The sequence below is a fragment of the Mesorhizobium sp. CNPSo 4670 genome (assembly GCF_057784235.1).
The window spans coordinates 115,344-230,686 of sequence record NZ_JBWJFQ010000001.1 but is presented as its reverse complement, the minus strand read 5'-3'; the positions used below and the strand labels follow the sequence as shown (position 1 = coordinate 230,686).

Below are 115,343 nucleotides of genomic sequence, written 5' to 3'. Positions count from 1 at the left end.
GGCCAGGAACGCGACCTGTCGTGCGAAACCGTCGTCGACCGCGCTGAGAATGGCCTCGTCCGCAATCCGCTCAGGCATCATATTTCACTTTCATCCGAATGGTGTATCATATCTCATATGCCATTCTCATGAAATGCAAGAGGCAGTGCCGCCAAAAATCCGATCCGGGCCCAGGCGCTCTTGTCAGACCATTCGCGGGTGTTGGCATCAGCGGTCGTAAGCCGATACTGCTATCGGGCAGGGATGAAGAGGAATGCGTTGATCCCCGAAGACACGATGCCGGCCGAAATCACCGATCTCGCCATTGGCTACCGGCGCCTGCCGGCGGGCAAGCTCGCCAATGCGGTGACATGGATGGAGGCGCGCGCTCCGCAGCCCGACCTCGCGCAACCCCTGGCCATGACCCGGATCACCACGCTCGACTGCGCGTCCTATCGGGCGATCTTCCTCGAGATCGGCGCCCCTTGGCTGTGGGACCGCGTGTCTGAAATGTCCGACGCCGAGATAGTGGATCACTTCGCCGATCCGCGCCAGCATCTCTACTACGGCCATGATGAAAGCGGCGTGCATCTCGGCATGGTCGAATTCTTCGTCGCCGACAGCAACGAGATCGAGATCACCTATTTCGGCCTGTTCCCGTCCCTGACCGGCCGCGGTTTCGGCAAACGCCTTATGGCCGGCGCGCTCGAGCAGGCATGGCGCCTGAAACCAAGCCGTGTCTGGCTGCACACAAGCAGCTTCGATCATCCCAGCGTGATAGGCTTCTACGGCGCCTGTGGATTTGTGCCGTTCGCGTCCGGTTTTGAGATCGTCGACGATCCCCGGATAAAGGGCACCTTGCCGCGCAATGCCGCGCCGCAAATTCCGCTGATCGAAACGGAGTGGAACTGCTGCAGTCCGGAGAACCGACAGGTTGCGCGAGCCTAGATGAGAACAGCTCCGCAACCCACCCCGCACGCGTCGCCGCATCACCGCCGATGGGTCCGTCGCGAGACCATCCTGTCGACGCTGAAGCGTCACATCGACACGCGCATCGTGCTGTTCGCCGCGCCGGCTGGCTTCGGTAAGTCGACGACGATGGCGCAATGGGCTGCGGAGGCGGCGCGACTCGGCCGGCTGACTGCGTGGCTATCCTGCGAGGCATCAGACAATGATGAGGGTGCCTTCCTGTCGCATCTGGTGGGTGGGCTGCGCCACCTCGTACAGAGCCCGGCGGAGCTCGACCTTGCCTTCCAGTCGAGCCCGATCCCGCAGCTTGACGTCGTGCTTGCCGCGCTGGTGGCGGGATTGGCGGCGCGCGAGGCCGACATCACCGTGTTCTTCGACGACTATCACGCCATCGAGGCGCCGGCGGTCAAGCGGTTCATGGAGCGCTTGACCCGGCAGGCGCCGGCCAATGTCGCCTTCGTCATTGGCTCGCGCAGCCTGCCCGACCTGCAGCTCGGCAAGCTCAGGGTGCTGGGCGATGTCTGCGAAATCGGCCCCGACGATCTGCGCTTCGCCTCCTCCGAAGCCGAGGCCTTCTTCAACGAGAAGCTCGGTTTGAGCGTCAGCAGCGGCACTGTGGAGACCTTGTGTTCGCGCACCGAAGGATGGGCCGCCGGCCTGCAGCTCGCCTCGCTATCGCTCAGTGCCGCGCATGCGCCCGAAACCGTCATCGGCAATTTCACCGGCGCCAACCGCAACGTCGCTGATTTCCTGATGGGGGAAGTGTTTCTCGAACTGCCGCCTTCTATCGCGAAGTTCCTGCTCTACAGCTCGATCTTCGAACGCTTCAGCGCCGAGGCCTGCCGGGCGGTGATGCGGGCGGCGGATGCCGAGGCGGCGATCACCGAGATCGAGACGCGCAACCTGTTCCTGGTGCCGCTCGACGAGGAGCGGCGCTGGTTCCGCTATCATCATCTGTTCCGCGACTTCCTCAGCCGCGAGATGGAACGACGCGAACCGGAGATGATCGCGCCGCTGCACCTAGCGGCCGCCGAATGGTTCGGCGAACGCAAGATGCTAACTGAGGCGATCGGCCACGCGCTCGCCGCCGGCGACCAGGCCCGCGCGGCGGTGTTCGTCGAGAACAACGCGCTCGACCTCATCGCCCAGTGCCAGCTTCTCTATGTGCGCCAATTGCTGGCGCTGTTGCCCAAAAAGCTGATCGACCAGCGCATCCGGCTACAGCTTGTCGTGCTGTGGCTGGCGGTGCACAGCAGCCAACCCGAGCTTGCCCAGCAGACGCTGAGCAATGCGCGCAAGCTGGTCGAGACCGGGCCGGCCGACGGCAAAGATCCCGGCACGTTGACCGGCACCACGATCGATGCGGAACTGGTGGTGCTCGCCGCCGCCGTCCACAGCACGCTGGAGCAGTTCGAGCAGGCGCGCGACACCGCACTTGCGGCCCTGCGCGTCATTGCGCCCGACGCCTGGTTCATGGAAGGCGCGACGGCCAATGTCATCGGCTACAATCTCTATGCGCTGGGCGACCTCGACGGTGCGCGCGCGGCGGTGGACGCGGCGCGCAAGGCGCATGAGCGAAGCGGCAGCCTGCTCGGCGTCACCATCGCCAATTGCTACATGGCCGTCATCGAACGCTCGGCCGGCCGCCTGCCCGCAGCCGAACGGCTGCTGCGCGATGCAATCGCCGAAGCCAGGGCGCGGATCGGTCCGAATTCCTATGCCGAAGCGCTGGCGGGCACGCTGCTTGCCGAACTTGCCTATGAGACCAATGCGTCGAGCGAAGCGCTGACCCTGGTCGAGAATCTCGGGCCGCTGATCGAGGGAGCGGCGGTCATCGTCTATCCGCTCGCCAGCGTTCCGACCTATGCCCGCGTGCTGCAGCTGACCGGCCGCGCGGAGGCCGCACTCGATATGCTGGAGCGGGTCTACCAGCGCGTGCGCGGCTCCGTGTATCGTCGTCTCGCTTCGGTGCTTGTGCATGATCGAGTCAGGCTGCTGCTCGACCAGAACCGCGGCGCCGAGGCGCGCGCCCTGCTGAACGAGCATCGCCGTGGACGGGCCGAAACCACTCCCACCGTCGCCAACGAATTCGAGTTCTTCGCCGAGGGCCGCCTGCTGACCGCGGAGAAATCCTATGCCGATGCGGCGCGGGTCTTCGACGCGCTGTTGGAACGCACGAGGGACAGCGGGCGCATGCGCCGCCATATCCTGGCGCTGATCCTGCGCGCCAAAAGCGCCGCCCATGACCCACGCGAAGCCGACCGCTATCTGGTCGACGCGCTGCGCCTTGCCCACCCCTCTGGCTTCATCCGCTCCTTCGTCGACGAGGGAACGCCCGTTGTCGAAGGGTTGATGCGGCTGCGTGCTGTTCTGGCAAAGACCGATCCGGCACTCTCAGCCTATGCCACGCGCATCATCGATGCCGCGCAGACTATGCCTGTGGCGACGCGCAGGCCGGCCCCGCCAGCCGCTGAGAAGGAACACCTCACCCAGCGCGAGGCCGAGCTGCTGCGCTGCCTGACGGAAGGCATGTCCAACCGCGATATCGCGCTTGCGCTGTCGGTCAGCGAAACCACGGTGAAGTGGCATCTGAAGAACATTTTCGGCAAGCTGGCGGTGAGCAACCGGGTCCAGGCCGTGCGCGCCGCGCAAGGGTCGGCAAACCTCTACACCCCTCCGAAAGGAGGGGTGTAGATAACAGGCACAACCCCTCTTTCGGGTCGGGCCACACCGATGCAAGCCTGTTAGCGTCACCTGGATTTTAGAGGACGCTGCGGATGGCGACAGGTTACGTTTTTCACGAACAGCTGATGTGGCATGACACCGGCTCCAGCGCCGACATGATGCCTCCCGGCCGCTTCGTGGAACCCGGCCGGCATCTGGAATCGCCCGGCTCGAAACGTCGACTGAACAATTTGATCCAGGTCAGCGGCCTGTCGCGCCACCTCGTGCCGATCATTCCCGAGCCGGTTTCGGTCGAGGACCTGCTGCGCGTGCATACCCAACGCCACGTCGACGATATCCGCATGCTCAGCGAACGCGGTTCCGGCTTCGCCGGGCCGCAGGCGCCGATCGGCCTCAACAGTTTCGACATCGCCCTGCTGTCGGCCGGCACCACCTATGCCGCCATGCGCGCCGTGCTGACCGGCCGGGTCGACAACGCCTATGCGCTGGCGCGGCCGCCCGGGCACCATGCCGAGCCAGACCAGGCGTTGGGCAATTGCCTGTTCTCCAACATCGGCGTGTCCGTGCGCCGGCTGCAGCATGAAGGCCTGCTTGGCCGTGCGGCGGTGGTCGACTGGGACGTGCATCACGGCAATGGTACCGAGACGGTGTTTTATTCCGATCCGTCGGTGCTGACCATTTCCGTGCACCAGGACAATCTCTATCCGACCGGACGCGGTGCTCTGGCCGACAACGGCAAAGGCGCCGGCGAAGGCTATAACATCAACATCCCGCTGCCGGCCGGCAGCGGCACCGGCGCTTATGAATCGACCTTCGATCGCGTCATCGCCCCTGCCCTGCGCGCCTACAAGCCGGACCTCGTCATCGTCGCTTCCGGCTTCGACGCATCGGGTTTCGACCCGCTCGGCCGCATGATGCTCAACAGCGAATGCTTCCGGCGCCTTGCCGCCCGCATGGTGGCGCTGGCCGCCGAGACATCGAACGGACGCCTGATGATGAGCCATGAAGGCGGCTATTCCGAAGGTTATGTGCCGTTCTGCGGCCATGCCGTCATCGAGACGCTGGCCAACCATCGCACCGAAGTGGTCGACCCGCTGTCGGACCATATCGACGAATGGGCAGGCCAGGAATTGCAGCCGCATCAAGCTGAAGTGATCGATGCCGCCGAAGGCCTGCTCGCCGGCCTGCGCCAGCGCCTCGCCAGTGCGGCCTGACGCGATGGATTTTGTCGTCACCACGCTCCTCAATGCGCTGACGCTGATCAGCATCCTGATGCTTGTGGGGCTCGGCCTGGCGATCAGCTTCGGCCTGATGAACGTGACCAACCTCGCGCATGGCGAGTTCGTCACCGTCGGGGCCTTCGCGGTCTATTTCGTCCAGAGCTTCGGCGGTTCGTTCTGGCTGGGGCTGGCCGCAGCACCGATCGCCGGCGCGGTTGTCGGCTGCATCCTCGAATTCGCCATCATCCGCCATCTCTATTCGCGGCCAGTCTCGACCGTGCTCGCCACCTGGGGCGTCAGCCTGATCCTGCAGCAAGGGCTGGAACTGACCTTCGGTCTCGGCGCCAAGCCGGTGTCGCCGCCAATCGAAGGCACGCTCGATCTCTTCTTCACCGTCTATCCGGCCTACCGGCTGATCCTGATCGCTATCGCCGCGCTGACCCTGCTCGGCGTCGTCCTGCTGATCAGCCGAACATCGTTCGGCCTCGACATCCGCACCGTCATCCAGAACCGCGAGATGGCCGAAGGCGTCGGCATCAACACGCGGCGCACCTATGCCATCGCCTTCACCTTCGGTGCCGCCATTGCCGGACTGGCAGGTGGACTGGTCGCGCCGCTGGCGATCGTGCTGCCGCAGATGGGAGTGAACTATCTCGCCAACGCCTTCTTCGTCGTCATCGTCGGCGGCGTCGGTTCGATCGGCGGCCTTGTCGCCGGCAGCGTCTTCGTCGGCGGCCTGACAAGTGTCCTGAACTACCAGATATCGCCATCGCTGGCCCAAGCGATCGTGCTGCTAGCGGCCATCGTCGCCGTGCGGCTGCGGCCCAACGGCCTGTTCAACGGGGCGTCGCGATGATCGCCCGGGACCGCAACTGGCTGCTGATCTTCGCCGTCTGCGTGGCGTTCGCCGTGTTCTATCCATTCATTGCCGATGGCTATCAGCTGACGGTGATCCGCGACGCACTGATCTTCGGCTTGTTCGCGGCGAGCCTCGACTTCTTCTGGGGTCGCACCGGAATTCTGTGTTTCGGCCACGCCGCCTTTTTCGGCATTGGCGGCTACATCATGGCGCTGGTCACGCTCAACGACGCCATCCCCCTCGCCAGCCTGCTTGGCATCATCGGCGCGGTGGCCGGCGCGGCCTTGGTAGCCGCCATCATCGGCTACTTCCTGTTCTTCGGCGGCATCCGTGGCAGCTATTTCACCATCGTCACGCTGGCCATGGGCGTCATCTGCCAGCAGGCCGCGATCTCCTGGAGTTCGGTCACCGGCGGTGACAGCGGTTTGATCGGCATCCCGCCGATCGAGTTCGATGTTGGCGGGCTGCATGTCGATCTCAGCCAGGACCTGCCCTCCTACATCTTCGTCGCAGCCATCGTGGCGGTGGCCGTGCTGGCGCTCTGGTCGATCAGCCGCGGGCGCTGGGGCACGGTGCTCACCGCAATCCAGGACAATGAAGTCAGGGCGGCCGCGCTTGGCCACAACGCGCCCTTGCGGCTGCTCGTCACCTTCGTCCTGTCGGCGGCCATCGCCGGTCTTGCCGGCGCCCTCTATGTCTGCATGGCGGGGCTGGTGGCGCCGGACCTTTCCGGGCTGCTTCTGTCGACGGAAGTCATCGTCTGGGTGGCGGTCGGCGGGCGCGGCACGCTGCTTGGTCCGGTGCTCGGTGCCATCTTCATCCAGCGGGCGCAACAGACGATCAGCAGCTTCAACCCGAGCCTGTGGCCGCTGCTGCTCGGCTGCGTCTTCGTCGTCATCGTCTTCGTCTTGCCGGACGGCATCCTGTCGATCTACGCCCGGCTGAAGGTCCTGTTCAAAGGGCGGAGGCGTGCGCAATGAGCGATGTCCTGCTCCAGGCCGAAAATGTCGGCATCCGCTTTGGCGGCCTGCAGGCGCTGGAAGCGCTTGATCTCACCGTGCGCGACAAGGAGCTTTGCTGCATCATCGGGCCGAATGGCGCCGGCAAGAGCACCTTCCTCAACGTGCTGACCGGTACGCTGCGCCCGACCAGCGGCAGTGTGCGCTTCCTCGGCCGCGACATCGCCGGCCTGCCGCTGCACCGCATCGCCCGGCTCGGCATCGCCCGCAAGTTCCAGATCCCGTCGGTCTTCCCCAGCCTGTCGGTTGAGGACAATCTGAAGGTCGCGCGGTGGGGGGCGCCCTCACCTGTCCGCCCGGTCGCTGAATTGCTGGAACTGGTCGCGCTCGGCAATCGTGCCGCCACACTGGCCGGCGAACTCGCGCACGGCCAGAAGCAATGGCTGGAGATCGGCATGGCGCTGGCGATCGAGCCAAGGCTGCTGCTGCTCGACGAGCCGACCGCCGGCATGACGCCGCAGGAGACGCTGGCGACGGCCGAGATGCTGCTGTGGCTCAAGGGCGAGTTCTCAATCGTCGCGGTCGAACATGACATCCGCTTCGTGCGGGCGCTGAACTGCGAAACGCTGGTGCTGCATCAAGGGCGCCGGCTGCGCAGCGGTCCTTTCCATGACATCGAGACCGACGAAATGGTCCGCGACGTCTATCTGGGGAGGCGCTGACGATGCTGCGGACAATGGCGATCTCGGCTGGCTACGGCCTGCTCCCGGTGTTGAACGGCATCGACCTTAGCGTCGCGCCGGGCGAAGTCGTCGGCCTGCTCGGCCGCAACGGCGCCGGCAAGACGACGCTGCTGCGTGTCATCGCCGGTGCCTTGCGGGCGAGCGGCGGCGCCATGCTTCTCGGCGACCAGGACCTCACCAATGCGCCGGCCTTCCGGCGCGCGCGGGCAGGCATCGCCCACGTGCCGCAGGGACGCGGCATCTTCAACCAGCTGACCGTGCGGCAGAACCTGGACGTCGGCACACGCGCTGCCAAGGGGCGCGGCGACGGCGGCATTCCGGCCGATATCTTCGGCTATTTCCCGATCCTGCGTGAACGCGAGGCGCAGGTTGCCGGCACGCTCTCGGGTGGCCAGCAGCAGATGCTGGCGATCGGCCGCGCGCTGTGCGGCCTACCATCAGTGCTGCTGCTCGACGAACCCTCGGAAGGCATCCAGCCGAACATTGTGCAGTCTATCGCCGAGCTGGTGCCGCGCATCGCGCGCGAGCGCGGCATCGCGATCGTTCTCGTCGAGCAGAATCTCGATCTCGTTCTGAAGGCGGCGGACCGCTGCCTGGTGATGGAGAAGGGCAGGATCGTGCACGAAGGCGCGCCGGAGGCGTTCGCCGATGAAACGCTGCTGAAGGATTTGTTGGCTTTGTAAGGCGTGCATGGGGCGCGCCTGGACTGGAAGGGAACACAAAAATGATAAGCAGAAGAACTGTTCTGAAATCGGGCGGCGCCGCGGCTGCTTTCGCCATGGTCGGCGCGCCGTCGATCCTTCGCGCCGCCGACACCGTCAAGGTCGGCCTATCGATCCCTATCACCGGATTGCAGGCGATCCTCGGCGAGACGCTGCTCAATTGCTACAAGCTGGCGGCTGCCGAACTCAACGCCGCCAATGGCATTGGCGGCCGCCAGGTCGAATTGTTCATCGAGGACAACCAGACCACGACCAAGGGCGCGATCGACAAGGCACGCAAGCTCATAAACGAAGACAAGGTCGACGTGATCATGGGCACCATCATCTCGCCCGAGCGCAGTGCGACGCTGTCCGTCACCTCGAAAGCCAAGAAGCTGTTCTTCTACCCGACCAACTTCGAAGGCGGCGAATGCAACCGCTACTTCGTCGCCACCGGCCCTATCCCGATGCAGCAGGTCGACCCGATGATGCCCTGGGTGGCCGAGAACCTCGGCAAGACGATCTATGTCATGGCCTCCGACTATGCCTGGCCGCAGAAGATGACCGAGGCGATCACTGCGGCCTACGAGAAGGCCGGCGGCAAGATCATCGGCGCAGACTACTATCCGTTCGGCACCACGGATTTCGGCCCGGCATTCCAGAAGATCAAGTCGCTGAAGCCCGATGTCGTCTGGTCGATGGTGGTCGGCAACGACGCCGTCACCCAGCTCAAGCAATATCGCAGCTTCGATATCAAGCAGCCGCTGATCGCGCCGCTCGACGAGGTCTTCAACAAGGACGCGCTGCCAGCCGGCGTGGCGGCCGGCACTTACGCGCCGCAGCCCTACTGGATGGCGCTCGACAATCCGGTCAACAAGAAGTTCATCTCGAGCTTCCGCGAAAAGTTCGGCCAGGAGAAGATGGTCAACGGCATCGGCGAGGCCGGCTACAATGGGCTGCATCTCTACGCGCTGGCCGCCGAGAAGGCCGGATCGCTGAAGGACGACGATGTGCTGGCGGCATTGCCATCGATCGAGTTCGACGCACCGCAAGGCAAGATCCGCGTCGACGCCACCAACAACCACACGCTCTGCCATTCCTATGTCGGCAAGGCGGCGGCAGACGGCATCGGTTACGAGATCGCTAAGGATTTCGGCGTCATCGCGCCGGTGACGCCTTACTGCAAATTGTAGTGAAAAGCTGCCCGGCTCAGGCACCGCAGGTAGCCTGAGCCGCGCAGACGTCCGACGGCGACGCTTGCGATCAGGCCATCGATTTCGGCAAAGCGGCCGCCAGTGCATCGACGGCCAGCCGTACCTTCAACGGCAGATGCGGCGTCTGTAGCCAAAGTGCGTGACAGTCGTAGAGATATCGCGGCTGATCCGGCAGCAGCGCCACTAGCGCGCCGGCCTGAATGCGCTCGCGCACCAGCCAATAGGGCAACCAGGCAAGGCCCATGCCTTCGACCGCGGCATCGGCGATGGCATCGAGATCGTCGAGCCGCAGCCGGCCGGCCGGTATGAACTCCTGTGCGGCTTGCCCCTCGCGCACGAACAGCCACGGCTGAACGACCTGGCCGAGCCGGCGGTAGACGATGGCCTGATGGTCGGCGAGATCCTCGATCCGCCGCGGCTCGCCGTGGCGTTGGAGATAGGAGGATGCTGCGCAAACGATCATGCCCTGGCGCGCGACACGACGCGCGATCACCCCTGCCTTGTCTTCCATGGCGCCGGTCCGAATGGCAAGATCATAGCCGTCCTCGGCAAGGTCGGCGAAGCGGTCGCTGAGCGACAGGTCGAGTTCCAGCATCGGATATTGCCGCGCCAGCCGCAGCAGTATGGGTGTCACGCAGTGGCGACCGAAATGTGCCGGCATGGTGACGCGCAGTTTGCCCCGCGGTTCGGAAAACTGGTCGGCGGCGAGCGCATCGGCGGCTTCGGCCTCGGCCAGCACGACCCGGCAGCGTTCATAATAGGCGCGTCCGAAGTCGGTCAGGCTCTGCCGGCGCGTGGTCCGGTTGAGCAGCCGCACGCCCAGCCGTTCCTCGAGAAACCGGACATGCTTGCCGACCATCGGCCCAGACAGATCGAGCGCGACCGCCGCGGCCGCGAACGAGCGGAGGTCGACCGCCCTGACGAACACGGCCATGCTCTCAAGCCGATCCATATTCGGAACTCCTGGTTTCTACTGTTCTGCCTGCATAGCCATTTATTGCCGAAAATCTTGCATGCATAGCTCATTCGGTTCAGATAATTTGGAGTATCCCGAATGGCACGTCTTGTTCGCTTCCACCAGCATGGTGGCCCCGAAGTTCTGCGCATCGAGGATGTCGGGCTTTCCGGACCGGGACCGGGCGAAGTTCAAATCCGCGTCAAAGCACTCGGCCTCAATCGCGCCGAGGCATTGCTGCGCGCGGGTGCCTATATCGAGACGCCGACGCTGCCCTCGGGGCTTGGCCTAGAGGCTGCGGGCATCATCGAGGCGGTGGGCGAAGGTGTGACGGATTTTGCGCCAGGCGACAGCGTCAGCGTCATCCCGCCGCAATCGATGATCCGCTGGCCCGCCTATGGCGAGCTCGCCACCTATCCCGCCGGGCTCGTCGTCAAGCACCCGCCCTCGCTCGACTGGCCAATGGCGGCGGCGGTCTGGATGCAATACCTCACCGCCTATGGCGCGCTGATCGATGTCGCCAGGCTGCACAGCGGAGATTTCGTCGTCATCACCGCGGCATCGAGCAGTGTCGGGCTTGCCGCGATCCAGATCGCCAACAGGGTTGGCGCCACCGCGATTGCGGTGACGCGGACATCGGCCAAGAAGCAGGCCCTGCTCGATGCCGGTGCGGCTTACGTCGTGGCGGCGACGGAGGAGGATCTGGCCGCACGGCTCGGTGAAATCGCCGGGCCGCAAGGCGTGCGCGTCGTGTTCGATGCGGTCGGCGGCCCGATCTTCGAGCCGCTGACGGCGGCGATGTCGCGGGGTGGCATTCTCATCGAATATGGTGGCCTCAGCAGCGAGCCGACGCCGTTCCCGTTGTTTGCCGTGCTGGCCAAGACGCTGACGCTGCGCGGTTATCTCGTCCATGAGATCACCGGCAACCCGGCGAAGCTGGAAGCGGCCAAAGTGTTCATCCTCGAAGGCCTGGGGACCGGCGCGCTGAGGCCGATCATCGACAGAACTTTCCCGTTCGAGCAGATCGTCGAGGCGCATCGCTTTCTGGAATCGAACCGGCAGTTCGGAAAGATTGTGGTGACGGTTTGAGCAACAATCCCTTGAAGGCGCGCCTCTGCATTCCTAATTGCTTTGTGCGGGCCGGGCCCCTCTGACTGTCGCTTCTTTGGCGATCGTGATGTCGGACCGCTGTAACGGGCCCGTTTCCATTCTTTTCGGTCAAGCGGGCTCATTCTTTTTTGGTTTGGAGCCCCTCATGACATCTTCCCTCCTTGGTTTGGTTTGCCCCTCCTGCCGCGTCGCGCTCGTGATGAGTGAACGCCAGGGGATCGAGATCGATTATTGTCCGCAGTGCCGCGGCGTCTGGCTTGATCGCGGGGAGCTCGACAAGATCATCGAGCGTTCCGGCAGGGACGCTGCGCCTGTGCAACAGCCGCAACCGGCAGCATTCTCCCAGCCGCAACATGGCCAAGGGCGCGATGACGATTATTCCCGCTCGCAGGGCCACCGCTATCCGAAGCGGAAGAAATCATTCTTCGAAGAGTTGTTCGATTGACCGCATGACGCCCGGGATCCGGGCCGAAGCTTGCTGAAGATTTCCGAAACCACATCGAAAAAAGGCCAACCCCCGATGATTTCCCGCACAAGCCGATTTGCCGCCCTGTTTGCAGGACTGTTCCTTGCATTCTCCATGGTCGCGATGGATCACGCCGAGGCTCGTCGCGGCGGCAGTTTCGGCAGTCGTGGCACGCGTACGTTTCAATCGGCACCGCCGACCAGAACCGCACCAGCGCCGACCGCTCCGGTCGAGCGTTCGATGACGCCGAACTCCGGTGTGAACACTCCGGCCCGGCAGCCGCAGGCCGGTCTGCAGAGGCCTGGCTTCATGAGCGGCTTCGGTGGAACGATGATGCGCGGCCTGCTGCTCGGCGGCCTGATCGGCCTGCTCGTCGGCCAAGGCTTCGGCGGCTTGGCCGGCATGTTCGGTTTCTTGCTTCAGGCCCTGCTCATAGGTGGCGCGATCATGCTGGCCATTCGCTTCTTCCGGTCGCAATCCGCGGGCGGCCCTGCCTCGGCACTGGCCGGTACAGGCAATGCCCAGCGTTCGAGTTTTGAGAACCGCGCAACGGCACAGCAGCAGGCGGACACTCAACGCTCCTTCACAATTCCCGGCTTTGGCGGCGGTTCGGGTGGAGGCTCTCCAGCCAGCGGTTCCGAGGAGATTACGCTGGCTCAGACCGACCTCGACGCATTCCAGCAGCTGTTGACTGACGTCCAGGAAGCGTTCGGGCGTGAAGACCATGCCGCCCTGCGCCGGGCGACGACCCCCGAGATGGTGTCCTATCTGTCCGAAGAGCTGGCCGACAATGCCCAGAAAGGTCTCAGGAACGACGTATCGGACATCACTTTGCTGCAGGCCGACATCGCGGAAAGCTGGCGCGAGGATGACCGCGACTACGCCACCGCCGCACTGCGCTACGAGTCTCGTGACGTGATGCGCGAACGGGCCAGCGGCAAGGTCGTCGAAGGCGACGATGAGCATCCGACAGAGACGACGGAGCTGTGGACATTCATGCGCGAGAATGGCTCGAACTGGAAGCTCTCGGCAATCCAACAGGCTTGAGCCCCTGCCAGTTTTGTTCCGAGGCTTCGAGGGAAGTAGCGGCGTTCAGCGCACGTTCTTGACGCACATCGGCGTGCCGACCTCGACGGCCCGTCCGGTGTCGGTCGGCATGCCGCTGTCGGTGTCGCGCCCTGAAAATACCGGCGCCTCGCGATTCAAGCGGCCGATAAATACCAGACAGGCATTGGGCATTGTTTGCTCCCCTGCCAGCCAGCGCTTCGGCGCGCGGGAACGGCTAGGATTTCGCCTGTTCACGCTTGCAACGTAACCCCATATGTGAAAATACTATTTACAAAAGAAGATTGACCGGAGGAAACGTCGTGCTTTCAGGCGCTTTGATGCGTGCTCCAGCACCTCTGCGGTGCCCGCCACAGGACTGGCGGAGCCAACCATGAACGGTTTCGCGCCCACCGTCGGCGTCGCCTCGACGCACCCCGCCAACATGCCCGAGGATCACGCCGCCCTGCCGGTGTGGAACGCCGAAAACTGGTTCTATGAGGACTGGTCGGTCGGACAGAAAATCCGCTCGTTGCGGCGCACCATGGCGGAAGGCGACAGCCACCTGTTCAACGCCCTGGTGCTCGACATCCACCCCTATGTGCAGGACCAGATGTTTGCCGAGACGGAAGGCATTTTCGGCAAGCGGCTGATCGCCGGCGCTTTCGTGTTCTCGGCTGGCCTCGGGCTGGTCGCCACCAATTGTATCAACGCCTTTTCCTATGGTTACGACAGGCTGCGTTTCATAAAGCCCGTGTTCATCGGTGACACGATTTATTCGATCCGCTCCAACCTCGACAAGAAGCCGCGCTACAAGGAGATGGGGCTGATCCGCGCCAGCTACGAGGTGTTCAAGGGCGAAGGCGAGCTCGTTCTCTACTGCGAGCATCTGCAGACCGTGAAGTACCGCAACCCTGCCGATTTCGTCGGCAAGACGGAGAAATAGCGATGCCGGCAGCAGCCGAATTGCCGCTTGCCGGTCTCGTCGTCGTCGACATGAGCCAGTTCCTGTCCGGGCCTTATTGCTCGCTCAGGCTGCTCGATCTCGGCGCCCGCGTCATCAAGATCGAGCGTCCGGATGGCGGCGACCTGTCGCGCCGGCTTTATCTCAGCGACACCGAGATCGGTGGCGATTCGACGATCTTCCACGCCATCAATCGGGCCAAGGAAAGTTTTGCCATCGACCTCAAGAACGAGGCCGATCTCAAGGTGCTGCGGGGCCTGCTGGCCAAGGCCGATGTGCTGATCCAGAATTTCCGGCCGGGCGTGATCGAACGGCTGGGTCTCGATTACGAGGCCGTCCGCAAGATCAACCCGCGCCTGGTCTATGCCTCGATCAGCGGCTATGGCGAGGACGGCCCATGGGTCAAACGGCCCGGCCAGGATCTGCTGGCGCAGTCGCGCTCCGGCGTAATGTGGCTCAACGGCGACGAGGACCAGGGACCGGTGCCATTCGGCCTTGCCATCGGCGACATGCTGGCGGGTGCTGCCTGCGCGCAAGGCATTCTGGCGGCGCTGGTGCGGCGCGGCATCACAGGTCTGGGAAGCCATATCGAAACCAGCCTGCTGGAAGCGCTCGTCGACTTCCAGTTCGAAGTGCTGACCACGCATCTCAATGATGGCCGCCGCCTGCCCAGGCGCTCCAGCTTCCGGAGTGCGCATGCCTATCTGTCGGCGCCTTATGGCGTGTATCCCGCCAAGGACGGTTATCTCGCCATCGCGATGACGCCGATCCCCAAGCTGGCCGACCTGCTGTCGCTTAGCGAACTGGCACCCTATCGCGACAAACCGGCGTCATGGTTCACGGCGCGCGACGACATCAAGGCGATCATCGCGCAAAGGATCGCCACCAGGACCATCGACGAGTGGCTGGCCATTCTCGAGCCGGCCGACATCTGGTGCGCCAAGGTGCTGACCTGGCCGGAGATGCTGGCAAGCGACGGGTTCCAGTCGCTCGACATGCTGCAGACGGTGACGCGCGAGGATGACGTTTCGATCCTCACCACCAGTTCACCGCTCCGGGTCGATGGTGTCAGAGCCAAGGTCGACCGGGCAGCACCGCGCATCGGCGAGCACAGTGCTACAATTCGCGAGGAGTTCGGGCTGTGAGCGTGCCCACGCCCATGCCTACTCTCAGGGGCATGACCTGGAGCCATCCGCGCGGCTACGACCCGATGGTCACCTGCTCGTCCTTGTGGCAGCAGCAGACGGGTGTCTCGATTGAGTGGGACAAGCGCTCGCTGCAGAATTTCGAGTCCTTCCCGGTCGAGGAGCTGGCGCGGGCCTATGACCTTATCGTCATCGACCATCCGCATGTCGGCCAGATCACGGCGGAGGGCTGCCTCGAGCCGCTCGACGTCGCCGGCCGCGAGGCTGAGCGCGCAACTCTTGCCTCAGGCAGCGTCGGCCAGTCCTATCCGAGCTACAGCTGGCAAGGGCGGCAATGGGCCCTCCCGATCGATGCGGCCAGCCAAGTCCAGGCCTGGCGACCGGATGCGCTCGATGCACCGCCATCGCGCTGGAACGACGTGCTTGATCTCGCCCGGCAAGGCCGCGTGCTGTTGCCACTGCGTCCACCCCATTCGCTGATGGTGTTCTACACGCTGGCCGGCAATCTCGGTCATTCCTGCGCCACCGATCCGTCCCGAGATCTCATCGACATTGGGACCGGCAGCGAAATCTTCGAGGCGATGCGCGAGATCGCGGCGCTGGTCGACCCGGCCTGCTTCGAGATGGATCCGATCGCCGTCTCGGAGCGCATGGCCGAGACGGATTCCAAAATCGTCTGCGCGCCGCTGATCTATGGCTACGTCTCCTATGCGATGGCTGGGTTCCGCGCGCACCGACTGGCCTTTGCCGACATCCCGGTCATCGGCACCAACGGTCTCATCGGTTCGGCGCTTGGCGGCACCGGCATTGCCGTTTCAGCTTTTTCCAAGGCAAAAGATGCAGCGATCGACTTCGCCTACTGGGTCGCCAGCGGCGATGTCCAGCGCGGTGCCTATGCCGCCGCCGGCGGCCAGCCCGGCCACGCCGCCGCGTGGGAAGATCAGACGGTCAACGCCGCTACTGGCGATTTCTATCGGGACACGCGCGCGACGCTTGAAGGCGCATGGGTGCGGCCGCGCCACGATGGCTCCATGGCGTTCCAGCAGGCAGCGTCCGATCGCATCATCGCTGGCCTGACTTCCAGGCATCGGGCTGGCCAGGTCGTTGCCGATCTCAATCGCCTGTTCCGGGAGAGTGCTCCGGCGTCCGACGCTGCCGGTGGAGGAGCCTGAACGAAACCGGCTAATCGAGCCGCCACAGCTTGCGAGCATTCGCGAACAAGAGCCTGTCGCGTTCATCGACGCTGCAACCTGACAGCAGCGCGTGGGTCGCCGCCACCCAGGTCGACAGGCCACCGCCAAGCGTGCAGACCGGCCAGTCGCTGCCCCAGACGACGCGGTCCCAGCCGAACGCATCAATGGTGTGTTCGACATAAGGCCGCAGCGTCTCGGCCGTCCAACTGCTGGGATCGGCATAGGCAACGACGCCGGAAATCTTGGCCATGACATTCGGGCGGCGCGCGATCTCGCTCATGTGTTCGCGCCATGGATGCTCGCCATTGCCCTTGATGTCAGGGACGCCGCAATGGTCGAGCACGAACTGGACATCGGGCGCGAGATCGGCAAGCGCGATCGCCTTGGGAATCTGGTGCGGCAGCACGACCAGATCGAAGGTCAGGCCGGCGCCGCCGAGCCGCTTGATGTTGTCGCGAAACAGCGTGCCGTCCGAGAGATCGTCGGGCACGACATGAAGGACGCGGCGGAACCCTTTGACGAAGGGATTTGTTCGCTGCCGTTCGAGATAGGCTGCAAAATCCGCCTCTTCCGGCCGGCAGGACGCGATCGCCCCGGCCAGCATGCTCCCGGGCTGCCGCGACAGCCCTTCGACGCGAGCGGTCTCGGCCTCGATGTCCGCTGGATCGACGTCGACCTCCATATGCAGCACGCGCCCGACGCCGACGCGGTGGGCCTCCACGGCGTATTCTTCGTAGGAAAAATCACGGTTGAGCGCCGGCACGCCGGCAAGCCAGGGATAGCGCAAGGCCGAGCGATCGATGAGATGCAGATGGGTGTCGATGATCACTTTGGCTCCTCCTCTTTAGGTGTTCAAATCATCTCACGGAGGAATTCTTCATTCAAATAAGAATTCACGTCGACGAGCCGACCGCCGATCCTGCCAGGTGCGAGAGCTTTTCGGCCGTGACCAGCAACAGCTCGATGGTCCTGGTGATGTCGGGAGCGGAGGGTGCGTTGACGACGGTGATGTAGGGAATCGACAGCGCCGCGATCGCCTTGCCGTCGGAACTGCGCACCGGGGCCGACAGGTTGAAGACACCGGCGGTCTGCATCGAGGCCATCATCTCGTAGCCGCGGTCGCGGATCTGGTCGAGGCGGGCGAAGAATTCGGCAGACTGCGCCGTCTTGTCGGTACTGCGAACATGTTCCGATATCATCATCTGCCGCTCTTCCTGCGAACGGAAGGCCAGCAGCACATGTCCCGACCCCGTATCGAACAGGCTGATGTGGGAGCCGACTCGGATCGAGATCCCCCAGTAATTCGGTGCCTCCTGCTGGGCGATGACGACGGCGGAACCACGATCAAAAACAACGAGTTGGTTGGCCTGCTGCGATGTCTCTGCCAGCTCGCGCATCAGCGGCGTGGCGTAGGAAACCAGCCGCCGTACCGGCGCATGCAGTTGCGCCAGGCCAAACAGCTTCAGCGTCAGCGAATAACGGTCGCCATCCAGCCGCGTCACGTACCCACGCCGCACCAGCCGGTCCAGCATGCGGTAGAATTCGTTGGGGCTGCGGTCGAGTTTCTTGGCGATTTCGGCTTGCGTCAGGCCGCCGTCAACGCCGGCCAGCAGTTCGAGGATGTCGAGCCCCTTGTCGAGCGCCGGCGCGCGATAGCGCTCGTCTTCGCTGTCGTCCATGGCTCATCCCTCCAGTGAATTCGATTCTTCATATACGCAGAAACGTGGCCAACGGAAACAAATTTCGCCTTGACGTATCCGTGAATGTTTTGTTTGTATATGAATGTAGCACTTCTTGTCATCAGACGAGTTGCGGTCGCCGCTAAGGCGCACCAAGGGAGGATACCAATGAACAGACTGCTTTCCGGCGTGTCCGCCGGCGCATTGTTGCTTGCATTCGGTGCAGGCATGGCCCTTGCCGGCGACCTGCCCGGCAAGTTCGAAGGCGTCACCGTCGACGTCAAGCTGATCGGCGGCCAGCAATATGAAAAGCTCTATGAGCGCATCCCTGAATGGGAGAAGCTGACCGGCGCCAAAGTCAACATCCTGACCAAGAAAAACGGCTTCGACATCGACAAGGAGCTCAAGTCCGACATCGCCTCGGGCAGCACCAACTGGTGCGTCGGCTGGAACCATTCGTCGTTCGCGCCACAGTATACGAGCCTCTACACCGACCTCAGCAAGCTCTTGCCCAAGCAAGAGATCGACGCCTTCGTGCCTTCGACGATCAAGGCGGCGACCATCGACGGCAAGCTGGAGATGCTGCCGCGCGCGCAGTTCGACGTTTCGGCGCTCTACTACCAGAAGAGCCTGTACGAGAACGCCGACAACAAGACCAAGTTCAAGGCGAAATACGGCTATGATCTGGTGCCGCCGGACACCTGGAAGGAAGTCACCGATCAGGCCGAATTCTTCGCCAACCCGCCCAATTTCTACGGCACCCAGTTCGCCGGCAAGGAAGAGGCGATCAACGGCCGCTTCTACGAGATGGTGGTCGCCGAAGGCGGCGAATACCTCGACAAGGACGGCAAGCCGGTCTTCAACTCCGAAGCCGGCATCCGGGCACTCGACTGGTTCGTCAACCTCTACAAGGCCAAGGCCGTGCCGGCCGGAACCACCAATTACCTGTGGGACGATCTCGGCCAGGGCTTTGCCTCCGGCACCGTCGCCATCAATCTCGACTGGCCGGGCTGGGCCGGCTTCTTCAACGATCCGAAGTCGTCGAAGGTCGCCGGCAATGTCGGCGTCAAGGTTGCGCCGAAGGGCTCGTCGGGCAAGCGCACCGGGTGGTCCGGTTTTCACGGCTTCTCGGTGACCGAGAACTGCCCCAACAAGGAGGCCGCGGCTTCCCTGGTGTGGTGGCTGACCAACGAGGACAGCCAGAAGCTCGAGGCCGCCGCAGGTCCGCTGCCGACCCGCACGGCGGTGTGGGACTGGGATCTCCAGCAAGCGGCAAACGATCCTTACAAGAAGGAGGTTCTTGCCGCCTTCCAGGAAGAAGCCAAGCACGCCTTTGCCGTGCCGCAGACGCCTGAGTGGATCGAGATCTCGAACGCCGTCTATCCCGAATTGCAGGCGGCGATCCTTGGCGACAAGACCTCCAAGCAGGCTTTGGATGAAGCCGCCGCCAAGGCGACGCAAATCCTCCAAGACGCCGGCAAGCTCTAGCAATCGCTCCCAGGACGGCCTCCCCCATCAACCATGGGGGAGGCGATCGCGCCTTGTCGGGCGAGTGCGCTTGCCGATCCATGATAGCCTTCCGTTCTCCGGCCGGGCCTCGACGAAGAAGAGGCATCGATAGTTGAATGCAACACCCCACAGGATCCCGATGAAGGGCTTCAAGCCATCCGCGCCATTCCTGCTGCTGCTTCCGGCCATGGTCGTGCTGGCGGCGGTCGTCGTGGTGCCGCTGCTGTTGTCGCTCTATTCCAGCTTCACGCCGTTCCGCCTGACGCGGCCCGAAACATTTTACGTCCTCATCGGCTTCAGGAACTATCTTTCGATCCTGTCCAACACCGATTTCTGGTGGGCGTTCGGTCGAACGGTGCTGCTGCTGACGATCGCGCTCAATCTCGAAATGCTGCTCGGCCTCGGCCTGGCGATGCTGGTCGAGAAGGCGACCCGCGGCCAGCGCATCCTGCGCACGCTGATGATGTTCCCGATGATGTTCTCGCCGATCCTGGTCGGCTTCCAGTTCAAGTTCATGTTCAACGACAATATCGGCCTGGTGAACAATGCCTTGCAGTCGCTCGGCATCACGCAAGACGCCGTACCGTGGCTGATCGAAAGCCATCTCGCCTTCATCGCCATCTCGATCGCCGAGATATGGTCGTCGACGGCGATCTTCGCCATCCTGATCCTCGCCGGGCTGCTCGCCATGCCCAAGGAGCCGATCGAGGCGGCGCGCGTCGACGGCTGCACGCCGTGGCAGACCTTCCGCTATGTGACGTGGCCGTTCGTCATGCCCTTCGCCTATATCGCCATGACCATTCGCTCGCTCGACGTCGCGCGCGCCTACGACATCGTCAAGATCATGACCGATGGCGGACCGGCGGGCCGCACTGAGCTTTTGTGGACGCTGGTGGCGCGCACCGCCTACAGCGACGGGCGCATGGGCATGGCCAACGCCATGGCCTATTTCTCGATCCTGCTGTCGATCGCCTTCACCGTCTATTTCTTCAACAAGCTTGCTGCGGCGCGCACGCAGATCGGTGCTGAGTGGTGAGGGCTGGGTGGTGAGAATGGACGAGAATTCCTCCGCCCGCCTGAAGCGCCGGCTCACGGGCATTGTCTATCGCATCGGCCTGTTCCTGGCGATGTTGACCATCTGCCTGCCTGGTCTGTGGATCGTCCTGTCGTCGCTGCGGCCAACCGTCGAGATCATGGCCAAGCCGCCAGTGTGGATCCCGCAGGAGATATCGTTCGACGCCTATGTCGCGATGTTCAGCGGCATCGGCAAGGGCGGCATTCCGGTGATCGAATATTTCCGCAACTCGCTGATCATCTCGGTGACGTCGACGGTCATCGCCGTGGCCATCGGCATGGCCGGCGGCTATGCGTTTGCGCGCTACCGCTTCCGCGGCAAGTCGAGCGTCTTCCTCGGCTTGATGCTGACGCGCACGGTGCCGGGCATCGCGCTGTCGCTGCCGTTGTTCTTCCTCTACGTGCGGCTTGGCATCATCGACACGCATTTCGGACTGATCCTGGCCTATGTCGCGCTCAACGTGCCGTTCACGATCTGGCTGATCGACGGCTTCTTCCGCCAGGTGCCGAAGGACCTCGCGGAAGCGGCGCAGATCGATGGCTGCACGCGCTGGCAGGCGTTCTGGCAGGTCGAGTTCCCGCTCGCCGGGCCGGGCATCGCGTCCGCCGCGATCTTCGCCTTCCTGACCTGCTGGAACGAATTCGCGCTGGCCTCGCAGCTGACGCGCTCGGTAAGCGCCAAGACGCTGCCGGTCGGCCTGCTCGACTACACGGCCGAGTTCACCATCGACTGGCGCGGCATGTGCGCGCTCGCCGTGGTGATGATCATTCCGGCGCTCACCCTCACCTATATCGTCCAGAAACACCTTGTCGGCGGCCTGACCTCCGGCGCGGTGAAAGGCTGATCCATGGCAACAGTTTCCCTCACCAAGCTGACCAAGCGCTACGGCAATATCGGGATCGTGCACGGCATCGACCTCGACATTGCCGACCGCGAATTCATCGCGCTGGTCGGCCCCTCCGGCTGCGGCAAGTCGACAACGCTACGCATGATCGCCGGGCTCGAGGAGATCAGCGCCGGTTCGATCGAGATCGGCGGCCGCGTCGTCAACGACCTGCCGCCGCGCTCGCGAAACATCTCGATGGTGTTCCAGTCCTACGCGCTCTATCCACATATGACGGTGCGCGAGAACCTCGGCTTCTCCCTGAAGATCGCCGGTGCGGCCAAGGAAGACATGGACCGCCGCGTCGCCGAGGCCTCGGCCATCCTCGGCCTCGACACGCTGCTGGACCGCCGCCCGTCGCAATTGTCCGGCGGCCAGCGCCAGCGCGTTGCCATGGGCCGCGCCATCGTGCGCGATCCCGATGTCTTCCTTTTCGACGAGCCGCTTTCCAACCTCGACGCCAAGCTGCGCACGCAGATGCGCACCGAGATCAAGAAACTGCATGCCAAGGTGCAGTCGACGGTGATCTACGTCACCCACGATCAGGTCGAGGCGATGACGCTTGCCGACCGCATCGTCATCATGCGCGACGGCTACATCGAACAGGTCGGCACGCCCGACGAGGTCTTCCGGCGGCCGCAGACGCGCTTCGTTGCCGGCTTCATCGGCTCGCCGCCGATGAACCTGCACGAGGCCACGATCGACGGCGGCCAGATGGTTTTCGCCAGCGGTGAAAAGCTGCCCCTGCCTGGCCAGTTCAAAGCCAATGTCGCGGCCGGTGACAAGGTCGTGTTCGGACTGCGGCCGGACGACATCTATCCGACCGGCCATGGCATCAGTTCCGGCAGTGCCGCCGATGTTCATCAGATCGAGCTGCCGATCACGGTCACCGAGCCGCTCGGTAACGAGACGCTGGTGTTCGTCGAATTCAACGGCACCGACTGGGTGTCACGCATGCTGAATCCGAGACCACTGAGGTCGGGCGAACGGGTCGCCATGAGCCTCGACATGTCGCAGGCGCATCTGTTTGCCACCGACACCGGGAAGACATTGCGGAGCTGACTGATGGCCAAGATCGAAAAAATCGAACTGCGGATGGTGGACCTTGTGCCCAAGGTCAAGCGCACCGACGCGATCCAGAGCTTCGTCAGCCAGGAAACGCCGATCGTGACGATCACCGATTCCGACGGCGCGGTCGGCACCGGTTACAGCTACACGATCGGTACCGGCGGCTCGTCGGTGATGCGGCTCCTTTCGGATCATCTCGCGCCGCGCCTGATCGGGCGCGACGCCGACATGATCGAGGCGATCTGGCACGATCTCGAATTTGCCACGCACGCCACCACGATCGGTGCGATCACGGCAATCGCGATCGCGGCGATCGACACGGCGCTGTGGGATCTGCGGGCGAAGAAGCAGAAGCTGCCGCTGTGGAAGCTGGCCGGCGGCGCCAAGGATCGCTGCCCGCTCTACACGACCGAAGGCGGCTGGCTGCACATCGAGACGCAGGCGCTGGTCGACGATGCGCTGGCCGCCAAGGCCAAGGGTTTTCGCGGTTCGAAGGTGAAGATCGGCAGACCGCACGGATCGGAGGATCTTGCGCGCCTGTCGGCGGTGCGCAAGGCGGTCGGCGACGGCTACGAGATCATGACCGATGCCAATCAGGGCTTTTCGGTCGACGAGGCGATCCGGCGCGCGGCCAGGTTGCGCGAGCTCGACCTCGCCTGGATCGAAGAGCCATTGCCGGCCGACGACATCGACGGGCATGTGCGGTTATCCAACTCGACGTCGACGCCGATCGCCATTGGCGAGTCGCTCTACTCCATCCGCCATTTCCGCGAATACATGCAGAAAGGCGCCTGCTCGATTGTCCAGGTCGATGTCGGCCGCATCGGCGGCATCACGCCCTGGCTCAAGATCGCCCATGCGGCGGAAGCCTTCGACATTCCGGTCTGCCCGCATTTCCTGATGGAACTGCATGTCAGCCTTGCCTGCGCTGTTCAGAACGGCCGCTATGTCGAGTACATTCCGCAACTCGACCAGTTGACCGGCAAGCATATGCGCATCGAGGATGGGCAGGCGCTGGCGCCCGAAGAACCGGGTATCGGCATCGACTGGGACTGGGATGCGGTCAAGGCCATGAGCATCGCCGAATTCACCACGGCGATCATCAGATAGGAGACGGGGCATGCAGCGGATGGGGATGGTTCTGGGGCTGAAGCCGGAAATGGTCGAGGAGTATGTCCGCCTTCATGCCGCCGTCTGGCCTGACGTGCTGACCATGATCTCGGCCTGCAACATCAAGAACTACTCGATCTACCTGAAGCGGCCGGAGAACCTGCTGTTCAGTTATTTTGAATACCACGGCACTGACTATACGGCCGACATGGCCAGGATGGCGGCCGACCCGAAGACGCAGGAATGGTGGTCGGTCTGCATGCCTTGCCAGGAACCGCTGGCGACGCGCGGGGAAGGCGAATGGTGGGCAGCGATGGACGAGGTCTTCCATCATGACTGAAAGCGGTTTCGACCCTGCCTCACTCGTCCAATCCTGGCCCAATCCCTCGAAGCCCCGGCCGATCGTCACTTTCGGCGCCGGGTCGATCGTCGGTGACGCGCATTTCCCCGCCTACCGGAAAGCCAGCTTCCCGATCGCCGGGCTTTACGATCCCGATCACGCCAAGGCGGAAAAGCTGGCCAGCCAATGGGGTGTGACAGCCTTCCGCACGCCCGAGGAAGCGGCCACTGTCGAGGGTGCGATCTTCGACCTAGCGACGCCGCCCTCCCGCCATGCCGATGTGCTGAAGGTATTGCCTGACGGCGCCGTGGCGCTGATCCAGAAGCCGATGGGCAGCAGCCTCGCCGAGGCAACCGCAATTCTCGATATCTGCCGTTCCAAGAAACTGCAGGCAGCGGTGAATTTCCAGGCGCGCTTCGCACCGATGATGCTGGCGCTGAAGGACGCCATCGCCAAGGGCTGGCTCGGCGAGATCGTCGACTTCGACGTCTGGCTGGCGCTGGCGACACCGTGGCAGCTGTGGGAATTCTTGCTCAAGGCACCGCGCGTCGAAATCGCCATGCATTCGATCCATTATCTCGACCTGATCCGGCAACTGCTTGGCGACCCCAGAGGCGTGCACGCCAAGACGCTCGGCCATCCCAACCATGCGGTGGCGCAAACGCGTACCAGCGCCATTCTCGACTATGGCGACACCGTGCGTTGCGCGCTGTCGATCAACCATGACCACAGGTTCGGCCGCCGGCACCAGGCCTCTGAGTTCCGCATCTGCGGCACCGAGGGCGCGGCCTATCTCAAGCTTGGCCTCAACCTCGACTATCCGCGCGGCGAGCCGGAGGTGCTGGAGATTTATCCGAAGGGCGGAACGGATTGGGTCGCGGTGCCCTTGGCCGGTGAGTGGTTTCCCGACGCCTTCGTCGGCCGCATGGCCAACGTCCAGCGCTATGCAGCGGGCGAAGACACAGCGCTGGTCAGTCCGGTCGAGGATGCGTGGAGCACGATGGCGCTGGTCGAGGCCGCCTATCAGTCGAGTGCGGCACCAGCGACCCCGATCGCGGAAAGACCCTGATGGAACAGATCCAGTATTTCGAGGATTACGAGATCGGCGCCTCGCGTCTCACCAGCGGCCGCACCATCACCGAAACCGACTTTGTCGTCCATGCCGGCCACACCGGCGACTTCTTCCCGCATCACATGGACGCCGAATTCATGAAGACGACGCCGTTCGGCCAGCGCATCGCGCATGGCACGCTGGTGTTCTCGATCGGCATCGGGCTGACGGCGACCATCGTCAATCCCGTCGCCTTTTCCTATGGCTACGACCGGCTGCGCTTCATCAAGCCGGTGTTCATCGGCGACACGATCCGCACGCGCACCACCATCGCAGCCAAGGAAGACGATCCCAAGCGGCCGGGTTCAGGACGGGTCATCGAGCGCTGCGAGGTGATCAACCAGCGCGGCGAAGTCGTGCTGGCAGCCGACCACATCTATATCGTCGAACGCAAGCCGGTGGAGCGCTGAAGCTCAGGGCAACTGTATGAATATGCCCGTATACGCGCCTGACGCCACGTCATGACTTTCATCGCCTTATTTGCTTGAATTGCCCTTCCGAACGTGGCCGCTGACCTGCACGCCGTCCTCGGCGCGCAGATACAGGAAGCCGGGAATGGACAGCAGCGGGATGATTGCGGTCAGCAGGAACACCTGATGAAAGCGCTCCGGTGTCACGATCTGGGTTTCCCCGGCAACCAGACCCAGCACCATGGCCGCGATTGAAACGCCGAGCGAAACGCTGAGCTGCTGCAGGACGCCGCCGAGGCTGGTGGCGCGGCTGAGCTTGTCCGCCGGCAGGTCTGCATAGGACAGCGTGTTGGAGGTCATGAACTGCGCCGACCGGATGATGCCGAACACGAAGACGTAGAGGCCGATCATCCAGTGTGGCGTGTCGGCGCTGATCAGGGCGAAGCCGCCCACAGCGGCGGAGCCGACCAGCGCGCTGCCGATCAGCACGACATTGAAACCGAAGCGCCGCAACAGCGGCGACAGCAGCGGCCGAATGAGCAAGGCGCCGAAGCTGCCGACGAACGTCAGCGAGCCGGAGGTGACCGGGCTCATGCCAAAGCCGACCTGCAGCATCAGCGGCAACAGGAACGGCACGCCGTTGAGGCCAACACGGCACAGGCCGCCGGCCAGCGTGCCGACCCAGAACGAGCGAAACCGAAACAGCGTCAGGTCGACTGCCGGCGCGACGACGCGGCGCGCACAGCGCCCGAAGGCGAGCAGCAGCAGGACCGCCGCTGCCAGCACCAGCACTGTCGCCGAGACAGGGATGATCGGCCGACCGATGCTCTCCAGCCCGAATTGCAGCAGTGCGACGCCGCATCCCACCATCAGGAATCCGGCGAAGTCGAAACGTTGTACCGCTTCCTCATGGAAATCGTCGACGAAGCGCAGCGCAGCCGCGATGCCAAGGCAGCCGAACGGCACGTTGACATAGAATATCCAGCGCCACGAGGCATAGGTGGTCAACAGGCCGCCGAGCAGCGGCCCGATGACAGGTCCCATGATGGCGGGCAAGGTCATGTAGGTCATGGCGGTGATCAAACCGCTGCGCGGAAAGCTGCGCAGCAGGATCAGTCGCCCGACGGGTGTCATCATGGCACCGCCCAGCCCCTGCAGGGCGCGCATCGCCAGCAGCATGCCGAAACTGCTGGCGATGCCGCACAACGCCGAGCCGAGGGTGAAGGTGAAAAGCGCCAGCGCGAACACTCTTCGTGCGCCGAACCTGTCCGCGAACCAGCCGCTGACGGGAATGAACACGGCCAAGGTCAGGATGTAGGTGGTGATCGCCAGGTTCAACCTGACCGGCGTCGTGTCGAGGCTGCGCGCGATGGCCGGGATTGCGGTGGTGATGATGGTGGAATCGAGCTGCTCCATCAGAAACGCGATGGCGACGATGATCGGAATGATCAGCCTCAGCCTCGGGTCGCGCTCGGTGGCAAATTGAGGCTGTTCCAATGCTGTGGCCAATTCCGTTATGCAGGCGGCTTGAATGCTCCAGCCCAAGCTGGCGCATCCGCGTCCAAGGGCAAGATTGCCTTGTGTGCGCCGGCAAGCCGGGGTCTGACTGCACGGCCTGTCTTATGGTCCGACAAAAAGGCGAGCGGTAGTCAATTTGGCCTTGATGGAAGTCAACAAATCTTGACCGCGGCTATCCCTGCGAGGACATCGGCAAACGGCTGTTGCGTGGAGTTTTCCGGCTCATTTGCGTTTCAGCGAATGTCGTCCCGATTTCGTGAAGGAACGTGTCGAGTGAGAGGTCGTTTTCTTCCCCATATGTCTCGCATGAACAGGAGGCATCCTCATGAAAAGGCAAATAGGATTCATCACTTCCATCGTGCTGGCGTTGGCCACGAGCGCGATCCCGTTGACCACCGACGCCAATGCCGCGGTCGTCAGGCACCATAGTGTCCACCACACTGCCGCCCATCACGGTGGCGCGCATCGACACGCTGTGCGCGGTGGACATGGGCACCGCGGCGGTTGGGTCAGCAGCGGTTGGACCGGCGACGATCGGGTCGGCGATGATGGCTGGATAGACGGCTACTACAATGGCTACGGCAGTTACGACGGCTACGCCGGCGACTATTGCGGAACCATCCAATGGACGCTCGACCTGTGCGGCCCCCACGGTCCCTGACCCTCATCCGGCCGTAGCGCGTCTCAGGCAGGACGGCTTTCCGCGAACTCGAACCGGCAATGGTCGTGCCGGCCATCACAGGCGCAGTAAGTCTCCTCGCATTCGACTTGCGTCGGTGCCGCAAGACCAAGCAGGAACGAGAAGGCGCCGGTGACAAAACCCTCGAACATGTAGCAGGCGCGCTGGCCTGGCCCCTGCCCGGCCTCCAGCGCGAAGATCGAATTGCTCAGGCTGATGCGGCCGAAGCGCCCGCCCACATCCAGCGTGTCGATCGAGAACTGGCCCCAGCCGCGCTGCGACAGGCGCTGGAAATAATGGCGGAACGTCGCCTCGGGATCGAGGCCCTTGCCCTGCACCTGTGCCTCGCACCATTCGATGGCGGACTTTGCCGTCGCTGAGCGCAGGACGGCGCGATAGGCCTCGCGGCCCAGAGCCGCCTCGACGGCGAGATGATTGTTCACCAGGAAGTGCCTGGGCAGGTAAACCATGGGCAGCCCGTCGGTCCGCCAGATGCCGCTCGTCTCGTCGACATCGATAGGAACCACGGGCTGCATGATGCCTAGGCTGCTTGGCGCTGCGCGGCGACCGAGGCCGACTGGTCCTTGTAGAGCTCGCCGTCCTTCATGATGACGACGAGGTTCTTCTCATGCACCATCATGTCGAGGTCCTTCAGCGGGTCGCCATTGACCAGCAGCAGGTCGGCGATGAAGCCTTCCTTGACCATGCCGAGCTCGTCGCCGAGGCCCATCACCTGGCCGCCGAGGCGCGTGCCGCATTGCAGCGCCTCGCTCGGCGAATAGCCGAGCAGGTCGACGAAATGCTTGAGGTCGCGCGCGTTGGTGCCTTGCGGTGTCTGCGCAAAACCATAGTCGCCGCCGATCAGCGCACGCACGCCGCGCTTGCGCAGTTCGGTGTAGACCTTGCGGCTGTCGTCGAGGATGCGCTGCATGCCGAACTTGACCGCCATCTCGTGGGTGAAGCCGAAGGGCTCGCCCTCGTAGAGTGTGCCGTAGATGATGCCGATGGCCGGGCCGACGAAGATGCGGTCCTTGGCCGATTCCAGCGCATCGAGCGCTTCCTCGTCGGCGGATTCGCAGTGATAGATGACGTCGACGCCGCACTTCACCGCGCGCTTCACCGAACCGGCGGCGCGGGCATGGCAGTTGATCTTCTTGCCGAAGTCGCGCGCCACCGACACCGCCGTCATCACTTCGGCCTCGCTCATCACGGTCAGGCCGCCATGCGCCGCCGGGCTCAGATCGTCGCCAGAAATGTTGATCTTGATGTTGTCGGCGCCTTCGCGGCAGCACAGGCGCACCGCCTTGGTGATCTCCTCGACGCCGTCGGCGATCATGCCGAAGCTCTCGTGATACATATGCTGCTGGCGCTCGTCGCCGAGGCCGCCGGTCACCGTGATCTCCGGGCTGCCGGCGCGCATGCGCGGTCCCGGCAGGCGGCCGGCATTGATCTCGTTGCGGATGACGATGTCGAGCCTGAGCTTCGAGGTTGCGGCGCTGTAGGCGCTGGTGAAGCCATGGTCGAGCAATGTCTTGGCATTGCGCATGGTGAGCAAAAGGTGCTCCTCGGGCGGAATCAGGCCAAGGTCGGAATCCTTGATCGCGCCGCCGAAGGAGATGTGGGCATGGCCTTCGACAAGGCCCGGCATCAGCGTCATGCCGCGGCATTCGATCGTCGTGGCGCCGTCCTCGGACAATTGGCCGGGCGTGCGCGCAATGGTGACGATGCGGCCATTCTCGACCAGCAGATCGGCTGGAAAGGCATCGGCGCCGGTGCCATCCCAAATCATGGCATTTCGAAACATCACTCTTGTCATGACATCGTCCTTTCGGAGTTGGCGGGGTTATTGGTTGACGGCTTGCGCTGATATGACGTCGTCGGCAACGACATTGGACAGGATGCCGACGTCTTCCAATTCCACTTCGCAGACGTCGCCATGTTTCATGAACAGCTGCGGCTTGCGCGCCATTCCGACGCCGGAGGGCGTGCCGGTGACGAGGATATCGCCCGGCTCGAGCGTGATCGCTTCGCTGATGATCGAGATCAGCGAGGCGACATCGAAGATCATGTCGCTGGTCGAGGCGTTCTGGACGACCTGGCCGTTGAGGCGCGTCTGGATGCGCAGCCCCTTGCCGCCCGGCGGCAATTCGTCTGATGTCACGAAGATCGGCCCGAAGGATCCGGTGCCGTCGAAATTCTTGCCGACGGTCCACTGCGGCGACTTGGTCTGGAAGTCGCGGATCGAGGCGTCGTTGAAGATGGAGTAGCCGGCGACATGGCTCAGTGCCTTGCCAGGGGCAATGTGGCGGCCGGCCTTGCCGATGATCGCCACCATCTCGCCCTCGTAATCGAGCTGGATCGAGGCCTCCGGACGGCGGATGGCCGCGCCATGCCCGATCAGGCTGGTCGAGAAGCGGGCGAACAAGGTCGGATAGTTCGGCGGCACGAAGCCGCTCTCGATGGAATGGTCGACATAGTTGAGGCCGACGCAGATGATCTTGCCCGGCGCCGATAGCGGCGGCAGCCACTCGACCGATTGAGGATCGATCCGCCGTCCACTGGCCAGCCGCTCGCCTGCCGCCTGCAGCGCCTGCGCGCCTTCGGCGATGAGTTCCTCCAGTCGTCCGGGAAACATCGCATCGCTTTCGTCGATGCCGCGGAACTCACCTGCCGGCAATGCGATTGCCAGTCCGGGTCCCCGCGGCGATTTATAGGCTGCAAATCGCACTGGCCACATCCTCGCTTTTGAAGGCTGGACTTTGTTTAGAAATTATATATCTGTCAACATAGAATATATTATTTTGCATTCTGATTCCTGCCTGGGATAATGTATGAGGGCATTCGATGGACAGATTCGGCCGCGGGCGAACCAATGGCTAGGGAAGGCTCGATCAATCTCACCCAGGGCGCGTATGAGGATCTGCGCGCCGACCTGTTGTCGTGCCGCATCGCACCGGGCAGCCGGCTCAAGGTGCAGGAACTGTGCGATAGGCTGTCCGTCAGCCTCGGCGCCATCCGCGAGGCACTGTCGCGGCTGACGTCCGAGGGCCTCGTGGTGGCCGAACCGCAACGCGGCTTCCGCGCCGCGCCGATCTCGGCCGAGGATCTGGTCGACCTCACCAAGACGCGCATCCAGATCGAGACGCTGTGCATCCGCCGCGCCATCGAGGTGGGCGACGTCGCCTGGGAATCGCAGCTGGTCGCGGCCCTGCACCGGCTGTCGCGAACGCCAGAGCACACGCCGGACCATCCGGTGCATTCGAGCGACGAATGGGCGACCGCGCATGCGGCCTTCCACAAGGCGCTGGTCGGCGGCTGCGACAGCCGCTGGCTGCTGCGCCTGCGCGACCAGCTTTACGACCAGAGCGAGCGCTACCGCCGCCGTTCGGTCTCGCTGGCACCCAATGCCCGCAACATCAGCAAGGAACATCAGGACCTCGCCAATGCCGTGCTCGACCGCAATGCCGAGAAGGCAGCCGAATTGCTGGCGGCGCATCTGGCGGTGACCACCGACATCCTGCTGGCGGCCGAAGCCGATGACCTGCCGGCGCGCGAGACAATTGTGCGGGCGTAGCGATTCATTTTCGAGGTCCTCGGACAGAAGGTAATAAACGCCGCCCGTACGAACGGGCGGCGTTTTGCGTCATGAGCCTATTGGCGCAGATTGGTCCAGATACGATCGTAAGCGCGGATCGCCTTCTCGTCGCATGACGGCGCAAACGAGATTTTCAGATCGGCCGGCGGGTTGAACTCCGGCGAGCCGCCAATATCCGCCGCCAGGTATTTGTTGGAACCAGCGATCGCGCTCTGGTAGCCGGTGTATTTCTGCTGCAGCGCGATGTTTTCGGGATCCATCAGGAAGTTGAGGAACTTCTTGGCGTTGTCGACATTGGGCGCGGTCGAGGGCACGGCGACATTGTCCATCCAGCCGACAACGCCTTCCTTGGGATAGACGTATTTGACCGTCGACTTCTGCTGGCGTGTCGCCAGCGCCTTGCCCGACCACTGCTCGTGCATGACCGTCTCGCCGGCGACCTGGCGCTCGACGATGCCGTCGGAATTGTAAACCTTGACGAAGGGCTTTTGCGCCTCGAGCAAAGCATCGAGTTCCTTCAGGTCCGCCGGATTGCTGTTGCACTGATCCTTGCCGAGATACACCAGCGCCAGCGACATCACCTCGGTCGGCGAGCCGAACATGCCGACCTTGCCCTTGAGTTCCGCGGGCGGATCGAAGAGCGGCTTCAGGCTGTCGGTCGGCCCCTTGTAGACGGCAGTGTCGACCGAATAGGACGTGGTGCCCCACACCCATGGCACGGTGTATTTCGCATCCGGATCCCAGGACCGGTGCTGCCATTTCGGATCGACGTTCTTGAAGTTCGGCATCGCCCCCGCATCGACTTCCTGGAACAGCTTCTGCTTGACGAAGATCGGCACGAAGTCGTTGCTGATGATCATCACGTCGTAGCCGGCGGCGCCCGAGCTCAGCTTGGCGAGCGCGGTCTCATTCGAATCGTAGGTGTCGATGGTGACCTTGATCCCGGTCTCCGCCTCGAACTTCTTGATCATTTCGTCCGATGTGTAGTCGGTCCAGTTGTAGATGTGCAGTTCGCCGGAATCGGCGAGCGCCGTGGTGGTGATGGCCCCCATGATGGCGGTGGCCAAAGCTATTCCTGAAAGTCCTTCTTTCCATTTGGTCACGGTCGTTCTCCTCTGGTTTGTTTTCTCGTTTTGACCATGATCTTTTCCAAAAACCGGCTTCCACTTTTCGGGATCATGGTTCAGGCAAGCTTATTTGCGTCGTCCGACGAGCAGCGCCGCTGCGACGAAGACGATGGAAACGGCAAGAAGGATGGTGGAGATGGCGTTGACCTCTGGCGTCACGCCAAGCCGCATCATGCCGTAGATGTAGACCGGCAAGGTGGTCGAGCCGGCGCTCGACACCATCATCGAGATCAGGAAATCATCGAGCGACACGACGAAGGCCATGATGGCGCCGGCCGAGATTGCCGGGATCAGCAAGGGCAGCGTGACGCGGCGAAACAGCCGCCATTCGTCGGCATAGAGGTCACGGCCAGCCTCCTCCAGCGTGCCGCCCATGTCGCGCAGCCGCGCCTGGATCGGCAGCAGCGCGAACGGAATGCAAAAGACAGTGTGGGCGATCATCAGGTTGATGAGCCCGTGATGCATGCCGAGCCCGGAAAAGAAGATCAGCGTGGTGATCGCCACGACGATCTCCGGCACCACCAGCGGCATCGCGATCAGCGCAGTTGCCGCGCTGCGCCCGAAGCGCAGCCGGCCGCGTTCCAGTGCCAGCGCGCCGGCCGTGGCGATGCCCGTCGAGGCGATGGTGGCGACGATCGCGATGATGACGCTGTTGAAGGCAGCGTCGCGGATCGAGCCGTTGTTGGCGACCGCGACGAACCATTTGAAACTGAAGCCGGCCCACACGGTGACCAGCCGGCTCGAGTTGAAGGCATAGATTACCAGGATCAGCAGCGGCGCGTAGAAGAACAGGAATATGAGAGCGGTGTAGGCCGACAGGCCGGGCGTATGCCGCCAGTCGAAGGGTTTTGCGCCATTCATCGCCGCTCCTCCGGTGCTTTGCGCGAACGGATGACGAAGACGGTCAGCACGACGACCGTCACGACGGTCGAGAGTGCCGCCCCAAACGGCCAGTTGCGCGACGAGGTGAACTGCATCTGGATCAGGCTGCCGATCAAAAGCTTCTTGCCGCCGCCAAGCAGGTCGGGTGCCAGGAACGAGCCGAGCGCCGGCGCGAAGACAAGCGTGGCGCCGGCCAGCGCGCCGGGTCTCGCCAGCGGCCAGACGATGCGGCGGAAGACCGCGGCGCGGCTGGCGTAGAGATCGTGCGCGGCCTCGATCAGACGCGGGTCGATGCACTCCAGCGTCGAATAGATGGGCAGCACCATGAAGGGCAGGAAGGTGTAGACGAGGCCGAGCAGGATCGACCCGTCATTGTAGAGCAGCGGCAGCGGATCGGAGATGATGCCGGCATGGCGCAGCGCACCATTCGCCAGGCCTTCGTCGCGCAGGATGAGGATCCAGCAATAGGTGCGGATCAGTGTGTTGATCCAGAACGGCAGTGTGACGGCAAAGAGCAGGATCCGGCGGCGCTCCGGTGTCTGGCAGACGATGTACCAGGCAACCGGCAGGCCAAGCACCAGGCAGATAAGGGTCGTGGCAATGGCGAGGTAGATCGAACGTAGGATGATGAGCGCATAGCTCGGCGAAAACACCAGGCTGTCGTCGAAGTCGCGCTGGTACAGGAACTGGAGATAGGCGTCGAATGTCGCCGGCGCCGTGACGCCGCCATAGGGGTTGGCGGTCATGAAGGAATAGGCGACCGCCAGAAACAGCGGCAGCACCATGAAGATGCCGATGACCAGCATGGCGGGTGCAATCAGCAGGTAGGTGCGGTTCGGACCCATCGCCGCCTCAGTTCGCCAGTTCGCGTTCGACGTCGCGGGCCCAGTCGACGACGACCCTGTCGCCTGTCGCGAGTGCCGCGCCGCCGCGCGAGCGCGACTGCAGCCTTGCTCCCTCTTCGAGCACAACCTCGTAGAGCGTGTCGGAGCCGAGGAAGGTGATGGCTGAAACCGCGCCTCGGGCGTGGCCGCTGGCGCCAGCCGATGCCGGCGAGACGACGATGTGCTCGGGACGCACGACGATCGTCTTCGCAGGATCGCGGCCAAGCGCTGCCCCCGGCAGCAGGTTGGACTCGCCGATGAAGTCGGCAACGAAGCGGTCCTGCGGATTGTCGTAGATGTCGCGCGGCGTGCCGACCTGCAGCACGTCGCCACTGCGCATCACCGCGATCCTGTCGGACATGGCGAGCGCCTCTTCCTGGTCGTGCGTGACCAGCACGAAGGTGATGCCGGTTTCGCGCTGCAGCCGCTTCAATTCGCTCTGCATGCCCTTGCGCAGCTTGAGGTCAAGCGCCGACAGCGGCTCGTCGAGCAGAAGAACGCTGGGCTTCGGAGCAAGGGCACGCGCCACCGCCACGCGCTGCTGCTGGCCGCCCGACAATTGCGCCGGGCGGCGTGTGGCGAAGCCTTCGAGCCGCACCATTTCCAGCGCTTCCCTGACGCGCTCGTCGATCAGCGATTTCGGCGCGTTCTGCATCTCCAGGCCGAACGCAACATTCTCGGCGACGCTCATATGTGGGAACAGCGCGTAGCTCTGGAACACCGTATTGACCGGCCGTTTCTGCGGCGGCAAGGCGGCGACATCGCTGCCGGCGATGCGGATGGCGCCTGAGCTTGGCGCCTCGAAGCCGGCAATCAGCCGCAAGAGGGTCGTCTTGCCGCAGCCCGACGGGCCGAGCAGGGTGAAGAACTCATTGTCGTAGATTTCGAGGCTGACTTCGTTCAGCGCACGGACGGGATCGGCGTCCCTGGTCACGAAGGACTTTGACACGCTTTGGATGTCGATCATGACCGGCAAATTCCTGGGACTGCGGTGAGATGGCCGTGCCTGCTGGGAACCATCACGGTCATTCGGAACCGTGCCTAAAAATTCGCTCCAAAATTATATTTGTCAACAAATAATATATTGTTTTTGCTTTCTGACACGCGAAAGTGTGGCAGGGAACCGTGATCCTCTCGGCCAGGCCCTTTGCATGTCGTGTCGATACCCCAGCGGAGCTCAGAGCACCTTGCCGCTGTCGGGATCGAGCAGATGCATATGGGCCATGCCGAGCGAGAGCGTCGCCACCTCGCCCGGCTTCGGCGTCGACGCGGGATCGATGCGCGCCGTCGCCTCCGCGCCGGCGATCAGCACATGCAGCAGCGTCTCCATGCCCATCGGCTCGACCACCTCGACCGGCGCCTTGATGTCGACGACGTCGGGCCGCTCGCGCTGCTCGGTGATATGCTCGGGACGCAGGCCGAATTCGAGTTCGCGCCCGACATGGCTGGCATAGCGTGCCGTACGGGCAGCCGGGACGGCGAGAGCGGTGCCATCACCGAGCACGACCGCGAGCCGGTCGCCGCGCGCTTCCAGGCGGCACTTGAAGAAGTTCATGCCGGGGCTGCCGATGAAGCCGGCGACGAAGCGGCTGGCCGGCTCATGGTAGAGATCGTTGGGCGGCCCGATCTGCTCGATGCGCCCCTTGTTCATCACCACGACGCGGTCGGCCAGCGTCATCGCTTCGACCTGGTCATGGGTGACGTAAACTGTCGTGGTGGCGACCATCTGGTGCAGCTTCTTGATCTCGGCGCGCATCTTCACCCTGAGCTTGGCGTCGAGGTTGGAGAGCGGCTCGTCGAACAGGAAGACTTTCGGCTGGCGCACCATGGCGCGGCCCATCGCAACGCGCTGGCGCTGGCCGCCAGACAGTTGGTGCGGCTTACGCTGCAGCAGTTCGCTGAGGTCGAGGATGTCGGCGACACGGGCGATGCGCTGCGTCACCTCGCCGGCCGGCACCTTGCGGATGCGCAGGCCGAAAGCCATGTTCTGCGCGACCGTCATCTGCGGATAGAGCGCATAGCTCTGGAAGACCATCGCGATGTCGCGATCCCTGGCCTGCACGTTGTTGACCAGCCTGCCGCCGATATGGATCTCGCCGCCGCTCGGCCTGTCCAGTCCCGCCACCATGCGCAGCGTCGTCGACTTGCCGCAGCCGGACGGTCCGACGAGGACGACGAATTCGCCCTCGGCGATGTCGAGATCGATATCGTGCACGACCTTCAGATTCTGGAAGCTCTTCGAAACCTTCCTCAGTTCGACGTCCGCCATGGCGCTATTCCTTTGCCGTGGGCGCGAACATGTCGAGCGCCAGTGCCGCGGCACCTATTACGCCGGCATCGTTGCCGTGCTCCACCGCCACGATCACCGGTGGCCGGCCGGGCTTGAGCAGCACGAAATCCCTGACATTGCGGGCGATGCGGTCGGTGAAGAAAGGGCCGGCCAGCGCCAGGCCGCCACCGATGATCGCCGCCTCGATGTTGAGCATGTTCGACATGATGCCGATCATCTGGCCGAGCCAGCGCGCCACCTCGTCGACGACCTGCAGCGCGATGGGGTCGCCTTCTTTGGCAAGATCGCAGACCGCCTCGGCGTTGGTGGCGTCGGTGTCCGGCTTGAGCTGGCGATAGCGGTTGACCAGCGCGCGGGCGCTGGCGAGGTTCTCGACCATGCCAGGTACCGGATCGGCGATGTCGGTGCGGGCCGGATCGAGCGAGATGCAGCCAAGCTGTGGCGGCAACCCGTCCGGGCCGTCGATCACCTTGCGGTCGATGACCATGGCGCCGCCAATGCCGGTGCCGAGCGTCAGCAGCGCAAAGCGGGAGAAGGGACGGCCGGCACCGTGCCGCATCTCGCCATGGGTGGCGCAGACGGCATCGTTGCGGACGATGGCCGGGACGCCGAAGCGAATGCCGAACAGCTTTGACAGCGAACCCTTCAACAACGCCGGGATCGCCGGGCAGCGGCCGTTCAGCATGCCGGTCTCGGGATTTGGCGTGCCCGGCACACCAATGCCGATGGCCGTGATGTCCGGATATTGCCGCGTCAGCTCTTCGGTGGCCTTGGTGACCAGATGGACGAAATCCGCAAACTCGATATCCCGATGCACGGGGACAGTGCCGCGCGCCAGCACTTTGCCCGAACCGTCGACGGCGCCGAGCTTGACCAGGCTGCCGCCAATGTCGATTCCGATCGCGGTTACCATCAGGCCTCCTTGCGGATGCGCACGTTGAGCCTGCGTCCGAGATTGGGATAGATCATCTTGTCCGGATCGATGCCACGCGCGATCGCCAGCTCGCAGCCATACCATTGCAGCGGGATCGGCGCCCAGCAGCCGGCGAGCCATTGCTGTTCCGGCGCTGTCGGCCAGCTGACATCGAGGTCGAAGCGGGTCGGATGGCTGGAGAGGTTGAGGACGACCGTTCGCGGTCCGAGTTCGGCCAGCGCTTCGCCAAGATTGGCGGCGACCTTCGCCTCGGCTTCGGTCTGCGCGATGGCGATCACCAGGCTGTTGTCCGTCGTGCCATAGACATGCCCATGCAACGCCTCCTCGGTGTCGAAGGCGGCTGTCGGCACGCCGCTGATCTCGGCGATCTTGAGTGACGCCTCGAGCGCGGTGCCGAGATGCGTCGCCTGTCCGGCGACCAGTATGTAGTCGGGGACGCCGAAGCGAGCGATCAGATCCTTCGCTGCGGCAAGACCGGTTTCCGCTGTCTGCTCGAGTTGTCCGAGAAGCTCTGACAGATGCACAGTCTTCTTGGCGAGCTTGGCGGCGATCGCCAGCACCGAGATGACGGTGGCGGTATAGCCCATGGTCTTGGGGCCGACCGTCTCTGGGCCGATCGGCATGACGATCACTTCGGCACCGGTCTCGGTAATCAGGCTGCCCTCCTCACCGGTAATGACAAGGGTGGGAAACCCGCGTGCCACGGACAAACGCACCGCCTCGATCGTGGTGATGCTCATGCCGGACTGGGACGCTGCCAGAACCAGTGTGCGCTGGCCCGATGCCTTGGGCGGCAGGCGCAGGAAAGCCTCCGGTTCCTTGGCGATCACAGACGCCCCAGTGCCCCCCTCCAGCGCCTCGGCGCCAGCCAGCAGCGCATTCATCGAGGAGCCGGTGCCGAGCAGCACGATGCGCTGCGGCTTCTGGCGCAGGCTGGCGAACCGATCCAGATCCGAGCCGATGGCTGCGGGCAGCCCGGTCAGGGTCGAAGGCTGCCGTCGGATGTATTTGCCTATCTGCATCTTGATGTTCCATCAGTTCGAAATTGTAGAAGTCTTGCGAAAATCTGTCGGCCATGACGCCGGGTTATTTGCTGTAGCCTTTGCTCAGGCCGCTGATGAATTGCCGCGAGAACAGGGTGAACAGCAGGACGAGTGGCACCGCGCCAAGCGTCAGCGCGGCGAGAAGTGCGGGATAGTCGTTCATGAACTGCCCGACGAATTGCTGCACGCCGAGCGTCACCGTCTGGTTCTGCCGGCTTGGGGCCAGGATCAGCGGGAACCAGAGGTCGTTCCAGACCGGCAGCATGGTCAGCGCGGCCACCGCGGCGAGGCCGGGCCTGACCAAAGGCAGCACGATCCAGAAGGTGCGCAACTCGCTTGCCCCATCCATGCGCGCTGCTTCCTTGAGGTCTGTCGGAACGGTGCGGAAATAGGTGACCATTAGCGTCACCGCGATCGGGATGCTCATGGCGGTGTAGACGAGGATGAGGGCCGCCAGCGTATCCATCAGCTTCCAGGCGAGCATCATCTGGATCAGCGGGATCGTGCCGAGCCGGATCGGCAACATGATGCCGAGCACGAACAGGCCGGCGAGCAGCGAGGCGACTCGCACGCGGTATTCGACCAGGGCGAAGGCGGCGAGCGTCGACAGGACCACCGTCAGCACGATCGTCGTCACCGTGACGATCAGGCTGTTGCGGTAGTTGACGATGAAATTGCCGCGCATGAAGACCCGCTTGTAGCCTTCGAGGCTGAAGGTCTTGGCCGTCGGCAGGTCGAACGGGCCACCGAAGATCGCCGGCGTCGTCTTCAGGGAATTGATGATGACGATCAGCACCGGTCCTATGGCAAGCAGGACAAAGAGGATCAGCAGCGCGTGGACGATGATGCGCTCCAGCGTCCAGGGTTCGCGGTCCGGGCGGCGGCGGGCAACTGGCATGGTGAGGTCAGGGGCGCTCATATCAGCTCCTAGACCGAATAGGATTTCAGGCGGCGCTGGATCAGCCAGAAATAGACTGATGTCACCAACAGAACCGTGAGGAAAATGATCGTCGCGACCGCGGCACCCAGATCGAGATCGGCAAGCTGCCCGCTCGAACCGAAGAAGGTCCGGTAGAAATAGGTGCCGAGGATGTCGGTGCTGTAGTTCGGCCCGGGTGCCGATCCGTTGAGCGCGAACACCAGGTCGAAGCCGTTGAACGTCCAGATGTAGGTGAGGATCGCGATCAGGCCGAATTGCGGCGCTATCAGCGGAAACTTGATCTTCCAGAACGTCGTCCAACCGCGAGCGCCATCGATGTTGGCGGCTTCGACGAGTTCGTTGGGCACCGCCAGCAAGGCGCTGTAGAGGAAGACCATCGGAATGCCGAAATACTGCCAGACCGACATCAGCGAAATCGTGGTGAGTGCGGTCGATTCCGTGCCCAGCAGCGGAAAACCAACCAGGCCCCAGAGCGGGTTGATGATCAGGCGCCAGACGAAGCCGACAATGACCACCGACAGCGTCGCCGGTATGAACAGCAGGGTGCGATAGATACCTTCCGACCGTGCCAGTTTTCCCGACGTCAGCAAGGCCGCCAACAGCAGGCCCATCGGCACTTCGACAACGAGATGGATGGCGAAATACTGCATGTTGTTCAAAAGCGCGTTCCAGAAGCGGGCGCTGATCGTCGGATGTGTGAACAGGCGCTCGTAGTTGGCGAGGCCGACAAAGGTGTCGCCAGAGACGCCATTGGTCTGGAAAAAGCTCATCACGATCGAGGTCGCCAGCGGCAGCACGGCAAAGACCAGATAGACGGCCAGGGCCGGCAGCACGAACAGCAACAGGTTTCTGTAGGCGGCAGCGGGAGATATCAATTGATGACCTCTTGTTCACGCCGGCATGGATGTGCCGGCGTGCCCGAAGGCTTCGCGCATGCCTCGCCGGCTGGCAAGACATGCGCAAAGGCGTTCCCGGATTACTTCTTCTGCGGTCCGTACCAGGAGGCGAGCCCGGTCTGAAGCTCGGTGGCGACTTGCTGCGGCGTGACGTCCGACTTGGTGAACATCACCTGCAGCAGGCGCCAGGTCTCGTCGTCGAGCGGTGGCGTGCCGGCGCTCAAGCGATCCAGCGCCAGCCGCGGTGTCAGCTGGGCGCCTTGCTTCAGGTCGGCGAAATCCTGCGCCAGCTTGTTCTTGTAGGTGACCGGCTTGCTGCTCATGGCAAAGAAGCCGGGGGCGGCGTTGACATAGAGTTCCTGGAATTCAGGTCCGGCAACCCAGTCGAGGAAGGTCTTGGCCGCTTCCTTGTGCGCGCTTTTGGCGTTGATGCCGATGCCCATGTCCGGCATTTCCTGCAGGTAGCGCTGGTCGCCGGCCTTCGGCACCGGCGGACCGAACACGCCGATATTGAGGCCGGTCGAGGTCGCCTGGTTGATGTCCCATGAGCCGTCCGGGAGGATGGCCGCCTTGCCGAGCGTGAACAGCTGCGTCATGTCGGCATAGTTCAGGCTCTCCTGCCCGGCCGGCAGGAACGGCTTCCAGGCTTCGAAGGCGGCGATGGCATCGACGAACTCGGGGTCGGTCAGTTTCTTCTTGCCGTCGATCAGGCCGAGCCGGCCCTCCTCGCCTTTCCAGTAGGCCGGACCGATGCTGTAGAGGCCGTTATAGGCGAGCTGCCAGGATTCGGCCGAGCCATAAGCCAGCGGCGTATAGCGGCCGTCCTTCTTGATCGCCTGCAGGACATCGATGAACTCGGCGCTGGTGGTCGGCACCTTCAAACCCAGTTCCTTGAAGATATCGGCGTTGTAGTAGAAGCCGGCGAGCACGGCGGCGACGGGCAGACAGTAAGCCTTGTCATCGGCGCCCGACCAAGCGGCGCGGGACGTCTTGTCGAAGTTCTCCAGGCCCGGCAGTCCTTCCAGGGATTCGAAATAGCCGCGCTTGATCCATTCGCGATTCACGTCGAAGGGGCGGCAGGTGATCAGGTCGCCGCCGGCGCCGCCTTCGATCTGCGACTGGATGGCGGCGTTGTATTCATTGGTGTTGATCGGCGCGAACTCGACCTTGATGTCGGGATGCTTGGCTTCGAAGGCAGGCAGGATGGTGTCCTGCCAGACCGCGATATCCTCGGTCCGCCAGCTGTTCAAGGTGATGGTGACCGGGTCGGCAAAAGCGGCGCCTACGCCGCCTGAAAACATCACGCCAAGCGTCGCCGCCAGCGGGATCGATACACGCATGGAACGCATTTTCCTGCTCTCCCTCAAGATGGTGCCTCGTGTGGATTCACGATTTTGCACTGTTGCCTGGGACCATACCTACTGATACATGTTGTGACAAGTGGTATTGTGTTGTCTTTTCCTGTTGTATGGTCGTTGTCCGGACTGGGCACCACCAAACCGACGGCAAGAAATTTGGGAGGACTTGATGATTGGAGTTGGAATTCTGGGTTCGGGTTTCATCGCTGAGACCTATGCGGATTCGCTGCTCGACGTACGCAACGCCGAACTCGTGGCCTGCTCCTCGCGCAGCTTCGAGCGCGCCGAAGCCTTCGCGAAAAAGTGGGGCCCCAAGATCACCGCCCACGGGGATATCGACGCCCTGTGCGCCGATCCGGCGGTCGCGCTCGTGGTGATCGCGCTGCCCAACGAGATCCACCTCGAAGCCGTCAGGCTCGCTGCCAGGCACGGCAAGGCCGTCATCTGCACCAAGCCATTGGCGCGCACGGGCAAGGAAGCGCAGGAAATCCTCGATATCGTCCAGCGTGCCGGCATCTGGCATGGCTATGCCGAATGCGCGGTGTTTTCCCCCAACATCGCCAAGGCCCACCAGATGATACAGGCGGGCGGCATCGGCAATCTCCTCACCATGCGCGCTCGGGAAGCACATTCGGGGCCGCACGCGCCGCATTTCTGGAACGCCGAGCTCGCCGGTGGCGGCGCCCTGCTCGACATGGGCTGCCACACCGTCGAAAGCGCCCGCCACTTCTTCGGCAAGGACAATTTGATCACCGAGGTGATGGCGTGGGGCGCAACGCTGGTCCACGGTGATAAGACAACCGGGGAAGACACGGCGATCGCGCTGCTGAAATTCGCCGGCGGCCAGCTCGCGACGATCGAATCGTCATGGATCGAAAAAGGCGGCATGCAGCTTCGCCACGAACTGGTCGGCTCGGCCGGTCGCATCGTCACCGACACATCTGTCGGCCCGGTCTGGGGCTTTATCGAAAAGCCTGTGGGTTACCTCGTCGAGAAGGCGGATTCCGAGACCGGCTGGGTCTATCCGGTGCCCGAGGAGACCCGGGCCTACGGTTTTTCACAACAGATGCGGCATTTTGTGGAACACTTCGCGGCGGGGACGACGCCACTGGAGACCTTCGAGGATGGCGTCATCGTCAACCAGGTAATTGACGCCTGTTACCGTTCGATGCGAACGGGCGTTTGGGAAAAGATCAGGGCGGATGGGTGACTGAAATGGAGGACTCGCCACTGCAGTCGGACGGACCCGAACCGCTCTGGCGACAAGCGGCAGATGCGATCCTGCAGGAGATCGCCGCCGGCAAGCTTGCTTCGGGCGCGCGGCTGCCGCCCGAGCGCGATCTGTTCACGCGCATGTCGATCAGCAGGGTGACCTTGCGCAGGGCTTTGCAAAGCCTTGTTGAGGAGGGAGTGCTGACCCCTTCGCACGGGCGCGGCTGGTATGTCTCCGCCAAGGTGCCGAAGGAGTTTCCCAACACGCTGGAATCCTTCAGCGAGACCGCCAGGCGTCTCGGCCTGGTACCCTCCTCAGACGTGTTGCGCGCCGAGGAAGCGCCTGCCTCGCTGGACGAGGCCGAGGAGCTGTCGATCGCACCCGGCGCGACGCTGTTCCACCTGGAAAGGATCCGCCGCCTCGACCAGGTTCCGGTCGCCGTAGACACCTCGTTCTTCGCCGTCGCCCTTGTCCCCGATCTCAGCCGTGTCGACTTCCGCACCGCCTCGCTGTTCGGTCTGCTGATCGATGCCGGCGCTGATCTGGCGCGCGCCGAAACCACGATCGAGGCGCGCGGCGCGGATTCTATACTGGCGCGCCATCTCGACATCGACGCCGGTAAATCCACCCTGGTGATGCGTCAGCTCATCGTCGATGCGGCCGGCCGGCCGCTGCTGTCGTCGACGATCCGATATGCCGGCGACCGCTATCGCCTTCGCACGTCGTTTTCGCGGACAGGCAGGTCGGCAGGCCGCAACCCCTAGTCTCTCCTGAGACGATCACCGTCACGCCGGCGCAGCTTACGCCAGCCACTCTTTCACCGCCGGGCGAGCAAGAATCGCACGCATCCGGTCGTCGGCATCGGCAACAGCCGGCGCCATCGGAGCACGGGTCGGGCCGCAGTCGACACCGATGACGCGGAACGCCGCTTTCATGCCCGGCAGCACGCCGGTTTCCAACAGCACCTCGACGAAGTCCTGCGACACCATCTGCAGGGCTTTCGCCCGTTCCAGGTCGCCGGCCCGGATCGCCTTGTCCACCGCCACATACAGCCTGCCGAGCAGATTGTAGGTAGTGCCGATGCCGCCATCGGTGCCGAGCATGCCGGCGGCGGCATAGATCTCGTCGAAGCCGTAATAGAACAGTTTTTGCGGCTGCCGCTTGCGCAGCATCGCGTATTTGAACAGGTCGGTGGAGGTGAATTTGATGCCGATGACATTGCGCAGATCGAGCAGCCGGACCAACAAGCCGAGCGGCAACGGCCGGCCGGTGCGCAAGGGGATCTCGTAGACGATCAGCGGCAGGTCGGTCGCCAACGCCAGCGCCTGGTAGTAGCCATAAACCTCGTCGTCGGAGAACGGATAGGAATGCGGCGGCAGCGCCGACAGCGCGTGGTAGCCGAGCTTTTGCGCCTGCCGCGCCAGGCGCATGGAATCGCGCAGGTTCGGCATGCCGACATGGGCGATCAGCCTGGTGCCGGTGCTTTGCGCGCCGGCGAAGACCACCTCTTGCTGAGCCAGCAGTTCGTCCACCGTCAGCAGACCGGATTCGCCGCTGCTGCCGCCGACATAGAGCCCGGCCAGACCCTGGCGCAGGACATAGTCGTTGATGTTGCGCTGGCGCTGCGGATCGAACTCGCCGGCATCGCTCAGTCCGGTCATCAGGGCGGCGTACATGCCCGCCAATTCCTTGGTCATTCAGGGATCCTCGGTCTTTCCAGAAGTGTCATAGGGTGCCGGCATGGTGGCAGGCGACGAGATGCTGCCCGGAGACAGGCGAGCCGAAATCGCGCACCTCGGGCGTCACCCGCGTGCAGATCTCGCTCGCCATCGGGCAGCGCGGATGAAAATGGCAGCCGGGCGGCGGCTTCGACGGATCGGGCACCGCGCCGCCCAGCACGATGCGTCGGCGCGTTCCGCCGGCCTTGGGATCGGGCACCGGGATCGCCGACAGAAGCGCGCTTGTATAGGGGTGCAGCGGGCTGCCGAACACCGCCGCGGTAGTGCCGATCTCGACGATCCGGCCCAGATACATCACCGCGACCCGGTCGCTGAGATAGCGGATCATCGACAGATCGTGGCCGATGAACAGATAGGTCAGCCCGAGGCGCGTCTTGAGATCGTCGAGCAGGTTGACGATCTGCGCCTGGATGGAGACGTCGAGCGCCGAGATCGGCTCGTCCGCAATGATGAATTTCGGATTGGCGGCCAGCGCGCGGGCGATGCCGACGCGCTGGCGCTGGCCGCCGGAGAGCTCGAACGGGTAGCGGTTGCGCAGCGCTTCCCGCAAACCAACCAGCGCCAGCAATTCGCTGACGCGGGCGTCGCGCGAGGCGCGCGTGCCGATCTTCTGGGCGCGCAGCCCCTCGCCGATGATGCGCCCAACCGTCATGCGCGGGTTGAGCGAGCCGAACGGGTTCTGGAACACCATCTGCATGTCGCGCTGGCGCTGCTTGAGCTGCTCGCCCGATGCACCGGCATAGTCCCTGCCCTCGAAAAGGATGCTGCTGGCGCTCGGCCGCTCGAGGCCCAGCACAGCGCGGCCGGTCGTCGACTTGCCGCAGCCGCTTTCACCGACCAGCGCCAGCGTCTCGCCGCGCAGCACCTCGAAGCTGACCCCGTCGACAGCGTGGACGGCGCCGACCTGTCGCCTGAGCACACCGCGCCTGATGGGGAAATGCACCTTGAGATTGGAAACGACGAGAAGCGGTTCCTGCTTTTGCGCCGCAGCCCGCGTGATGACTGGTGCTGCCGCCGAAGGCCGCGGCAAATGCTCGACCTGCCGCCAGCGCCAGCATGCGGTGGTGTGGCCGGCGCCGACCGTTTCCAGCGGCGGCTTTGCCTCGCGGCAGCACGCCTCGGCATGACCGCAGCGCGGCGCGAAGGCACAGAAAGTCGGCGGCAGGGTGACGTTGGGCGGCGCCCCCTTGATCGGCACCAGCCTGGTATTTGCCGCCGTCAGCGACGGAATGGAGTTGAACAGGCCGATCGTATAGGGATGCGTCGTCGCCGAAAACAGCTCATCGACCGGCGCGCATTCGACGATTGAGCCGGCATACATCACCGCGACGCGATCGACGAAGCCGGCGACCAGGCTGAGGTCATGGCTGATCCAGATGATCGCCATGCCGAGCTGTTTTTGCAGGCGCGCGACCAACTCGACGATCTGCGCCTGGATGGTGACGTCTAGCGCCGTCGTCGGCTCATCGGCGATCAGGATCGACGGCTTGCAGACCAGCGCCATGGCGATGCCGATGCGCTGCAATTGCCCGCCAGAGAACTGGTGCGGAAAGGCGCGCATGCGTTGCGGCGCATTGGCGATGCCGACCAGGTCGAGCATGTCGAACGCCTGGCGCTCGGCTTGCGGCTGGCTCAGGCCTTGATGTTCGCGCAGCGCCTCGGTCAGTTGCAGCCCGACGGTCAGCACCGGATTCAGCGACGACATCGGATCCTGGAAGATCATCGCGATGTCGCGGCCGCGGATATGGCGCAATTCGCTGTCGGGCATGGCCAGAAGATCGCGGCCGCGGTAGAGCGCGCGGCCTTGAGTGACGCGGCCGGGCGGCTTGCGGATCAGGCCCATCAATGTCTGCACGGTCACCGACTTGCCGGAGCCGCTCTCGCCGACAATGGCCAGCGACTCGCCTTCGGCAAGCTGGAAGGAGACATCGTTGACGGCATAGACGGAGCGGCCTTTTGGACCGAACTCGACGCTCAGCCCTTGCACGTCGAGCACGGGTTGTTGTCCCGGCGCTGTCGTTGGCTTGCGAGCCGCGAGCATATCGAGGCCGGTCATTTCGCGCCCCCGCCCATGATGTGCTGCGGGTCGAGCGCATCGCGCAGGCCGTCGCCGACGAAATTGATGCTTAGCACGGCCATCGCAATCATCGCGCCGGGCGGTATCCACATCCAGGGCTGGCTCTCCAGGATCGACAGCGTGCGCGCGTCGCGCAGCATGTTGCCCCAGCTGGCCGCCGGTGCCTGCGCGCCGAGGCCGAGGAAGGACAGCGACGCCTCGAGCAGGATCACAGTCGCCACGTCGAGCGTGATCGCCACGAGGATCGGGCTCAGCACATTGGGCAGGATGTGCTCGAGGATGATGACCGAGGGCGAGGTGCCGAGCGAGCGCGCGGCAAGCACGAATTCCTGGTTGCGCAGCGCTAGGATCTCGCCGCGCGTCAGCCGGGCGATGGACGGCCAGCTGAGCAGGCCGATCACCACCATGGTGTTGAAGATGCTGGGTCCGACCACGGCGACGAAAGCGATGATGATGACCAGGCGCGGAAAGGTCAGCACCATGTCGATCAGGCCCATCAGCAGGAGATCGATCTTGCCGCCGAAGTAGCCCGCTATACAGCCGATGAAGATACCTATCGCCGCCGAGATGGCCACGGCGACGAAGCCGACCGTCAGCGAGATGCGGCCGCCATAGAGGATGCGGGCAAAGATGTCGCGGCCGGTGCCGTCGGTGCCGAGCCAATGGACGTCGCCTGGCGGCTGGTTACGGCCGCGCAAATCGATGTCGTTGGGGCCGTAATGCGCGATCAGCGGCGCCAGCACGCAGGCGAGCACGATGATGGCGAGCATGACCAGCCCGAGCGTCGCCAGGCGGTGGTTGAGGAAACGGCGCGCCGCCTCGCCCCACAGGCCGCGCGAGGCGCCGGCAGCAACAGTCACGTCGGCGGCGATGATGTCACTCATAGTTCACCCGCGGGTCGAGCACGCTGTAGGCAAGGTCGGTGGCAAGGTTGGCCAGCATGACGATGATGGCGGTGATCAGCACGTAGCCCATGATGACGGGGCTATCCCGGTTCACCACCGCGTCGATGAACATCAGGCCGATGCCCGGCCACTGGAAGATCGTCTCGATCACCACCGAGCCGCCGAACAGCGTGGGCAAAGTAAGGCCGAAGACGGTGGCCAGCGGGATCAGCGCGTTGCGCAGGCCGTGGCGCAGCGTGATCGTGCTCGGACGCAGGCCTTTGGCCTTGGCGGTGCGCATATAGTCCTGGTTCAGAACTTCGAGCATGCCGGCGCGGGCATAGCGCATGAAGATCGCAGCGCGGAACAGGGCCAATGCGGCAGCCGGCAGGATCAGATGCCTGAGATTGTCGACGAGCGAGAAATTGTCGCCTGCCGTCGAAATGCCCGACGACGGCAGCCAACGCAATTCAAGCGCAAAGACGTAGACGAGCAGCAGCCCCATGAAGAAATCCGGGATCGACACGCCGACAAAGCCGCCAAGCGTCAGCGAATAGTCGGTCAGCCGGTATTGCCTGAGCGCCGAGATCACCCCCAGCGTGGTGCCGATGATGAAGGCTGCGAGCAGCGCCACTCCCATCAGTTCCAGCGTCATCGGCAGGCGCTCGCCAATGATCTCGCCGACGCTGCGGCCATTGACGAAGGAGCGGCCGAGATTGCCGTGCAGGATCTGGCCGATCCAATTGAGGTACTGGATGTAGAGCGGCTGGTCGAGGCCGAGCTCGCCGCGGCGCATCGCGATCAGTGCTTCGCTCGACGGCGCCTCCGCCGTGATCATCGCCAGCACGGCATCGCCAGGCATGGCGTGCGCGATGGCGAAGACGATGACGGTGACGCCGAACAGCACCGGGATGCTGAGCAGCAGTTTTCGCAGGAGATAGCTTAGCACCGGCCTCTCCTATGGCTGAAGGCGCTTTTGAGGCGGCGGGTCATGGGGCCCAGACAGAGCCCCATGACCGGCAAGTGAAAACATTTTCGCAGCGGTCTATTTCGCCACTTGCCACTTCTCGACTTCGTTGTAGACCGGGTGGTTGAAGATCACGAGCGGCTGCTCCTTGAAGTGCTGCGCCAGGCCGACGATGTGGTTGTTGAAGGCAAGCGGCCGCACCTCGTTCCATAGCCAGGCCTTGGGCAACTCCTTGTTGAGGATGCGCGAGGCTTCCTGGTAGCTCTCGGCGCGCACGGCGCGGTCGGCCGATTCCAGCCCCTTGTTGAAGAGTTCGTCGACCTTGGGATTGCAGTAACCCATGCTGAGAGGCTTTGCGCCGCAGACGACGACCGGCGAGCCCAGTGAGGGATCGAGCCCCATGCCATTGGCGAAAAAGCCCATCTGGAAACTGCCGTCGGCATAGGTCTGGTTGATTGCCGCCGGATCGAGCAGGCGCGGCTGGATGTTGACGCCGACAGCGGCCAGGTAGCTCTGGATGGCGGTGACGGTGTCGACGTTCATCTGGTCGGAATAGTAGTAGATGAAATCGACCGGCTGGCTGCCGTCCCAGCCCGCCTCGGAAAGCAATTGCTTGGCCTTGTCGGGATTGTAGTCGTAGGGCTCGATATCCTTGGCGCGCGCCCAGTCCTGCGGGAACAGCGTGTTCGACAATTCGCCGGCACCCTGCTTGACCGTCTCGATGATGGACTTGCGATCGATGGCGTAGAGCATCGCCTGGCGCACCCGCACGTCGGCGAAGCGCTTGTTCTCCAGGTTGAACTGCAGGTAGGTCGGCAGGCCGGCGGAGAACTTCGGCAAAACCGTCAGATAATCGAGCTTCTGCAGGCGGGCGAGCTCGGAGATCGGCACGCCGCCGCCCTCATAGGACATGGCGTCGACCTCCTGCGTCTCGAGGGCCGCGATGATCGGCGGCACGTCCTTGTAGATCTGGTAGATGATGCGGTCGAGTTTCGGCGCGCCGAGGAAATAGTCGGGATTGCGGTCGACCTCGACATACTGGTCGCTCTCGTATTTCTTCCAGATGAACGGGCCGGTGCCGACGCGGCTGACCCAGAAGGCGTTGCCCTTGATGTCGGCGGGCGCAACCTTGCCCAGAAGGTGTTCGGGAAAGATGCTGATGGCGATAAGCTGCAACTGCACCCAGAGCGGCTTGGCGCTGTCGAGCTCGACCTGGACGGTCATGTCGTCAAGCGCCTTGACCCCGGCAAGGGAGGCGGCAGAGCCATCCTGGAACGGCTTGTATCCGGCCACGGCCGAGAGCTTCTGCGACCATGGCGAGTTGACCTTGGGGTTGGCGTAGAGGTTGAGGCTGAACACCACGTCCCTGGCGGTGAACGGGGTGCCGTCATGCCATTTGACGCCATGGCGCAGGCTGAAGACATAAGTCTTGCCGCCATCCGGCGTCTTCCAGCTTTCGGCCAGCATCGGCTGTACGTCGTCGCCCGTCCACTTAATGTGGACCAATCCCTGCAAAACGGTCTCATCGAGCCGGTGGCCGCACGTGGTGTGCAGCGTGCCCATCTCGATGCAGCCGGTGCGCATGGCCGAGCGGAACGTGCCGCCATCCGCGGCCTTGGCGAGGCCTGCTGCAAACATTAGCGCCAGCGCCGGCACAAGGCTCATCAACAGTCGTCTCATGGAATTCTCCTCCCGTTGCTTTCCGCCGGCCGAAATCGGGCGATGCCCTGCTCCAGGCCGATTTCCGCGCCAAGCCCTCGCCGGTCGCGCCGACCGCCGCGCATCAGCCGGCGGCCTCCTCCAACCCCTTCGGTCTCGCAAGTCCTCGCTTGCAGCGACTGGTCTAATAGCTTAAAAGGTAGACCATGCACAATATGCCGGTTCGAAAAAAATTGTCCGATGAAGTCCGCCTCCGCCTGGAGGAGATGATCCGCGACGAGGTCTATCCGGTCGGTGCCTCGCTGCCGTCCGAGCGCGACCTGATGTCGATGTTCGATGTCGGCCGCCCCTCGGTGCGCGAAGCGCTGTTTGCGCTGGAGAAGATGGGCCTGGTGCGCATCAACAGCGGCGAGCGGCCGAAGGTGACGCGGCCGACGCCGCGCAACATGCTGGAGCAACTGACGGGCACGGCGCATCTGTTGATGGACCAGCCCGACGGCATCGGCCATTTCGAGCAGTTGCGGCTGTTTCTCGAAGTCTCGATCGCGCGCCATGCCGCCGAGGTGGCAACGGCCGCGCAGGTCGACGCGCTTGCCGCGGCGCTGGCTGAGAACGAGCGCGCCATTCCCCGCGCCCGCGCCTTCGCCGTCACCGATGTCGCTTTTCACCGCGTGCTGACCGCAATCCCCGGCAACCCGATCTTCCTCGCCGCGCACGAAGCGCTGGTGGAGTGGCTGATCAACCAGCGCATCCACATGGCCAACACCGAGGTCGAAAACCGCAGGAGTTTTGCTGGCCACCAAAACGTGTTCGAAGCCATCGAGCGGCATGATCCGGAAGCGGCCGGGCGAGCGATGCGCGAGCATCTGGAAAACGCCCGCCGCAAGTTCAATGCGGGCCTGGCAAAACCCGACTAGACACATCCACCTGCACGGCTGGTCAACAACGGCGCGCCCGAGAACGCCGGGCCGCGTGAAATACTCTTTGCCGGGTGGAAATCCCGATAACACCCGGTACTATCTGCAAAAATATCGAAATCGGGAGGCTCCGGGTGCAGACCAAGAAGATCATCAATGACGGCAATCGCGCCGTCGACGAGATGCTGGAAGGCATCCTGGCTGCGCATCCCCGCCATCTCAAGAGCGTCGACGGCAGTTCACGCTCGATCATCGCCCGTGACGGACCGCGCCAAGGCAAGGTGGGCCTCGTCATCGGCGGCGGCTCGGGGCACGAGCCGAGCTTTCTTGGCTTCGTCGGCAAGGGGCTGGCCGATGCGGCAGCCATCGGCAACGTCTTCGCCTCGCCGCCGCCAGACCCGATCCTTGAATGCGCCAAGGCGGTCAGCGGCGGCGCCGGTGTCCTGTTCATGTACGGCAACTATGCGGGCGATGTGATGAATTTCGACATGGCCGCCGAGATGGCTGATATGGACGACATCGAGGTGCGCACTGTGCTGAGCACCGACGACGTCGCCTCGGCACCGCGCGACCAGCGGCACAAGAGGCGCGGCGTCGCCGGCAATTTCTTCATCTTCAAGGCGGCCGGTGCTGCCTGCGACCGGATGCTGTCCTTCGACGAATGCGAGCGCATCGCCGGGAAAGCCAACGACCACACCTTCACCATGGGCGTGGCGTTGTCGCCCTGTTCGCTGCCACAGACCCGCCGGCCGAATTTCGAGATTGGGCCGGACGAGATGGAGATCGGGATGGGCATCCACGGCGAGCCCGGCATCGCGCGCGGAAAGCTGAAGACCGCCGACGAGATCACCGACGAGATGCTGGACAGGATCCTCGACGAGATGGCGCCGGCGCGCGGTGACAAGGTCGCGGTACTGGTCAATTCGCTCGGTTCGACGCCGCTGATGGAACTCTACATCATGAACCGGCGGGTGAAGCGCCGGCTTGATGACATCGGCGTATCCATTCACGCAACCTGGGTCGGCAATTACTGCACCTCACTCGAAATGGCCGGGGCCTCGATCACGTTACATCGGCTGGACGGCGAGTTGCAGACGATGTTGGACCACCCCTGCGACTGCGCCATGTTTCGCGCCGGCTAGACCATGATCCCGAAAAGTGGGTTCCGGTTTTCGGAAACGATCATGGTCAAACAATAGAGCTTCAGCGGCAAGGGACAAAGACATGACGACAATCGACAGCGCCCGCCTTGCCGGCATGTTCGCGGCCATCGCGGCCGCCGTATCGGCAGACAGGGACCGACTCTGCGCACTTGATGGCATCATCGGCGACGCCGACCACGGCATTGCGATGGATTTGGGATTTTCGGCGGCACGTGATGCGGTCGCTGCTTTGGATGCCGAGACGACCGATCCGACTACCTTGCTGAATACGGCGGCAAAGTCGTTCCTGAATGCCGTCGGCGCCTCCTCGGGTCCGCTCTATGCCACTGCGTTCATGCGCGGCGCGGCAGCCGTGAAGGGCAAGAAGACGCTTGACGACGCCGACACCATCGCAATGTTCCAGGCCATGGCCAAGGGCATTCAGGATCGCGGCAAGGCCGAGCCGGGCGAAAAGACGATGATGGATGCATGGGGTCCCGCAGCGCAGACGGCGGGCGAGGCGCTGGCGTCCGGCAAGGGTCTCACGGACAGTCTCGAGGCTGCGGCCCAGGCGGCGAAGGCAGGCGCGGAAGCGACCAAGGCGATGATCGCCGCCAAGGGCCGGGCGTCGCGCCTCGGCGAACGCTCGCTTGGCCATATGGACCCAGGCGCCGCGTCCGCCGTAACCGTGATCGAGGCGATGCGGGTCGCCCTGACCGGCTGATCAGGAGCGTATCCCCGCGCGTTTTTCAGCGCTTGCTGTCGAGCTTGTCGATGGCCTGCACGTTTGCCGCGGAAGGGCCGTTCGGATCGAACTCCGAGGCCAGCCATGCGTCGGCGATCGATTTCGCCAGTTCGGGACCGATGACGCGGGCGCCCATGGTGATGATCTGTGCGTTGTTGGACTTGGCGGCGCGCTCGGCGGAATAGGTATCGTGGGTCAATGCGGCGCGAATGCCCGGGACTTTGTTGGCGGATATGCTGACGCCAATGCCGGTGCCACAGAACAGGATGGCCCGGTCGTAGTTGCCGTCCAGAATTTCGTGACCGACCTTGGCGGCGATATCGGCGTAGTATCCGGCCTGGCTAAGATCGATCACCTGCAGCTCCGGCTTCGTGGCGAGATGCTTGGCAATGACGTCGAGCAGCGGCTTGCCCGCGCTGTCGGCTCCGAGTGCAATTTTCATGGCATGAACTCCTTTGCTTCTTATTGTAATGGTCAGCGCCCGATGGCGACCGACGCCTTTTTCAGGATGTCGATATAGCCTTCCGCCTGCCAGGCCGAGCGGCCGATGAACAGGCCATCGACATGCGGCTGGCCGATCAGCTCGGCCGCGTTGCCGGGATTGACGCTGCCGCCGTAAAGCACAGGCGGCGCGTTCGGCAACCGGCTTGCGGCGACCTGTTTGATCAGCGCCTGTTGCTTGTCGGCATAATCGGCGGTGGCGGGGATACCCTTCTCGCCGATCGCCCAGACAGGCTCGTAGGCAAAGAGGATTTCTGCCGACAGTTCAGCGTCCTTCAGACCTTGCAGCGCACCAAGAACCTGCGCCGTCAAAACGTCATCGGCGCGCCCGTCCTCGCGTTCGGTCAGTGTCTCTCCAACGCAGATCAGCGGCACTAAACCGTGCCTGACCGCTGCGGCCGTCTTCAATCCGACAGTCGCATCCGTTTCGCCGAAATGCTCGCGACGCTCGCTATGGCCGAGTTCGATCAGATCGAGCCCACAATCCCTGAGCATCACCGGCGAAACCTCTCCAGTCCAGGCGCCGGCGTCCGCCCAATGCATGTTCTGGGCGCCGACTTTCACGCGGGTCTTGGCCAGCGCCGCCTTGACCTCGCGCACGGCGGTGAACGGCGGAATGACGAACGGTTGTATCGCCGGATCGAAACCAGGCACGAACGCCGCCAGGGCATCGGCGAACTGCAGTGCCTCCGCCAGCGTCTTGTTCATCTTCCAGCTCGTGCCGACCCAATATGGGGCCATTCTTTTCTCCTTCGATCCTTTTGCGGCGGACATCGGCGCCGGCTGTCAGGCGACGTATTCGTTCAGGCTCGAGGCTTGAGACTGTCGCGGCCGCTGTCGATGTAAGGCGCCCAGAAATCCACCGACTCGCGGATCATCTCGACAACCTGATGATCGACCGGTTCCCTCTCCCTGAAGGAAAGTTCGAGGCAAATTTCGTTGTCGGTTCCGCCACCCTGCCGCACGGTATCGAGCAGCTTCTGCGGAACTATGCGGCCGTCCTTGTTGTAGGCAGCCGTGAACGGCCAGTGCCCGCCCTTGTTCATCGAAGACTGCTTGATGTGGATGATCGGCGATTGCAATGGAAACGCTTTCGCCCAGGCATAGGGATCGGTGTCGTCGGGATTTGGCGAGGTGACGTCGCCATGGTCGATATCCACCATCATCTGCATCGGGATCGGCAGCTTGGCCGCATCGATGGCACTCTGCAGCGTGACGCAGCTTTCAATCGTGTGGCCAAATTCCCGGCCCACCGACATCGGCTCCCAGAACAGATATGTCAGCCCCGCCGACTTGGCGTGTTCGGCCACCTCGCGCCAGCATTCAAGCGCGATGTCGAGAAGTGCAGCGCGCCGTTGCGGATCGTCAAAGTCCTTGTAAGTGAATATGGCGAATTGCGTGCCCATGCCTGGTGCACCGAGTTCGGCGGAAATGTCGGCGAAGGTCTTGAACCAGTCGACATAGTAGCGCCGGACATCCGGGTCCGGATGGCCGAAATGATTGAGCCTGCCGTATGGTCCGGTCATGCCGGAGGTGATCCTGACACCGGTCCGCGAAAGCGCCCTGTTGAACAGGCGCAGGAATTTGGCAATCGTCGCCGCCGGCCAGCCCGGATTGACGAATTCGTGGGTCAGCTGCACGTCGCGGATGCCGATGCCATAGGCAATGGCATCGATCAGGTCATCGGGATCGGCGAAGCGATTGACCAGCGGATTGGTGTTGAGGGAAAGCGTGAAAGCCATCAGTCCGCCGCCGCCATGATGTTACCGAACCAGTCCTCGAATATCTTCCGCTCGGCTGCATTGATATGCAGGCCATGTTTGGTGCGGCGCTCCAGTATATCGGCTGATGTGCCGGCCCATTCGGTGTCGACCAGGAATTTTGCCTCCCGTTCATAAAAATCGGGTCCGAAGCGGCGGCCGAGATCCGCCTCGCTTTGCGTGCCGGCGAGCAATTGCCTGGCGCGGCTGCCATAGCTTCGAGCGTAGTGCTTCACCAGCGACGGGCTGAGCCATGGAAACTCGGTGTGCAAGTCGCTCAGGAACTGTTCGAAGTCCGCATTCGGCAGGTCGCCCCCCGGCAAGGGAATTTTGGCAGTCCAGGGTTTCTTCATCGCTGGAAAGAACGGCTGGATTTTCTCCAGCGCGTGTTCGGACAGCTTGCGGAAGGTGGTGATCTTGCCGCCTAACACCGAAAGCAGCGGTGCGCCGCCGCTCGGGGCGTCGAGTTCGAAGATGTAGTCGCGCGTCACCGCGCTTGGATTGTCGGCGTTGTCGTCATAGAGCGGGCGCACGCCGGAGAAGCTGTAGACCACGTCCCCTGGTGTCAGCTGTCGTTTGAAATAGCGATTGACCACCTTGATCAGATAATCGACTTCGCTTGGCTCGGCGGCCACTTCCTCCGGCCTGCCTTCGTAGGGAATGTCGGTCGTGCCGATCAGCGCCAGATCGTTCTCATAGGGGTTGACGAAGATCACTCGCTTGTCGCTGTTCTGGATGAGATAGGCCTGCCGTCCCTCCCAGAATTTGGGCACGACGATATGGCTGCCCTTTACAAGCCGAACATTGCGGGTGGAATTCTGCCCGGCGACGCGACTGACAATGTCGTTGACCCACGGCCCTGCCGCATTGACCAGCGCGCGCGCGCGGATTTTCGTCACCGCGCCCGTGCGGCCATCCTGCATGTCGATCGACCACAGTCCGTCTTCGCGGCGCGCCGCGACACAGGCGGTGCGTGTAAGTATCCTGGCGCCGCGCTGGCTGGCGTCCAGGGCGTTGAGCAGCACAAGGCGCGCATCGTCGACCCAGCAGTCGGAATATTCGAAACCGCGCTTGAATTCGTCCTTGATCGGCGCCCCTTCCGGCGCTGTTCTGAGATCGAGCGTCCTGGTTCCCGGCAGCCGCTTGCGGCCGCCAAGGTGGTCGTAGAGAAACAGTCCGAGCCGGACCAGCCATGCCGGCCTGTCTTCGGGGCTGTGCGGAAGAACGAAGCGCATGGGCCAGATGATGTGCGGTGCCGCCTCGAGCAGCACCTCGCGTTCGATGAGCGCCTCGCGAACCAGCCGGAATTCATAATATTCCAGATAGCGCAGGCCGCCATGCACCAGCTTGCCGGAACGCGAGCTGGTGCCTTGCGCCAGATCGTCCTTTTCGCACAGGATAACGGACAGCCCACGACCTGCCGCATCACGCGCAATGCCGGCCCCGTTGACGCCGCCGCCAATCACGAAGAGATCAACTGTATCACTCAAGACCTTACTCCTATGCACCCGAGATGCGGGTGAGCGGCCGGTGGGCCATGGCTTTCCACACCGGCCGAAGCGCCTGGTGCGCCGCAACGAAGGAAGGGAAGAGCGCATCGTAGGTTTGCGAAAGCGCATCGTCATAGGCATCGCAGTCGCCAAGAAGCGGCGTCACCCACTCGGCGGCGCAGTCGTCCATGGAGCGGTAGACGCCAAGGCCGACAGCGGCCATCATCGCCGCACCGGCAGCACCTGCTTCCTGTCGGCTGCTCGTTCGCACTTGCGCGCGGGTCGCCGCCGCGATGATCCGACGCAGGGACGGGCTGCGCGCAGCACCGCCCGACAGCCGGATCTCACCCGGCACCGCGCCCATCGCCTGGTAGCAATCGCGGGCGGCGAAGGCCAATCCCTCGAGGACGGCGCGTGCCAGATCGCCGAAGCCGTGCTTGACCGAAAGGCCGATGAAGCCTGCTCGCGCATCAGGGTCGACGAACGGTCCGCGTTCGCCGGCGAGCGAAATATAGGGCTGATAGACCAGCGATCCCGGTTCCGATCCTTCCACCCAGACGTCGAGCGCCGTCAGCAAATCGTCGCGCGAGAGCTCGGCGCCGCCGGCGGTGAGCACGTCGCGCGCAAGGCCAAGCAGCCAGTCTATGTTGAGCGTCGCCGCCATGTTGGACTGCAATTGCGCAAAGCCACCCGGAATAGGCATGGCGATCGTGTAGCCAGACCCATCGCCGTTGAGCACGACATCGCCAGGTGTGCGGGCGAAGCGCGTGTGTATGCCGGTCGAGCCGATGACCGTGCAGCCGACATTGCCTGAGGGATCATAGAGACCGGCTCCGAGCGCTGTCATGACCATATCCACATAACCCAGGACAACCGGCGTACCTTCGAGCAGGCCGGTCTCTCCTGCGGCCGATCGCGATAGCGGATGATGGTCGGTGGTGCCCTCAATCATGGGAGGCAACAGGCGGCGATGCGTCGTCAGATCCAGAATGTCGAAGACTTCGTCGGAATAGCTGCGCGAGCGAAAATCGCCGAATGTGAAGGTTCCTTCGGACGGATCGGTGGCGCGTTCGCCCGTCATCCTGAAGTAGAGCCAATCCTTGCAATGCAGTGCGGTCGCCGCCTGCTTCAGCATGTCCGGATTGTTCTTTTTCATAAAGGCAAGCTGCGCGCCCTGCTGGCAGGAGTTGAGACCTGTGCCGGTCAGTTCAAACCGCGTGCGATCGCGGGGATCGGCGCGCATCTCGTCCACCAGATGTCCGGCGCGGGCGTCGAGCCACAGCCATGCCCGGCCGACAGGCAAGCCGTCGCCATCGATCAGCCAGGTTCCGTCGCCCTGCCCGGTGATGGCAACCGCCGCGGTTCGTTGCACGAGGTCGGGAATTTTTGTCGCCAAGTCACGAACGGTCCGCGCCATGTCGCGCCAGGTCTGATCGAGATCCTGTTCGGCGCCGCCACCTTCCAGCGTGACGAAGCTGTTGTTCACCGACGTCATGGCGAGCTGCCGGCCGGACAGATCGAAAGCGACCGATTTGATCACCGACGTTCCCGCGTCGATCCCGATCAGCAGATCTTTCATGCCGCAAATTCCGGTTGGTTACGAAGGCGGTTCACAGGGACGTTGTCTCAAGCGGTAGAAGAGGCAGGGAGTGTCCGCAAGGACACCCCCTGTGCAGGTTTCATTCCGACAGCACGAAGGGTGCCGTGTACTTGTCGACATTGTCCTTGGTGATGAGAAGGCAATCGAACAGCTGCTTCTCGGTCGCCGCACCGGTGGCGCCCGACTTGATGAACGAGTCCGCCTGCTGCACGGCCTTGGCCGAGAAGATGGCGACTGGCTGAAGCACGGTGTACTGCAGTTCGCCGGACTTGATCGCCGCAACCGCGTCCGGAGAGCCGTCGAAGCCGCCGACCTTGATGCCGGAAAGCTTGCCGGCTTCCTTCAGAGCAGCAACCGCGCCGAGCGCCATTTCGTCATTGCCGCTGATCACGGCGATGATGTCGGGATTGGCCTGCAGCATGCTTTGCATCTTGTCATGGCCCTTGGTACGATCCCAGTCGGCGACCTGTGAGGCAGCCTTCTCGAGGTCCGGATATTGGCTCAGCACGGTCGCGTAACCGTTCGAGCGCGTGGCGGCGTTGTTGTCCGACGGGGCGCCGAGGAGTTCGACATATTTGCCCTTTTCGCCAACCGCCTGCACCCATTGCTGGGCACCCAGAGCAGCACCCTGGGCATTGTTGGAAACGAGCTGGCCCTTGGCGAGACCTTCCTGATTGATCTCGGCGTTGACGAGGAAAACCGGGATGTTGGCGGCAATCGCCTTCTTCACCGCACCGACAGAGCCGTCGGCATTGGCCGGATCAAGGATGATCGCCACGGACTTGTTGGTGATGGCGGTGTCGATCAGGTTGCTTTCCGTGTTGGTGTCGCCCTTGTGGGCAGCGACGTTGGCCGTATAGCCGAGCTTCTCGGCTTCGGCCTTGGCGACATTGCCCTCGGTCAGCCAGTAGGGGTTGGCCGGGTCGTTGACGATGATCGAGATCAGGCCCGCGGCCGACGCGGCGGCCGTGAACCCGACAACCATCGCAGCGGCAAGCAGACTTTTCAGCATGGTTTTCATGTACATTCCTCCAAATGATTTACGCGGTGTTGCTGCCAGTCACCTAGCAGTCTTCCCTTGGGCAGGATTGGCCGGCTCGGCCTTCCCCCGTTGCTGAGAAGTCGGTTGGCCGCCCGTCGAAGCCGGGAGCTTGCTACGGCGGCGATACTGAACGGCATTGAGAAGCACGGCGAGCACGATGACGGCGCCGGTGAACACTGTCTGCCAGTAGGACGAGATGCCGATGATCACCAAACCATCGGAAAGGAAGCCGATGACGAAGGCGCCGAGCAGGGTTCCGCGGATGTTGCCGCGCCCGCCGGTTAGCGCCGCGCCGCCGATGACGACGGCCGCGATGGCCGTCAATTCGTAGGTGGTGCCGGCAGTCGGCCCCGCCGACGTCAGCTGCGAGGACAGGATCAGGCCGGCAATGGCTGCACAGATGCCTGACAGCACGTAGACGGAAACCTGCACCGTCTTGACCGGAACGCCGGACAGTTCCGCCGCGCGCTCGTTGCCGCCTGATGCGTAAAGCCAGCGCCCGAAGGCTGTGCGGTTCAAGACGATGCTGCCGATGAGCGCGATGACCACCAGAACCACCACGCCGGTCGGCACGCCGAACAGGCGGTTGAAGCCAAGCGCGTCGAAGCCGGTGTTTCCCAGCTCCGGCTTGCCACCGAGGTTGTTGTAGGTCAGGCCGCTGGTCATCAGCAGCGCCAGGCCGCGCGCCATGTACATGACGCCCAGCGTGGCGACGAAGGCCGGAACCTTGAAGCGCGCGATGAGCACGCCGTTGATCAAGCCGACACCGGCGCCCAGCATGCAGGCAATCACCGCGACCACCCAGACCGGCGGGTAGAGAACGATGCCCAGCCAGGTCAGCGTCACGCCTTGCATCAGGAATCCGGCAACGACGCCGGCCAAGCCCAGCGTCGACCCCACAGACAGGTCGATGCCGCCATTGAGGATGACGAGCAGCATGCCGACCGCGAGAATTCCGAAGATGGCGACATGCGAGGCCATGGTCAGGAAGTTCGCCACCGAGAGGTAGTAGGGCGACAGGATCGAGAAGACGACGATGATGACGATCAGGGCAAAGAACGCCCGGCCCTCGAGCAACAGCTTGGCGAGATCGAAGCCTTCGCCGCGCGCGCTTGCACTGGACTGTTTTCTGGCCTGGCTGACGTCGGTCATGATCGGGGCTCCGATATTCATCGTGATCAGGCGACCACGGCTTCGCCGGAGGCGGCCATGATCTGCTCTTTGGTGGCGCTGGCGCCGAATTCCGCTGAAATCCTGCCCCGGCGCATCACCACGATCCGGTGCGCGATGCTGAGGCACTCGTTGACCTCGGAGGTCGAGAAGACGACCGCCAGACCCTGCGCGGCGCGTTCGCTCAGCAAGCGGAAGACCTCCGCCTTGGCGCCGACATCAATGCCACGGCTCGGCTCGTCGAGGAGGATGACCTTGGGGTTGGTCGTCAGCATCTTGCCGATGACGACCTTCTGCTGGTTGCCGCCCGACAGCGATCCGATCATGGCATTGCCGCCCGCGGTCTTGACGGTCACCTTGCGGATCGAGTCTTCGACCAGCTCCCGCTCCCTGGAGCGGGACAGAAACAGCCCTTTTGCAAACGCCTCGATGCTGGCAAGCGAGAGATTGCGGCCGACGGTCATCGTCTGCACCAACCCATCGCGCTGGCGGTCTTCGGGGACGAGCACAAGACCTTTGGCGATGCGCTGGGCAATGCTCAGTCTCGAGACGTCCTCGCCTTCCAGCAGCGCCCGGCCGCCCGCCATCGGCATCCGCCCTGCGACGGCTTCCAGCAATTCCGTGCGTCCGGCGCCCATCAGCCCATAGATGCAGACGATCTCGCCCGCCCTGACATCCAGCGACAGATGATCGACGACGGAATAGCCCGAGCCCGAAGCGTCTATGACGCTGACATCCTCGATCGACAGGGCGACCTCGCCGAACGCATGGCCTGTCGGCGGCGAGCCGAGATCGAAGTTCTCGCCCACCATGTTGCGGACGATCCACTCGAGATCGATGTCCCTGGCTTCGGCCGTAGCCGTTATCGCGCCGTCGCGCAGGACAACGGCATAGTCGGTGATCTGCAGCGCCTCTTCGAGGTGATGTGAAATGTAGACGATGGAAACGCCGCGGCTGGTCAGGTCACGGATCACCTTGAACAGCACCTCCACCTCGGTCGCGCTGAGCGCCGAGGTCGGTTCGTCCATGATGAGGATGCGCGAGTCGACCGACAGCGCCCGCGCGATCTCGACGATCTGCTGCTGGCCGAGGCGCAAATCCTCGACCAGGGTCATCGGGTCGATGTCCTCTTCGAGATCGGCCATCAGCGCGCGCGCCTGTCGCGATTCCTCGGCGAAGTCGAGGCCGGTCCTGGTGCGCAGTTCGCGGCCCATGAAGATGTTGTCGCGAACGCTGAGGTTCGGCGCCAGGCTGAGTTCCTGGTGGATGATCGAGATGCCGCGATCGCGCGCGTCCGAGGACGAGGAGAAACTGACGAGATTGCCGTCGAGCACGATGTCGCCCGATGTCGGCGTGACGACGCCGGACAGGATCTTCATCAGCGTCGATTTGCCGGCGCCATTCTCGCCGAACAGTGTGGTGACCTTGCCGCGATGGATGTCGAAATTGACGCCCTTGAGCGCGTGAACGCCGCCATACGACATGACGATGTTGCGCGCCGAAAGCACGGCGTCGCCATTCGCGGGCGCGGTGTCGGCAGCCGGTTTCATTGCACCTCCAGCCTCACCGGAGTGACTAGCCAGCTCTTCGGATTGACCAGCTTGAACGCGCCGACTACCGATATGGTCTTGCCGGTCAGGGCGCTCGTATCGACCTTTGCCAGGACTTCCTTCTTCATCTCGTTGTTCAGCGCCGAGCCGGCGTCCTGGTATTCGATCTGATTGGTGAACTGGCCAAATGTGATCTTGCCGGTGGCGTCACGCAGCTCGGTGCCGTTGATCGCCGGCCCCGTCTGTACGCGAACCTGCAGCGTGTCCGGCACGCCCTCGACGGCGACCTTGTAGATGCCCGATTTTCCCTCGCCGAAGACGCCGGTGAACTTGACCGAGATGACCGGTCCGACGCCCGCCGGCACGCCGTATTCCTTCTCGGCGGTCGCCCTGTCCTTGGCGATCGCCGTTGCCACCGTCACCGCGTCGGCCGCTCGCGCTTCGACATCGGCCTGCACCTTGGGAAATTCCGACTTGCCATAGTCGGCCGCCGAAAAGACGGCGCTGCGAACGTCGCCTGCGGATCCGATCCTGACCACCTTGGTGTCGAGCGCCATGGCGCCGAGCAGGACGACAACCGCGGCGCCGGCAAGGATGCGGCGCAGGCCGGGCGAGACCTGCCGGGCCGATGCGGTGGTGGCCTTCGCGCTCATGATGCAAACACCGGCGATGCGGGTTTTCCGTTGTCACGCATTCGACGATCCTCCGTTCACATGGCGCTTCGCCGCGCCGGCCGCTCCATTGGATTGGTTCAGTTCCACAAGGGCACGGGCGGTGCATTCATCGGTGATCAGGCCGCTCAGGTAACGGCTTTCGAGCACTGCTTTGATCGCCCGCACTTTCACCTTGCCGCCGGCGACGGCGACAATCCTGCGGCCTTTCAATTGGTCCCGCGGCAGAGCCAGGATTCTTTCCGACAGCGCCGTTTCCACAGGACGCCCCTTGTCGTCGAAGAAGTGGGCGAGCAGCTCGCCGACGCCGCCATCGCGCTTGACCTCATCGATTTCGGAATGCTCGATCATGCCGGTTGCGACCAGCGAAGCTTCCCGCTCGGCGGTCCCTATGCCGACGAACATCAGGTCGGACCGGCCTGCCAGAGCGAAGACGTCGCTGATGCCGCGCTGGCCGAGCAGCACCTCGCGGTCCTCGGCGGTGTTGGCGACGAAAGGCACCGGCATCACATAGGCCTGCGCGCCGGTCCGTTCGGCCAGCCGATGCATGACGTCGTGCGGGTTGGCCGCAAATTTGCGCGTCACGCCGCCAAGCAGCGAGACGAAACGGATATGGGCGGCAGGAGTGCGCGTCAGATATTCGACGCTGGCCGCGAGGGTGCGGCCATGGCCGACGCCGATCAGCATGTCTTCGCCACGATCGATCTCGCGCTTCAGGAACTGCGCACCGGCGATGCCCAGTCCCCTGAGCGGCAGGTCTTCCTGATCCAGATCCGGAACCACCTCGCAATAATCGAGCCCGTATGCGGCGGTGAGGCGCTGCTCCAACTCCACACACTCGGCGACGTCGCCGTCGATAAAGACCCTGACCAGACCTTCCTGGTTGGCCTTGGTGATGAGCCGGTGCGCCTTGAGGCTGGTCAGGCCAAGCCGCTTGGCGACCTGGGCCTGCGTGAGACCCCCGGCAAAGTGAAGCCACGCCGCGCGTGTGGCGAGGCTGGACTCGTGGTCGCGGTTAGCGGTTCCGCCAGATTTCAAGCCATCTCCTCCCCGAGATGATATTATTATCTTTGTGTGCAAAAATTTTCATACCTTTGCATTGCTGTCAATCCCTCCGCCAACTGGCCCCGACCCATTGCGGGGAATCCACGGCCCTCGCCCCTCGCCGATACGTCGCCCTCTCGGTCGGCGTCGGTCTATTAGGCGGTCGGCATGTTGGCTGATCATATGGCGATGTTAAATTAACGTCAATTGATGTTATCTAATGTTCTTGTTGGCGACAGCATGAAGGTGATCGTCGTCTATTTGCCAATTAAGTGTATATTTTTATTATGAAATTATCATCGGGATAAAAATCCCAAATCATCTGTGAGTTGGGACATTTTGGGTGCGCAGCGCAATCAGGAGCAAACCGATCGGATTTGCCCAGAAAAGGGTATCGGCATTGTCCATGACACGCTTAGTCCAGACGCATCAGATTCCTGCCTTCGAGCTCCACGACAGCAGTCTCGACTTCCTGCGCAATGCGCCTGGCGTTCCAGCCCAGCGCCCGCCCGGCGATCATGGCAATCTCCTGCAGATCACGGCTTGTCAGGGTACCGCCTATGGCGAGCGTGCTGCGACGCATGACGATGTCGGCCAGATGTTCGACGAACTCCTTGCGGACGATGTAGTCGATTTCCGACCTGCCGTAGCTGTTGGAGTCCGGCAGATCGCCCTCACCATCTGGCCCATACGTCGCAATCTCCAGGGCCTTGGTCCCGTAGCGCGACAGCAATTGGTCGAGACGTCGTTCGTCGACGTCCGTCTCCGTCCGGGCCTGGGCTAGCCAGCTTGCGCGCGCCGCCGCATTGGCCGGGAAGTCCTTGCCGCCGCCGATCGGCATGGATTGTGTCGTTACCTTACGGCTGCGCCGCAGACGGTCGAGTATCGCGTCGGCGACTTCCTCAGCAAAGCCCCGGAATGTCGTCCATTTGCCGCCGACCAGCGAAATGACCGCGAAGGGCCTGTCCCGGTCCGGCTCGGCGACCGGAGCGGAATGATCGCGACTGATCAGGCCCGGCAGCGATGCATCCGAGGCCGGGAGCGGCCTGATGCCGCTATAGGCGTAGACGATCTGGGCGCGTTCGAAAATCATACCCGGCAACAGCGTCCGCACGCTCTCGAGCAGATAGTCGACTTCGTCGGGTTCGCAGCGGACCTCGTCGGGGTTGTCGGCCTTGATGTCGGTCGATCCGACCAGCGCCAGGCCGAGATAGTCGTAGACAAGGCAGATGCGGCCGTCATCGGCCTCGAAATAAAGCATCCGCCCGGCCAGGCTTTTTACCAGTTCGTCATGCTTCAGCAGGATGTGCGAGCCCTTGGTGCCGCCGATCATCTTCGACGGTGCGCCGAGCAGGGCGTTGACATCGTCGATCCAGGGACCCGCTGCATTGACCACCAGCTTCGGCCGCACCGAGAATTCGACGCCGTTTTCCGGCTGGAAGGTCAGTACGCCATTGGCCGAAGCCACCAGTGCCGTGTAGTTCGCGCTGGCGGAGGCTGCATTGGCCCGCAGCCCGTCTAGGATCAACTCGAGCACCAGCCTTTCGGGATGACTTATCTTGGCATCGTAATAGGTGCCGGTGGCGACGATCGAAGGGTTGAGCGCCGGCATCTCACCGAGGGCCTGCCGCCGCCCAATCATGCGGTGGCGCGGCATGACCTGGTTTCGCGAGCCATAGAAATCGTAGATCATCAGGCCGATCTTGATCAGGATGGCGCCACGGCTGCGCGGCGCGCTGGTCGAGCCGAACAGCGTTCGCAGCGCCGCCAGCATGCCCTTGCTCCACGAAAAGATCGGGATGACCGTGGGCAGCGGGCTGACGTAGTGCGGCGCGTTCTGCAAAAGCAGGTTGCGTTCGAGCGTCGACTGCGCAACCAGCCCGAACTCGCCGGTTTCGAGATATTTCAACCCGCCATGGATGAGCCGCGAGGGCGCGGCACTGGTGCCGGAGCCGAAATCCGCCTTGTCGACGATCAGGCAGCTGACGCCTTGCTCACACAGGTCGCGAAACAGCCCTGCCCCGTTGATGCCGGCGCCAAGAATGACGACGTCAACCTCGCCGGCCGCGGCCATGGCGGCGAGACGCCCGGCAGCATTTTCCGAACCTGCTGCGTCGGCTGGGCTCATTGTGCCGTCGTCTTGACGATGCGCAGCTTCACGCCGGCCCGTTCGAGGTGCTGCGCCTGTGCATCGCCCAGCCCCTCGGTCGTCAGCACGGCATCGAAACTGGTCAGATCGTCAAAGACATGCAGTGCGATCCGGTCGAATTTTGCATGGTCGACCAGCAGAATGCGCTTCACCGATGCGGCCATCATCGCCTGCTTGACCCGCACGACGTTGGGATCCTGGATGAAGGCTGTGGTTCCGGTGATGGCCGAAGCCGAACAGATCAGGATATTGGCGCGAAGCTGCGCCACGGCATTCTCGCAGACGATGCCGATATAGGCATTGTAGGTGCCGTGATACTTGCCACCGAGACAGATGAAGTCGATGTCGTCGACATTGGTCAGCAGCGAAGCCGTCGCCACGCTGTTGGTGATGACGGTGAGCGGCTTGACGTCGAGCAGCAGCGTGGCGACGGCGTTTGCCGTCGATGAATCGTCCAGCATGACCACCTGTCCGGCTTCGACATAATCCAGTGCCGCGCGCGCCAGCATATCCTTCTCGACTCTGTTGACAGTCACCCGGTAGCGAAAGGCGCTTTCGTAGAGGCCGGAAGGCTGAACCGTCACCGCGCCGTGCAGTTTGCGCAGCACGCCCTGCTGCGCCAGCCGGTCGATGTGCCGGTGGATGGTCATGCGCGATACGCCGAAATGCTCGACCAGATCGTCGATGCGCACCTGGCCGAGCTTGATTACATATTCGGCGATCTCTTCGCGTCGTTCGTCGGCCTTGATCATGCGGTCCCCCTGGTGTCTGGGCGCGCCAGCCTTTCGATCTCAGGCCATTGCGACTTCAGCTGCTCGGCGATGCGGCAATAGAGGGAGAACCGCTCGCTGAACACAGCACTGGAGGCAGGCACAGGCTGATACTGGCGCGCCGTCATGCCGACCTGCCTGGCGCCCTGTTGCGGCGTCGCAAAGATGCCGACCGCGGCGCCGGCGCAAAGGGCGGCACCAAAGGCGGCGGCCTCGTCGGTCGAGGTGATAGTGACCGGGGCGTTCAGCACGTCGGCAAACATCTGCACGAAAGCCGGATTGCGCGAACCGCCGCCGGTCAGGCGTATCTCGCGGACGGTGAAGCCCTCGCGCAAGGCTTCGACATGGGTGCGGTGATTGAAGACAATGCCTTCCAGAACCGCCTTCAGCATGTCGCCGCGATCGTGCCAGCCATGCAGGCCGACAAAACTGCCGCTGGCAACATCGCCATAGGGGGAGCCGAACAGATAGGGATGAAAAAGGATGGTCGAAGGCTTCTTCAGCGCCGCGTCGATCTCTGCTGCCAGCAGTTCGTGGATTGAGCCGCCATCGGCGTTTGTCCTGTCCTGCTCCGAGCGGCAGAAGGTGTCGAGAAACCAGTCGTAGTTTGCGGTCGAGGCCGGCGAGATCGCCATGTTGTTCCAACGGCCTGCATCGATGGCGTTGCGACAGAACCAGCGCCGGTCGACGCGCGGTTTCGAAGAGACGACTTCGTTGATGGAATAGGTGCCGGCGACGATGCTGAGCACGTCCTCCTCATGGCCGCCCATGCCAAGCGCCGAAGCGGTCACGTCGTGCAGGCCGCACGCGACCGGCGTTCCCTTGCGAAGGCCAGTCATTTCGGCGGCATCGGCGGTGACCTGGCCGACGATGTCGGCCGAATGCGCCACCGGCGGCAGCGCGTCGAAAAGGTCGCCCAATCCGAAGACCTGCATCGCTTCCGGCGCGTAGGCTTGCGTGCGGAAATCCGTGAACGATGTGCTGGCCTCCGTATGGTCGGTGCCGATCGTGCCGGTCAGGCAAAAGCGAAGCCAGTCCTTGCAGGCCAGTATGTGACCGATGCGAGCATAGCGATCCGGATCGTTCTGCTTGAGCCATGCAAGCAGCGCCGAAGGCGCCGAAACATGCGGCGCCTGACCGGTGCACGCAAGCGCTTCGTCGAAGACCTGATCCGCCGACCATCTTTCGACAATCTCGCCGGCGCGGCTGTCGAGCGACAGGATTCCGGGCCCTAGCGGCCGGCGATCCTTGTCGAGCAGATAGAGACCATCGCCATGCGCGGTCGCCGCCACCGCCCTGATGTCGTCCGCCGGCCGGCCACAGAGCGCGATCGCTTCCTTGATGGCGTCGGCAGTCGCTTGCCAGAGGCCTGCCATGTCGCGCTCCACCCAGCGCGCATGGGGCATCGACTGCGGCACCCGCCGGCGCGCCACCGACAACTGCGTGCCATCGGCGTCGAAGATCACCGCCTTGGTGACCGTGAGGCCGTTATCGATTCCGAGCAAACTGGGCATGATCACCGCCTCTTTCGGCAACTGGCGATGCGCACTGCGCGACAATCCTGCAGGCTGGGGCAAGGGCTACAGATATGGCGACAATCAATGGACAACGGCGATACAATGCACTGACAACTTGCGGATTGAACGGACCATATAGCGATGTGAATTTAACGTCAATATGTGAGACAATGCCGCTGGTATCGCTGAAATTTGGCGTTATCGAAAATCAGAAACTTACTAACTTCCTGATTTTGTTTAAATTTTTCGCTACAAAAATATCCCATCGAGATCGTTCATTCCGTCAGATCGGCCATTCCATTCGAACTCTCCGCGGACGCCATGGGATCAAGCCGACGGATTCAAGACCTCATGAATCGCTTCGACAACGAAGTCCTGCGTGGCTTCGTCCCAGTAGGGTGTATGGCAGGCCGAAGACTTCATGTGCCAACCCTTCGGTGACAGGAAGCCGCCCTGCGCTACTCGAAAGAATAGGTGAAGCCCTCCTTGGAGGCGCCGACGGTCACCTTCGTCATCTTTTCGCCTCCGAGCGACCGGTTCAGCACGCCGCGGCTCAATTCCGGCAGAAGCGTGTTTGTCAGGATGGCATCGATCATCCGGCCGCCGGATTCGATCTCGGTGCAGCGAGCCTTGACCAGGTCCATGACGCCGTCGCCGATCACCAATTCGGCGTCGTTGGTTGCACGCAGCCGACGCGCGATCTTGGCGAACTGGTGGCGGGTGATCGCTTCGATCATTGAATCCGAGAGCGGATAGTAAGGAATGGTCACTACCCGGCCGAGAAAGGCCGCGGGGAAGACCTTCAGGAGCGGGCTGCGCAAGGCGGTGTCCAGATCGTCGAGCCCGGCCCGCAGCGTACCGTTCCTGGTCCGGTCCATGATGACCTCCGAGCCGACATTCGAGGTGAGCAGGATCAGCGTGTTCTTGAAATCGATGCGCCGGCCCTCGCTGTCGTCCATCATGCCCTTGTCGAAAACCTGGAAGAAGATTTCGTGCACGTCCGGATGCGCCTTTTCGACCTCGTCGAGGAGGATCACCGAATAGGGTTTGCGACGGACCGCCTCGGTCAGGATGCCACCCTTGCCGTAGCCGACATATCCGGGCGGAGCGCCCTTCAAGGTAGAGACGGTATGTGCCTCCTGGAACTCGGACATGTTGATCGAGATCAGGTTCTGCTCACCCCCATAGAGCGTTTCGGCCAGCGCCAATGCGGTTTCGGTCTTGCCGACGCCCGAGGGGCCGCAGAGCAGGAACACGCCCACTGGTTTTTCCGGCGCGCCGAGCCCGGCGCGACTGGTCTGCACACGCTTGGCGATCATCTCCATGGCGTGATCCTGGCCGACCACGCGTTCGGACAGGGTCGCGGCGAGCCGCAGCGCCTTTTCGGTCTGGCTCGACAGCATTCGCCCGGTCGGGATTCCCGTCCAATCCTGAACGACCGCCGCGATGGCGTTGCGGTCGACCGACGGCAGGATCAGCGGCGTCTCGCCTTGCGCCTCGGCGAGTTCGGCCATCAGTTCGCGCAGCCGGGCGAGATCGGCGGCCGGTTCCGGTGGAGTGGCTTTCGCCTCCGCTGGTGTCTCCACGCCGGCCTTGGCCGTTTTGGACTTGGCTGTTTTGGCTTTGGGCGTTTCAGTCTTTAGCGTTTCGGTTTGGGGCGTTTCGGTCTTGGGCGGCAGAGTCTTAGCGGCGTCCGAGCCTGCCGTCTCGGCATTGGCCTCAGGCGTCTCCACCGCATCGAGCGGCACACCTTCGCCGCGCAGCCGGGCACGCAATTCGAGTATCTCGCCAACCAGGGCTTTTTCCCGATCCCAACGTTGCTGCGCCGCGGCCAGCGTGACCTCGGTTTCGGCCAGCCCAGTGTCGACCCGCGCCTGCCGCTCGGCCACCTCGATGCCGATCGCGGCCTCGCGGCCGATGATACCGTTCTCGACCTCCAGCGCCTGGCGGCGACGCATGATGTCTTCGACCTCGGCCGGCGTGGCATGCTGCGATATGGCGACACGGGCGCAAGCGGTGTCGAGAAGGCTCACCGCCTTGTCCGGCAATTGGCGTGCCGGGATGTAGCGATGCGACAGGCCGACCGCTGCCTCGATCGCCTCATCCAGTATCTGCACCTTGTGGTGCTGTTCCAAGACGCCGGCCACGCCGCGCAACATGAGAACCGCGACCGCCTCCGACGGCTCGTCGATCTTCACCACCTGGAAACGGCGGGTCAGCGCCGGGTCTTTCTCGATGTGCTGCTTGTATTCGGCCCAGGTCGTTGCCGCGATGGTGCGAAGTTCGCCGCGCGCCAGCGCCGGTTTCAAGAGATTGGCGGCATCGCCCGTTCCTGCCGCGCCGCCGGCGCCGATCAAGGTGTGGGCTTCGTCGATGAACAGGATGACCGGCGTTTCGGACGATTGAACCTCGTCGATGACAGCCTTCAGCCGTTTTTCGAATTCGCCCTTCACGCTTGCACCCGCCTGCATCAATCCGACATCGAGCATGCGGACACTGACATCCTGCAGTGTGGGCGGCACGTCGCCCTGGGCGATGCGCAAGGCAAAGCCCTCGACGACCGCCGTCTTGCCGACCCCGGCCTCACCGGTCAGGATCGGGTTGTTTTGCCGGCGTCGCATCAGGATATCGACGATCTGCCTGATCTCCGGATAGCGGCCGACGACCGGATCGATCTTGCCGTCGCGGGCGCGCTGGGTCAGGTCGGTGGCGTATTTCGCCAGGGCAGAATCTCCGCCCGGAGCCCGCTTCGGCGTTTCGGCCGTGGGAACCGCGATCGCCGCGCCGGCTTCGAGCGAACCTTCCACGACATCGCCGAACCGCGCGATGACCGCGTCGGCGTCGATCTTGTCGAACTCGCCGCTGATCTTCGACAGCAGGCCTTCCAGCACCGGCGTCTTCAGGCAGGCAAGGAGAATATGTGCGCTGCGGACTTCCTCGACGCCGAATTCCAGCGTTGCGAGGTTCCAGGCTTCCTGGATCGCATGGAAGATATGGTCGGAAAATTCCTCGATCGACGTCGCGCCATAAGGCAGCTTGTCGACGGCGCGGGTCATGTCGGCGGTGAGCCGGCTCACCTCCAGCCCCGCATCGGCGATTATCATTTGCACATCCGAGCGGTCGGAAAGCGCCAGTTGCTCGACGAAGTGGACGAGTTCGACGTAAGGATTGCCGCGCAGCTTGGCGGTATCGGCCGCGGCCTTGAAGGCGCGCACCCCGACAGGATTGAGCTTGCCGACCAGTTCCTTGCGTTTGAAGGTCTGCGACGACCGGCGCTGTTCCATCGAACGTGCTCCTGCAATCTGCCAGTCGATAACCTGCCACAGAAGCCGCCGATTGACAAAGTGCGTGATGGACGGGGCTAGATGCGCAGTCAGCCGGCACTCAAGAACGTCGCGTTTAGCTTCTGTTAATTTTTGAGCAGTCGTTGAATTGTGGTAAAGTACAACGGTGTGATAACGTCGCGTAACGTACGGTTTGACGGCCGGTCGCTGGGGGTTGGTGTGATTGATCTCGCACTCTGGCTTACTCCGCTCGACGGTGAAAATCCGTCCGGGGAGGATTTGCGCAACGACCCGGCTTTTCATGAGCTGGAGCGCCTGACGGAAGCCCAGATCAAGGTCCTCCACGACGGCAACAACAAGGCCACTTCGCAAAGCACCATTCCGGCCGACTGGGCGGCGGTGCTCGCCAATGCGGATAAATTGCGCGCGCATGGCCGGGACCTGCGCCTGCTCGTCATCGTCACGCGCGCGCTGGCCAATGAAGAGGGCTTGGCAGGGCTCGCGCAGGGCCTGACCCTCATTGCGCAGACTTTCGATCAGTATTGGGAAACCATGCATCCGGCACTGCGGCCCAGCGCTTCGCCACGCGATGCCGCCTTGCGCCGCATCAACGCGCTGCTCGACCTGCAGAATGGTCAGGACGGGTTGTTGGCGAACCTGCGGCAAATGACGTTCTTTGCGCCACGCGCAATCGGCCCGATTCAGGGCGTAGACTTGGAAAAGGGTGCGCTCGACGACCGCGTCATGCTCCAGGAAGCCGCCTCGGGGTTGAACGCGGCAGAAAAAGCGGCGCTGGTCAGTGCGCACGGACAGCTCTTGAACAGGGTGCGTGCCGGATGCGCGGCACAGATGGATCAAGCCAACGCAGAGATGGTCTTGCTGATCGCCGACACCCGGGCAGCGATGGCGGCCCTCGATGCGGTCGAGACCGCCCTCAACGCTCGTCTCGATGGCGGCGGCGCTCCGGTTCCGGAATTAAAGCGGTTTCTGCAGCGTTTGCTGACGACCCTCGAACGGAATTCGGCAGCCGGCGCCGTGGCCAATGGCGCGGCCAAGCCATCCCCGCCGGCAGAACCGGCAACGCCTGCTCGAAACGGTCATGGAGCCGATACGATGGCAAGTATGGCAAGCTACGCGGACTCAAGCACGGGGCTTCCCGACCGGATTTCCTCGCGTGACGACGTGGTGAAATGCCTCGACCTCGTCGTCGCCTTCTATGACCGCACGGAGCCGTCGAGCCCGATCCCGCACCTGGCTCGGCGTGTGCGCCGGATGGTGCACATGGATTTCGTTGAACTTATGGAAGATCTCGCCCCGTCGGGGCTGAAGGAATTCCGGCTCCTTGCCGGCGTTCCCGATGCCAAGAAGGCGGCTCAGAAGGATGAAAGGTAACAACACATGCCAGCCGAAAGCAAAGCGAAGGTCATCGAACGAAATCGCGCGCCGCGGGTGCAGATCGCCTATGATGTGGAAACCTATGGCAGCCCGACAACAATCGAACTGCCGTTCGTGATGGGCGTGATGGCCGATCTTTCCGGAGCTTCGCAAACCAAGGAAGCGTCAAAGTCGGTGCTGGACCGCTCCTTTGTCGAGACCGACGCGAACCGCTTCCCCAAGTTCATGGAGGCGCTCGGCCCCCGCGTCAAAGCCCGGGTGAAGAACACGCTGCCGCAGGCCGAAGGCCAGGAGCGCGACGAGGAACTGGCGCTCGATCTCACCTTCACCAAAATGGGCGATTTCGCCCCGGACAAGATCGCCGCGCAAGTTCCGCAACTGGCCGAGATCCTCAAGATGCGTCGTCAGCTCGAGGAATTGCTGGGCTTCATGGACGGCCGCGTCGACGCCGAAAAGCGCATCGCGCAGCTTCTGAACAACGAGCCGCTTCTTGGCAAGATCGCCAGTCAGGCGCTGGCCGACGACGACAAAGCAGGGGAGTAGATCATGGCCGAACAGCAAAAGACCGCTACCGTCGCCGCCGAGGCTGAAGCCATAGACCTTGGAGAATTCAGCGGGCTCCTCGAGAAGGATTTCAAGGTCAAGAAGGACGACAGCGAAAAGCTGCAGCAGCTCGTGCGCAATCTCGCGCTTGCGGCACAGTCCCGTTCCGACACCACGACCATCTCGTCCAATGCGATCAAGTCGATCAAGTCGCTGATCGCGGGCATCGACAAGATGCTGACCACGCAGGTCAACGAGATCCTGCATGCGCCCGAAGTGCGCGAAATGGAAGGCACATGGCGCGGCCTCTGGTATCTCGTCAACAACACCGAGACGGATCAGAAGCTGAAGATCCGGGTGATGAACATTTCCAAGGAGCAACTGGCCGACACGCTCGAAGACTTCGAAGGCCAGATGTGGGACCAGAGCCCGATCTTCAAGAAAGTCTATACGGACGAGTATTCGATGCTGGGCGGCGAGCCGATCGGCTGCGTGATTGGCGCCTACGAATTCTCCAACCACCCGCGCGACGTCGGTCTGCTGCGCAACATCTCCGGCATCTGCGCCTCGGCGCATACGCCGTTCATCGCAGCCGCCTCGCCGCGCCTGTTTCGCATGGACAGCTGGCAGGAATTGCCGAACCCGCAAGACCTGCAGCAGATTGTCTCCAACCCGGCCTATGCCTCGTGGCAGTCGCTGCGCGAGAGCGAGGACGCTCGCTACATCGGCCTGACCATGCCCCGGGTCCTGGCCCGGCTGCCCTACGGCACCGATACCGTTCCGGTGAAGGGCTTCACCTTCGAGGAAGAGGTGCAGGGCGATCACAACAAATATGTCTGGATGAATGCCGCCTTCCCGATGGGCGTCAACATCAACCGCAGCCATAAGCTGTTTGGCTGGGGCACGCAGATCCGCGGCGTCGAGAATGGCGGCACGGTGCTGAACCTGCCGGTGCACAGCTTCCCGACCGACGATGGGTCGATCGCGATGAAATGCCCGACGGAAGTCGCCATCGACGACCGACGCGAGGCCGAACTGGCCAAGCTCGGCCTGATGCCGATCCTGCACCGGAAGAATACCGATCTCGCGGCCTTCATCGGCGCACACTCGCTGCAGGACGACGAGACGCGGGCGGGACGGCTGGTCGACCCGGACGCACAGTCGAATGAGCGGCTGAGTGCCAACCTGCCCTATCTCTTCCCGGTCTCGCGCTTTGCGCACTACCTCAAGGCCATTGCGCGCGACAAGGTCGGCTCGTTCAAGGAGCGCGCCGACATGCAGATCTGGTTGACCGAGTGGATCAACCGGTACGTGCTGGCCAATCCGGCCTTTGCCGACGACAAGGCGCGCGCCAAGCGCCCGCTTGCGGCCGCCGAGGTTCAGGTGGACAGCGTGGAGGGGCGTCCAGGCTATTACGCCGCCCGCTTCTACCTGCGCCCACATTACCAGCTGGAGGGTATCAATGCCTCGCTCCGACTGGTGTCGGAACTACCGTCCGTGAAGACTTGATTTGCAGCAACCAGACCTTGTTTTTGTTTGAAAGCGGTGGAGAAAGACAATGCCAGTGAAGATTGACGGTTTTCTGAAGGTTCCCGATATCAAAGGCCCGAGCACCCGCGACGGCCACGATGACGAGATCGAAATCCATGGCGTCGACTACAAGATGGTCGCACCGTATGATCCGAATTCGCTCTCACGCCGTGGCCGCGTGTCCATGGGCATGATCAAGTTCATCAAACATTACGACAAATCCTCGCCCTATCTGAAGAAGGCTTTGTTCGAGAACAAGGCTCTGGATGAGGTGGTGTTCTCGGCACGGCGGACCATCGATGGCGAGACCAAGGATTACCTGGTCGTTACCCTCACCGACGCCTCTATCATGGAATACGACATGTCGCAGGCACCGGATGAGGAAGACCTGATCCAGGAAGAGGTCAGCTTCGCCTACAAGAAGATCAAGTTCGTCTATGACGGCAATGATGAAGCCGAAATGGATGTCTATGTCGGCAAGTGAGGTTCGGCGACCCGGCGCGGGCAAGCAGCAGACTACCGGCAGCTTGCGGGCCAAAAGCGAGGCTGTCCAGCCCTCACTTTGGGATCGCCTCGTCAATGACCTGCCGGGCCTGACCTCGGAGATAGACGGGCTGCGCCATGTCTTGCTCGACGAGCTTGGCGCGGACCGCCTCGACACCCTCGTCGCCGGCAGTGCGCGCACTATCGACGCCGATGCGGAGCTGACACCCGATCAAAAACGGCGTCTGCATCGATTGGCTTTTCAGACCCAGCACCGCGTCGAGATCGAAAGCCGCGGCGTGGTGGTTTCGGCTCGCGTGCTCAGGGAAGCGGTCCGGCGTGACATCGAGGCGCTTTTCAACACCGAGCGCTTCGAGGCCACACCGCTTCTTTCCGATCTGGAATACGAACAGGTGTCGGACAATCCACCTTCGCTCGCCGATTTTCCGGAGGTGCGTCGAAGCGTGGTCAATTACGGTGTGCCTTCCTTCTCGGGCCGGTCGTCCCGCGACTTTGATCGCGACGTGCTGGCGCGTGAGATCCGCGCGGTGCTCGCCACCTTCGAGCCTCGCCTCAAGGAGAGCGAAACAAAGGTTACGGTCACCCTTGGCGACAAGACCGTTGGCCTGAAGATCGAGATAGACGCCGTGCTGATCATGACGCCGACGCCGGAACGCATGCGCCTGCGCACCACGATCAATCTCGACAACGGCTTGGCGCGGACCGAAATTAGGGACGCCTGAGATGGATCGGGTCTTCGTCGAATATTACGAGGAGGAACTGACCCATATCCGTGGCCTTGCGGCGGAATTTGCCGACATGCATCCGGCGGTGGCGCGCAACCTTTCCCTCGACACGGTCCCCTGTCCGGACCCGTATGTCGAGCGGCTGCTGGACGGCGTCGCCTTCCTCGCCGCGCGCACCCGGCTGAAGGTCGATGCCGAGCGCTCGCGATTTTCGCGCAGTGTGCTCGAGGTTCTCTATCCCGATCTGGTCACGCCGGCGCCGGCAACGGCGATGGCCGTGCTGAAGCCCGGCCAGCAGGTCCAGACCATGCTCGCCGGCCACGTCGTCAAGCGCAACACGCGGCTGGTTTCCAGCCTGCAGCCCGGCCTGTCGACGCGCTGCACGTTCTCCACCGCGCAAGAAATGACCCTGTGGCCGATAGCGATCACTTCGGTCAGCTATTTTCAGGATCGCAGTGCGCTGGCGATGGCCGGCATAGGGCCGATCGGCGGCGTTAGTGGCGCGGCGGCGCTCCGCATCGTGCTGGCCCGGACCGGAAAAGGCAGGCTCGACGAATTGGCCCTCGACCGGCTCGACCTCTATTTTGCTGGACGCACCAAGGCGCCGCTCCTGTTCGACGCGATTTTCGGCGCCTGCTCGGCCGTTGGCGCACGCCCGGAAGGCAAGACCAACCCGTTGTCGCCCCTGCCGGTCCCCGAAATGGTCGGCATCAGCGACGACGAGGCCCTGATGCCTCGTACCCGTCCGACATTCGAGGGGTACCGTCTGCTGCGCGAATATTTCATGATGCCCGAGCGCTTTCACTATGCGCGGGTTTCCGGACTTCAGCCCGTTGTGCGCCGATGCGCCGCCGGTCTCGAGATCATCTTCTTGTTCAGACGCGCGGTGCCCGAACTGGCCGACCTGACACCCGCGGACTTCGAGCTTTTCGCGACGCCGATCATCAATCTGTTCGAACGTGAGTGCAACGTCATCGAGGTCGATGCGCGCAGGACGCGGCAGGTGCTGCATGCAGACCGAACGCGGGCGCGCGACTTCGAGATCTATCGGGTCATCCGCGTCGAGGACGCCGACACAGAAGGCAATGACGCGGAAATCCCCGAACTCTTCAGCCTTGGGCAGAACCGCGGCAGTGGCTGGGTCTATTCGACCGAACGGCGCCCTCGCCGCGCGACGGAGGAGGAACGGCGCGACGGCCTGACCCGCACCTCATACACCGGGGACGACGTTTTCCTGGCGATATCCCGGCCGCTCGGAAGCCCGGCGAACCGGCCGCTTAAGCGTCTCGACGTCATGGCGCTTTGCACCAATCGTGATCTGCCGATCCTCGATGACAATCCGACATTGACGCTGGAGGCCGGCGACCCGGTCGAAACTGTCAGGCTGCTTGGTGCGCTGCGTCCGCCGCAGCCGGCCATCCCCGCGGCACTGCCGGCTGGGGCCGACGGTGAATCGCGGGCCGACGATCTTGCCTGGCGGCTGGTGGCGCAGCTCGCGCTCAACTTCCTCAGCCTTGCCAAGGAAGGCCGCGGCATCGACCCTCTGCATGCTCTGCTCGACCTCTATGCCGACCGCGGCGATCCGAGCCTTGCCCGCAATGTGCATTCTATCGTGCGTATTGACTCGCAGCCGGTCATCGAACGGCTGCAGATCGATGGGCCGATGTGCTTCGGACGCGGTACCGAAGTGACGTTGCACGTTGATCAATCGGTCCTGGCCGGCCAAAGCACCTTGCTGCTTTCGGCCTTGCTGGCGCGGCTGTTTGCCCGTCACGCCGGAATAAACGGCTTCGTGCGAACCCGCACGCGGCTGCTGCAGAAGCAGGAGGATGTGCCATGGCCGATGACGCCCGGCAATCGCTACCTGATCTAGACAAGCCTGGCCCGAACCGGGCCGAAGGTCTGTCCGAGACGTTCGACTTCTTCGAACTGCTGCGTCGTCTCGAACAGCGGAGCGGTCTGTTCGGCCATTCCGGCCGCCCCGACCGTGAGCCGGCCCGGCTCGGCCAGCATGTGCGCCTCGCCTTTTCGGCGCGGGACCTGGTTCAATTCCGCGAAGCCGATGGCGAGGCGCCGGCCCGGATCACGGTTGCAAATCTCGGCCTGCTGGGACCCGAGGGTCCCATGCCGCTGCACCTGACGCGCTGGGTACTCGACCGCCTGTCGCAGCGCTGGTTCGCCGGCACCGACGCACAGCTGACCAGCGACACGACGTTCGTGGACTTCGTCAACATTCTGCAGCACCGCATGATTGCCCTCTACTACCGGGCGTGGGCGGACGCGCATCCGGCCGTACAGGTCGAACGCGCGGTCGGCGGGCGCGTTCGCGCCATGCTGGAAGCGATGGCTGGGATCGGACTTCCCGGCACCCAGGACGCCGATCTCGATACGGTAAAGCTTCGCCAGGCGGCTTCGCTCGCCAGCCAGGTCGACGGCCCGGAACGGCTGACGCTGTTCCTGGCGGAAGCATTCAAGGTGCCGGTGCAGATCAGGGAGTTCATCGCTGCCTGGATAACCGTGCCGACCGGCCTCCAGACCCGCCTTGCAAAGGCCTATGCGGGGCTCGGCCGTGGGGCGACGATCGGCCCGCGGGTTTTCAACCGCCAGAGCAGGATCGAACTGCGTGTCGGCCCGCTGGGGTACGAGGACTTCAAGGCCTTCCTGCCTGGCGGCCAGCGGCTCAAACTGTTCAAACAAGCCGTTCGCGACATGATCGGGGAATCGCTCGATGTCGACCTGCGCATCGTGCTTGCGCGCGAAGCCGTGCCGCCGCCGCGTATCGGATCGGCACAGCTCGGCCGAACCACCTGGCTTGCGCGGCCCGCCGAAAGGGGCGATGCTGACGACATGCGGCTGCGGACAATCGTCGGATGGCGGCCGGAAATCGCGGGGGTCGCGGCATGAGTCTGCTGCTGACGCTGGAGCAAGGGCCACGCACTCAGGCGGTACGGCAGACCCGGCTGGACGAGGGTGAGCTGGTGATCGGCCGCAGCGCCGATGCGGGCTGGCAGATCGAAGATCCCGACATGTTCGTTTCGCGGGCTCACTGCAAGATTTCCGGCGGGCGAGACGGGTATTTTGTAACCGACACGTCGAGCAGCGGATTGTTCATAAACGGCTCTGACAGCCCGCTCGGCGCCGGCAAGTCGGCGCGCCTGCAAAGCGGCATGCGGCTGAGGCTGGGCGACTACATCGTCTATGTCGACCTGCAAACGCCAGTCGCTCAAGCACCCGCAGCCGGCCAGCCGGTTCCCGAACGCGTACCACAGCCATCTCGGGCGCCGGTGAGCATCGGCCGCGATGACTTCTTTTCCGCCAAGGTCGAAGAAGAGCCGCGACGGCCACGTCCGGCCGATCTTCCGAACCCGTTCGAGCAGCCGGTTCCGGGCGCGTTCGAGCGTGCCGCATCCCAGCGCAACTCACCTGCTTTCGATGACCCGTTCAGCCTCGATCCGGTTGCAACGCCTGTGTCGAGAAACGCCGCCCCTTTTCTCGAGCCGAGCGGTGCGGCGAACCTGGCGGATCCATTCAGCCTCGATCCGGTACCATCCCCCAGCCGTGGAGCCGAACCGACTGCCGGAAAGCCGTCCGATTTCAACGATGATTTTGGTTTCGGACCGGCGGCAGCGCCCAGTTCGGCAAACGGCGGCGGCTCGACCGGACAGCGCGAGCGCGCCGCCCAACGACCCCAATCCGCCAATCCCTGGGATTTGCCCGTGCAGGCGGCGGATACCCCACCACCACCACGTGCGGTCGCTGCTGCCAAACCCGCCCACCCGCCCGCCGCGCCACAGCCGGGGGAGTCGGCGCTTCGCTCGGCATTCCTGCACGGCATGGGCGTCGAGGAAGCCGATTTCCCCGGACGCGACAGCATCGCGGAAATGGAGAAGTTTGGCCGCGAGTATCGGCTGATGATGGAAGGCCTGATGCAGCTTCTGCGCAAGCGGGCCGAGGAAAAGGGAAACGCCCGCGTCGCGCAAACCATGGTCGGAGCCTCCGAGGTCAATCCGCTCAAGTTTCTGCCAACTGTCGATGATGCCATCGTCACGCTTATCGCCGAGCGCAGCCCCGGATTTCTCGCCGGCGAAGCTGCAATCGCCGACGCTGTCCGTGATCTCGCGCAACATCACGTGCGCGCCTGGCGCGGCATACAGGCGGCCTTGCGGCGGATGATCGACCGTTTTGACCCGGCCGAGATCGAGGAAGAGCTGAAATCGAATTCGGCGATCGGCACCCTGCTTTCAGGCGGGCGCGGCGCCAAACTGTGGGAGCTTTACCAGAAACGCCATCGTGAAATCGCCGAGAGCGCGGAAAAAAGCTTCCTTGGCGAGATCGGCGCTGATTTTCGGGATGCTTACGAGGAGGAGTGAGAGATGATCGATCGACGTGAATTTGTCGTTGCCCTGGGCGCGACGGGGCTGCTCGCGGCTTGCCAGAGTGGTCCGCCAAAACCATCGGTGATCACCGTCAACGTGACCGGCGGGGCCGGCATGAACCCAGGACCAGGTGGCGGCGACCGGCCGGTGACGGTTCTCGTGATGCGGCTGAAAAGCGCCGGCAAATTCAATTCCGCCGACTATTTTGCACTGCAGGGGGATGCCGGAACGGCGCTGGCGGGCGATCTTATCGGGTCCGACCAGATTGCTGTCGGGCCGGGGAAATCCGCATCCAAAACCATCACCGTCGAGCCGGACGCGACGGCGCTGGGCTTCGTAGCACTGATCCGCGAGCCCGGCGGCAGGAACTGGCGGACAACCAAGTCAGTGTCGCCGGGATCGAAATTCACGATCAATGTCACGCTAGGCAGCGGCGGCATTTCCGCCTAGCGGCCAGGGCAAGGGGAGCTCAATGCAGAGAGCAGCGGCATGAGCGATGCAAACAGGGTGCTATGGTCCGAGGGGCTTTTCCTGCGGACCCAGCATTTCCAACAGCAGGATCGCTTCTTCGAGGCGACGGTGCGCGGCGCATTGCAGGCCGGGCAACTGCATACGTTCGGCTTTCAACAGCTGACGCTGGACCAGGCATTGCTGGACGCCGGCCAGATTTCGATCCTGTCCGCACGGGGCATCTTCCCGGACGGAACGCCTTTTTCCATTCCAGACATGATGGACGCGCCGCGACCGCTGCCGGTGACCCCGGACACTGGCGCCGGACCGGTGCTGGTCGCCTTGCCGCTGGAGCCTGCCGGCGGTGTCGGCTTCGATCCGGCGCATGCCGCCGCCTCAGGGGCACGATATCACGGGCGGATTGTATCGGTGCGGGACGCCGTCCAGGGCGGTTCAGACCCTGAAGAAATCGAGATCGCCCGCCCGCAGGCGCTGTTGCTTGCACCCGGCAAGTCGGTCGGTGGCTACACGGCCTTGCCGATAGCCGACCTCAAGGGCGTTCGAGCCGATGGCGGCGTCTCCCTGGACGAGACCTTCCTGCCACCGACACTGATTACCGGCGCGGTGGCCTGGTATCGGCAATTGTTGCTGGAGGTTGTCGCCGGTCTCGACCAGATCGCCGAGGCGCATGGCAAGATGGTCATGGGTGGGCCTGGGCGCAGCGTTGAAGATCTGCTGATGCTCAATCTCGCCAATGCGGCGCGCCCGCGGCTGGCCCACATACTGGCCCAGGATGTCTTCCATCCGGCCGAGCTTTACCTGGAACTTGCCGGGCTTGCCGGTTCGATGGCTACTTACGGATCGAGCGCACGGCGGCTGGGCGAGTTGCCCGCCTACGATCACATGGCCCCCGGCCCCGCCTATTCGGCGCTGGCGGATGCGCTGCGCTCGCTCATCCTCAGCCTGCGTTACATCGAGCCGAAATCGCGTGCGCTGCCTGTCATGCGGCATTCGACCAATGTCTGGAAAATCCGCATCGACAACCCGAAGCTGCTGGTGGCCAGCCGGATCGTCATCCGGGTCGGTTCGGAGCTGTCGGAGGACGCGCTGCGCAAGATTTTCGTCAACCAGGCGACCGTCGGCTCGGCCGACCAGTTCGAGGGCCTGTGGAAATCGCGCTTGCCCGGCATTCCGCTGAAACCGCTTCATTCGCAGCCGCGCGAAATCCCTTACGATGGCGATCGGCTATGCCTCGAGCTGGACCAGAAAAGCGAGTACTGGGCGTCGCTGCTCGATGCTCCCGGCTTCGTCATCGGCGTTTCGGGCGTGTTGCCAAGCGAGCCGCAGGTGGACTGCTATTCGGTGAACAGGTGAGATGATGAGCCGCGATGATCCCTTCGGGCTGTCGGAGGATCGCGAACGCACTCGCATTCGATTGACCGGCGCGCCGATGCCGCGGCCCATGGCGCCACTCCTGCCGGGCGCGGTTGTAAAGCGATCCCGCACCCACCCAAACGCGCTCGTCAACGCATTCGCGCCGTTGCTCGAGTTCGCTCCCGAGCTTGAAAGCGCGCTGGCGCCGGACAATCCGGAAGCGTTGCGTACCCGGTTGCTCGAAGAACTGGTGCGGGCCCGCGACACGGCAATGACGGCGGGATCCTCAATGGAACGGGCCGACCAGGCAGCCTGGGCCGTGGCGGCGCTGCTCGACGACCTGGCCCTCAACACGCCATGGGGCGGGGCCAGCGCCTGGCCACGGCAGCCGCTCGTGGTCACGCTGCGCGGCGATGTCGATGCCGGAACGCAGTTCTTCACACGTCTCGATGAACTCGAGCGCCATCCGAACCGGGATCGCGAATTGCTGGAGCTGCAGTATCACTGCCTGGCGCTTGGCTTCCGTGGCAAATATCGTGTGGCAATCCGGTCAGGCGACCGCTCGATCAATGCCGTTCGCGTGGCGGCGGCACGCTTCTTGCGCGATGTCGACGCCGAAGGCGCGCCCTTGTCGCCAAACTGGAAGGGCGTGATCGCATCAGACGAGCCGCAGCGCTTCATCGTTCCGATCTGGGTCATGGCGCTCGGTGCGGCGGTCGTCGCCACGGCAGTCCATGTCGGGCTCTCGACGGGACTGAGCAGCCAGGCGGTCGAGCTTTCCGCACTTGTTCGCGCGCTGCCGCCGCCCGCGCGCGGCGACATCACCCGCACGTCGCCCAAGGTCGATGCCCCACCACCGGAGAAGGTGGATTTTGCGCTGTTGCCGGAGTTTCAGGCCGGGGCGCCGGCCGAGCTGAAATCCGCCCTCAGCGGCACCGAGAGCGTTTCGGTGGCCAAGCTGATCATCCAGGCCTCCAACCCCGAACTGTTCCAGTCGTCGCGGCCACAGCTGACCGAGGGCTTCGAGCCCCTGATCGGATCGATCGCCAAGGTGATCCTCGCCAATCAGGAGCTCATCGGAAAGATCACGGTGATCGGTCATACGGACAGCGTTCCCCTACAGAAGACCAATCCACTGTCGACCAACCAGCGACTGTCCGAGGCTCGCGCCCAGACGATTGCCGACATGCTGGTTCAGAACGGAGTGCCGCAGGATCGCGTCCGCTCCGAGGGCCGCGCAGCCACCGATCCAGTGGCCACCGACAGCACGCGCGAGGGGCGGGCCTTGAACCGCCGCATCGAGGTGCTCGTCGAAAAGAGGCTGTGAGATGTTCATCCTGCGCTTCCTGTGGGCAGTTCTGACATCGCGCTGGCTGTGGACGCTGATCGGCATCACGCTGCTTTCCCTGGTCATCTGGGTGTTCGGTCCGATCGTCAGGGTCGGTCCCTACGAGCCGTTCGCCTCCGAAAATGTGCGCATCGTCATCATCGCGCTGCTGGTCATCTTCTGGCTGATCTGGCTGATCGTCGCCCAGCGCCGGGCGATCCGCGCCAACCGCATGTTTGTCGCCGAGATTGCCGCGCCAGCAGTGGAAAAGCCGCTCAGCCCGGGCGAAGAGAACGTCGCCGCCGTGGGTGCCAAGTTCGCCGAGGTGATGGCCGAACTGAAGCGCCGCAAGCTGGGCGGGCGCAAGTTTCTGCGCGAGATGCCGTGGTATGTGATCGTCGGGCCGCCGGCCACCGGCAAGACCACCGCCTTGCGGCAGTCCGGGCTGAATTTTCCGATCGACCTCACCGACGACCTGCAGGGGGTCGGCGGCACGCGCAATTGCGACTGGTTCTTTTCCGAAAACGCGGTTCTGATCGACACCGCCGGCCGCTATGTCCAGCAGGAGAGCCAGCCCGACGTGGACGCGGCGGAATGGCTGGGCTTCCTCGACCTGTTGAAGAAACACCGGGGCCGCCGTGCGCTCAACGGCGTGATCGTCGCGCTTTCGATCGACGTGCTTTCGGAGGGTGACGACGCCATCAAGGCGCACGGCCGCAAGATCCGCCGTCGGTTGGCCGAGCTCAACGACCGCCTCGAAATCCGCCTTCCGGTCTATCTGATGCTGACCAAGGCCGATCTGATCAAGGGTTTCGAGGCTTTCTTCGGCGGCTTGTCCACCGCCTCGCGCGAGCAGGTATGGGGAACGACCTTCGCGCTGGATGCGCGCGTGGATGCCAAGACCATCGAACGAGAGATTTCGACGCTGGCGACGGAACTCGAGCGGCGGCTGGTGCCGCGCCTGGAGGATGAGGACAAACTCGCCGCCCGTGCCGAGATCTTCAGGTTTCCCGCCCAACTGGCAAGCCTGTCCGAACCGATCCAGGTGCTGGTCGAGGCGATGTTCGGCGAAAGCCGGTACGAAGAGGTCGCCTGGCTGCGCGGGCTCTATCTGACATCGGCGACGCAGGAAGGGGCGCCCATCGACCGGCTGACCGCGGCGCTGTCTTCTTCCTTCGGCCTACCGCCGCGGCGGGCACTGCCCGCGCCACGGGTCGAGAAACGCAGCTTCTTCCTGAAGAACCTGCTCACCGAAGTGATCTTCAAGGAAGCGGGCCTCGGTACGTTCGACCCGCTGGCGCAACGCCGCCGCGCCTGGATCTGGCGGGGTGCCGCGGCTGCATGTGCCGTGGCGGGCTTGGTGGCCAGTGCGGTGTTCACCTGGTCCTACTACGACAACCGCAATGCGATCTCGGCCCAGGCAGGCCAGTTCGAAGCCCTGCAAGCGCCGCTGACCTCTGTTGCCGCAACCCCGGCATCGGTGGAGCAGCCTGCCATGGACGGCGCGCTCGGTGCGATGGACGCGGTCGCAAGTGCCCGGACAGCACCGCCGGGCGCCGCCCAGGACCTGCTGGGGCCATCGGCCTCGGCGGAAATGGTGCGGGCACAGACCGACACCTACGACCACGCCCTGCGCAACGTCCTCGAGCCACGCATGGTCGCACTGCTCGAGGCGACCATGTGGCGGCAGATCCGCGATCCGGATTTCATGCTCGGGGCGCTGAAGACCTATCGCATGATGACGGGTCTGTCGCAGATGGATCCCGATTTCGCCCAGAACTGGTGGGTCAACAGCTTGCCCGAATTCGCCGCCGCGGCACCATTTCCGACCGCCGATGCCGAAGAGCATCAGCTTGCCGCCATCCGCCGCATGACGGTCGACGAAAGCTATATCGCGCCCGACCAGGCGCTGGTTGCCGAAGCGTTGAAAACGGTGTGCACGATTTCACTGCCGGCGCGTGCCTACAAGCAGTTGCTGGCCGATCCGGCAGTGGCCGGGCTGAAGGAGTGGATCCCGGCCAATTTCGCCGGCCCCAACGGCGGCAAGGTGTTTGCGCGGCGTTCCGCCAAGACACTTCGCGTCGGCGTTTCCGGAGCCTTCACCTATTCCGGCTTCCACGACGTCATTCTCGACCGCATCGACGATGTCGCCGCCCAGGCGGCGCTCGATCGCGCCGTTTTCGCCGGCGGCTGCTCGGAAAACTCGGAAACCTCGGTCTCGGCGCTGTCCGAGGATATTCTGAAGCTCTACTACGACGACTATATCGCGCAATGGGACAGCTTCCTGCGCGACATGAGGCTGGCACCACTGACCGATCTCAATGTCGCCGGCGAGAATCTGAAGGACCTCTCGAGCGCCGATTCGGCGCTGAAGCGGCTGCTCACGGCGGTCGTTCAGGAGACCGAGTTGACGCGCTCCGACGAGGAGCCTGCAGACAACAAGGCGGCCACCAAGGGCGCCTCGAAACTGCTCGGCAAGCTTGGCAAGCTCGGCAAGCTGGCAACGAGCGGTGCGAAACTGCTTCCCCGCGCCGGGTCGGCCAGCGAGGTGGACCTGACCGGCAATCTGGTGGCCGAACATTTCAAACCACTCAAGAGCACCATCGCCGAGGTCGACGGCCAGCCGCCGGCACTGGATGCCGCCGTTGTCGCACTGACCGCGCTTTCCAACGTGCTGCAGACGGTCACCGCGAACCCCAATCCGCAGGATGCCATCAAGAAGCAGGGCGGCCTTGCCGAACTGACAGGTGCGGTCGCCAGGCAGGCGCAGATCCTGCCCGACCCCATCAACACCTGGCTGGGCGGGATTGCCGGTGACACCAGCAATTTGACCCAGAAGGCGGTCACGTCGGAGCTCAACGCCATCTGGCGGGCCGACATACTGCCCTTCTGCCAGGCCGCGCTGACCGACCGCTATCCGTTCAGCGCCGAGAGCGCGGTGGACGTCAATGTGCGTGATTTCGCCCGCCTGTTCGGACCGGCCGGGATGATCGACGGTTTCATCAACGACCACCTGATCAACTATGTCGACACGACCAGCCAACCATGGAAATGGCGCGCCGATTTCGGCCTCGATCCTGCGGCGCTGGCGGCGTTCGAGCAGGCCAGGCACATCCGCGACGATCTCTTTCCTGGTGGTACGGGACCGGTGATGAGCTTCACGCTCGAACCGAAGGACCTGTCTCCCAACGTCACGCGTGTCACGCTCAATCTCGATGGCCAGAGCCTCGTCTACTACAACAACGCGACGCGGCCGCAACCAATGACGTGGCCCGGCAAGGACGGCACCGGGGTCATTTCGCTCGCCTTCCAGCCGATCGACGGATCGCCCGAAATCCTGCTCAACGAGACCGGCAGCTGGGCGTGGCTGAGGATGCTGCGCAGCGGCCGCTTCGCCGGCACTTCGCTGACCGATGTCTACAGCCTGCGCCTGGGCACGAAAGGCATGTACGCCGATTTCGAACTCAAGGCCGCCAGCGTCGAAAACCCCTACAATTTGGAAATGTTCAAGAAGTTCACATGTCCACCGCAGATATGAGCCTGCCCGGCTTTTACGGAAAAATGCCCGCCACCGGCGATTTCGTCACGCGGCGCCTGCCGGGGGACTTTGTGCGCGTCTGGGACCGCTGGCTGGTGCAGCATCTCGTCCCGCTGATCGGCTTGGAATTTTGGCCAAGCACAACCGCGCTGCGCTTCCTGGCTGGCCCGGCTTCCTTCGGTGCTTCGGCAGGCATCATTGTGCAGAGTGCCGACAGAGTTGGCAGACAATTCCCTTTGACCATCGTCGCGCCGCTTGCCGAAGTGCCCGTTCAGCTAGCCGACGCTGAGGCGTGGTTTGCCGGCATCGAAGAGGCTGCCATCGCCGCCCAACATGGCGAGCTGACTCCCGACGAGCTGGATGCCGCGCTGGGCGCCCTGCCCGTGCCGCCTGTCGAGCCAGGCGAAGAGGTCATCAGTGATCTGGTGATGTGGACCGCCCGTTCGGACCTTTTCGACATCGACCCGCAATCGCCACAAGCGACGCTGGAACAGATCTTTGCGGCTAGCTGGGAGATCAGCTGATGCAGATCTGGAACCAGACCGGCTTTGCGCATGAATTCACCATGGGCATGGACAAGGAAGCCCGTGAGTACATCGTCGTTGTCGTCAAGGGCACTTACGATTTCCCTACGGAGCCGGGCGGGCCTGTGCGCAAGTCGGCGGAACAAGTGCCGCTGGTCATGGCCGACACCCAGATCGGCGTGCCCGGCTATTCGGCGACGCTGTGGGAGACAGACTTCGCCTTCCGCAAGCCGCGCTGCGATGTCATCGCGAATGGCTGTGCCTATGCGCCAGGCGGGCGTCCAGCCGAGCGCGTGCCGGTCGGCATCAAGGTTGGCAATTGGTCGAAACTGTTCGAGGTCGTCGGCCACCGCGAATGGCGCTCCATCGGCCCGGTGTTTACCACCACTTCGCCGCAACCCTTCCTGAAACTTCCCATCTCCTATGACGTTGCCTGGGGTGGCGTCGACAGGCTGGATCCGGAGGACAAGCTTCCCGCCAGCTACAAATACAACCCGGTTGGAACCGGCTGGTCGCGGACCAGGAATCAACGGCTCATTCCCGGCTTGCGGCTGCCGAACACGCAAGCTGTTGGCGAGGATATCCGCACCCCGTTCGGCGACTACAAGCCGATGAGCTTTGGTCCGATGGGCCGCGGCTGGCCGGGACGCATCGAATATGGCGGCACTTACGACCAGAATTGGATCGACAATATTTTTCCGTTCCTGCCGCCGGATTTCGACGAGCGCTATTTCCAGATGGCGCCGCCAGACCAGCAAATCGACCATCCAAGAGGCGGCGAGGATGTGCAGCTGATCAACCTGACCCCGGCCGGCAGGGAAAGCTTCCGCATGCCGGCGACTCCGCTGCCGATCACGCTGTTCAAAGGCGGCGACAAAGCTTTCGAGGGCGAGCTGCTGCCAGACACGATCCTGTTCGATCCTGAGAATCGGCGTTTCTCGTTGGTTTGGCGTGTCTCGCAGCGGATCCAGCGCACGATCCTCGATTTCAACGAATGCTGGGTCGGGCCGCCGACGCAATCCATGCTGCGGGCGCGCGCAACCGGACGCGCCTATGTCCGCGCCAATGGGACCGCGCCAGAGGAAGAGGTCGAAGACGCATGAGCGCCGCAATTGACATTGCCTCGATCGGCATGGTGACTGCCGTAGGGCTCGACGCGCCGTCTGCCTGCGCAGCAATGCGCGCGCGACTTGACGGTTTTCAGGAGACGCGTTTCTCCGGGCCTGGTGGCGAATGGCTGATCGGCGCACCCATACCACTGCCACGTGGATGGATCGGCGAAAGACGTATTGCACACCTCGCCGCAGGAGCAATTTGCGAGGCCCTTGAGCCAGTCCCTCAGGCGCGCGACCGAACCGCGCTCATTCTTTGCCTGCCTGAGGAGAATCGGCGTGGTCGACCTGTGCGTGACAACGCCTCGCTGCTGCGCCGGATAGGCAAAATTGTTGAAATCGAGCCCCATACCCGTTCGCGCATTGTTTCATATGGTCGTCCCTCCGGCCACGTCGCACTTGACTACGCTCGCCGGCTAATCGCCGCCAGCGAAGTTCCATACGTGATGATAGCAGGCGTCGACAACTATCTTACCCCGTCGACGGTCGCACACTATTTTGATCAAAACCGCTTATTGACACCCGACAATCCAAACGGCTTCATCCCAGGCGAAGCGGCAGCCGCGATATTGTGCTGCCGCTCCGAGCGCGGAGGCTTTCGCCTTTTCGGACTCGGCCTCTCACATGAAACGGCATCTATCTACAATGCTGCCGATTTGCCGCTACGAGGTGACGGCATGACTGCCGCCTATCGCACTGCCTTTGAAGAGACCGGCATTGACATGAACCGACTAGGTTACCGTATCGCGGACCTTGTCGGCGAGCAGTACTGGTTCAAGCAGTCGGCGTTGGCGAGCTTGCGTCTGCTACGTGGCCGTCACGAATTCCAGGACATCTGGTCGCCGAGCGAGTCCCTTGGAAACGTTGGGGCAGCCGTTGTCCCGTTGATGATCGGCATGGCCTGGACGGCGGCGCGGAAGGGCTATGCCGCAGGCAATCCAGTACTTGTCGAAGCGTCCAACGATGCCGGCGACTGCGGGGCGGCGGTCCTTGCCGGGCCGGTCTGATGACTGTCTATGCAAATGGGCTTGAGGTCGCGTGCAAAGCGCAGTCCAACAAGGTAATCGCAGCATTTCCTGATGTTTGCTTCACGCCGCCGGAAAATCCCGCTACGCCCCCTGGAGTCCCTGTTCCTTACCCGTCCTTCGGTCTTGATTCCGACACCGATAGCGGTACTGGCACGGTCAAGATCGGTGGTGAGACGATCACCCAGAAGAACAAATCATACTACACAAAGACCAGCGGAACTGAGGCTGGCTGCGCCGCAAAAAAGGGCGTCATCACGTCGGTGAATACCGGTAAGGAATATGCGGTCGCCTGGTCAGGAAATGTCAAAGCTGACGGCGAACCGGTCAATCGTTTCACCGACATTTCAACAAACAACCATGCGTCACCGCAAGGGCAGACACCGCCTTTCCCGAAAATTGGCGCGGCCTACGCGCACCTTCTCAGCGGTAAGGATTGCCTTATTGGCACGTATGATGAGATCAAGGAGGCCTGCAACGATGCAAAAGGTGAGGCACATCACATCGTGCCGGACAAAGTGTTTCGAACACTGTCGCGTGCGGCCGGGCAGGGCGCCGAAACAAGGGTCGACAACGCACCTTCATTAGGCGAAGGCGTGTGCATCTGCCTCAAGGGGGGGGCTCACGACAGTATTCACGAATCAGAACGCGGCAAGTTGAAGGATCTGGGCCAGGCGTCGATCAAAAACCTGACTGGCAAGAAGCTTGAAGCGGCCAAACTGAAAAGCAGCTACAATACCGCCGATATGGCGGACATTCATGCGTCTTGCCAAGACTCTCTTGATACGCTGAAGCGCGACGACGGCTCGACAGATGATTGCATAAAGAAAGCAAAAGAAAAAGTTGACGAGCAGGCGGACAGATTTCCGCCCGGGCAGATCGGAAGAACTTCCAATACCCTACCGAACGATGCCGCAAAGGCGGCAATGCTTGTTTAGAGAGGCGGTGAAACATGGCTGACGACAGGCGCATTTGGGCCGCGCACGCGATCTCGGAAACCTACGCAGCGATTTCCGTAGGAGAATTGGAAGACGTCGAGCCGTTCAGTGCGGTTCTTTTGTTCAACGAATTGTCTGAACGCCGATGGGGGTTTGTCGACATCCCGCGGACAATCGTATCGATCACTGACCTCACGAATGAAGCCGGCAAAAAGATATTCATCGCTATGAGCAATGAGGGCAATGTCTATGTCCTCAATGCTGACATACCGCGAGAAAAAATACCCGGAGCCGGTGTTCTAAGCGATGATGCAGAGGGTATGGGATCAATGAGATCAATCCGAAACCTCGACGGAGTTCTTTATGCGAGCGGGAACGGTTCGCAGGTCTACAGAAGAGAGCAAAAAGCTCAATGGACCAGAATCTGCAGCGCGCAACAGCTCAATCAGAATGATTGTGCCTTCTTGGGGATTGCGCTGACGAGGAACGGGAACGTTATCGTCTGCGGTCAGATGGACGTAAAATACAGTTCGCCTACCAAAGAGGAAGAAGAACTTCTCACCAAGGTAAAAGCCGAGGGGCCGAATAGCCGCTACCTCAAGCTGCGGCGAGAGATAATAAAAGTTGTGCAACTGGCTCGTGGGTGCCTGTACGGTCAGAAAGAAGGGAAATGGATATCGATCGAGACGCCTAACGACAGGAACTTGAACGACGTGGCGTCGTTTGGCGGAAATGGATTCATTTGCGTTGGAAACGGGGGGACGATCCTATCGGGATCGGTAGACGATGGGGCCGAAGATAGGTCGATCAACGGTTTGATGGAATCTTTCCACAAAGTACGAGTCACGAATGATGCAATTTATATACTTGGCGAGAGCGCAATCTTCGTTCTTGACCGGACATTCGGCCTGGTCAGAACGATCGAGCTCCCAGGGCGTCTTGATGATCCGAACAGTTTCGAAATGGTGGGCGACACAATTTGGTATTTCGACTACCATGGGCTAGCGCGGCACCAAAACGACGTTTGGGAAACAATCCAGATCCCGGCGGAACTCTGGGGGCGGGCCGGGAGCTAATACTTCAGCTGAGTGATTTCTGAAAATCTGGAAATTTTCGAACTCTGAATGGCATGCGCCGCGGAGAATTCGGCCGGGCATCTTAACCCAACATCAAATTGAGGTAGGCGCGCACTTTTGGCAAATCGAGGTCGGTGATGCGGATGTCTGTCCGACTGCTCAGCATACGTATCACGAACAGTTCTCCGGCTTCCGCGTATTCGGCATAGCGTTCTTGCGATATCTTTAGCCCAACCGCACCGGCGACCCGTAGGCCATCAAGATGTGCTTCGAGACGTTCTATCAAGCGATGCAGCCGTTCTTCGTCCATGTCGGGATTTTCGTTGGGATGCTGCTCATGATAGTCGTAGACGGTCCACAGAAAAGCCGCCATTTCGGCGTGCTGCCGAACGACTTCGGTAAGTATAGGAGCGGCCATCAGTTCAGATTAACCGAACCACCACGGATGCGATTTGTAGCGCTGGCGTGGCTGGTCAAATAGGTTCCCCGAATAGTGATACGACCATCCTTCTCCATAATGATGGTTGCCTTTCCGCAGCGAAGTTCGATCCGCTCTTGCCCCACGATCTTTACGCTTTCGCCGTCCCGCACGATCTGCGGCGCCGGAGACTTGCGGGTGGGCTCAACAATACGGCCGACGATCAGCGGACGCTCAGGATTTCCATCTTCAAATAGGAGTGCAACTTCGGCGCCTACCATTGTGGGTGTAAGTTCCGCAAGGCTGCGCGAAGCTAGCGCAGTATCCTTGGGATTGCTTGCAAAAACTACCAAGGGAACCCCACCATCGAACCCAATGAGTACCCCGATTACGACCTCATTGATCCGCTTGCTTAGATCGCCCATCGTCGTTCTCTCAGTTTTGAGTGATTTTACTGCCTTTCATGGCAATATCGTTGGAAGCCTTGGCTCCAATTGAGCCCGAAGCTTCAATCGTGATATCCTTACCTTTGATCGAGATAGTCCCGTCTTTTTTCATCACGATTGTTGCTGACCCGGTCTTGAGCGTAATCGAATCCTTTGCCTCTATAGTCAGGTTTTTACCTACGGAAATAGCTGCGTCATCGCCGATCTCGGTAAGACTCTTTTTAGTAACCTTCATTGCGTGCGCGCCACCAATTTCAGTGGAATCGTCAGCGGTAATCTTCGTGATGCGTGTCTTGCCGATTTGAGAGTTTTGTCCGCCAGTTATTTTTATTCCCTGATCCGCCCCAATCTCAACGCTCTGGCTGGCACCAATGCTCCAACTATCCGACGCCCCAATATCATGGCTCTGGCTGATACCAACGGTAACCGACCGCGACGCGCCGATGTTGTTCGTCTGAACCGCTCCAACGCTTCTCGTCTCGGCGGCGCCGACCGTGTCGATGCGTGCTGCGCCCACCGTGACGGTCTGGACAATCCCCACCGTCTGGGAATGGTTGGCGTCGATGTTCTCCGTCGAGTTCGACACGACATGAATGGTCTCGTTGGCCATGACCGTCAGCGAACGGTTGGCGCCCACCGTCTCGGTGTCGTTCGAGCCGATATTCGTGGTCTGGTCGACGCCGACCTTGACCGTCTTGTTGTTGCCGACGTCCTCGTCGAGGTTGTGGCCGACGGAGTGCTTGGCGTCGTGGTCTATGCGGTCCGACTGGTCGTGCTGGACCAGCTTGGTGCGGTCGTGCTTGATCAGTAGGTTGTGGTCCTTCTGCGCCTGGAAATTGACCAGTTCGGAGCCGGCCTTGTCCTCGAACATCAGTTCATTGTAGCCGCCGCCGCCTTTGGAGGAGTCCGACTTCCAGCCGGATTGGGTGGCGCTGCCCGGCAGGCCGTAAGGCGGCATCTGGGAGGCGTTGTAGACCCTGCCGGTGATGATCGGCAGGTCCGGGTCACCCTCGATGAAATCGACGATCACCTCCTGGCCGATGCGCGGTATCTGGATGAACCCCCAGCCGCTGCCGGCCCAGGTCTGCGAGACGCGCACGAAGCAGGAGCTGTTCTCATCCTTCTTGCCCAGACGATCCCAATGGAACTGGACCTTCACGCGGGCATATTTGTCGGTGAATATTTCCTCGCCGGATGGACCGACCACCGTCGCGGTCTGCGGCCCGCGCATGATTGGCCGTGGCGTGATCCGTGGCGGGCGATAGGGCACGGCGGTCGGCGCCACGCCGAGGATCACCTGGAAGTTCTCGCTGTCGACGTCGGCAAGGGCTCTGTAGCCCGGGTCGAACAGCCTGTATTCGGCGCTGACCACCAGATATTCCTGGTTCTGGTCCTCGCGTGGAAAACCGTCCAGCGTGAACTTGCAACCCGAATAGAGGCCGCGCACGGTGCCGACAGCGGCGATGCGCTGGTGCACGGCCTGGACTTCCTCGCGGCGGATCGCAGCCAGGCTGTCGCCCCGGCCCACTTCGAGATGCGCACCGGGCTGGCGGTAGTTCTCGCCCGCGGCCAGCTTGTGGCTGAACGGCTGGGCCGACTTGGCCATCAGGTCGGCGCCCGGCTTCTTGAAATCATAATCGGTATGAGCATAGGCGCCCGGGCGCACCGAACTGCCCGGTATCCATTCGGTGATGTATTCGACATCGCGCCGGGAACCCTGACCTTCAAAATGATAGGGCACTTTCTCGTAGCCCGGCGCAGGCTTCAGCTTGCTCATCGCGTCGACCAGGACAAGCGTGTGCTTACCCTCGTCATGCTCGAAGAAATACAGGATGCCTTCATGCTCGAGCAGTCGCTGCACGAAATCCAGATCGGTCTCGTCATACTGCACGCAGTATTCGCGCGGCGGGTAGGATCCCTGCAGGCGCAGATCGAATTCCGCCACGCTGTATTTCTTGAAGATGTCCTTGACGATGTCGACGACGCTCTTGTTCTGGAAAATGCGGCAATCGGTGGTGTTGCCGAGAAACCAGAACCACGGCCTGACGACCGCTTCGTAATAGGCCAGCCGGTCCTCGATGCGGGTGAGCCGGAACTCGGACACGATGCCGCTGAACCAGCGTTTCGGATCGGATTCACCTTCGACCGAAACCGGACCACCCAGCATCTTCAGCGGATCGATATTGGCGTCCGTGCTTACGAACCCCGCCGTATAGGCGAAACAACGGCTGATCTCATCGCGCCCGATGAGATGCGTGAAGGTCAACAGGTCGGCGCCAACCGGTGTCTGCACAACCGTGGCACGTTCGTTCGGCATGGGTCGTGCCCCTCCTGGACGCGGCCGCCGGCGCGAAGGATTAAAGTTCCCGCACGCTGTTCAGGAACTTTTTCGACCCGCCGCACCAGGCCATCCGGAGCCTACCACATGTTGCCCTGCGGACCAAAGAGGGCCGGTGGCGCCTGAAACTTGCCCTGTCGAAGCAACGGCTCGGAACGCGGCTGTGCTGTTCTACGCGCAAACTGCTAGAATGGTGCAGTATCGATCAACGATCTGCGGCGATCCTGGATGTACATCAGTCTGCAAATCAGCAATGTCGACGCCCTGCCCGCCGGCATCCCGACCGGCTACGCAGCGCGCGATCGCGGCTTCGAGATCGGACGCGATACTTGTGACTGGACCTTGCCGGATCCCGACAAGTTCATCTCGGGCCGTCACTGCGAGGTTCTGTACGAGGCAGGCGCGTTCTGGCTGCACGATGTCTCGCGCAATGGGACCTTCATCAACGGGTCGAGCCAGCGCATGACCGGCCCGCATCGATTGGGCCATGGCGACAGGATGCTGATCGGCCGTTATGTCATCGTCGTATCGATCGACGAAGAGCGCGCCACGGCGGGCTATCCTCAAGCCAACCAAAATTCGACGCCGCGGGAAGTGCCGGTCGCGACGGGCCGGCCGCTGGAATTCGGAGGCGGGGCTTTCTTCGAGCCTGCGCAGCAACGGTCCGGGCAGCGCATTCCAGTGTCGGCGCCCTCGACGTCCCCGACACCGCTGCCCTCGACCAGGGACGAGGTGCTCCGGGAGATCGCGATCGGAGCCGGCATTTCGCCGGAACTGCTTCAATTGCGCGACCCGCATGAAGTTGCCGCCGAAATCGGCGCGGTCCTGCGGGCGGTGGTCGAAGAACTGACCTTGCTGCTGAAAGCCCGCGCGGCCGCGAAAACGTTGGCAAAGAGCACACAACGAACGATGATCAGCGCCGCGGACAACAATCCGCTGAAGTTCGTTCCAGGGACCGACGACATCCTCGAAATCATGTTTGCCCGCCGCAGGGCCGGCTATCTCGATGCCAGGCGCAGCATCGAAGATGCATTCCGCGACCTCAAGACGCATGAATTTGCCACCTATGCAGCCATGCAAACCGCGCTCTCCCGGCTGCTTGACGACCTGTCGCCCGAGGCGATCAGCAGGAAACTCCCACCTACCTCGTTTACGTCGAAGAAGAGCCAGGCCTGGGACGCCTATGTCGCGACATGGCGGACCATGGAGGAAGCACACGAAAACGGCATGCTGGACATATTCCTGGCCTATTTCAGCGAGGCCTACGCCAAAGCCGACAAGCAAAAATAGGCGATCCCAAGAAACGCGTGGCCAAGAAACGCGTTGCCGGGAAACGCGTGGCTAGGAAACGGATGGCCAAGTAACGCATGGTACAGCAGTCGGCGAAGAAAAGTCCCTTCGACGCCCGGCATCCGGTTCCAATCGACGATTTCTGAGATTACGATCACATACGACAGTTCGCCAAGCGGGTAAGACTCATTGAGCTGGGGGTCTGCGGCAAATGTCATGTGACGGCGGGATAGCGTTTTCCAGTCAATCGTCCTCCGGACACTGCCACAGCCGGCGGGGGTCGTATTTCCATTCCCCGACCAGCGAGCGTTTTGCGCCCATCTCGCCCGATCGTGAGCACACCGCCTGCACGGACGGTCGGCGATGAGCTCGAAGGACGATCCCTTCGGCCTGGCGGGCAAGACCGTCATTCGCGCAAGTCCACGGCGCGAGAAAAAATCGCCGCCAGTTCCTGAGCTACCTACCGCTGACGGAGGCCAACCCTCTCCGGTCAAGGATTCAACGGTATTCGATCCTGGTGTCGGGCGGCATACACCGCCGGGTTGGGCATCCGGAACCGTGATTTATCAAGGCGCGGCTTTGGGCGCCGTGGCAGGTGCTGCCTCTTCCGCCGCCGCGCCGACACCGGCTGTCGAGCAGGCGATCCTGTTCGGCGCCGCGGACACGGTCAAATACGCCGCGGCAAACCCCATTCTCGCGGCGGCGGCACCTTTGCTGATGCTGTTCGGGCAGCTCAGGTTGATGCCCGTCGAAAGACAAGCGGAGCCACTGGCGCAACATGTCGCCGACGCGATCGAAAAGTTCGACCGAACGATGGAGAAGACCGGCGTTCCCGAAGAGGATGCGCGGATCGCGAAATTTGCTCTGTGCGAAACCGCCGACGATCTCATAGGCAACCTGCCTTGGCCCAAGAGCGACGACTGGGTGCAAAACGGCATGCTGCGGCAGTTCTTTCACACCGAGATCATCGGCACAGGCTTCTACGAAGCCCTGAACACGATACTGGCCAATCCCGAGACGCACTACGATCTGCTCGAACTGATGCATGCCTGCCTGTCGCTGGGTTTCGAAGGCCAGTACCGAGGCGTGAGGCGCGAAGACAACAATCTCGAACGCGTTCGACGCGACGTCTACGAGACGCTTCGCTATTTCAGGGCGCGTGCAGGCGAGGACATCTCGCCCCGCTGGCAGGGCCTGGCGGCGACGATGGCGCAGCCGTCGGCCCGCCTGCCGCTCTGGGTCGTTGCGGCAGCGGCAACGGCGCTGCTGACAGCGGCGTTCTTCGCATTGCGGATCTTCATCACCAACGAGGGCGACGCCGCCGCCGGTGAATTGCTGGCACTCAACCCATCGACACCAGTCGCCATCGAGCGCGCCAGCGTGGCGCCGTTGGCCGAGCCGGTGAAAGCCACCCCACCTGCAGCCACCGTGCAGATTGATCGCATTCGTTCGGCACTGGCGAAGGAAGTCGAAGGCGGCGGACTGACCATCGGCACAAAGGGCAACTTCATCGTGGTGGAAATCAACAATGTCCTGCTGTTCCAGTCCGGCAGGGCCGAGGCGAAGCCGGAATTCCAGCCCATTGCCGCCGACATCGCCGCGGCGCTGCAGCCCGAGCCCGGGCCAATCCGGATCGTCGGCCACACGGATAATGTGAAACCGCGAAAGTCGAGCCCGTTCAAATCCAACTTCGACCTTTCTGTCGCCCGGGCCAAGGCTGTCGAAACGATGATGGCACCGAAATTCAGCGATCCCTCGCGACTGACAGTCGATGGCAAGGGCGAGGACGAACCGATCGCCGACAATGCGACGCCGGAAGGCCGTGCCAAGAACCGCCGTGTCGATGTGATGATCCCCAGGGAGGAAACATTGTGAGCACGGCCTGTTGGAAGCGCCCATGACGCGTTGGCTGCTGCGGATGTTCAGCCTTATCGCGCTGGCCGGCTTCGCGGCCGCAGTGTGGTTTGGCGGGCCATTGATCCGCTTCGCAGATACCCGCCCGCTGGGACCTCCCTGGCTGCGCGCTACCATCATTGGCGTGATCGTGGCGGCTCTGGCGCTGTTCTACGGGCTGCGCTTCTGGCAAGCGAGAAAGGCGCAAAAGGCACTCGAGACCGTCGTTGCACGCAATGATGACCGCGATGACGATTCGCGGGTGCTGGAAGCTCGCATGAATGAGGCCGTGGCGGCGCTCAAACGGTCAGGCAGCAAGCGCAACTTCCTCTATGAGATCCCCTGGTACGTCGTCATAGGCCCGCCGGGTGCCGGCAAGACAACGGCCCTGGTCAATTCGGGTCTGAACTTTCCGCTTGCCGGTTCGGGAGATGCCCAGCCGGTGGCTGGCGTTGGCGGAACACGCTCCTGCGATTGGTGGTTTACCGACCAGGCCGTGCTGATCGACACCGCCGGACGCTACACGACGCAGGACTCCCATGCCGAGAGCGACAGGAAGAGCTGGCTCGCCTTCTTGTCGCTGCTCAAGCGGTACCGCACCAGACAACCGATAAACGGCGTCATCCTGGCCATCAGCCTTGCCGATCTGATGAGCTTCGACGATCAGCAGCTCGACGCCCACATCGCCGAGATACGCAGCCGCCTGAGGGAAATCCACGAGACGCTGAAAATCCAGTTTCCAGTCTACCTGCTTTTCACCAAGGCCGATCTTGTTTCCGGGTTCATGGATTACTTCGGCGATTTCGACGAACCGCGCAGGCGAAAAGTGTGGGGCGCGACGTTCCAGACGGCGGAGCGCGACAGGAACATGGCCGCCGAGGCTCCCGCCGAATTCGACATGCTGGCCAACCGACTGGCAGACGAGATGGCCGACCGCCTCCAGGACGAGGCGGATCCGGTCACGCGCATTTCCATCTTTGGCTTTCCGGCGCAGTTCGGCGCGCTACGGGGGCGAATTACCGGTTTTGTCGCCGGCCTGTTCGACCCGACCCGCAGCCAGGTGAATGTCAGCCTGCGTGGACTCTATTTTTCGTCAGGCACGCAAGAGGGAACGCCGATCGATCAGGTGCTGGGGGCAATCGGCCGCGATTTCGGCAGCAACTCCCGCCCTCACCTTTCCGGAACCGGCAAAAGCTTCTTTCTGCATGATCTTCTGACGAACGTCATTTTTGCCGAATCCGGATGGGTTTCGTACGACAAAGCGGCTGCAAGGCGCGCAGCGATCGCCAGATTTGGCGGCCTCGGCGCAATAGCTTTGGTCGCTGCTGCTGCACTGGGTACGCTCGGCCTGAGCGTCGCGGCCAACCGGTCGCTGATCGCCTCCACAAGTCTGGCCATGGGCCAGTACCGCCAAACGGCGGCACCCTTGCTCGAAAGCACGACGGTCACCGATGTCGACCTCGAAAACGTCATCGGGCCGCTCGACCAGTTGCGCGATCTGCCGGCCGGGTTCGAAACCGGTGACTTGCCGACACCGATCGAGGAGACGTTCGGCCTCAGTCAGCGGGAGAGACTTCTTTCGGCATCCAAAACGGCTTATCGGCAAGGGCTGGAACGAATGTTCCGATCGCGCCTGCTGATCCAGACCGAGCGGACGATCCAGGCCAAGATGGCCGATCCCGTCGCGCTCTACGAACCGTTGAAAATCTATCTGATGCTTGGCGGCAAGGCGCCGAAGGTCGATGACGCGTTGATCGTTTCCTGGATGAAGCAGGATTGGGAGCAGAACCGATATCCAGGCGAAAACAACCGGGAAGGACGGGAGCAACTCGAAAAGCACCTACGCGCCATGCTGGCATTGGACGACGCCTATGATCCGGTTTTCGAACTTAACCAGCCGCTTGTCGAAGGCGCTCAACGTTCTCTCGGGCGCATGAGCCTTGCCGATCGGGCTTCCGCATTGATCAGGTCGGCGACATACGCGGCAGCACTGGAGGATTTTTCTGTTTCCCTGAAAGGTGGCCCGGAAGCGCAAGTGCTGTTCGAGCGCATCAACGGCAGCGATCTGTCAGGCCTTCGTGTTCCCGGTATCTACACCTATGCTGGCTTCCACACCTTCTATCTCCGGCAACTTTCGCGCATTGCGCAGATGCTGGTCGACGAGCAATGGGTTCTCGGCGGCGGCGGTGAACAAGGCGACATCAATCAGCAATTGCTCAAGCTCGGCCCCGAACTTCTCGATCGCTACGGGAAGGAGTTCGCAGCCGCGTGGAACAGCATCCTCGACCAGTTGAAGTTCAAAGCGATGCTGGCGGACAAGCCGCACTACATCGCGCTTTCTGCCGCCGCCTCGCCGACCTCGCCGATAAACCAGCTCTTTGCGGCGATCGCCAACGAAACAGCGCTGACGCGAGACCCTGGTGACGGCAACGGTCCTGGCGCCGATATCGAAGCAGGTACGGCCCAGAACCAGCCGCAGAACACCGCAGATATGGGCAAGGGTCTGGCCCGCATCGGCATACAAATCGCCAGTGGCAAATCGCAAAGTCGCGCCGGCACAAGGGCGGCCGACACACAGAACCTGAATCCGGGTGCAAACATTGAAGCGCAGTTCAGACCTTTCCAGGCCCTGGTGAACGGCCCCGCCGGACACCGCCCAATCGATGCCCTGACCCAGAACTTCAGCGATATCTATCAGAGCCTGCAACTGGCGGCCGAAGTTCCTTCGCAGACCGAGCGCGTCAACACGAACCTGCAGCTGCAGATAGCCACCCTTCGCGCCAATGTCTCGCGTCTGCCCAAGCAACTCGGTCGGATGGTCAACGCGACGGCAGATGAGTTTGAAGGCAACGTCGCCGAAACCTCGGTGGCAAACTTGAACCAGATGCTCGACCAGACGGTCACGGCTCCCTGTGAGGCGGCGATCAACGGCCGTTATCCCTTCGCCAGCGACGGCACCGAGGATGTTGCCATGGCGGATTTCGCGAAACTTTTCGCGCCGGGCGGGCTGATGGACCGGTTCTTCGCACAAAACCTCGCATCGCTCATCGACATGACCGGCCAGGACTGGAGCTGGAAACAGGATGCGCGCTTCGGACGCGACCTGTCGAAATCGACCCTGAGAGACTTCCAGCTGGCGGCGGACATCCGCAGCGCCTTCTTTCCATCGGGCGGTTCGGTGCCCTTGGTCAGCGTCACCTTCACCCCATTCTCGCTGCATGGCGACGCCGATACGGCGATACTCGATGTCGATGGTCAGATCGTCCAGAGCAACCAGACGGGTAACGCGCCAAGCACGGTGACCTGGCCGGTCGGCACGGCGTCCGCGTCGGCCAGTCTAAGCCTGACGCCGGAAATGCCAGGCCGCGAATCCGCCATCAAGTTCGAAGGGCCGTGGGCGCTGAAGCGACTTCTCGACAAGGCTGCCATCACCGGCAGCGACAGCAACATGCAAGCACGCTTCGTGATCGGCGGCCGCGACGTTGCCTATACGATCCAGGCAGGCTCCGGCACCAACCCCTTCTTGCTCCCCGCGCTTTCCGGGTTCAGCTGTCCGAAAGCGTTTTGAGATGGGGATCCGCAGACCACGCAGAGACCTTAGTTTTCGATACTTTAATGTTCGAGCCTGTGGCAAAGTAACACGAGCGAGCGCCTGAAAGTGCGCCGCAGAGGACGCTTGAGAAGCGCTTGGTGGCAAAGTGAACACTGTCGCCCTTCCCTTTGAGAGCTTCGGGGTAAGCCACAAAGGCTGTGTCCGTGAGCTCAATGAAGACAACTATCTGGTCGAGCCACAAACTGGTCTCTGGGTGGTAGCCGACGGAATGGGTGGACATGACGCGGGAGAGGTCGCTTCGGCCAGTATCGTCGATCATCTGGCGACGATCGGCATTGCCAGCTCCGCACCTGATCTTCGGGCGCGCTTCGAGGACAGGCTGAGCAGGGCCAATGCCGAGATCCGCGGCATATCCGAATCTCGCGGCATAACCATCGGCTCCACTGTTGCCGCCCTGCTGGCGATGGACGGGCGGTTTGCCTGCCTGTGGGCGGGTGACAGCCGCGTCTATCTGATCCGCAACGCCTCGATCTCGCAGATCTCGAAGGATCATACCGAAGTTCAGGAGCTCGTCGACAGAGGCATGATCAGCGAAAGCGAAGCGCGCACCTGGCCGCGCCGCAATGTCATCACGCATGCGGTCGGCGTCAGCGACGAGATCGTCATCGATTTCCAGCAAGGCGAAATCATGCCGGGGGACATTTTTGTGCTGAACACCGATGGGCTGACGGCGCATGTCACCGACGCCGAGATCGAGGCGGCGACCGTGTCCGCGACACCTCAAGCGGCCTGCGAAAAACTGTTGGAAACGGTGCTGGCGCGTGGCGGCACAGACAATGTGACGATCGTGCTTGTGAAGATCGGCGACGGGCGCGATGGGCAATCGCCACGTCCAGATCTCTACAAAGCGGGGGGTTGAGGCCGATGAGCGCCGACGACAAGACGCGAATATCGGGGGGCATGGCCAACACCGCCGTAGGCACGCAACTCAGCGGCATATACGAGCTTGATGAGCGGATCGCATTCGGTGGCATGGGGGAGGTCTACCGTGGCCATAACATCCAGACCGGCGACCACGTCGCGATCAAGATCGTCCTGCCCGAGTTCGCCCGTGACCAGACGATCCTTTCCCTGTTCCGCAAGGAGGCATTGATCCTCAATCGCCTGTCGCATGATGCGGTCGTGCGGTATCACGTCTTCACGATCGATCCCGGGATCGGCCGTCCCTACCTTGCCATGGAATTCGTCGACGGCGAGTCGCTGTTCGACATCATGCGACGTGGCGCGATGCCGACGGCAGAGGTGCGCAAGCTCTGCCATCGCCTCGCGTCCGGACTGAGCGCGGTGCATCAGGCGGGCGCGATACACCGCGACCTCTCTCCGGACAACATCATCTTGCCGGGGGGACGGGTCGACCGCGCAAAGATCATCGATTTCGGCATTGCACGATCGGCGACCGTGGGCGGCGAGACCTTGATCGGCGGAAAATTCGCGGGAAAGTACAACTACGTTTCACCCGAACAGCTCGGGCTCTACAGCGGCGACGTCAGCGAACAGTCCGACATCTACAGTCTGGGACTGGTGCTGGTGGCCGCCTTGCGTGGCAAGCCGATCGACATGAGCGGGTCGCAGTTCGAGGTCATCGAAAAGCGTCGGACGGTGCCTGACCTCTCCGACATCGACGACGATTTTCGCGACATTGTCGAAGCCATGCTGCAACCGGATCCGCAAGACCGGCCGATCAGCATGGCTGAAATCGCCAGGATGACGCGTGACGATAGTGAGGAGACAACGCCGCCGACTTCGGTCACACCCCGCGATCGGCCGGCTTTGCCGCGAACCGGGGAAACCCTTTCGCCCGCCACCAAGACCCAGGGCCGGCCATCCAACGTCGAGAGGCACGACGCAGCATCGGCGACGGGTTCAGGTGGGCAGCCCTTCGTCCCGCATGTGCGGCCGGCGCATTTGTCCCAACCGCGGTCTCCGGCGCTCGCCGGCTCACCACGCCCGGTCACGGCCGATGTCCCTGGAAAATCCACAAAGACCCGAACCATCGCGCTCGCTGCCTTGGCGACGCTGGCTGTCGCGTCCGGCGCGGGCCTGTATCTCAGCGGCTTCATGACGCCAGCGATGCGGACGGCCGGCAAGCCATCGCTTTCCGCACCAGAGCCTTCAAAGCCCGCACCAGAAACGTCAAAGCCGGCACCCACGGACAATGCCGCGACCGCGCCTGAGCCGGCAAAGCCAGTTCCGCCCGTGCAGCCGGAGGCCAGCGCACCACCGGCTGAAAACCAGCAAGATGCCGCGGCAGCCCAAAAGCCGCAGCCGGCCAAGCCCGCCGAAGCCCCCTCGCAGACCGAAGAACCCCCGAAGCCATCCGCAACGGCCGCGCAGCCGCCACCCGAAAAGGCGTCGCCGGCAGTCCAGCCCGATACGATGGCCAGCGACAGTCAAACGTCGGCTCCGCCGCCTGTCTCGACCGCTCCGGCCCCGCCAACAACCGAGAAGGTCTCGACGCCGCCGCTGGCCCAGCCAGATGTCGTAGAGAGCCAAAAGCCCGAGCCACAGATCAGCCCGCCGGCAGCGCCCAAGGCGACCGAGCCGGCGCCCGAGGCGACCGAGCCGGCGCCAGAGGCGACCGTGCCGGCGCCAGAGGCGACCGTGCCGGCGCCCAAGCCCACTGCAAGCCAGCCGGATGTCGTGAACGCCGAGAGCCAAAAGCCTGCGTCACCGGTAGCCAAACAGCCTGACCAGCCTGTCGTCGTGTTGGAGGTGCCCAAGCCGGAGGTTCCGCCGATCGTCGACGACATCGCGCAACGAGTCTCCTGGGTTCGCGACTTCGGCGGCGGCGACTGTTTCTATGCCACCATGACGTCGGCAACCGACAAGGCGGCCGCGATCGAAGGATTTGGAACGGAGGTTCAGCCATTCGAGCGGATGCTTGGCGATTTCCAGGCAAGATTCCATGTAGAGCCGGATATCCAAGTCCGCCTCATTGAACCAAGCCAATGCGAAGTCACCAACTTTCTGCGCTTTCTGGGGCAGACCGCGGCCGACAAGCCGCAGCTTGTTCTCGATCGGACATCGGTACCGAACGGTACGCCGATCAGCGGCACGCTGGTGACGCGTGGCGGGCTCATTTCCAGCGTGCTGCTGATCGATCACAAAGGCATGGTGTTCAATCTCGACGAGCGTGTCGTCGTTAAACCGGACAAGGTCACCTTCAGAATCCCGATCGGTCTCGGCGCCGCCGACCAGGCCGCCGGAAAGGCGGTGCCGCAGATCATAATGGTGATCACCGGCCCCAAGGATATTCGGGCGGCTGCGTTCTCCACGCCCACACCAGCCTCAGTGCTGCTCCCCAAGATTCTCGAAGAAATCGAGACCGACGGATCTCAGTTCTCAGCCACCGCCAAGTATTTCAGGCTCGGCGGATAGCATGGGCGCCCGATGGAACGCCGCCGCTCGTGTTCGCCGCAATCGTCTGCCGACCTGCCGATAAAGCAGCGTGGTCCGATTCGACCCGCCCTGCTCGCCCTGACGGGCCGCATGAGGCTTGCGGTCTTGTCAGGCGCCGCACTGCTGGCCGTGCTGTCATCCGGCGAGGCGCGCGCCGAATTCACGGTCTGCAACCAGACGCTTGACGTCGTCAATCTCGCCGTCGGCCAGAAGGTCGACAATGCGGACCAGACCGACGGCTGGTGGACCATCGGCGCAAATCAATGCGTGAACGTCATCCGCGAGGAACTGACGAACCGCTACATCTACATCTATGCAACGGACGTGTTCGGCCATGCGATCCTCACCGGATCGACCGAAATGTGCATCGAGCGCCGGCGTTTCTCGATACGCGGCATCGACGAATGCTGGCAGAGCGGCCATATAGCGGCGCAATTTCTCGAAGTCGATACGCTTGAACAGCCGCGGTGGACCTTCTTCCTGACTGGAAGCAATCCGTGACGCACAATATCGACACGAGCTTCAGGCAGAAAAAGCAGGCGCGCGCTGCCCTTCGCAGGCGCACGCTTTGGCGCAGGCTCCTGGCCGGCCTCGCAGTGGTTGTCCTGCTTTCGATCGCCGGCGGTTTCTACCTCACCGCGGACTATTGGTCGTTCGGCGACGAAGACGAGGAGTTGCATGCGGTCGAAGGCGTGGACGATGTGCCGGCCGATGCGTCCGTCTACGTGCCCGCCATTATCGACCTGGCCGGGGACCCGATGTGGATCACGCTCGCGCCCGATGCCGGCGCCGCAACGAAGGGCCGCGTGGTCCCGCGCCCGGCGGAACTCGATCAAGCCGACGTTTCGCCCCAGATCGAAATCCTGTCCGACGTCATGCTTAGCGCCAGCGAAAAATTCATGACGACGATACCGTCGACGCAGGAGGATTTCGCCTTCTTCCAGGCGCAGCGAAAGACCACTGCCGCGCCAACCGGCGATCTGCAGAACGATCTTGAGCCATCGCCCGCGGCGGGGGAACCCGCGCCAGCTTCGGACCAGAAGGCGGATGCCGACGATCCCGAAGCCGGCTGGGGTGAAACGATCGATGCGGGCGACGCCGCCCTTCCCGCATTCCAGAAGACCCAGATCGAAAACAACACCAGCGTCGCAGTCGTCACCAATGAGTACCAGCGGTTCGAGGCGACCGAAGACACGTTCGTGAAGATCCTCAACGACCGCAGCCTGGACAGCGTTGCGCTCGATGCACATTTCTCCGCCGACGATGCCAAGCTGGCAGGCGAGGCCTTGAAGGCGCTTTTCAACCGGGACGGTCTGGAACCGGGTTATGTCGTTGCCATGCGCGGTTTCAGGCCGACGCGCGAGACGACCACGATGTCCCTCATGCAGGTTTCGATCTATGCCAAGAACGTGTTTGTCGGCACGCTGACGCGCAATGCCGCGGGCGCGTTCGTGTCGGGCGTCGATCCCTGGGTCCGCGAGGATCTGTTCAACTATTCGGGCGCACAGGCGGAAGGCACACACAAAAGGCAGTACCGTCTGCTCGACGCGATCTACTCGACAGCAGCCCGCAACAGTGTTCCGACCGGGGTGATCGGCGAAGCGATCATGTATCTCTCGAGAGGACAGGACCTGGACGCCTTTGCAAGCGAGGACCAGCGTCTTGTGCTGATCTATTCGCAGACGCCGCGCGGCAAGAAGGAAGGTGCCGGGCGAGTGCTGTATGTGGGCGTCCAGGGCACCGAAAAGAGCCTCGACTGTTTCGTCTTCCAGCAGAGCGACGGCCAGTTTGCGTGCGTCACGGGTGACGATCTGGTTCGTTCGCTGACAGTCACCAACGGCATGGTCACGCCGGTCAACGGGGTCATGACCTCCACCTTCGGGCCACGCAAGCATCCAATCCTCGGGACCGTTCGCATCCACAAGGGCGTCGACTGGGCGGCGCCCGTCGGCACGCCGATCGAAGCGGCCTTCGATGGCGAGATCACCTTCCAGGGCGATGGCGGCAGCTATGGCAATCTGGTGAAGATCTCGCATGGAAACGGGCGCGAGACGCGCTATGCGCATATGCAGAAATTTGCCATAGCGGCCGGTGTCGGCACCGAGGTGAAAGCTGGCGACATCATTGGCTACATCGGTACCACCGGCCTCTCGACCGGGCCTCACCTGCATTTCGAACTTTATCAGAACGGTGAGGCCATCGACCCTCTGGGCACGGTTACCGCGATCGCTTCGGACGATTCCGCCGTCGAAACGCTCACCGACCGTATCGTGCATGTCGAAAGTGGTGGCAGCGCTCGCGCCAAGAATCCAAACTCTTCAGCGACCGGCGCCGGCCAGTTCATAACCAAGACCTGGATCAGGATGATGAATACCTACCGCCCGGAACTGGCGCGCACGCTGTCGACCGCCGACCTGCTCGCTCTGCGCTACGACGCCACGATCTCGCGTGAGATGGTGCGCAATCTGGCGCGCGAAGGCGAGGCCTATCTTCGGGCGCGCGGCCACCAGATCACGGCCGGCCGGCTGTATCTCTGTCATTTTCTGGGCATGGAAGGCGCACATCAGGTGCTGTCGGCGACGGGTTCGGCGCAGCTGAGCGCTGTGCTCGGGTCGGCCGTCATCCAGGCCAACCCGTTCCTCACCGGCAAGACAGCCAGTTACGTGGTGGACTGGGCCGAAAGGAAAATGGGCCAAAGGCTGAGCCGTCTGGCCACTGACGCCGGCCCACAGACAACGACCACCGAGATCCGCCAGACATCGCCGGAGTTCGAAAAATACAAGCAGGCCATCACCGCCCTCATAAGCTCGGCACAGAATACGCTTTGAAGCCGTCGCGCGGCACGCGCCGCTCAGGTATTCCCGCTGCCAAGTGATGCCGTAGACAAATTTTTTCGGGCCGTTTGTGAACCAGGACTGCGGTCAGGATCACATACGCCCAGGAGCCATTTTTGGCACAGGCGACTCTGTCGCTGACGAAACTTGGCATGTGCAGACATCAACAGCGCGCCCCGGTGGGCGGAGGGCTGATCCATGAAAGCGTTCGCCGTCAATCTGAGCGGAATTATCCTGCTTTTCCTTGCCGCATTCGGCGCCCAGGCTGCCGCCGGCGCGGAGGCTGCCGCGCCCACCGCCAAGCGCGTCGCTTTGGTGATCGGCAACAGCAATTATGTCCATGCGGTTACCTTGCCCAACCCCGCCAACGATGCCCATCTCATCGCATCGACGCTGCGCAATGCCGGGTTCGAGGTGATCGAAGGGGTCGACCAGGACAATCAAGGCATGCACAGCCTGATCAGCCGGTTTACCGAACAATCCTATGACGCGGACCTCGCGGTCATTTTCTATGCCGGTCACGGCATGCAGGTCGACGGCAAGAACTACCTGATACCGGTCGACGCCGACTTGACGTCGCCGGCCTATCTCAAGACCCGTACCATTCAGATCGACGACTTCATGGCTGCGTTGCCGCCCGACCCGGCGGTCGGCGTCATCATCCTCGATGCCTGCCGCGACAATCCGCTGGCAAGAACGCTGGCCGCCTCGATGCCGAAGAGCCGCTCCACCTCATTGGGTACCGGTCTGGCGCCGGTCGAAGCAAAATCGGACGGCATCGGAACCGGCGGCCTCCTGATTGCCTACGCAACAGATCCCGGCGCCATCGCTTTCGACGGCAACGGGGTCGACAGTCCTTACTCGACGGCGCTCGCCAGGCATCTGACCGAACCCGGCGTCGAAATCCAGGGCGCGCTGACGCGCGTGCGCGGCGAAGTGACCGAAACCACGCAAGGTCGCCAGAGGCCCTGGCACAACGCATCGCTCGGACGCGAGGTCTTCCTGGGAAAACCCGTCGCGCCAGCGGCGCCTGCTGCACATCCCGTCGTGGCCGGCGCATCGAGCGCCGCGGCGACATCCGCTCCTGTCCCTGCTGCCAGTGATCCGCCTTCCTGGGAAGTCGAGCAACGCCTTTGGGACGAGGCTTCCAAGCGCAGTTCCATCCCGTTCTACGAGGCCTATCTCGACCAGTTTCCGAACGGTCGCTTCGCCACCGTGGCCCGGTTGAGCATCGACGAATTGAACGACCCACCGGCCCAAAACCGGCAGGTCGCGGCACTCGATACGGACCAGGCGAACGCCAGTTCCGGTTCGACCGTGCGCACCTCGGTCGGCGTTCCGGACGCGATGGAGCAGACACCGGGCACGGAGTTGACGGAAAGTGCAATCGGCCTCGATCGACAGGGGCGCATCGACCTGCAACTGCGCATCGAAGCGTTGGGCAATGAACTTGGGCGCATCGACGGAAACATGGGCCCACAGACCCGTCAGGCGATCGGCCTCTGGCAAGCGAGGAACGGTCTCCCACAGACCAGCTATCTGACGCGCGAGCAACTTGCGTTCCTCGTGATCCAGACAGATCCGATGATGGAAGGCGTGCGCGCCAGATACGCCGCCGATCAAGCCCGCGCGGCGCAGCCGAAAAAGCAGGTGGTGCAGAAGGTCAGCACGCCGAGGCCGGTGGCGCAGAAGCCCCGCAAGCAACAGAAGGTTGTTCAGAAGCGGCGCAACCGTGAGACCGTAGCGCGGGGGGATTATCTTCCGCCGCGCCAGGACAACAACGACTTCCTCACCAAGGCGCTGATTTTTGGCACCGGTGTGGTCGTGGGCGGCGTGCTCAAGAACTGACAGCCGACATTCGAAGAACCGCCGTGGTTTTGGGCGGCTATTGCGTCTTTATCCGCATTTCCACGCGGCGGTTCACCGGATCGTACGGATTGGGGCTGCGCGGATTCTGTTCACCCATGCCGATCGCGTTGAGCCGTGCCGTCTCGATGCCGCTGGCCGTCAGGAAGGCTGCCACCGATTGCGCTCGTCGCTGTGACAGGCCCTCATTGTAGTGCACCGTGCCGGTGGCGTCGGTGTAGCCTTCGACGACGAAGTTGAACTTGCTCAACCGGTTGTCCTTCAGGGCCTTGGCGAACTCGCCGAGTTCAGCGCGCGCAGTCGTGTCAAGTTCGGCCGAATCCAGGCCGAAATTGATCATCATGTCGAGGCCGGTTTTCCCTTCGGGCGCGTCACTTGTCTTGCTCTTGCTTTTGCACTCCTCCTCGGAGCCGACACAAATTCCTCGCGACTTGCCGAGATCGGCCGCGCCGGCAAAAAACTTCACAATGTCTTCTGATTTCTGAACGGGGTCGGCGAAAGCGTGGGTCGAGCAAAACACGACCGCCAACACAAAGGCTGAACTGCTCCACTGCATAGCGGCTCCTCCTGTTTGAGCACCAGATTTCGAGCGGCTGCGATCATACCAAATTCCCAGGCAATTGTCTGTCGACAAACGCGCTGGGGGCACGACAATGCCGAGAGTTGTTGCCGCGTCACGGGTTGAGACTTGACCCGCGCCGCGCCTGGGGCTTGAGTGGCCAAAGCTCCTCGATGAAAGCGTGGCGGTCATGGCCAACGGGCTCCGATTCAAAACGGCACGGGATCTTTTCATTGCTTGTCCCGCTATTGCCCGGGACATGAGAACCCCTCCAACCGAACAGCAACCGATCGAGTTTTGCCGCGGCCTCCTCGCCGGGCGCGTTCCCGAGGAAGCGATTACATTCTGTGCCTACCTGCTTCCCGAGCGGGCCGCGGTCTGGTGGGCCCATGAATGCCTGAGCCATCTGACCGACCTGTTTGATGAGAGCGATCACGAATTGCTCGCGCTTGTCCGCGACTGGGTGGGTGAACCGGACAGTCCCCACCTACGGGCAGCCGTCGGCACAGCCGCGGCGACACCGCCAACAACACCGGTCGGCTGGATTGCCCTGGCCGCGGGATGGCGTGACAATGGTTCGGCCAGGGCCGCGACGATGGCATCGGCCTTGCAACCCTTTCCTGCCGCCCATGCAGTCAATGCCGGGATTCTGGCCGGACTGGCACGTGTCGCACTCGCGGACCGGTTTTCCGTTCTTTCGGCATTTGTCGAGATGGGCATTCAGATGGCCGAGATCGAGGCGCTGCGCCAATCAGCGGATGCATATTAATTTAGAGCGTCAGAGCATCCGTCACCCGTCCTGCCTTACTTGCAGCCGCCTTGTGCCCATTTGGCCAGCGCCACCTTGAAACGCGTTCCAAGCGGATGCTGCAGGCGCAAGACAGACACGTCGTTAGCGGCGAAATTTTTCGCCTGTTCGCACAGCCGCTCCTCGTTCCATTGGTGGCAGCCGTCGCAGTGCTTGCCCTCCCATACCGATTTGTCCAATCCCTCCACCGGGCTGAAGCGCGGCTTGCTCTTGATGAGCTCGGCAATGCTCTTGCCGTCGATTTCGGGATCACCGAAATCGATAGGGTGGTTGAAAAAGATAGGATCGTCCGAGGCAAGCTTCGGGATTTTCTGACGCAGCACATTGAGTGCCAGCTGGGCGTCGTCGCCGGAGCCCGACGGATTTGCCGTGGCATTGCGCACCTCCGAGCCACCTTCCGGTTGTGGAGCGGTCGCCTCGCCGACGATCAGCGGCGCGTTGAGATCGATCTTGTGCAGCACGACCTCGGTCGTGAGCGAGACGTTGATCCAGGGACGCTGCTTGCCGGCGGTTGCCTTGAAGACATCGGCGGTGACGCGGTTCATCGCTTCGGTGATGGAAACATTGGCTTCGCCCATATGAGCGAGCAGCGCCGAAGCGAACGGCGAATGTTCGCCCGATCCGTCATAGGCCACCTGGCTGGGACTGGTGGCGAACGCGACAAGCGTGCCGGCGCCACCGTTCTCGATCGGGATTTCGGCAAGGCCGCTTTTTGCTCCCTTGACGCCGGCGGTCTTTGCCAGCACCTCGGCAAGCGGGTTGTCACGACAGGCATCGAGGAAAATCAACCTTATGCTGGTCTCGCGCGACATCTGCCGCAGAACGAAATCCACCGGCACCGCCTCGAAGTCGAGCGAGGTCTCGTCCTCAAGCGCTGCATCGACCGGAAGAAGGTAGTTGCTGCCTGAAACCTGCAACCCGTGGCCGGCATAGAAGAAAAGGGCGATATCGGCGCCGCGAACCTGCTTTGCAAACTGTGCAATCGTCGTCTGGGTCTGCAATTTGGTCAGGTCGAAGCCGGAAACGACTTCGAAGTCCAGGCTCTTCAGGCGTTCGGCCATGGCCTGCGCGTCGCGTACCGGATTGGTCAGCGCCGGTGCATGCTGATACTGGGAATTGCCAAGGACCAGCGCAACACGGCGTTCGGCACTGGCAGCCGACAAAGTCAAAAGCAGTGCCAGCGCGACAAGCCCGATGCCGCGCATAAGGCCACCGCAACGGGCAATCAGATCGAAACTCACCGGGACAACAGATCCTTCCTCAGTTGACGAGCTTGGTGGCGGAAAACTCGATCCGCCGATTGAGCGCCTTGTTCTTCGGCGTGTCGTTGGCGGCAACCGGATGATCCTCGCCGTAGCCGGTCGCCGTGATCTGCGTGCGAGGTATGCCCGCGGCGACGATGGCGTCGGCAACGGCCTGGGCCCTGCGTTCCGACAAGAGCTTGTTCTCGACAGGCGACCCATCGGAATCGGTGTGTCCGGAAACCTCGACCTTCAGGCCCGGGCATTTGCCAACGACACCGACGACCTCCGCGAGCAGCGGGCGGCTTTGGCTGTCGAGCCGTGCGCTCGCCGTTCGAAAGTAGATAGCTCCGGTGCGCGACAGCACCGCGAACCTGTTGAGGCACTCCTCGTCGCTGAAGTTGGTCTTCGCCGCATCGGTGGCGACAGGGCCGACGTCGGCAGCACTCGCCACGACGGTTTGCACAGTGGCAGGTTTGCTGCCGTCAGCGGTGAACACGAAATCGAACGACACCGAAGCCGTCGGAACAATATTGGTCACATTGGCCGCCTGCTGGAGTTTGTCGACGTTCGGCAGCAGCCCGAAATCTTCCACATGCACGGCAACAGGAGCCTCCGACGCGACCGACACCATGTTGTCGCTAATCATGGTCACCACGATGTTGGCCGAGAGATCCTTGTCGACCCCGTGCAGGTTGAGACGGAATGGAAGAACGGCCTTCACGCGCCGCTTGGTCGCGAGGTCGGCAAACGCCGCGGGATCCACCTTCGCGGTCAATTCAGCGGTCGGAAATTTGAATGTCTCGAAGAAAAGGAACCGCATGCGGACATTGCGAAGGTCGACCCCTGTATCGACCGAATTGAGGTCGAAGGAGACCTTGGCATCGCCCGCCGAACTGAGGCTGCCGGAAATATTCCTGATCTTGTTGGTTTCGACGATCGTGTTCTTCTTGACCGACTGATAGGTGAGTACCGAAGCGGTCGGATCGAGCGTCCAGTTCGGCTGTGCGTTCGCGCTTCCCAGTCCGGGCAAAAGCAACACGGAAAGCGCAACGATCAAGCCAAGCGTCTCTATGGCGAGCCAACTTCTTGACCGTGATTTCCACCAGAATCCGACGACTTCGAACATGGAACCCCCCTGCCTATGACAACAGACTTCCGTATCGACATCACGACCATGCGGTGTCGATGGAGAGCATAGAACACTTGCTCTCGCTTGGCGAGCATCTGCTGATTGCGCGGCGCGCCATTTCCAGGTGACACGAATTTCGGATCCGCCACACGAAAGCGCGTCGTCTGAATGGATTCAGACGACGCGCTTTAGGTCTTTGTTTTATGCATGTCGTTCTCCAAAACCGGGGCTACTTTGGGCGACATGCATTAGCTAGAAGGCGATTTTCACTCCGAGCTTTGCACCGACGGTGGAACTGTCGGACGAAGCCTTGCCACGGACTTCGCCGTTGACGGTGGTCAACTCCGACATCTTCAGGTTGAAGCCGGTCGACAGCGCGGCGGAAAAATCCGCATCGTCGAAGTCGATCTCCCTGGTGTCGATTTCGGTCGTGTTCTTGTAGCCGAAACGCTGCTGCAATTCGCCCCGCGCATAGGGGCTGATCACCATGCCGTTGCTCAGCGTGTAATCGCCATAGATGCCGGGCTCGAACTTGATCGCGCCAAAAGAAAGCCGGCTCTTGCCGAACTCGTTGCCGCCGCTGTCGGTGTAGGGATCACCACGGAACGAAACGCCAAGCAGGCCGCCACGCAGATCGAAACGGGTACGCTCGCTCAGCTTGAAGATGTGGCCGACCGATGCCGTCACCGCATAGCCCTGGGTGTCATAGCTGCCGGTGGTGCCGAGCACGCCGTTCGTCACATCGCTTCCGCCGATGAAGCCGGAAGCGGAGACCAGCGCGTAGTTGAAGTTCTTGCGGAACAGCGCGTAGCCGCCGAACATGCCGGCCTTGTTGGTGCCTTCGCCGATGGCGTCAAATCCCCGGAACCCGCCGAGGTTGACATCGGTCGAGGCATAGCCGGCGAAAACGCCGAGGTTCAGGCCATACTCATTGTCGAACTGGAAGTGTTTGGCGGCATTGAAATCCAGGCTGATGGCGGCCGAAAAATCATTGGCATCGAAGCTTGGGCCGGGGCCATTCAAACCACCGCCACTGATGTCGTAGCCGTCATGCTCGGTATGGGCGAACTGGCCGGAGGCGAAGACGCCAAAGCTGGACGAAACCGGCACCATTGCACCCCCGGTTGCCGGCGAGAGGTTGAGGTCAGCATCGATAGCATCACGGTTTATGCCGTAGAGGGCGTCGATTGCCACCGTGACCGCGCCGGCGTTGGTGGCGCTGGTGGGCGCCGCGGCAATACCGAAATTGGCCGGCGTGGCCCGCAGGAACAAGCCGCCATTCGGGCCAGTTACGATTTCATAGGTGAAAAGCGAACCCGGCGTGCCGGGAATTCCTTCGACGCTGAAGGTTCCGGCAACCGGTCCGCCGGTCGAGACGATGAGCGGGATATCGGTCGCCTGGGCGAATTGCGGTGTGCCCAGCAGATTGACGATGATGGTATTGGCGCCGGTGGCCGAAAACGCGCTGGCAACCAGTTGATCCGACTGCAACGTCTGCTGGTTGATGTCGAGGCTGATACTGGCGCCGTTGAGGGTGAGGCCGCCGAGCGTCAACACGTCGTTGGCTGCACCGTCCGTCATGTCGATCAGCGAATTCGTCGCGACGATCGAACCTGGCATGGTGACGTTGCCGTTGATGAA

At 62.8% G+C, this 115,343-nt stretch carries 100 protein-coding genes (2 of these 100 cut by a window edge); 55 read left to right on the top strand and 45 right to left on the bottom strand.

Annotated features, from left to right (window positions below; genetic code table 11):
* Window positions 1–78, bottom strand: partial view of an ArgE/DapE family deacylase gene (locus tag AC0ZT5_RS00965; protein WP_488494891.1) — the beginning only. Its footprint begins 1,224 nt before the window's first position; the window shows 78 of its 1,302 coding nt (coding positions 1–78); its start codon is at window positions 76–78; its stop codon lies beyond the left edge, outside the window.
* 180 nt (window positions 79–258) lie between these two features.
* Here AC0ZT5_RS00965 and AC0ZT5_RS00960 point away from each other — a divergent pair, with 180 nt between their 5' ends.
* The 8 genes from AC0ZT5_RS00960 (at window position 259) to AC0ZT5_RS00925 (ending at window position 9,308) form a co-directional block, all read left to right on the top strand.
* Window positions 259–927, top strand: coding sequence for a GNAT family N-acetyltransferase (locus tag AC0ZT5_RS00960; protein WP_488494890.1), 669 nt, complete (start codon window positions 259–261; stop codon window positions 925–927).
* Window positions 928–3,642 (top strand): winged helix-turn-helix domain-containing protein, encoded by a 2,715-nt coding sequence (locus AC0ZT5_RS00955; RefSeq protein ID WP_488494889.1) that lies wholly within the window; start codon window positions 928–930, stop codon window positions 3,640–3,642. It abuts the gene before it with no gap.
* An 83-nt stretch (window positions 3,643–3,725) separates the two neighbouring features.
* A complete protein-coding gene (locus tag AC0ZT5_RS00950; RefSeq protein ID WP_488494888.1) occupies window positions 3,726–4,847 on the top strand; it encodes a class II histone deacetylase in 1,122 nt (373 codons plus the stop codon).
* The gene (urtB, locus tag AC0ZT5_RS00945) at window positions 4,792–5,709 is read left to right on the top strand and encodes an urea ABC transporter permease subunit UrtB (RefSeq protein ID WP_488494887.1); all 918 of its coding nucleotides are present in this window, start codon (window positions 4,792–4,794) and stop codon (window positions 5,707–5,709) included. Before AC0ZT5_RS00950 ends, urtB begins: the two co-directional genes overlap by 56 nt.
* Window positions 5,706–6,692: a branched-chain amino acid ABC transporter permease gene (locus tag AC0ZT5_RS00940; RefSeq protein WP_488494886.1), complete on the top strand. Its 987-nt coding sequence runs from the start codon at window positions 5,706–5,708 to the stop codon at window positions 6,690–6,692. The genes urtB and AC0ZT5_RS00940 overlap by 4 nt, the downstream gene beginning before the upstream one ends.
* Window positions 6,689–7,393 carry an ATP-binding cassette domain-containing protein gene (locus AC0ZT5_RS00935; protein WP_488494885.1) on the top strand — a complete coding sequence of 235 codons (705 nt, stop codon included), beginning with the start codon at window positions 6,689–6,691 and terminating at the stop codon, window positions 7,391–7,393. The genes AC0ZT5_RS00940 and AC0ZT5_RS00935 overlap by 4 nt, the downstream gene beginning before the upstream one ends.
* Before the next feature lie 2 nt (window positions 7,394–7,395).
* The gene (locus AC0ZT5_RS00930; RefSeq protein ID WP_477300898.1) at window positions 7,396–8,097 is read left to right on the top strand and encodes an ABC transporter ATP-binding protein; all 702 of its coding nucleotides are present in this window, start codon (window positions 7,396–7,398) and stop codon (window positions 8,095–8,097) included.
* A 41-nt stretch (window positions 8,098–8,138) separates the two neighbouring features.
* On the top strand, window positions 8,139–9,308 hold the full coding sequence (locus AC0ZT5_RS00925; RefSeq protein WP_488494884.1) for a substrate-binding protein: 1,170 nt from the start codon (window positions 8,139–8,141) through the stop codon (window positions 9,306–9,308).
* 70 nt (window positions 9,309–9,378) lie between these two features.
* Here the strand turns inward: AC0ZT5_RS00925 and AC0ZT5_RS00920 are convergent, their stop codons facing one another.
* Complete coding sequence (locus tag AC0ZT5_RS00920; RefSeq protein ID WP_488494883.1) at window positions 9,379–10,281, bottom strand: LysR family transcriptional regulator; 903 nt, start codon at window positions 10,279–10,281, stop codon at window positions 9,379–9,381.
* Between the two features lie 102 nt (window positions 10,282–10,383).
* On the opposite strand from AC0ZT5_RS00920, the gene AC0ZT5_RS00915 reads away from it, so the two are divergent.
* From AC0ZT5_RS00915 to AC0ZT5_RS00905, 3 genes are all read left to right on the top strand, one after another.
* Entirely contained in the window at window positions 10,384–11,373 is a 990-nt protein-coding gene (locus AC0ZT5_RS00915) for a zinc-dependent alcohol dehydrogenase family protein (RefSeq protein WP_488494882.1), read from the top strand.
* A 166-nt stretch (window positions 11,374–11,539) separates the two neighbouring features.
* Complete coding sequence (locus AC0ZT5_RS00910; protein WP_095081108.1) at window positions 11,540–11,839, top strand: TFIIB-type zinc ribbon-containing protein; 300 nt, start codon at window positions 11,540–11,542, stop codon at window positions 11,837–11,839.
* Window positions 11,840–11,914: 75 nt separating this feature from the next.
* On the top strand, window positions 11,915–12,907 hold the full coding sequence (locus AC0ZT5_RS00905; protein WP_488494881.1) for a Tim44 domain-containing protein: 993 nt from the start codon (window positions 11,915–11,917) through the stop codon (window positions 12,905–12,907).
* 45 nt (window positions 12,908–12,952) lie between these two features.
* Here the strand turns inward: AC0ZT5_RS00905 and AC0ZT5_RS00900 are convergent, their stop codons facing one another.
* Entirely contained in the window at window positions 12,953–13,099 is a 147-nt protein-coding gene (locus AC0ZT5_RS00900) for a hypothetical protein (protein ID WP_488494880.1), read from the bottom strand.
* Between the two features lie 199 nt (window positions 13,100–13,298).
* Between AC0ZT5_RS00900 and AC0ZT5_RS00895 the strand changes: the two genes are divergently transcribed.
* Genes AC0ZT5_RS00895 through AC0ZT5_RS00885 form a run of 3 tightly spaced genes read left to right on the top strand, consistent with a single transcriptional unit; the run spans window position 13,299 to window position 16,185 of the window.
* Window positions 13,299–13,850, top strand: a complete 552-nt coding sequence (locus AC0ZT5_RS00895; protein WP_488494879.1) for a MaoC family dehydratase — start codon at window positions 13,299–13,301, stop codon at window positions 13,848–13,850.
* A gap of 2 nt (window positions 13,851–13,852) precedes the next feature.
* Entirely contained in the window at window positions 13,853–15,013 is a 1,161-nt protein-coding gene (locus tag AC0ZT5_RS00890; protein ID WP_488494878.1) for a CaiB/BaiF CoA transferase family protein, read from the top strand.
* 14 nt (window positions 15,014–15,027) lie between these two features.
* The gene (locus AC0ZT5_RS00885) at window positions 15,028–16,185 is read left to right on the top strand and encodes an extracellular solute-binding protein (protein ID WP_488495267.1); all 1,158 of its coding nucleotides are present in this window, start codon (window positions 15,028–15,030) and stop codon (window positions 16,183–16,185) included.
* 10 nt (window positions 16,186–16,195) lie between these two features.
* On the opposite strand, the gene AC0ZT5_RS00880 is transcribed toward AC0ZT5_RS00885, so the two are convergent.
* Window positions 16,196–17,035: an amidohydrolase family protein gene (locus AC0ZT5_RS00880; protein ID WP_488494877.1), complete on the bottom strand. Its 840-nt coding sequence runs from the start codon at window positions 17,033–17,035 to the stop codon at window positions 16,196–16,198.
* Between the two features lie 64 nt (window positions 17,036–17,099).
* Entirely contained in the window at window positions 17,100–17,885 is a 786-nt protein-coding gene (locus AC0ZT5_RS00875) for an IclR family transcriptional regulator (RefSeq protein WP_184871614.1), read from the bottom strand.
* A 168-nt stretch (window positions 17,886–18,053) separates the two neighbouring features.
* Between AC0ZT5_RS00875 and AC0ZT5_RS00870 the strand changes: the two genes are divergently transcribed.
* From AC0ZT5_RS00870 to AC0ZT5_RS00835, 8 genes are all read left to right on the top strand, one after another.
* Window positions 18,054–19,373 carry an ABC transporter substrate-binding protein gene (locus tag AC0ZT5_RS00870; RefSeq protein ID WP_488494876.1) on the top strand — a complete coding sequence of 440 codons (1,320 nt, stop codon included), beginning with the start codon at window positions 18,054–18,056 and terminating at the stop codon, window positions 19,371–19,373.
* A gap of 160 nt (window positions 19,374–19,533) precedes the next feature.
* Window positions 19,534–20,430 (top strand): carbohydrate ABC transporter permease, encoded by an 897-nt coding sequence (locus AC0ZT5_RS00865; protein WP_488495266.1) that lies wholly within the window; start codon window positions 19,534–19,536, stop codon window positions 20,428–20,430.
* Window positions 20,431–20,446: 16 nt separating this feature from the next.
* The gene (locus AC0ZT5_RS00860) at window positions 20,447–21,313 is read left to right on the top strand and encodes a carbohydrate ABC transporter permease (protein ID WP_477414114.1); all 867 of its coding nucleotides are present in this window, start codon (window positions 20,447–20,449) and stop codon (window positions 21,311–21,313) included.
* A 3-nt stretch (window positions 21,314–21,316) separates the two neighbouring features.
* Window positions 21,317–22,414 carry an ABC transporter ATP-binding protein gene (locus AC0ZT5_RS00855; RefSeq protein WP_488494875.1) on the top strand — a complete coding sequence of 366 codons (1,098 nt, stop codon included), beginning with the start codon at window positions 21,317–21,319 and terminating at the stop codon, window positions 22,412–22,414.
* Window positions 22,415–22,417: 3 nt separating this feature from the next.
* Window positions 22,418–23,530, top strand: coding sequence for a mandelate racemase/muconate lactonizing enzyme family protein (locus AC0ZT5_RS00850; RefSeq protein ID WP_488494874.1), 1,113 nt, complete (start codon window positions 22,418–22,420; stop codon window positions 23,528–23,530).
* Between the two features lie 10 nt (window positions 23,531–23,540).
* Window positions 23,541–23,870: an L-rhamnose mutarotase gene (locus AC0ZT5_RS00845; protein WP_488494873.1), complete on the top strand. Its 330-nt coding sequence runs from the start codon at window positions 23,541–23,543 to the stop codon at window positions 23,868–23,870.
* Window positions 23,863–24,939: a Gfo/Idh/MocA family protein gene (locus AC0ZT5_RS00840; protein WP_488494872.1), complete on the top strand. Its 1,077-nt coding sequence runs from the start codon at window positions 23,863–23,865 to the stop codon at window positions 24,937–24,939. Before AC0ZT5_RS00845 ends, AC0ZT5_RS00840 begins: the two co-directional genes overlap by 8 nt.
* Window positions 24,936–25,391 (top strand): MaoC/PaaZ C-terminal domain-containing protein, encoded by a 456-nt coding sequence (locus tag AC0ZT5_RS00835; RefSeq protein ID WP_488495265.1) that lies wholly within the window; start codon window positions 24,936–24,938, stop codon window positions 25,389–25,391. The genes AC0ZT5_RS00840 and AC0ZT5_RS00835 overlap by 4 nt, the downstream gene beginning before the upstream one ends.
* 66 nt (window positions 25,392–25,457) lie before the next feature.
* On the opposite strand, the gene AC0ZT5_RS00830 is transcribed toward AC0ZT5_RS00835, so the two are convergent.
* Complete coding sequence (locus AC0ZT5_RS00830; protein ID WP_488495264.1) at window positions 25,458–26,909, bottom strand: DHA2 family efflux MFS transporter permease subunit; 1,452 nt, start codon at window positions 26,907–26,909, stop codon at window positions 25,458–25,460.
* Window positions 26,910–27,234: 325 nt separating this feature from the next.
* Between AC0ZT5_RS00830 and AC0ZT5_RS00825 the strand changes: the two genes are divergently transcribed.
* A complete protein-coding gene (locus AC0ZT5_RS00825) occupies window positions 27,235–27,570 on the top strand; it encodes a hypothetical protein (RefSeq protein WP_488494871.1) in 336 nt (111 codons plus the stop codon).
* 23 nt (window positions 27,571–27,593) lie between these two features.
* On the opposite strand, the gene AC0ZT5_RS00820 is transcribed toward AC0ZT5_RS00825, so the two are convergent.
* From AC0ZT5_RS00820 to AC0ZT5_RS00810, 3 genes are read right to left on the bottom strand one after another with little or no spacing between them, the layout of a single operon-like run.
* On the bottom strand, window positions 27,594–28,124 hold the full coding sequence (locus AC0ZT5_RS00820; protein WP_488494870.1) for a DUF5943 domain-containing protein: 531 nt from the start codon (window positions 28,122–28,124) through the stop codon (window positions 27,594–27,596).
* A 5-nt stretch (window positions 28,125–28,129) separates the two neighbouring features.
* Window positions 28,130–29,404: a metal-dependent hydrolase family protein gene (locus tag AC0ZT5_RS00815; protein WP_488494869.1), complete on the bottom strand. Its 1,275-nt coding sequence runs from the start codon at window positions 29,402–29,404 to the stop codon at window positions 28,130–28,132.
* A 27-nt stretch (window positions 29,405–29,431) separates the two neighbouring features.
* The gene (locus AC0ZT5_RS00810; protein ID WP_488494868.1) at window positions 29,432–30,316 is read right to left on the bottom strand and encodes a fumarylacetoacetate hydrolase family protein; all 885 of its coding nucleotides are present in this window, start codon (window positions 30,314–30,316) and stop codon (window positions 29,432–29,434) included.
* Between the two features lie 144 nt (window positions 30,317–30,460).
* Here AC0ZT5_RS00810 and AC0ZT5_RS00805 point away from each other — a divergent pair, with 144 nt between their 5' ends.
* Complete coding sequence (locus AC0ZT5_RS00805) at window positions 30,461–31,162, top strand: GntR family transcriptional regulator (protein WP_488494867.1); 702 nt, start codon at window positions 30,461–30,463, stop codon at window positions 31,160–31,162.
* A 77-nt stretch (window positions 31,163–31,239) separates the two neighbouring features.
* Here the strand turns inward: AC0ZT5_RS00805 and AC0ZT5_RS00800 are convergent, their stop codons facing one another.
* From AC0ZT5_RS00800 to AC0ZT5_RS00755, 10 genes are all read right to left on the bottom strand, one after another.
* Window positions 31,240–32,286, bottom strand: coding sequence for an extracellular solute-binding protein (locus AC0ZT5_RS00800; RefSeq protein ID WP_477225850.1), 1,047 nt, complete (start codon window positions 32,284–32,286; stop codon window positions 31,240–31,242).
* Between the two features lie 90 nt (window positions 32,287–32,376).
* On the bottom strand, window positions 32,377–33,171 hold the full coding sequence (locus AC0ZT5_RS00795; protein ID WP_488494866.1) for an ABC transporter permease: 795 nt from the start codon (window positions 33,169–33,171) through the stop codon (window positions 32,377–32,379).
* The gene (locus AC0ZT5_RS00790; RefSeq protein ID WP_488494865.1) at window positions 33,168–34,037 is read right to left on the bottom strand and encodes an ABC transporter permease; all 870 of its coding nucleotides are present in this window, start codon (window positions 34,035–34,037) and stop codon (window positions 33,168–33,170) included. The genes AC0ZT5_RS00795 and AC0ZT5_RS00790 overlap by 4 nt, the downstream gene beginning before the upstream one ends.
* A gap of 7 nt (window positions 34,038–34,044) precedes the next feature.
* On the bottom strand, window positions 34,045–35,043 hold the full coding sequence (locus AC0ZT5_RS00785) for an ABC transporter ATP-binding protein (protein ID WP_488494864.1): 999 nt from the start codon (window positions 35,041–35,043) through the stop codon (window positions 34,045–34,047).
* 210 nt (window positions 35,044–35,253) lie between these two features.
* Window positions 35,254–36,345 carry an ABC transporter ATP-binding protein gene (locus AC0ZT5_RS00780; RefSeq protein WP_488494863.1) on the bottom strand — a complete coding sequence of 364 codons (1,092 nt, stop codon included), beginning with the start codon at window positions 36,343–36,345 and terminating at the stop codon, window positions 35,254–35,256.
* A gap of 4 nt (window positions 36,346–36,349) precedes the next feature.
* On the bottom strand, window positions 36,350–37,279 hold the full coding sequence (locus tag AC0ZT5_RS00775) for an ROK family protein (RefSeq protein ID WP_488494862.1): 930 nt from the start codon (window positions 37,277–37,279) through the stop codon (window positions 36,350–36,352).
* Window positions 37,279–38,322, bottom strand: a complete 1,044-nt coding sequence (locus tag AC0ZT5_RS00770; RefSeq protein ID WP_488494861.1) for an SIS domain-containing protein — start codon at window positions 38,320–38,322, stop codon at window positions 37,279–37,281. The genes AC0ZT5_RS00775 and AC0ZT5_RS00770 overlap by 1 nt, the downstream gene beginning before the upstream one ends.
* A 64-nt stretch (window positions 38,323–38,386) precedes the next feature.
* The gene (locus AC0ZT5_RS00765; RefSeq protein WP_488495263.1) at window positions 38,387–39,241 is read right to left on the bottom strand and encodes a carbohydrate ABC transporter permease; all 855 of its coding nucleotides are present in this window, start codon (window positions 39,239–39,241) and stop codon (window positions 38,387–38,389) included.
* 29 nt (window positions 39,242–39,270) lie between these two features.
* The gene (locus AC0ZT5_RS00760; RefSeq protein ID WP_488494860.1) at window positions 39,271–40,158 is read right to left on the bottom strand and encodes a carbohydrate ABC transporter permease; all 888 of its coding nucleotides are present in this window, start codon (window positions 40,156–40,158) and stop codon (window positions 39,271–39,273) included.
* Window positions 40,159–40,259: 101 nt separating this feature from the next.
* Window positions 40,260–41,519 (bottom strand): ABC transporter substrate-binding protein, encoded by a 1,260-nt coding sequence (locus AC0ZT5_RS00755; protein WP_488494859.1) that lies wholly within the window; start codon window positions 41,517–41,519, stop codon window positions 40,260–40,262.
* Between the two features lie 187 nt (window positions 41,520–41,706).
* On the opposite strand from AC0ZT5_RS00755, the gene AC0ZT5_RS00750 reads away from it, so the two are divergent.
* Together AC0ZT5_RS00750 and AC0ZT5_RS00745 are read left to right on the top strand one after the other, a co-directional pair.
* Complete coding sequence (locus tag AC0ZT5_RS00750) at window positions 41,707–42,747, top strand: Gfo/Idh/MocA family protein (protein ID WP_488494858.1); 1,041 nt, start codon at window positions 41,707–41,709, stop codon at window positions 42,745–42,747.
* Window positions 42,748–42,752: 5 nt separating this feature from the next.
* A complete protein-coding gene (locus AC0ZT5_RS00745; RefSeq protein ID WP_488494857.1) occupies window positions 42,753–43,514 on the top strand; it encodes a GntR family transcriptional regulator in 762 nt (253 codons plus the stop codon).
* Window positions 43,515–43,550: 36 nt separating this feature from the next.
* Here AC0ZT5_RS00745 and AC0ZT5_RS00740 read toward each other — a convergent pair whose 3' ends face one another.
* From AC0ZT5_RS00740 to AC0ZT5_RS00720, 5 genes are all read right to left on the bottom strand, one after another.
* Complete coding sequence (locus AC0ZT5_RS00740) at window positions 43,551–44,447, bottom strand: dihydrodipicolinate synthase family protein (RefSeq protein WP_488494856.1); 897 nt, start codon at window positions 44,445–44,447, stop codon at window positions 43,551–43,553.
* Between the two features lie 28 nt (window positions 44,448–44,475).
* Window positions 44,476–46,545 carry an ABC transporter ATP-binding protein gene (locus AC0ZT5_RS00735; protein ID WP_488494855.1) on the bottom strand — a complete coding sequence of 690 codons (2,070 nt, stop codon included), beginning with the start codon at window positions 46,543–46,545 and terminating at the stop codon, window positions 44,476–44,478.
* Window positions 46,542–47,450, bottom strand: coding sequence for an oligopeptide ABC transporter permease (opp4C, locus tag AC0ZT5_RS00730; protein WP_488494854.1), 909 nt, complete (start codon window positions 47,448–47,450; stop codon window positions 46,542–46,544). The genes AC0ZT5_RS00735 and opp4C overlap by 4 nt, the downstream gene beginning before the upstream one ends.
* Window positions 47,443–48,399, bottom strand: coding sequence for an ABC transporter permease (locus AC0ZT5_RS00725; protein WP_488494853.1), 957 nt, complete (start codon window positions 48,397–48,399; stop codon window positions 47,443–47,445). Before AC0ZT5_RS00725 ends, opp4C begins: the two co-directional genes overlap by 8 nt.
* Before the next feature lie 96 nt (window positions 48,400–48,495).
* Entirely contained in the window at window positions 48,496–50,097 is a 1,602-nt protein-coding gene (locus AC0ZT5_RS00720; RefSeq protein ID WP_488494852.1) for an ABC transporter substrate-binding protein, read from the bottom strand.
* 185 nt (window positions 50,098–50,282) lie between these two features.
* On the opposite strand from AC0ZT5_RS00720, the gene nanR reads away from it, so the two are divergent.
* The 3 genes from nanR (at window position 50,283) to dhaL (ending at window position 52,859) form a co-directional block, all read left to right on the top strand.
* Entirely contained in the window at window positions 50,283–50,993 is a 711-nt protein-coding gene (nanR, locus tag AC0ZT5_RS00715; RefSeq protein ID WP_488494851.1) for a transcriptional regulator NanR, read from the top strand.
* Window positions 50,994–51,127: 134 nt separating this feature from the next.
* A complete protein-coding gene (locus AC0ZT5_RS00710; protein ID WP_477284103.1) occupies window positions 51,128–52,135 on the top strand; it encodes a dihydroxyacetone kinase subunit DhaK in 1,008 nt (335 codons plus the stop codon).
* Window positions 52,136–52,217: 82 nt separating this feature from the next.
* Window positions 52,218–52,859 (top strand): dihydroxyacetone kinase subunit DhaL, encoded by a 642-nt coding sequence (gene dhaL, locus AC0ZT5_RS00705; RefSeq protein WP_488494850.1) that lies wholly within the window; start codon window positions 52,218–52,220, stop codon window positions 52,857–52,859.
* 25 nt (window positions 52,860–52,884) lie between these two features.
* Here dhaL and derI read toward each other — a convergent pair whose 3' ends face one another.
* The 14 genes from derI to tssH all read right to left on the bottom strand — a co-directional run bounded on the left by derI (window position 52,885) and on the right by tssH (window position 71,428).
* On the bottom strand, window positions 52,885–53,322 hold the full coding sequence (gene derI / locus AC0ZT5_RS00700; RefSeq protein ID WP_095080806.1) for a D-erythrulose-4-phosphate isomerase: 438 nt from the start codon (window positions 53,320–53,322) through the stop codon (window positions 52,885–52,887).
* A gap of 32 nt (window positions 53,323–53,354) precedes the next feature.
* Window positions 53,355–54,122, bottom strand: a complete 768-nt coding sequence (locus AC0ZT5_RS00695; protein ID WP_488494849.1) for a triose-phosphate isomerase — start codon at window positions 54,120–54,122, stop codon at window positions 53,355–53,357.
* 62 nt (window positions 54,123–54,184) lie between these two features.
* Complete coding sequence (locus tag AC0ZT5_RS00690) at window positions 54,185–55,123, bottom strand: sugar phosphate isomerase/epimerase family protein (protein WP_488494848.1); 939 nt, start codon at window positions 55,121–55,123, stop codon at window positions 54,185–54,187.
* Window positions 55,123–56,631, bottom strand: a complete 1,509-nt coding sequence (locus AC0ZT5_RS00685) for a glycerol-3-phosphate dehydrogenase (RefSeq protein ID WP_488494847.1) — start codon at window positions 56,629–56,631, stop codon at window positions 55,123–55,125. The genes AC0ZT5_RS00690 and AC0ZT5_RS00685 overlap by 1 nt, the downstream gene beginning before the upstream one ends.
* Before the next feature lie 10 nt (window positions 56,632–56,641).
* Window positions 56,642–58,210: an FGGY family carbohydrate kinase gene (locus AC0ZT5_RS00680; RefSeq protein WP_488494846.1), complete on the bottom strand. Its 1,569-nt coding sequence runs from the start codon at window positions 58,208–58,210 to the stop codon at window positions 56,642–56,644.
* A 100-nt stretch (window positions 58,211–58,310) separates the two neighbouring features.
* On the bottom strand, window positions 58,311–59,252 hold the full coding sequence (locus tag AC0ZT5_RS00675; protein WP_095081092.1) for a D-ribose ABC transporter substrate-binding protein: 942 nt from the start codon (window positions 59,250–59,252) through the stop codon (window positions 58,311–58,313).
* Window positions 59,253–59,291: 39 nt separating this feature from the next.
* Window positions 59,292–60,425 carry an ABC transporter permease gene (locus AC0ZT5_RS00670; RefSeq protein ID WP_488494845.1) on the bottom strand — a complete coding sequence of 378 codons (1,134 nt, stop codon included), beginning with the start codon at window positions 60,423–60,425 and terminating at the stop codon, window positions 59,292–59,294.
* Between the two features lie 26 nt (window positions 60,426–60,451).
* On the bottom strand, window positions 60,452–61,993 hold the full coding sequence (locus AC0ZT5_RS00665) for a sugar ABC transporter ATP-binding protein (RefSeq protein ID WP_488494844.1): 1,542 nt from the start codon (window positions 61,991–61,993) through the stop codon (window positions 60,452–60,454).
* Window positions 61,990–62,646: a DUF2291 family protein gene (locus AC0ZT5_RS00660; protein WP_477284120.1), complete on the bottom strand. Its 657-nt coding sequence runs from the start codon at window positions 62,644–62,646 to the stop codon at window positions 61,990–61,992. Before AC0ZT5_RS00660 ends, AC0ZT5_RS00665 begins: the two co-directional genes overlap by 4 nt.
* 33 nt (window positions 62,647–62,679) lie before the next feature.
* Window positions 62,680–63,702 carry a sugar-binding transcriptional regulator gene (locus tag AC0ZT5_RS00655; protein ID WP_477284122.1) on the bottom strand — a complete coding sequence of 341 codons (1,023 nt, stop codon included), beginning with the start codon at window positions 63,700–63,702 and terminating at the stop codon, window positions 62,680–62,682.
* A gap of 421 nt (window positions 63,703–64,123) precedes the next feature.
* Window positions 64,124–65,836: a glycerol-3-phosphate dehydrogenase/oxidase gene (locus AC0ZT5_RS00650; RefSeq protein WP_488494843.1), complete on the bottom strand. Its 1,713-nt coding sequence runs from the start codon at window positions 65,834–65,836 to the stop codon at window positions 64,124–64,126.
* Window positions 65,833–66,609, bottom strand: a complete 777-nt coding sequence (locus tag AC0ZT5_RS00645; RefSeq protein WP_477284126.1) for a DeoR/GlpR family DNA-binding transcription regulator — start codon at window positions 66,607–66,609, stop codon at window positions 65,833–65,835. The genes AC0ZT5_RS00650 and AC0ZT5_RS00645 overlap by 4 nt, the downstream gene beginning before the upstream one ends.
* On the bottom strand, window positions 66,606–68,141 hold the full coding sequence (locus AC0ZT5_RS00640) for an FGGY-family carbohydrate kinase (protein WP_488494842.1): 1,536 nt from the start codon (window positions 68,139–68,141) through the stop codon (window positions 66,606–66,608). The genes AC0ZT5_RS00645 and AC0ZT5_RS00640 overlap by 4 nt, the downstream gene beginning before the upstream one ends.
* Window positions 68,142–68,602: 461 nt before the next feature.
* On the bottom strand, window positions 68,603–71,428 hold the full coding sequence (gene tssH / locus AC0ZT5_RS00635; protein WP_488494841.1) for a type VI secretion system ATPase TssH: 2,826 nt from the start codon (window positions 71,426–71,428) through the stop codon (window positions 68,603–68,605).
* Between the two features lie 219 nt (window positions 71,429–71,647).
* On the opposite strand from tssH, the gene tssA reads away from it, so the two are divergent.
* The 17 genes from tssA to AC0ZT5_RS00550 are packed head-to-tail and all read left to right on the top strand — an operon-like array spanning window position 71,648 to window position 91,865.
* Window positions 71,648–72,820: a type VI secretion system protein TssA gene (tssA, locus tag AC0ZT5_RS00630; RefSeq protein WP_488494840.1), complete on the top strand. Its 1,173-nt coding sequence runs from the start codon at window positions 71,648–71,650 to the stop codon at window positions 72,818–72,820.
* 6 nt (window positions 72,821–72,826) lie between these two features.
* Entirely contained in the window at window positions 72,827–73,366 is a 540-nt protein-coding gene (tssB, locus tag AC0ZT5_RS00625; RefSeq protein ID WP_488494839.1) for a type VI secretion system contractile sheath small subunit, read from the top strand.
* Between the two features lie 3 nt (window positions 73,367–73,369).
* A complete protein-coding gene (gene tssC / locus AC0ZT5_RS00620; RefSeq protein WP_477284135.1) occupies window positions 73,370–74,875 on the top strand; it encodes a type VI secretion system contractile sheath large subunit in 1,506 nt (501 codons plus the stop codon).
* A gap of 49 nt (window positions 74,876–74,924) precedes the next feature.
* Window positions 74,925–75,380: an Hcp family type VI secretion system effector gene (locus tag AC0ZT5_RS00615; protein ID WP_095080773.1), complete on the top strand. Its 456-nt coding sequence runs from the start codon at window positions 74,925–74,927 to the stop codon at window positions 75,378–75,380.
* On the top strand, window positions 75,367–76,122 hold the full coding sequence (tssE, locus tag AC0ZT5_RS00610; protein WP_477284229.1) for a type VI secretion system baseplate subunit TssE: 756 nt from the start codon (window positions 75,367–75,369) through the stop codon (window positions 76,120–76,122). Before AC0ZT5_RS00615 ends, tssE begins: the two co-directional genes overlap by 14 nt.
* Window position 76,123: 1 nt before the next feature.
* Window positions 76,124–77,998 (top strand): type VI secretion system baseplate subunit TssF, encoded by a 1,875-nt coding sequence (tssF, locus tag AC0ZT5_RS00605; protein WP_488494838.1) that lies wholly within the window; start codon window positions 76,124–76,126, stop codon window positions 77,996–77,998.
* Entirely contained in the window at window positions 77,962–79,029 is a 1,068-nt protein-coding gene (gene tssG / locus AC0ZT5_RS00600) for a type VI secretion system baseplate subunit TssG (RefSeq protein ID WP_488494837.1), read from the top strand. The genes tssF and tssG overlap by 37 nt, the downstream gene beginning before the upstream one ends.
* Window positions 79,026–80,495, top strand: coding sequence for a type VI secretion system-associated FHA domain protein TagH (tagH, locus tag AC0ZT5_RS00595; RefSeq protein WP_488495262.1), 1,470 nt, complete (start codon window positions 79,026–79,028; stop codon window positions 80,493–80,495). The genes tssG and tagH (AC0ZT5_RS00595) overlap by 4 nt, the downstream gene beginning before the upstream one ends.
* A 3-nt stretch (window positions 80,496–80,498) precedes the next feature.
* Window positions 80,499–80,951, top strand: a complete 453-nt coding sequence (gene tssJ / locus AC0ZT5_RS00590) for a type VI secretion system lipoprotein TssJ (protein ID WP_184871654.1) — start codon at window positions 80,499–80,501, stop codon at window positions 80,949–80,951.
* Window positions 80,952–80,990: 39 nt separating this feature from the next.
* Window positions 80,991–82,325 (top strand): type VI secretion system baseplate subunit TssK, encoded by a 1,335-nt coding sequence (gene tssK / locus AC0ZT5_RS00585; protein WP_488494836.1) that lies wholly within the window; start codon window positions 80,991–80,993, stop codon window positions 82,323–82,325.
* Window positions 82,326–82,329: 4 nt separating this feature from the next.
* Window positions 82,330–83,652: a type IVB secretion system protein IcmH/DotU gene (icmH, locus tag AC0ZT5_RS00580; RefSeq protein ID WP_488494835.1), complete on the top strand. Its 1,323-nt coding sequence runs from the start codon at window positions 82,330–82,332 to the stop codon at window positions 83,650–83,652.
* A 1-nt stretch (window position 83,653) separates the two neighbouring features.
* A complete protein-coding gene (gene tssM / locus AC0ZT5_RS00575; RefSeq protein ID WP_488494834.1) occupies window positions 83,654–87,190 on the top strand; it encodes a type VI secretion system membrane subunit TssM in 3,537 nt (1,178 codons plus the stop codon).
* The gene (gene tagF / locus AC0ZT5_RS00570; RefSeq protein WP_488494833.1) at window positions 87,172–87,714 is read left to right on the top strand and encodes a type VI secretion system-associated protein TagF; all 543 of its coding nucleotides are present in this window, start codon (window positions 87,172–87,174) and stop codon (window positions 87,712–87,714) included. Before tssM (AC0ZT5_RS00575) ends, tagF begins: the two co-directional genes overlap by 19 nt.
* Window positions 87,714–88,817, top strand: coding sequence for a DUF2169 family type VI secretion system accessory protein (locus AC0ZT5_RS00565; RefSeq protein ID WP_488494832.1), 1,104 nt, complete (start codon window positions 87,714–87,716; stop codon window positions 88,815–88,817). The genes tagF and AC0ZT5_RS00565 overlap by 1 nt, the downstream gene beginning before the upstream one ends.
* Window positions 88,814–89,833 carry a 3-oxoacyl-ACP synthase gene (locus AC0ZT5_RS00560; protein WP_488494831.1) on the top strand — a complete coding sequence of 340 codons (1,020 nt, stop codon included), beginning with the start codon at window positions 88,814–88,816 and terminating at the stop codon, window positions 89,831–89,833. The genes AC0ZT5_RS00565 and AC0ZT5_RS00560 overlap by 4 nt, the downstream gene beginning before the upstream one ends.
* On the top strand, window positions 89,833–90,789 hold the full coding sequence (locus AC0ZT5_RS00555) for a DUF4150 domain-containing protein (protein WP_488494830.1): 957 nt from the start codon (window positions 89,833–89,835) through the stop codon (window positions 90,787–90,789). Before AC0ZT5_RS00560 ends, AC0ZT5_RS00555 begins: the two co-directional genes overlap by 1 nt.
* Before the next feature lie 14 nt (window positions 90,790–90,803).
* Window positions 90,804–91,865 carry a hypothetical protein gene (locus AC0ZT5_RS00550; RefSeq protein ID WP_488494829.1) on the top strand — a complete coding sequence of 354 codons (1,062 nt, stop codon included), beginning with the start codon at window positions 90,804–90,806 and terminating at the stop codon, window positions 91,863–91,865.
* Window positions 91,866–91,947: 82 nt separating this feature from the next.
* Here AC0ZT5_RS00550 and AC0ZT5_RS00545 read toward each other — a convergent pair whose 3' ends face one another.
* The 3 genes from AC0ZT5_RS00545 to AC0ZT5_RS00535 are packed head-to-tail and all read right to left on the bottom strand — an operon-like array spanning window position 91,948 to window position 95,046.
* Window positions 91,948–92,286: a hypothetical protein gene (locus AC0ZT5_RS00545; protein WP_488495261.1), complete on the bottom strand. Its 339-nt coding sequence runs from the start codon at window positions 92,284–92,286 to the stop codon at window positions 91,948–91,950.
* Window positions 92,283–92,708: a DUF6484 domain-containing protein gene (locus AC0ZT5_RS00540; protein WP_488494828.1), complete on the bottom strand. Its 426-nt coding sequence runs from the start codon at window positions 92,706–92,708 to the stop codon at window positions 92,283–92,285. Before AC0ZT5_RS00540 ends, AC0ZT5_RS00545 begins: the two co-directional genes overlap by 4 nt.
* Window positions 92,709–92,718: 10 nt before the next feature.
* Window positions 92,719–95,046, bottom strand: a complete 2,328-nt coding sequence (locus AC0ZT5_RS00535) for a type VI secretion system Vgr family protein (protein WP_488494827.1) — start codon at window positions 95,044–95,046, stop codon at window positions 92,719–92,721.
* A gap of 249 nt (window positions 95,047–95,295) precedes the next feature.
* Between AC0ZT5_RS00535 and tagH (AC0ZT5_RS00530) the strand changes: the two genes are divergently transcribed.
* The 8 genes from tagH (AC0ZT5_RS00530) (at window position 95,296) to AC0ZT5_RS00495 (ending at window position 109,944) form a co-directional block, all read left to right on the top strand.
* Complete coding sequence (tagH, locus tag AC0ZT5_RS00530) at window positions 95,296–96,357, top strand: type VI secretion system-associated FHA domain protein TagH (protein WP_488494826.1); 1,062 nt, start codon at window positions 95,296–95,298, stop codon at window positions 96,355–96,357.
* Between the two features lie 363 nt (window positions 96,358–96,720).
* Window positions 96,721–98,232, top strand: coding sequence for a type VI secretion system protein TssL, long form (gene tssL, locus AC0ZT5_RS00525; protein ID WP_488494825.1), 1,512 nt, complete (start codon window positions 96,721–96,723; stop codon window positions 98,230–98,232).
* Between the two features lie 22 nt (window positions 98,233–98,254).
* On the top strand, window positions 98,255–101,818 hold the full coding sequence (gene tssM, locus AC0ZT5_RS00520) for a type VI secretion system membrane subunit TssM (RefSeq protein WP_488494824.1): 3,564 nt from the start codon (window positions 98,255–98,257) through the stop codon (window positions 101,816–101,818).
* Window positions 101,819–101,948: 130 nt separating this feature from the next.
* Window positions 101,949–102,722 (top strand): PP2C family protein-serine/threonine phosphatase, encoded by a 774-nt coding sequence (locus tag AC0ZT5_RS00515; protein ID WP_095080748.1) that lies wholly within the window; start codon window positions 101,949–101,951, stop codon window positions 102,720–102,722.
* 5 nt (window positions 102,723–102,727) lie between these two features.
* Window positions 102,728–105,241 (top strand): serine/threonine-protein kinase, encoded by a 2,514-nt coding sequence (locus AC0ZT5_RS00510; RefSeq protein ID WP_488494823.1) that lies wholly within the window; start codon window positions 102,728–102,730, stop codon window positions 105,239–105,241.
* 111 nt (window positions 105,242–105,352) lie between these two features.
* Window positions 105,353–105,763 carry a DUF1036 domain-containing protein gene (locus AC0ZT5_RS00505; protein ID WP_477284174.1) on the top strand — a complete coding sequence of 137 codons (411 nt, stop codon included), beginning with the start codon at window positions 105,353–105,355 and terminating at the stop codon, window positions 105,761–105,763.
* The gene (locus AC0ZT5_RS00500) at window positions 105,760–108,090 is read left to right on the top strand and encodes a M23 family metallopeptidase (RefSeq protein WP_488494822.1); all 2,331 of its coding nucleotides are present in this window, start codon (window positions 105,760–105,762) and stop codon (window positions 108,088–108,090) included. The genes AC0ZT5_RS00505 and AC0ZT5_RS00500 overlap by 4 nt, the downstream gene beginning before the upstream one ends.
* Before the next feature lie 204 nt (window positions 108,091–108,294).
* On the top strand, window positions 108,295–109,944 hold the full coding sequence (locus tag AC0ZT5_RS00495; protein ID WP_488494821.1) for a caspase family protein: 1,650 nt from the start codon (window positions 108,295–108,297) through the stop codon (window positions 109,942–109,944).
* Between the two features lie 37 nt (window positions 109,945–109,981).
* Here the strand turns inward: AC0ZT5_RS00495 and AC0ZT5_RS00490 are convergent, their stop codons facing one another.
* The gene (locus AC0ZT5_RS00490) at window positions 109,982–110,518 is read right to left on the bottom strand and encodes an OmpA family protein (protein ID WP_488495260.1); all 537 of its coding nucleotides are present in this window, start codon (window positions 110,516–110,518) and stop codon (window positions 109,982–109,984) included.
* Between the two features lie 193 nt (window positions 110,519–110,711).
* Here AC0ZT5_RS00490 and AC0ZT5_RS00485 point away from each other — a divergent pair, with 193 nt between their 5' ends.
* On the top strand, window positions 110,712–111,290 hold the full coding sequence (locus AC0ZT5_RS00485) for a DUF6931 family protein (RefSeq protein ID WP_488494820.1): 579 nt from the start codon (window positions 110,712–110,714) through the stop codon (window positions 111,288–111,290).
* A gap of 35 nt (window positions 111,291–111,325) precedes the next feature.
* On the opposite strand, the gene AC0ZT5_RS00480 is transcribed toward AC0ZT5_RS00485, so the two are convergent.
* From AC0ZT5_RS00480 to AC0ZT5_RS00470, 3 genes are all read right to left on the bottom strand, one after another.
* Window positions 111,326–112,570 carry a caspase family protein gene (locus AC0ZT5_RS00480; protein WP_488494819.1) on the bottom strand — a complete coding sequence of 415 codons (1,245 nt, stop codon included), beginning with the start codon at window positions 112,568–112,570 and terminating at the stop codon, window positions 111,326–111,328.
* 19 nt (window positions 112,571–112,589) lie between these two features.
* Complete coding sequence (locus AC0ZT5_RS00475; protein WP_477301017.1) at window positions 112,590–113,699, bottom strand: OmpA family protein; 1,110 nt, start codon at window positions 113,697–113,699, stop codon at window positions 112,590–112,592.
* Between the two features lie 255 nt (window positions 113,700–113,954).
* Window positions 113,955–115,343: the 3' end of an autotransporter gene (locus AC0ZT5_RS00470; protein WP_488494818.1), read on the bottom strand. The gene runs 2,109 nt beyond the window's last position; 1,389 of the gene's 3,498 nt are visible here — the last part of the coding sequence; its start codon lies off the right edge, out of view; the stop codon is at window positions 113,955–113,957.

Coding starts and splice junctions, on each gene's coding strand:
- AC0ZT5_RS00955 (WP_488494889.1), top strand. CDS start 928: ATGAGAACAGCTCCGCAACCCACCCCGCACGCGTCGCCGCATCACCGC.
- AC0ZT5_RS00950 (WP_488494888.1), top strand. CDS start 3,726: ATGGCGACAGGTTACGTTTTTCACGAACAGCTGATGTGGCATGACACC.
- urtB (WP_488494887.1), top strand. CDS start 4,792: ATGCCGCCGAAGGCCTGCTCGCCGGCCTGCGCCAGCGCCTCGCCAGTG.
- AC0ZT5_RS00940 (WP_488494886.1), top strand. CDS start 5,706: ATGATCGCCCGGGACCGCAACTGGCTGCTGATCTTCGCCGTCTGCGTG.
- AC0ZT5_RS00935 (WP_488494885.1), top strand. CDS start 6,689: ATGAGCGATGTCCTGCTCCAGGCCGAAAATGTCGGCATCCGCTTTGGC.
- AC0ZT5_RS00930 (WP_477300898.1), top strand. CDS start 7,396: ATGCTGCGGACAATGGCGATCTCGGCTGGCTACGGCCTGCTCCCGGTG.
- AC0ZT5_RS00925 (WP_488494884.1), top strand. CDS start 8,139: ATGATAAGCAGAAGAACTGTTCTGAAATCGGGCGGCGCCGCGGCTGCT.
- AC0ZT5_RS00920 (WP_488494883.1), bottom strand. CDS start 10,281: ATGGATCGGCTTGAGAGCATGGCCGTGTTCGTCAGGGCGGTCGACCTC.
- AC0ZT5_RS00915 (WP_488494882.1), top strand. CDS start 10,384: ATGGCACGTCTTGTTCGCTTCCACCAGCATGGTGGCCCCGAAGTTCTG.
- AC0ZT5_RS00910 (WP_095081108.1), top strand. CDS start 11,540: ATGACATCTTCCCTCCTTGGTTTGGTTTGCCCCTCCTGCCGCGTCGCG.
- AC0ZT5_RS00905 (WP_488494881.1), top strand. CDS start 11,915: ATGATTTCCCGCACAAGCCGATTTGCCGCCCTGTTTGCAGGACTGTTC.
- AC0ZT5_RS00900 (WP_488494880.1), bottom strand. CDS start 13,099: ATGCCCAATGCCTGTCTGGTATTTATCGGCCGCTTGAATCGCGAGGCG.
- AC0ZT5_RS00895 (WP_488494879.1), top strand. CDS start 13,299: ATGAACGGTTTCGCGCCCACCGTCGGCGTCGCCTCGACGCACCCCGCC.
- AC0ZT5_RS00890 (WP_488494878.1), top strand. CDS start 13,853: ATGCCGGCAGCAGCCGAATTGCCGCTTGCCGGTCTCGTCGTCGTCGAC.
- AC0ZT5_RS00885 (WP_488495267.1), top strand. CDS start 15,028: ATGCCTACTCTCAGGGGCATGACCTGGAGCCATCCGCGCGGCTACGAC.
- AC0ZT5_RS00875 (WP_184871614.1), bottom strand. CDS start 17,885: ATGGACGACAGCGAAGACGAGCGCTATCGCGCGCCGGCGCTCGACAAG.
- AC0ZT5_RS00870 (WP_488494876.1), top strand. CDS start 18,054: ATGAACAGACTGCTTTCCGGCGTGTCCGCCGGCGCATTGTTGCTTGCA.
- AC0ZT5_RS00865 (WP_488495266.1), top strand. CDS start 19,534: ATGAAGGGCTTCAAGCCATCCGCGCCATTCCTGCTGCTGCTTCCGGCC.
- AC0ZT5_RS00860 (WP_477414114.1), top strand. CDS start 20,447: ATGGACGAGAATTCCTCCGCCCGCCTGAAGCGCCGGCTCACGGGCATT.
- AC0ZT5_RS00855 (WP_488494875.1), top strand. CDS start 21,317: ATGGCAACAGTTTCCCTCACCAAGCTGACCAAGCGCTACGGCAATATC.
- AC0ZT5_RS00850 (WP_488494874.1), top strand. CDS start 22,418: ATGGCCAAGATCGAAAAAATCGAACTGCGGATGGTGGACCTTGTGCCC.
- AC0ZT5_RS00845 (WP_488494873.1), top strand. CDS start 23,541: ATGCAGCGGATGGGGATGGTTCTGGGGCTGAAGCCGGAAATGGTCGAG.
- AC0ZT5_RS00840 (WP_488494872.1), top strand. CDS start 23,863: ATGACTGAAAGCGGTTTCGACCCTGCCTCACTCGTCCAATCCTGGCCC.
- AC0ZT5_RS00825 (WP_488494871.1), top strand. CDS start 27,235: ATGAAAAGGCAAATAGGATTCATCACTTCCATCGTGCTGGCGTTGGCC.
- AC0ZT5_RS00820 (WP_488494870.1), bottom strand. CDS start 28,124: ATGCAGCCCGTGGTTCCTATCGATGTCGACGAGACGAGCGGCATCTGG.
- AC0ZT5_RS00815 (WP_488494869.1), bottom strand. CDS start 29,404: ATGACAAGAGTGATGTTTCGAAATGCCATGATTTGGGATGGCACCGGC.
- AC0ZT5_RS00805 (WP_488494867.1), top strand. CDS start 30,461: ATGGCTAGGGAAGGCTCGATCAATCTCACCCAGGGCGCGTATGAGGAT.
- AC0ZT5_RS00795 (WP_488494866.1), bottom strand. CDS start 33,171: ATGAATGGCGCAAAACCCTTCGACTGGCGGCATACGCCCGGCCTGTCG.
- AC0ZT5_RS00790 (WP_488494865.1), bottom strand. CDS start 34,037: ATGGGTCCGAACCGCACCTACCTGCTGATTGCACCCGCCATGCTGGTC.
- AC0ZT5_RS00785 (WP_488494864.1), bottom strand. CDS start 35,043: ATGATCGACATCCAAAGCGTGTCAAAGTCCTTCGTGACCAGGGACGCC.
- AC0ZT5_RS00780 (WP_488494863.1), bottom strand. CDS start 36,345: ATGGCGGACGTCGAACTGAGGAAGGTTTCGAAGAGCTTCCAGAATCTG.
- AC0ZT5_RS00775 (WP_488494862.1), bottom strand. CDS start 37,279: ATGGTAACCGCGATCGGAATCGACATTGGCGGCAGCCTGGTCAAGCTC.
- AC0ZT5_RS00770 (WP_488494861.1), bottom strand. CDS start 38,322: ATGCAGATAGGCAAATACATCCGACGGCAGCCTTCGACCCTGACCGGG.
- AC0ZT5_RS00765 (WP_488495263.1), bottom strand. CDS start 39,241: ATGCCAGTTGCCCGCCGCCGCCCGGACCGCGAACCCTGGACGCTGGAG.
- AC0ZT5_RS00755 (WP_488494859.1), bottom strand. CDS start 41,519: ATGCGTGTATCGATCCCGCTGGCGGCGACGCTTGGCGTGATGTTTTCA.
- AC0ZT5_RS00750 (WP_488494858.1), top strand. CDS start 41,707: ATGATTGGAGTTGGAATTCTGGGTTCGGGTTTCATCGCTGAGACCTAT.
- AC0ZT5_RS00745 (WP_488494857.1), top strand. CDS start 42,753: ATGGAGGACTCGCCACTGCAGTCGGACGGACCCGAACCGCTCTGGCGA.
- AC0ZT5_RS00740 (WP_488494856.1), bottom strand. CDS start 44,447: ATGACCAAGGAATTGGCGGGCATGTACGCCGCCCTGATGACCGGACTG.
- AC0ZT5_RS00735 (WP_488494855.1), bottom strand. CDS start 46,545: ATGACCGGCCTCGATATGCTCGCGGCTCGCAAGCCAACGACAGCGCCG.
- opp4C (WP_488494854.1), bottom strand. CDS start 47,450: ATGAGTGACATCATCGCCGCCGACGTGACTGTTGCTGCCGGCGCCTCG.
- AC0ZT5_RS00720 (WP_488494852.1), bottom strand. CDS start 50,097: ATGAGACGACTGTTGATGAGCCTTGTGCCGGCGCTGGCGCTAATGTTT.
- nanR (WP_488494851.1), top strand. CDS start 50,283: ATGCACAATATGCCGGTTCGAAAAAAATTGTCCGATGAAGTCCGCCTC.
- dhaL (WP_488494850.1), top strand. CDS start 52,218: ATGACGACAATCGACAGCGCCCGCCTTGCCGGCATGTTCGCGGCCATC.
- derI (WP_095080806.1), bottom strand. CDS start 53,322: ATGAAAATTGCACTCGGAGCCGACAGCGCGGGCAAGCCGCTGCTCGAC.
- AC0ZT5_RS00695 (WP_488494849.1), bottom strand. CDS start 54,122: ATGGCCCCATATTGGGTCGGCACGAGCTGGAAGATGAACAAGACGCTG.
- AC0ZT5_RS00690 (WP_488494848.1), bottom strand. CDS start 55,123: ATGGCTTTCACGCTTTCCCTCAACACCAATCCGCTGGTCAATCGCTTC.
- AC0ZT5_RS00680 (WP_488494846.1), bottom strand. CDS start 58,210: ATGAAAGATCTGCTGATCGGGATCGACGCGGGAACGTCGGTGATCAAA.
- AC0ZT5_RS00675 (WP_095081092.1), bottom strand. CDS start 59,252: ATGAAAACCATGCTGAAAAGTCTGCTTGCCGCTGCGATGGTTGTCGGG.
- AC0ZT5_RS00670 (WP_488494845.1), bottom strand. CDS start 60,425: ATGACCGACGTCAGCCAGGCCAGAAAACAGTCCAGTGCAAGCGCGCGC.
- AC0ZT5_RS00665 (WP_488494844.1), bottom strand. CDS start 61,993: ATGAAACCGGCTGCCGACACCGCGCCCGCGAATGGCGACGCCGTGCTT.
- AC0ZT5_RS00660 (WP_477284120.1), bottom strand. CDS start 62,646: ATGAGCGCGAAGGCCACCACCGCATCGGCCCGGCAGGTCTCGCCCGGC.
- AC0ZT5_RS00650 (WP_488494843.1), bottom strand. CDS start 65,836: ATGAGCCCAGCCGACGCAGCAGGTTCGGAAAATGCTGCCGGGCGTCTC.
- AC0ZT5_RS00645 (WP_477284126.1), bottom strand. CDS start 66,609: ATGATCAAGGCCGACGAACGACGCGAAGAGATCGCCGAATATGTAATC.
- AC0ZT5_RS00640 (WP_488494842.1), bottom strand. CDS start 68,141: ATGCCCAGTTTGCTCGGAATCGATAACGGCCTCACGGTCACCAAGGCG.
- tssH (WP_488494841.1), bottom strand. CDS start 71,428: ATGGAACAGCGCCGGTCGTCGCAGACCTTCAAACGCAAGGAACTGGTC.
- tssB (WP_488494839.1), top strand. CDS start 72,827: ATGCCAGCCGAAAGCAAAGCGAAGGTCATCGAACGAAATCGCGCGCCG.
- tssC (WP_477284135.1), top strand. CDS start 73,370: ATGGCCGAACAGCAAAAGACCGCTACCGTCGCCGCCGAGGCTGAAGCC.
- AC0ZT5_RS00615 (WP_095080773.1), top strand. CDS start 74,925: ATGCCAGTGAAGATTGACGGTTTTCTGAAGGTTCCCGATATCAAAGGC.
- tssE (WP_477284229.1), top strand. CDS start 75,367: ATGTCGGCAAGTGAGGTTCGGCGACCCGGCGCGGGCAAGCAGCAGACT.
- tssF (WP_488494838.1), top strand. CDS start 76,124: ATGGATCGGGTCTTCGTCGAATATTACGAGGAGGAACTGACCCATATC.
- tssG (WP_488494837.1), top strand. CDS start 77,962: ATGGCCGATGACGCCCGGCAATCGCTACCTGATCTAGACAAGCCTGGC.
- tagH (WP_488495262.1), top strand. CDS start 79,026: ATGAGTCTGCTGCTGACGCTGGAGCAAGGGCCACGCACTCAGGCGGTA.
- tssJ (WP_184871654.1), top strand. CDS start 80,499: ATGATCGATCGACGTGAATTTGTCGTTGCCCTGGGCGCGACGGGGCTG.
- tssK (WP_488494836.1), top strand. CDS start 80,991: ATGAGCGATGCAAACAGGGTGCTATGGTCCGAGGGGCTTTTCCTGCGG.
- icmH (WP_488494835.1), top strand. CDS start 82,330: ATGAGCCGCGATGATCCCTTCGGGCTGTCGGAGGATCGCGAACGCACT.
- tssM (WP_488494834.1), top strand. CDS start 83,654: ATGTTCATCCTGCGCTTCCTGTGGGCAGTTCTGACATCGCGCTGGCTG.
- tagF (WP_488494833.1), top strand. CDS start 87,172: ATGTCCACCGCAGATATGAGCCTGCCCGGCTTTTACGGAAAAATGCCC.
- AC0ZT5_RS00565 (WP_488494832.1), top strand. CDS start 87,714: ATGCAGATCTGGAACCAGACCGGCTTTGCGCATGAATTCACCATGGGC.
- AC0ZT5_RS00560 (WP_488494831.1), top strand. CDS start 88,814: ATGAGCGCCGCAATTGACATTGCCTCGATCGGCATGGTGACTGCCGTA.
- AC0ZT5_RS00555 (WP_488494830.1), top strand. CDS start 89,833: ATGACTGTCTATGCAAATGGGCTTGAGGTCGCGTGCAAAGCGCAGTCC.
- AC0ZT5_RS00550 (WP_488494829.1), top strand. CDS start 90,804: ATGGCTGACGACAGGCGCATTTGGGCCGCGCACGCGATCTCGGAAACC.
- AC0ZT5_RS00540 (WP_488494828.1), bottom strand. CDS start 92,708: ATGGGCGATCTAAGCAAGCGGATCAATGAGGTCGTAATCGGGGTACTC.
- AC0ZT5_RS00535 (WP_488494827.1), bottom strand. CDS start 95,046: ATGCCGAACGAACGTGCCACGGTTGTGCAGACACCGGTTGGCGCCGAC.
- tagH (WP_488494826.1), top strand. CDS start 95,296: ATGTACATCAGTCTGCAAATCAGCAATGTCGACGCCCTGCCCGCCGGC.
- tssL (WP_488494825.1), top strand. CDS start 96,721: ATGAGCTCGAAGGACGATCCCTTCGGCCTGGCGGGCAAGACCGTCATT.
- tssM (WP_488494824.1), top strand. CDS start 98,255: ATGACGCGTTGGCTGCTGCGGATGTTCAGCCTTATCGCGCTGGCCGGC.
- AC0ZT5_RS00510 (WP_488494823.1), top strand. CDS start 102,728: ATGAGCGCCGACGACAAGACGCGAATATCGGGGGGCATGGCCAACACC.
- AC0ZT5_RS00505 (WP_477284174.1), top strand. CDS start 105,353: ATGAGGCTTGCGGTCTTGTCAGGCGCCGCACTGCTGGCCGTGCTGTCA.
- AC0ZT5_RS00495 (WP_488494821.1), top strand. CDS start 108,295: ATGAAAGCGTTCGCCGTCAATCTGAGCGGAATTATCCTGCTTTTCCTT.
- AC0ZT5_RS00490 (WP_488495260.1), bottom strand. CDS start 110,518: ATGCAGTGGAGCAGTTCAGCCTTTGTGTTGGCGGTCGTGTTTTGCTCG.
- AC0ZT5_RS00485 (WP_488494820.1), top strand. CDS start 110,712: ATGGCCAACGGGCTCCGATTCAAAACGGCACGGGATCTTTTCATTGCT.
- AC0ZT5_RS00475 (WP_477301017.1), bottom strand. CDS start 113,699: ATGTTCGAAGTCGTCGGATTCTGGTGGAAATCACGGTCAAGAAGTTGG.